79 protein-coding genes and 4 pseudogenes are annotated in these 94,423 nt (G+C 71.4%); 41 read left to right on the top strand and 42 right to left on the bottom strand.

Annotated features, from left to right (window positions below):
• Positions 1–210: 210 nt before the first annotated feature.
• Positions 211–825, bottom strand: a complete 615-nt coding sequence (locus ACWGKQ_RS33420) for a TetR/AcrR family transcriptional regulator (RefSeq protein ID WP_453295757.1) — start codon at positions 823–825, stop codon at positions 211–213.
• Positions 826–1,050: 225 nt separating this feature from the next.
• Between ACWGKQ_RS33420 and ACWGKQ_RS33415 the strand changes: the two genes are divergently transcribed.
• Positions 1,051–1,845 carry a phosphatase PAP2 family protein gene (locus ACWGKQ_RS33415; RefSeq protein ID WP_453295756.1) on the top strand — a complete coding sequence of 265 codons (795 nt, stop codon included), beginning with the start codon at positions 1,051–1,053 and terminating at the stop codon, positions 1,843–1,845.
• A complete protein-coding gene (locus tag ACWGKQ_RS33410; protein WP_453295755.1) occupies positions 1,842–2,777 on the top strand; it encodes a hypothetical protein in 936 nt (311 codons plus the stop codon). Before ACWGKQ_RS33415 ends, ACWGKQ_RS33410 begins: the two co-directional genes overlap by 4 nt.
• A 150-nt stretch (positions 2,778–2,927) precedes the next feature.
• On the opposite strand, the gene ACWGKQ_RS33405 is transcribed toward ACWGKQ_RS33410, so the two are convergent.
• The 3 genes from ACWGKQ_RS33405 to ACWGKQ_RS33395 all read right to left on the bottom strand — a co-directional run bounded on the left by ACWGKQ_RS33405 (position 2,928) and on the right by ACWGKQ_RS33395 (position 6,658).
• Positions 2,928–4,976, bottom strand: coding sequence for a phosphocholine-specific phospholipase C (locus ACWGKQ_RS33405; RefSeq protein WP_453295754.1), 2,049 nt, complete (start codon positions 4,974–4,976; stop codon positions 2,928–2,930).
• 203 nt (positions 4,977–5,179) lie between these two features.
• On the bottom strand, positions 5,180–5,635 hold the full coding sequence (locus tag ACWGKQ_RS33400) for a hypothetical protein (RefSeq protein WP_453295753.1): 456 nt from the start codon (positions 5,633–5,635) through the stop codon (positions 5,180–5,182).
• A gap of 87 nt (positions 5,636–5,722) precedes the next feature.
• Positions 5,723–6,658, bottom strand: coding sequence for a hypothetical protein (locus ACWGKQ_RS33395; protein WP_453295752.1), 936 nt, complete (start codon positions 6,656–6,658; stop codon positions 5,723–5,725).
• 432 nt (positions 6,659–7,090) lie between these two features.
• Between ACWGKQ_RS33395 and ACWGKQ_RS33390 the strand changes: the two genes are divergently transcribed.
• The 4 genes and pseudogenes from ACWGKQ_RS33390 to ACWGKQ_RS33375 all read left to right on the top strand — a co-directional run.
• Complete coding sequence (locus ACWGKQ_RS33390) at positions 7,091–10,138, top strand: BTAD domain-containing putative transcriptional regulator (protein ID WP_453295751.1); 3,048 nt, start codon at positions 7,091–7,093, stop codon at positions 10,136–10,138.
• Between the two features lie 116 nt (positions 10,139–10,254).
• On the top strand, positions 10,255–10,920 hold the full coding sequence (locus tag ACWGKQ_RS33385; RefSeq protein ID WP_453295750.1) for a M15 family metallopeptidase: 666 nt from the start codon (positions 10,255–10,257) through the stop codon (positions 10,918–10,920).
• A 52-nt stretch (positions 10,921–10,972) separates the two neighbouring features.
• Entirely contained in the window at positions 10,973–11,521 is a 549-nt protein-coding gene (locus ACWGKQ_RS33380; protein WP_453295749.1) for an RNA polymerase sigma factor, read from the top strand.
• Between the two features lie 87 nt (positions 11,522–11,608).
• Positions 11,609–12,733: pseudogene (locus ACWGKQ_RS33375) on the top strand (C40 family peptidase); the annotation flags it as partial.
• An 84-nt stretch (positions 12,734–12,817) separates the two neighbouring features.
• Here ACWGKQ_RS33375 and ACWGKQ_RS33370 read toward each other — a convergent pair.
• Positions 12,818–13,396 carry a PadR family transcriptional regulator gene (locus tag ACWGKQ_RS33370; protein WP_453295761.1) on the bottom strand — a complete coding sequence of 193 codons (579 nt, stop codon included), beginning with the start codon at positions 13,394–13,396 and terminating at the stop codon, positions 12,818–12,820.
• 72 nt (positions 13,397–13,468) lie between these two features.
• Between ACWGKQ_RS33370 and ACWGKQ_RS33365 the strand changes: the two genes are divergently transcribed.
• The 3 genes from ACWGKQ_RS33365 to ACWGKQ_RS33355 all read left to right on the top strand — a co-directional run bounded on the left by ACWGKQ_RS33365 (position 13,469) and on the right by ACWGKQ_RS33355 (position 15,138).
• Positions 13,469–13,861, top strand: coding sequence for a nuclear transport factor 2 family protein (locus ACWGKQ_RS33365; RefSeq protein WP_453295760.1), 393 nt, complete (start codon positions 13,469–13,471; stop codon positions 13,859–13,861).
• 94 nt (positions 13,862–13,955) lie between these two features.
• Positions 13,956–14,711 carry a class I SAM-dependent methyltransferase gene (locus tag ACWGKQ_RS33360; RefSeq protein ID WP_453295748.1) on the top strand — a complete coding sequence of 252 codons (756 nt, stop codon included), beginning with the start codon at positions 13,956–13,958 and terminating at the stop codon, positions 14,709–14,711.
• Positions 14,712–14,853: 142 nt separating this feature from the next.
• Entirely contained in the window at positions 14,854–15,138 is a 285-nt protein-coding gene (locus ACWGKQ_RS33355; RefSeq protein WP_453295747.1) for a hypothetical protein, read from the top strand.
• Positions 15,139–15,213: 75 nt separating this feature from the next.
• On the opposite strand, the gene ACWGKQ_RS33350 is transcribed toward ACWGKQ_RS33355, so the two are convergent.
• The 4 genes from ACWGKQ_RS33350 to ACWGKQ_RS33335 form a co-directional block, all read right to left on the bottom strand.
• The gene (locus ACWGKQ_RS33350; RefSeq protein ID WP_453295746.1) at positions 15,214–15,816 is read right to left on the bottom strand and encodes an Rv1733c family protein; all 603 of its coding nucleotides are present in this window, start codon (positions 15,814–15,816) and stop codon (positions 15,214–15,216) included.
• 52 nt (positions 15,817–15,868) lie between these two features.
• Positions 15,869–16,558 carry a CBS domain-containing protein gene (locus ACWGKQ_RS33345; protein ID WP_453295745.1) on the bottom strand — a complete coding sequence of 230 codons (690 nt, stop codon included), beginning with the start codon at positions 16,556–16,558 and terminating at the stop codon, positions 15,869–15,871.
• A gap of 121 nt (positions 16,559–16,679) precedes the next feature.
• On the bottom strand, positions 16,680–18,443 hold the full coding sequence (locus tag ACWGKQ_RS33340) for a sensor histidine kinase (RefSeq protein ID WP_453295744.1): 1,764 nt from the start codon (positions 18,441–18,443) through the stop codon (positions 16,680–16,682).
• Positions 18,444–18,644: 201 nt separating this feature from the next.
• Positions 18,645–19,085 (bottom strand): pyridoxamine 5'-phosphate oxidase family protein, encoded by a 441-nt coding sequence (locus tag ACWGKQ_RS33335; RefSeq protein WP_453295743.1) that lies wholly within the window; start codon positions 19,083–19,085, stop codon positions 18,645–18,647.
• 312 nt (positions 19,086–19,397) lie between these two features.
• Between ACWGKQ_RS33335 and ACWGKQ_RS33330 the strand changes: the two genes are divergently transcribed.
• Positions 19,398–19,778 carry an STAS domain-containing protein gene (locus tag ACWGKQ_RS33330; RefSeq protein ID WP_453295742.1) on the top strand — a complete coding sequence of 127 codons (381 nt, stop codon included), beginning with the start codon at positions 19,398–19,400 and terminating at the stop codon, positions 19,776–19,778.
• 32 nt (positions 19,779–19,810) lie between these two features.
• On the opposite strand, the gene ACWGKQ_RS33325 is transcribed toward ACWGKQ_RS33330, so the two are convergent.
• Positions 19,811–22,195 (bottom strand): phosphoketolase family protein, encoded by a 2,385-nt coding sequence (locus tag ACWGKQ_RS33325; RefSeq protein ID WP_453295741.1) that lies wholly within the window; start codon positions 22,193–22,195, stop codon positions 19,811–19,813.
• Between the two features lie 41 nt (positions 22,196–22,236).
• Between ACWGKQ_RS33325 and ppk2 the strand changes: the two genes are divergently transcribed.
• The 3 genes from ppk2 to ACWGKQ_RS33310 all read left to right on the top strand — a co-directional run bounded on the left by ppk2 (position 22,237) and on the right by ACWGKQ_RS33310 (position 25,797).
• Complete coding sequence (gene ppk2, locus ACWGKQ_RS33320) at positions 22,237–23,040, top strand: polyphosphate kinase 2 (RefSeq protein WP_453295759.1); 804 nt, start codon at positions 22,237–22,239, stop codon at positions 23,038–23,040.
• Positions 23,041–23,238: 198 nt separating this feature from the next.
• A complete protein-coding gene (locus tag ACWGKQ_RS33315; protein WP_453295740.1) occupies positions 23,239–24,960 on the top strand; it encodes a SulP family inorganic anion transporter in 1,722 nt (573 codons plus the stop codon).
• A gap of 135 nt (positions 24,961–25,095) precedes the next feature.
• The gene (locus ACWGKQ_RS33310; RefSeq protein WP_453295739.1) at positions 25,096–25,797 is read left to right on the top strand and encodes a response regulator; all 702 of its coding nucleotides are present in this window, start codon (positions 25,096–25,098) and stop codon (positions 25,795–25,797) included.
• A gap of 27 nt (positions 25,798–25,824) precedes the next feature.
• On the opposite strand, the gene ACWGKQ_RS33305 is transcribed toward ACWGKQ_RS33310, so the two are convergent.
• Together ACWGKQ_RS33305 and ACWGKQ_RS33300 are read right to left on the bottom strand one after the other, a co-directional pair.
• Positions 25,825–26,733, bottom strand: a complete 909-nt coding sequence (locus ACWGKQ_RS33305) for a serine hydrolase (protein ID WP_453295738.1) — start codon at positions 26,731–26,733, stop codon at positions 25,825–25,827.
• Between the two features lie 37 nt (positions 26,734–26,770).
• Positions 26,771–27,811 (bottom strand): NAD(P)-dependent oxidoreductase, encoded by a 1,041-nt coding sequence (locus ACWGKQ_RS33300; RefSeq protein WP_453295737.1) that lies wholly within the window; start codon positions 27,809–27,811, stop codon positions 26,771–26,773.
• Between the two features lie 138 nt (positions 27,812–27,949).
• Here ACWGKQ_RS33300 and ACWGKQ_RS33295 point away from each other — a divergent pair, with 138 nt between their 5' ends.
• The gene (locus tag ACWGKQ_RS33295; protein WP_453295736.1) at positions 27,950–28,381 is read left to right on the top strand and encodes a MarR family winged helix-turn-helix transcriptional regulator; all 432 of its coding nucleotides are present in this window, start codon (positions 27,950–27,952) and stop codon (positions 28,379–28,381) included.
• Positions 28,382–28,445: 64 nt separating this feature from the next.
• Here the strand turns inward: ACWGKQ_RS33295 and ACWGKQ_RS33290 are convergent, their stop codons facing one another.
• Both ACWGKQ_RS33290 and pdxA read right to left on the bottom strand, forming a co-directional pair.
• Positions 28,446–29,246, bottom strand: a complete 801-nt coding sequence (locus ACWGKQ_RS33290; protein WP_453295735.1) for a DeoR/GlpR family DNA-binding transcription regulator — start codon at positions 29,244–29,246, stop codon at positions 28,446–28,448.
• A gap of 67 nt (positions 29,247–29,313) precedes the next feature.
• Entirely contained in the window at positions 29,314–31,554 is a 2,241-nt protein-coding gene (gene pdxA, locus ACWGKQ_RS33285) for a 4-hydroxythreonine-4-phosphate dehydrogenase PdxA (RefSeq protein ID WP_453295734.1), read from the bottom strand.
• Between the two features lie 244 nt (positions 31,555–31,798).
• Here pdxA and ACWGKQ_RS33280 point away from each other — a divergent pair, with 244 nt between their 5' ends.
• The 4 genes from ACWGKQ_RS33280 to ACWGKQ_RS33265 all read left to right on the top strand — a co-directional run bounded on the left by ACWGKQ_RS33280 (position 31,799) and on the right by ACWGKQ_RS33265 (position 36,027).
• Positions 31,799–32,779, top strand: a complete 981-nt coding sequence (locus tag ACWGKQ_RS33280) for an aldo/keto reductase (RefSeq protein WP_453295733.1) — start codon at positions 31,799–31,801, stop codon at positions 32,777–32,779.
• 28 nt (positions 32,780–32,807) lie between these two features.
• Positions 32,808–33,593 carry an HpcH/HpaI aldolase family protein gene (locus ACWGKQ_RS33275; protein ID WP_453295732.1) on the top strand — a complete coding sequence of 262 codons (786 nt, stop codon included), beginning with the start codon at positions 32,808–32,810 and terminating at the stop codon, positions 33,591–33,593.
• Positions 33,593–34,531 (top strand): phosphoglycerate dehydrogenase, encoded by a 939-nt coding sequence (locus ACWGKQ_RS33270; RefSeq protein WP_453295731.1) that lies wholly within the window; start codon positions 33,593–33,595, stop codon positions 34,529–34,531. The genes ACWGKQ_RS33275 and ACWGKQ_RS33270 overlap by 1 nt, the downstream gene beginning before the upstream one ends.
• Before the next feature lie 68 nt (positions 34,532–34,599).
• Entirely contained in the window at positions 34,600–36,027 is a 1,428-nt protein-coding gene (locus tag ACWGKQ_RS33265; protein ID WP_453295730.1) for an Nramp family divalent metal transporter, read from the top strand.
• A 138-nt stretch (positions 36,028–36,165) separates the two neighbouring features.
• On the opposite strand, the gene ACWGKQ_RS33260 is transcribed toward ACWGKQ_RS33265, so the two are convergent.
• The 16 genes from ACWGKQ_RS33260 to ACWGKQ_RS33185 all read right to left on the bottom strand — a co-directional run bounded on the left by ACWGKQ_RS33260 (position 36,166) and on the right by ACWGKQ_RS33185 (position 56,164).
• Positions 36,166–38,346 (bottom strand): NACHT domain-containing protein, encoded by a 2,181-nt coding sequence (locus ACWGKQ_RS33260; RefSeq protein WP_453295729.1) that lies wholly within the window; start codon positions 38,344–38,346, stop codon positions 36,166–36,168.
• An 89-nt stretch (positions 38,347–38,435) separates the two neighbouring features.
• Positions 38,436–39,854 (bottom strand): IS4 family transposase, encoded by a 1,419-nt coding sequence (locus ACWGKQ_RS33255; protein WP_453295728.1) that lies wholly within the window; start codon positions 39,852–39,854, stop codon positions 38,436–38,438.
• Between the two features lie 284 nt (positions 39,855–40,138).
• Positions 40,139–41,041, bottom strand: a complete 903-nt coding sequence (locus tag ACWGKQ_RS33250) for a carbohydrate ABC transporter permease (RefSeq protein WP_453295727.1) — start codon at positions 41,039–41,041, stop codon at positions 40,139–40,141.
• Positions 41,038–41,961, bottom strand: a complete 924-nt coding sequence (locus tag ACWGKQ_RS33245; RefSeq protein ID WP_453295726.1) for a carbohydrate ABC transporter permease — start codon at positions 41,959–41,961, stop codon at positions 41,038–41,040. Before ACWGKQ_RS33245 ends, ACWGKQ_RS33250 begins: the two co-directional genes overlap by 4 nt.
• A gap of 116 nt (positions 41,962–42,077) precedes the next feature.
• On the bottom strand, positions 42,078–43,385 hold the full coding sequence (locus tag ACWGKQ_RS33240; RefSeq protein WP_453295725.1) for an ABC transporter substrate-binding protein: 1,308 nt from the start codon (positions 43,383–43,385) through the stop codon (positions 42,078–42,080).
• 318 nt (positions 43,386–43,703) lie between these two features.
• Positions 43,704–44,372, bottom strand: coding sequence for a ThuA domain-containing protein (locus tag ACWGKQ_RS33235; protein ID WP_453295724.1), 669 nt, complete (start codon positions 44,370–44,372; stop codon positions 43,704–43,706).
• A complete protein-coding gene (locus ACWGKQ_RS33230) occupies positions 44,372–45,808 on the bottom strand; it encodes an aldehyde dehydrogenase family protein (protein ID WP_453295723.1) in 1,437 nt (478 codons plus the stop codon). The genes ACWGKQ_RS33235 and ACWGKQ_RS33230 overlap by 1 nt, the downstream gene beginning before the upstream one ends.
• A gap of 216 nt (positions 45,809–46,024) precedes the next feature.
• On the bottom strand, positions 46,025–47,281 hold the full coding sequence (locus ACWGKQ_RS33225; protein ID WP_453295722.1) for an ROK family protein: 1,257 nt from the start codon (positions 47,279–47,281) through the stop codon (positions 46,025–46,027).
• A 101-nt stretch (positions 47,282–47,382) separates the two neighbouring features.
• On the bottom strand, positions 47,383–47,973 hold the full coding sequence (locus tag ACWGKQ_RS33220) for a hypothetical protein (RefSeq protein WP_453295721.1): 591 nt from the start codon (positions 47,971–47,973) through the stop codon (positions 47,383–47,385).
• The gene (locus ACWGKQ_RS33215; protein WP_453295720.1) at positions 47,970–48,848 is read right to left on the bottom strand and encodes a carbohydrate ABC transporter permease; all 879 of its coding nucleotides are present in this window, start codon (positions 48,846–48,848) and stop codon (positions 47,970–47,972) included. Before ACWGKQ_RS33215 ends, ACWGKQ_RS33220 begins: the two co-directional genes overlap by 4 nt.
• Entirely contained in the window at positions 48,845–49,780 is a 936-nt protein-coding gene (locus tag ACWGKQ_RS33210; RefSeq protein ID WP_453295719.1) for a carbohydrate ABC transporter permease, read from the bottom strand. Before ACWGKQ_RS33210 ends, ACWGKQ_RS33215 begins: the two co-directional genes overlap by 4 nt.
• Positions 49,777–51,060: an ABC transporter substrate-binding protein gene (locus ACWGKQ_RS33205; RefSeq protein ID WP_453295718.1), complete on the bottom strand. Its 1,284-nt coding sequence runs from the start codon at positions 51,058–51,060 to the stop codon at positions 49,777–49,779. Before ACWGKQ_RS33205 ends, ACWGKQ_RS33210 begins: the two co-directional genes overlap by 4 nt.
• A gap of 65 nt (positions 51,061–51,125) precedes the next feature.
• The gene (locus ACWGKQ_RS33200) at positions 51,126–51,887 is read right to left on the bottom strand and encodes a cupin (protein ID WP_453295758.1); all 762 of its coding nucleotides are present in this window, start codon (positions 51,885–51,887) and stop codon (positions 51,126–51,128) included.
• 23 nt (positions 51,888–51,910) lie between these two features.
• Entirely contained in the window at positions 51,911–52,837 is a 927-nt protein-coding gene (locus ACWGKQ_RS33195) for a DUF6807 domain-containing protein (RefSeq protein WP_453295717.1), read from the bottom strand.
• Positions 52,834–53,952 carry a Gfo/Idh/MocA family protein gene (locus tag ACWGKQ_RS33190; protein WP_453295716.1) on the bottom strand — a complete coding sequence of 373 codons (1,119 nt, stop codon included), beginning with the start codon at positions 53,950–53,952 and terminating at the stop codon, positions 52,834–52,836. The genes ACWGKQ_RS33195 and ACWGKQ_RS33190 overlap by 4 nt, the downstream gene beginning before the upstream one ends.
• Before the next feature lie 220 nt (positions 53,953–54,172).
• Positions 54,173–56,164, bottom strand: coding sequence for a hypothetical protein (locus ACWGKQ_RS33185; RefSeq protein WP_453295715.1), 1,992 nt, complete (start codon positions 56,162–56,164; stop codon positions 54,173–54,175).
• A gap of 285 nt (positions 56,165–56,449) precedes the next feature.
• On the opposite strand from ACWGKQ_RS33185, the gene ACWGKQ_RS33180 reads away from it, so the two are divergent.
• Entirely contained in the window at positions 56,450–57,448 is a 999-nt protein-coding gene (locus ACWGKQ_RS33180) for a LacI family DNA-binding transcriptional regulator (RefSeq protein ID WP_453295714.1), read from the top strand.
• A gap of 145 nt (positions 57,449–57,593) precedes the next feature.
• Positions 57,594–59,450, top strand: coding sequence for an alpha-1,3-galactosidase-related protein (locus tag ACWGKQ_RS33175; protein ID WP_453295713.1), 1,857 nt, complete (start codon positions 57,594–57,596; stop codon positions 59,448–59,450).
• A gap of 16 nt (positions 59,451–59,466) precedes the next feature.
• Here ACWGKQ_RS33175 and ACWGKQ_RS33170 read toward each other — a convergent pair whose 3' ends face one another.
• Positions 59,467–59,721 (bottom strand): response regulator transcription factor, encoded by a 255-nt coding sequence (locus ACWGKQ_RS33170; RefSeq protein ID WP_453295712.1) that lies wholly within the window; start codon positions 59,719–59,721, stop codon positions 59,467–59,469.
• A 153-nt stretch (positions 59,722–59,874) separates the two neighbouring features.
• On the opposite strand from ACWGKQ_RS33170, the gene ACWGKQ_RS33165 reads away from it, so the two are divergent.
• Positions 59,875–60,414: a 4-hydroxyphenylacetate 3-hydroxylase N-terminal domain-containing protein gene (locus tag ACWGKQ_RS33165; protein ID WP_453295711.1), complete on the top strand. Its 540-nt coding sequence runs from the start codon at positions 59,875–59,877 to the stop codon at positions 60,412–60,414.
• On the opposite strand, the gene ACWGKQ_RS33160 is transcribed toward ACWGKQ_RS33165, so the two are convergent.
• Entirely contained in the window at positions 60,411–62,921 is a 2,511-nt protein-coding gene (locus tag ACWGKQ_RS33160; RefSeq protein WP_453295710.1) for a SpoIIE family protein phosphatase, read from the bottom strand. The genes ACWGKQ_RS33165 and ACWGKQ_RS33160 overlap by 4 nt on opposite strands.
• 201 nt (positions 62,922–63,122) lie before the next feature.
• On the opposite strand from ACWGKQ_RS33160, the gene ACWGKQ_RS33155 reads away from it, so the two are divergent.
• The 4 genes from ACWGKQ_RS33155 (at position 63,123) to ACWGKQ_RS33140 (ending at position 67,836) form a co-directional block, all read left to right on the top strand.
• Positions 63,123–65,330, top strand: coding sequence for a SpoIIE family protein phosphatase (locus tag ACWGKQ_RS33155; protein ID WP_453295709.1), 2,208 nt, complete (start codon positions 63,123–63,125; stop codon positions 65,328–65,330).
• Positions 65,331–65,421: 91 nt separating this feature from the next.
• Positions 65,422–66,171: a TetR/AcrR family transcriptional regulator gene (locus ACWGKQ_RS33150; RefSeq protein WP_453295708.1), complete on the top strand. Its 750-nt coding sequence runs from the start codon at positions 65,422–65,424 to the stop codon at positions 66,169–66,171.
• The gene (locus ACWGKQ_RS33145) at positions 66,168–66,923 is read left to right on the top strand and encodes an SDR family NAD(P)-dependent oxidoreductase (RefSeq protein ID WP_453295707.1); all 756 of its coding nucleotides are present in this window, start codon (positions 66,168–66,170) and stop codon (positions 66,921–66,923) included. Before ACWGKQ_RS33150 ends, ACWGKQ_RS33145 begins: the two co-directional genes overlap by 4 nt.
• A 46-nt stretch (positions 66,924–66,969) precedes the next feature.
• Complete coding sequence (locus ACWGKQ_RS33140) at positions 66,970–67,836, top strand: ABC transporter substrate-binding protein (protein WP_453295706.1); 867 nt, start codon at positions 66,970–66,972, stop codon at positions 67,834–67,836.
• Positions 67,837–68,026: 190 nt separating this feature from the next.
• Here ACWGKQ_RS33140 and ACWGKQ_RS33135 read toward each other — a convergent pair whose 3' ends face one another.
• Entirely contained in the window at positions 68,027–68,800 is a 774-nt protein-coding gene (locus ACWGKQ_RS33135; RefSeq protein WP_453295705.1) for a sigma-70 family RNA polymerase sigma factor, read from the bottom strand.
• Between the two features lie 168 nt (positions 68,801–68,968).
• Positions 68,969–69,634, bottom strand: coding sequence for a nitroreductase (locus ACWGKQ_RS33130; protein WP_453295704.1), 666 nt, complete (start codon positions 69,632–69,634; stop codon positions 68,969–68,971).
• A gap of 112 nt (positions 69,635–69,746) precedes the next feature.
• On the opposite strand from ACWGKQ_RS33130, the pseudogene ACWGKQ_RS33125 reads away from it, so the two are divergent.
• Together ACWGKQ_RS33125 and ACWGKQ_RS33120 are read left to right on the top strand one after the other, a co-directional pair.
• A pseudogene (locus tag ACWGKQ_RS33125) lies at positions 69,747–69,905 on the top strand (FAD-binding protein); the annotation flags it as partial.
• A gap of 152 nt (positions 69,906–70,057) precedes the next feature.
• Positions 70,058–70,789, top strand: a complete 732-nt coding sequence (locus ACWGKQ_RS33120) for an SDR family oxidoreductase (RefSeq protein ID WP_453295703.1) — start codon at positions 70,058–70,060, stop codon at positions 70,787–70,789.
• 373 nt (positions 70,790–71,162) lie between these two features.
• Here ACWGKQ_RS33120 and ACWGKQ_RS33115 read toward each other — a convergent pair whose 3' ends face one another.
• A complete protein-coding gene (locus tag ACWGKQ_RS33115) occupies positions 71,163–71,723 on the bottom strand; it encodes an ROK family protein (protein WP_453295702.1) in 561 nt (186 codons plus the stop codon).
• A gap of 453 nt (positions 71,724–72,176) precedes the next feature.
• Between ACWGKQ_RS33115 and ACWGKQ_RS33110 the strand changes: the two genes are divergently transcribed.
• The 4 genes from ACWGKQ_RS33110 (at position 72,177) to ACWGKQ_RS33095 (ending at position 78,705) form a co-directional block, all read left to right on the top strand.
• Positions 72,177–72,578, top strand: coding sequence for an effector-associated constant component EACC1 (locus ACWGKQ_RS33110; RefSeq protein WP_453295701.1), 402 nt, complete (start codon positions 72,177–72,179; stop codon positions 72,576–72,578).
• Positions 72,550–77,121, top strand: coding sequence for a caspase, EACC1-associated type (locus tag ACWGKQ_RS33105; RefSeq protein ID WP_453295700.1), 4,572 nt, complete (start codon positions 72,550–72,552; stop codon positions 77,119–77,121). The genes ACWGKQ_RS33110 and ACWGKQ_RS33105 overlap by 29 nt, the downstream gene beginning before the upstream one ends.
• Positions 77,122–77,884: 763 nt before the next feature.
• Complete coding sequence (locus ACWGKQ_RS33100; protein ID WP_453295699.1) at positions 77,885–78,136, top strand: hypothetical protein; 252 nt, start codon at positions 77,885–77,887, stop codon at positions 78,134–78,136.
• Between the two features lie 176 nt (positions 78,137–78,312).
• Positions 78,313–78,705: a hypothetical protein gene (locus ACWGKQ_RS33095; protein ID WP_453295698.1), complete on the top strand. Its 393-nt coding sequence runs from the start codon at positions 78,313–78,315 to the stop codon at positions 78,703–78,705.
• Here the strand turns inward: ACWGKQ_RS33095 and ACWGKQ_RS33090 are convergent.
• Complete coding sequence (locus ACWGKQ_RS33090) at positions 78,677–79,036, bottom strand: nuclear transport factor 2 family protein (RefSeq protein WP_453295697.1); 360 nt, start codon at positions 79,034–79,036, stop codon at positions 78,677–78,679. The genes ACWGKQ_RS33095 and ACWGKQ_RS33090 overlap by 29 nt on opposite strands.
• 25 nt (positions 79,037–79,061) lie before the next feature.
• Positions 79,062–79,847 carry an SDR family oxidoreductase gene (locus ACWGKQ_RS33085; RefSeq protein WP_453295696.1) on the bottom strand — a complete coding sequence of 262 codons (786 nt, stop codon included), beginning with the start codon at positions 79,845–79,847 and terminating at the stop codon, positions 79,062–79,064.
• Positions 79,848–79,946: 99 nt separating this feature from the next.
• Here ACWGKQ_RS33085 and ACWGKQ_RS33080 point away from each other — a divergent pair, with 99 nt between their 5' ends.
• From ACWGKQ_RS33080 to ACWGKQ_RS33055, 6 genes and pseudogenes are all read left to right on the top strand, one after another.
• Positions 79,947–80,465: a winged helix-turn-helix transcriptional regulator gene (locus ACWGKQ_RS33080; protein WP_453295695.1), complete on the top strand. Its 519-nt coding sequence runs from the start codon at positions 79,947–79,949 to the stop codon at positions 80,463–80,465.
• Positions 80,466–80,708: 243 nt separating this feature from the next.
• Positions 80,709–80,948: pseudogene (locus ACWGKQ_RS33075) on the top strand (transposase family protein); the annotation flags it as partial.
• A pseudogene (locus tag ACWGKQ_RS33070) lies at positions 80,834–81,460 on the top strand (transposase); the annotation flags it as partial. The pseudogenes ACWGKQ_RS33075 and ACWGKQ_RS33070, both read left to right, overlap by 115 nt.
• Positions 81,461–82,428: 968 nt before the next feature.
• The gene (locus ACWGKQ_RS33065) at positions 82,429–83,493 is read left to right on the top strand and encodes a Rieske 2Fe-2S domain-containing protein (RefSeq protein WP_453295694.1); all 1,065 of its coding nucleotides are present in this window, start codon (positions 82,429–82,431) and stop codon (positions 83,491–83,493) included.
• Positions 83,490–83,690 carry a hypothetical protein gene (locus tag ACWGKQ_RS33060; protein WP_453295693.1) on the top strand — a complete coding sequence of 67 codons (201 nt, stop codon included), beginning with the start codon at positions 83,490–83,492 and terminating at the stop codon, positions 83,688–83,690. Before ACWGKQ_RS33065 ends, ACWGKQ_RS33060 begins: the two co-directional genes overlap by 4 nt.
• A complete protein-coding gene (locus ACWGKQ_RS33055) occupies positions 83,687–84,625 on the top strand; it encodes a PDR/VanB family oxidoreductase (protein ID WP_453295692.1) in 939 nt (312 codons plus the stop codon). Before ACWGKQ_RS33060 ends, ACWGKQ_RS33055 begins: the two co-directional genes overlap by 4 nt.
• Here the strand turns inward: ACWGKQ_RS33055 and ACWGKQ_RS33050 are convergent.
• Complete coding sequence (locus tag ACWGKQ_RS33050; RefSeq protein WP_453295691.1) at positions 84,576–85,286, bottom strand: IclR family transcriptional regulator domain-containing protein; 711 nt, start codon at positions 85,284–85,286, stop codon at positions 84,576–84,578. The genes ACWGKQ_RS33055 and ACWGKQ_RS33050 overlap by 50 nt on opposite strands.
• Positions 85,287–85,484: 198 nt before the next feature.
• On the opposite strand from ACWGKQ_RS33050, the gene ACWGKQ_RS33045 reads away from it, so the two are divergent.
• From ACWGKQ_RS33045 to ACWGKQ_RS33030, 4 genes are read left to right on the top strand one after another with little or no spacing between them, the layout of a single operon-like run.
• On the top strand, positions 85,485–86,450 hold the full coding sequence (locus tag ACWGKQ_RS33045) for an ABC transporter substrate-binding protein (protein WP_453295690.1): 966 nt from the start codon (positions 85,485–85,487) through the stop codon (positions 86,448–86,450).
• On the top strand, positions 86,447–87,220 hold the full coding sequence (locus tag ACWGKQ_RS33040) for an ABC transporter permease (protein ID WP_453295689.1): 774 nt from the start codon (positions 86,447–86,449) through the stop codon (positions 87,218–87,220). The genes ACWGKQ_RS33045 and ACWGKQ_RS33040 overlap by 4 nt, the downstream gene beginning before the upstream one ends.
• Positions 87,217–87,993 (top strand): ABC transporter permease, encoded by a 777-nt coding sequence (locus ACWGKQ_RS33035; RefSeq protein ID WP_453295688.1) that lies wholly within the window; start codon positions 87,217–87,219, stop codon positions 87,991–87,993. Before ACWGKQ_RS33040 ends, ACWGKQ_RS33035 begins: the two co-directional genes overlap by 4 nt.
• Before the next feature lie 24 nt (positions 87,994–88,017).
• Positions 88,018–88,836: an ABC transporter ATP-binding protein gene (locus tag ACWGKQ_RS33030; protein WP_453295687.1), complete on the top strand. Its 819-nt coding sequence runs from the start codon at positions 88,018–88,020 to the stop codon at positions 88,834–88,836.
• Here ACWGKQ_RS33030 and ACWGKQ_RS33025 read toward each other — a convergent pair.
• From ACWGKQ_RS33025 to ACWGKQ_RS33010, 4 genes are all read right to left on the bottom strand, one after another.
• Complete coding sequence (locus ACWGKQ_RS33025; protein WP_453295686.1) at positions 88,805–90,982, bottom strand: discoidin domain-containing protein; 2,178 nt, start codon at positions 90,980–90,982, stop codon at positions 88,805–88,807. The two genes, ACWGKQ_RS33030 and ACWGKQ_RS33025, sit on opposite strands and share 32 nt — an antisense overlap.
• Positions 90,983–91,036: 54 nt before the next feature.
• Positions 91,037–92,650, bottom strand: a complete 1,614-nt coding sequence (locus tag ACWGKQ_RS33020) for a glycoside hydrolase family 13 protein (protein WP_453295685.1) — start codon at positions 92,648–92,650, stop codon at positions 91,037–91,039.
• A gap of 31 nt (positions 92,651–92,681) precedes the next feature.
• Positions 92,682–93,563 carry a carbohydrate ABC transporter permease gene (locus tag ACWGKQ_RS33015; protein ID WP_453295684.1) on the bottom strand — a complete coding sequence of 294 codons (882 nt, stop codon included), beginning with the start codon at positions 93,561–93,563 and terminating at the stop codon, positions 92,682–92,684.
• Positions 93,560–94,423: carbohydrate ABC transporter permease (locus ACWGKQ_RS33010; RefSeq protein ID WP_453295683.1), on the bottom strand; the 864-nt coding region annotated here is incomplete at its 5' end. The genes ACWGKQ_RS33015 and ACWGKQ_RS33010, both read right to left, overlap by 4 nt.

Raw genomic sequence — 94,423 nt, 5'->3', positions numbered from 1 at the left:
GGGGGGGGGTGTGTTGTCTCCGGGCGCGCGGCGGCGGCCGCGCTCGGGGGGGGGGGGGGGGGCGGCCCCCCCCCCCCCGCGCGCCCCCCCCCCCCCGCCCGGGGGGTGCGCCGCCCCCGTCCCCACGGTGCGGCGCGAACAGGTCACCGTCCAGTCATCCCGTGGACGGCGGCCTGGGTCTCAGTGGGTGTCCTGAGCCATCGGACACCCCTAGGTCAGTCCGAGTGCGGGCAGCGCGACGGCCTCCACGAAGCGGACGAGATAGTCGGCGTCGGCGTACTCGCCGGTGAGCACGGGCCGTACCCGCAGGACGCCGAACATCATGGCGGGCACGTAGTCCAGCGCGGGATGCCCCTCGGACACCTCGCCGCGCGCGACACCGCGGTGCAGGATCTCCTGGAGCGCGGCGATCTCGGGTTCCACGAGCGCCTCGCGCAGCGCCTGCGCCAGTTCCTCGTCCGAGTGCACCGCGTGCCCCAGCGCCGCGAGCAGCTTGGTGTCCTTGCGTGACCAGTCGCCCGCGGTCCGTGCCACCTCGCGCAGGTCCTCGGCGAGGGACCCGGTGTCGATGCCGACGAAGCGCACCTCGCGGTTGGCCCGCAGCGCGGCCGCGACGAACTGCGGCTTGGTCTTCCACTGCCGGTAGAGCGTGGACTTGCTGCAGCGGGTGCTGGCGGCGATCCCCTCCATGGAGACGGAGTCGTAGCCGCACTCGCGGATCTGTTCGAGCACGGCGTCGAAGAACTCCCGCTCACGCTCCGGCGTGATCTTGGAGCGGCGCGAGGCGGCGACCATGTCCGGTCCGTCCGCGGCCTGCGACGTCATGTGCCCTGCTCCTCACTCGTTCATCACGTTCGGATCACTTCCGCCCCGCCCTCCGTTCGGCCGGCGCGGAAACCTACAACCAGTGTGGCCTACGTCTATCGATACGCCACTGTACCGGTACTCGACCGTATCGGTACAGTGGCGTATCGGTACGCTTTCGTATCGAAGAGTTCGGGCCACCGCCCGGGACTCGGCACAGCACCACCGTCAGTGAGGGGGCCTGGGATGAGATCCCAGTCCGAGCCTGCTTCAGCGGAGCCGGGCGCGATAGCCCGGCCGCCGCTCGTCCGTGAGCTCCTGCTCGTCGCAGGGCTCTTCCTCGTCTACAAATTCGGGCGCCAACTGGCCACCGGCCATACCGCCGAGGCGCTGCACAACGCCCACCGGATCTGGGACCTGGAACGGACGCTGCACCTGCCCTCGGAGGTCGACGTGCAGTCCGCACTGCTGCACGGCGACACCCTCGTCCACCTGGCCAACACCTACTACGCGACGGTTCATTTCCCGGCGACGCTCGCCTTCCTGGTCTGGCTCTACCTGCGGCGGCCCGCGCACTACGTCTGGGCCCGCCGGGTCCTCGCCGTGGTGACCTCGGCCGCCCTGGTGCTGCCGTTCACGTTCCCGCTGGCGCCGCCCCGGATGCTGGCCGCGTCCGGCCTCGTCGACACCGCCCGGGTCTACGGCCCCTCCGTCTACGGCCCGCCCTCCAGCGACCACCTCTCCAACCAGTTCGCGGCGATGCCCTCGCTGCACTTCGGCTGGGCCCTGATGGTGGCGATCGGCCTGATCGTCGCCACCCGGTCCCGATGGCGATGGCTGTGGCTGCTGCACCCGGCGATCACCCTCCTCGTGATCATCGGCACCGCGAACCACTACTGGCTGGACGCGATCGTCGCCACCGCGATGCTCGGCGCCGCCCTCGCCCTGATCCACCCGCCCTACCGCACGACCAGCACGGCCGGGCGCGGCACCCGGCACCTCGTCGCCGAGGAGCCCGCACTGGTGGGGGCGAGCCGATGAACGCCGCAGCCCTGATCGCCGTCGCCCTCTCCCTGGTCTCGGCCGTCGCCTACGCGGCCGCCGCCGTCGCCCAGGAGCGCCTCGCCTCGAAGACCCCCGGCGCGGGCCTGCTGCGCCTGCTCGGCTCCGGCTCCTGGTGGGCGGCGGTGGGCCTGAACGCCGGCGCCGCACTCCTGCACGTCGTCGCCCTGAAGTACGGCCCGCTCACCCTTGTCCAGCCGCTGGGCGCGCTCACCCTCGTCGCGGCCGTGCCGATGGGGGCACGGGCGGCCGGCCGCCGGGTCACCGCGACGGAGTGGCGGGGCACCGCCCTGACCCTGCTCGGCCTCGGCGCCCTCCTGGTCACGGCCTCCGGCCCCGCACCCCACCAGGTGCTGAGCCTCACCGAGGCAGTGACGGTGGCCGGTACGACGGCCGCCCTGATCGGCGTCCTGTCCCGCCCCGGCGCCCGCCCGGGCCTGCGCCACGCGACCGCGTCCGGGTTCGCCTCGGGCGTCGCCTCGGCCCTCACCCAGACGGTGACGGTGGCGGCGACGGACCGCTCCGGCCCGGTGCTCAGCGCCAAGGTGATCGTGGTGGCCCTGCTGGTCGCCGCGTTCGCGGTCGGGGGCCTGCTGCTCTCCCAGACGGCCTACCGCGGCGGCCTCGGCGCCCCGCTGGCCATGGTCACCCTCTCCAACCCACTGGCGGCGGCGATCATCGGCCTGACCCTGCTGGGGCAGGGACTCCAGGGCGGAGTCTGGGGCATCCTGCTCGCCCTGACAGGCGCGGGCCTGGCCTCATGGGGCGTGGTCCTGCTCACCCGGGTGACACCGCCGACCCCGGTCGTCGAACTGGACGACGACGAACACCCGGTGGCAGCAGTCCTGGCCCTGGACCCGACCCTGCTCCCCCGCCAGAAGACGGAACCCGGCCAGCTGACCTCCCTCTGAGCACCCCGCCTGCCAACCGCCCCGCCCCCTGAGCGCCCCAAAGGGGCGCGGGGCTGTATTGACTGTGCGGCTGCCGCCGCGTGGGCGCGACCAGCCACGAACAACCCGCAGCCGCCCCACAACAGTCCCCCACGCCCCTTAGGCGCACTCTCACACCGTGATGATCGCCGGGTCGCTGACCCCGGGCTCCCCGTTCTCCACATGCCCGGCGAACCGCCGCACATAGCTCGCGTCGGCCTCGGACGTCACCGTCAGGTCGTACCACCGCTCACTGTGGTTGAGGTGCGCGATATGCGTCACGGTGGCCCCGGCCCGCACCGTGAACGTCCGCGCCCGCCCCCCGTACCCGTCGGAGACCTTCAGCTTCACCGTCCCGCTGCCCTTGTTGGCGAAGGTCAGCTCGATGTCGTCGCCGTGCGGCCGCGCCGTGACCTCGGGTCCGGCCACCTTGCCGCGCCCCTGGAAGGTGCGCAGGAAGCCGTTGGGCCCGTGCACCGTCAGGTCGTACGAGCCGCCCGAGTACACCGAGTTCCAGGTGTCGGAGACGGACTTGCCGGCCTCGGTGGTGTAGCTCCAGGGGCCGTCGGCGCGGTTGTTGGAGGTGACCAGGAAGGCGGCCCCGGCGTGCGCGCCCGACGCGAAGCCGAGCGTGAACGTGCCGGCCGCCGCGTTCAGCGAACCGTCCACCACCGGGGCGTACCTGAGCGGCCGGGTGGGCCGCGAGCCGCGCTCCTGCCTGGGCAGCGCCGGGTTGGCGGGCGGGGTGGGCACGTAGTCGGGGTGGCGGTTCTTGTCCGGCGGCTGGTAGCCGTCCGTGGACGGCAGCGCGACCGGCTTGGTGTCCTTGCGGGAGAAGTCGAACGCCGAGGTCAGGTCGCCGCTGACGGCGCGCCGCCAGGGCGAGATGTTCGGCTCGTGGACACCGAAGCGGGCCTCCATGAACCGGATGATCGAGGTGTGGTCGAGCGTCTCGGAGCAGACGTACCCGCCCTTGCTCCACGGGGAGACGACCAGCATCGGGACGCGCTGGCCGAGGCCGTAGACGCCGGCGGCGTGGGTCGCGTCGCCCTTGAAGAGGTCCAGGGCCGGGTCGACCGTGGACTTGCCCTGGGCGGCGGAGGACGGCGGGAACGGCGGGATCAGATGGTCGAAGAAGCCGTCGTTCTCGTCGTAGGTGACGAACACGGCCGTCTTCGCCCACACCTTGGGGTCGGCGGTGAGCGCGTCCAGGACCTGGGAGACGTACCAGGCGCCGTAGTTCGCGGGCCAGTTGGGGTGCTCGGTGAAGGCCTCGGGGGCGACGACCCAGGAGATCTGCGGCAGCTTGCCGGCCTTGACGTCGGCCTTCAGCTGGTCGAAGAAGCCTTCGCCCTTGGTCGCGTCGGTGCCGGTGCGGGCCTTGTCGTACAGCGGGTCGCCGGGCTGGGCGTTCTGGTACTGCTTGAAGTAGAGCAGCGAGTTGTCGCCGTAGTTGCCGCGGTAGGCGTCCTGGATCCAGCCCCAGCCGCCGGCCGCGTCCAGGCCGTCGCCGACGTCCTGGTAGATCTTCCAGGAGACGCCCGCCTTCTCCAGGCGCTCCGGGTACGTCGTCCAGCTGTAGCCGACCTCGTCGTTGCCGAGGACCGGGCCGCCGCCCTGGCCGTCGTTGCCGACGTAACCGGTCCACATGTAGTAGCGGTTCGGGTCGGTCGAGCCCAGGAACGAGCAGTGGTAGGCGTCGCAGAGGGTGAAGGTGTCGGCGAGCGCGTAGTGGAACGGTATGTCGTCGCGGGTCAGGTACGCCATGGTCGTGGTGCCCTTGGCCGGCACCCACTTGTCGTACTTGCCGCCGTTGAAGGCGTTGTGGGTGTCGCTCCAGCTGTGCGGGAGGTCCTGGAGGAAGGCGAGACCGAGGTCGTCGGCGTCCGGGTGGAAGGGCAGGATGTCCTTCGTGCCGTCCGACTGCTTCCACACGGACTTGTTGTTCTGGGTGACCGGACGCGGGTCGCCGAAGCCGCGGACGCCTCTGAGGGTGCCGAAGTAGTGGTCGAACGAACGGTTCTCCTGCATCAGGACGACGATGTGCTCGACGTCCTCGATCGACCCGGTGCGGTGGTTCGCGGGCAGCGCGGCGGCGCGCTGGATGCTGCTGGACAGTGCGGTGAACGCCGTTGTGGCGCCAGCGAGTTGGAGGAATCGGCGCCGGTTTACTTCGGTCATGGGTGAACGACCTCTCATCCTGACGCACGGGATGGCCGGAACAGGGCGGACTGTGCGCGGGTGCGAGTGTTCCAAGGGCAGCGAACGTCAGGGAAGGGTCCGGTGGCGCGGATGTGAATCTCGGCGGTACGTGAGGTAGGTAGTCGGTAAGGAGACAGCGCCGGCCGCGGCGAGGGAACGGTGACCGCGGCCGGCGCCGGGCCTCAGCTGATGAAGGAGCCGGCGGCGCAGGCGCTCTCCGTCACCCACTGGTGGGACAGGATGTTGTCGTTCATGGTGTGACCGTCGGTGAAGTGGTCCCGGGTGAGGTCGTCCACGTAGAGCTCGCCCGGCTTCAGGCAGCCGTAGCCGCCCGAGTAGTTGGCGTAGTAGTAGAAGGCCACGACGTCCTTGCCGCCGACGTAGCCGCTGTTCATCACGGAGGAGGCGACGTTGCCGGCGCCCTGGAAACCGCCTGAGCTGTCGGCCCAGTTGGCGTCGTTGCCCGCGGCGACGCCGAGCAGGCCGCCCGCGCAGTCCCAGTCCTTCCAGGCCCGCACGTTGCCGTCGCGGCCCGGCCACGCCGCGTTGCAGCCGGCGGAGGCATGGGCGGTCACCGGCACGGCGAAGCCGACGGCCGCGAGGGCCAGCGTGGTGAGGGCGAGGGTCATTTTGCGCATGATGAATCCCGTTCTGCCTCGTCGGAGGCGGTCGGTGTGGGAGAAGGCCGCGGCGGGCGCCGCGGAGTCATGAGGTCTCGGCAGGTGTCAGGTGCGGGCGGGCACGATCCGCTCGGCGCGCTCCAGCGCCCTGAGGCGCACCTGCCGGTAGGCGTCCAGCCCGGCGCCGTACTCGCCGTCCAGCTGGGCCAGATAGTGGGCCTCACGTTCCTGGCCCACGGACTTGAGGGAGACCTCGCCGGCGCAGGTGGCGTCGGCGACCGCGATCCGGGTCTCGGCGGCGAAGCTCCTGGCCTCCTCGGCCCGGGTCTGGACCGCGGGGTGCTCCCGGGTGGCCTGCCGGGCCGCGTCCGGGTCCCGGAAGGGGTGGCCGGCCCGCTTCATGCAGCCGGACCACGCGTGCACGGCGGCGGTGAACCGCCGGTCGTGCAGCAGCTTGCCGACGTAGAGCGGGCGCAGGTTGCTCGCCGTGGTGTCGAGCCGGAACCAGGTCTGCGGATCGCCGTACAGCTGCCGCTCCGCCGCGCCGTCGCAGCCGCCGGTCTGCTTGCTGACCTTGCCCCCGCCCGGGACGTCGGTGCGCAGCAGTTCGGCCTGCCGGCCGCCGTCGAGAGCGGCGTCGTACGCGGCCCTGCGGGTGGTGCCAAGGCCCTTGCGGTAGGCGCTGTTGGGGTTGCGCAGCCGGGCGCGGTCCTCCTTCGCCGTGATCCGGCTGCCGTATCCGTAGGTACGGGCCCAGCGCACGTCGTCCTGGACGTAGCCGAGCGGCCTGCTCTCGGCCAGGCTCAGCGGGCGGTCCGTCCAGTAGCGGAACCCGTGGCGGGCCATGCACCGGGCGACCAGGCGCTGTTCGGCGTCCGAGACCCGCAGGTCCTCCGCGTAGGTGAGGTCGCGGACCCGGTGCGCGGCGGTGGGGACCTGGCCGTCGCCGGACGCCCGGGAGCAGCCGGTGAGGGCGAGCGCGGCCACGGCGGCGACGGCGCTCAGCCGCGCGGCACTTCGGCGGAAGGCGGTGCGCTTCATCGGACGGCTCCCTGGGCGTACGGCGAACGGCTCGGTGCTTTCGGGCCGTTGACGCCGCCGGCGGGGCGTTCGTATGACATGCGGTCGCGAGGAATTTCCGGCGCCATGGATTCGCCGCGGATCTCGCGGCGGATCTCGCGGCGGATCTCGCGGCGGATCCGGGTGCGCGGTCATACGAGGACCGGCCGGCACCCGTCCCCCGCACAGGGGCTGCTATGGCCACCCACAGAAACCAGCCAACTGCGCCAGGAGGGAGAAGGGCTCCCGCAGCGCCCACGGGCCCGGTCCGCGTTCGGAATACCGGGTGTCCCGGCGGTTGTGTCCGGCCGGTCGGACAGAACGGTTCCGGACACGACGGCCCGGGTTTCGGCCTGCCCTGACGGTGGCCGCCGATATCGTTGTCGGCATCCGCGGGGCGGCGATCGGGGACCGATGTTCGAAGTACGTCTGCTCGGCCCGGTGGAGGTCTGGGAGGGCGGCAGGCGGGCCCCGCTCGGCGGCTCGCGGCCGCTGGCCGTCCTCGCCGCGCTCGTCGTCCACCTGGGCGAGGTCATCTCCACCGAACGCCTGGTGGACTTCGTCTGGGACGAGGAGGCGCCGGCCACCGCGGGCGCCCTGGTCGCCACCCACGTCTCCGCCGTACGCCGGGCCCTGGCCCGGGTCGGCACCGCCGAGGTGATCCGCACCCGGCCCCCGGGCTATGTCGCCGACCTCGCCCCGGACCGGGTCGACGCCCGCCGCTTCGAGGAACTCCTCGCGGCCGGGCGGTCCCTGGGGCGCACGGAGGAGGCCGCCGACGTGCTGGCCGAGGCGCTGGGGCTGTGGCGGGGCCGGGAGGCGCTGGAGGGGCTCGGCCAGTCGTTCGCCCGGATCGAGGCGGCCCGGCTCGCGGAGCTGCGTCTGGTGGCCCTGGAGGAGTCCTTCGGGCTGGCCCTGGACCTGGACCGGGCGGACGGCACCATCGCGCCGCTGCTCGCCCATGTGGCCGCGCATCCGCTGCGGGAGCGGCCGCGCGGCCAGCTGATGACGGCCCTGTTCCGCACCGGCCGGGTCTCCGACGCCCTGCGCGTCTATCAGGAGGGCCGCTCGGCGCTCCGCGAGGAGCTGGGCATCGACCCGGGGCCGGAGCTGCGGGCCGTGCACCAGGCCGTCCTCGCCCAGGACACCGGCGTGCTGGGCACCGGTCGGCCCGCCCGGCCGGTCCCGGCTCCCCGGAGCGCTCGGCCGCGCCCCGCGCCCTCCCATCTCCCGCCCGACATCGCCGACTTCGTGGGCCGCGCGGATCAGGTCAAGTGGGCGACCGAGCTGGTGCGGGGCGTAGAGGACGCCGGCCGGACGGCGCCGCCGATCGGGGTGATCTCCGGGCGCTCCGGCATCGGCAAGACGGCCCTCGCCGTGCATGTCGGCCACCGCACCGCCGACCTCTTCCCGGACGGCCGGCTCTTCGTGGACCTGCGGGCCGCCGACACCACCCCGCTGGAACCCGCCGACGCGCTGGCCCGGCTGCTGCGGGCGATGGGCGTCGACCCGGACACGCTGCCCTCCGGCCTGGCGGAGCTGACCGGCCTGTACCGCACCCACATCGGGCACCGCCGGACCCTGATCGTCCTGGACAACGCGGCCGGTGAGGCACATCTGCGGCCCCTGCTCCCGCCGGGCCCCGGCTCGGCGGTGCTGATCACCAGCCGCCGCCGGCTGGTGGCCCTGGAGGGCGCCGCGCATCTGGACCTCGCCGTCCCGGACGAGGCCGAGGCCCTCGACCTGCTGCGCCGGGTGGCCGGTGCGGGGCGGACCGGGGCGGAGCCGGAGCGGGCCGCCGAGATCGTCGCCCTGTGCGGGCGGCTGCCGCTCGCGGTGCGCATCGCCGGCGCCCGGCTCGCCGCCCGCCCGCACTGGGCGCCCGGCCGGCTCGCCGGACGGCTGCGCGACGAGCGCCGCCGGCTCAACGAACTCAGCGCCGGGGACCTGGAGTTGCGCACCAGCCTGGAACTCGGCTACGCCGACCTCGATCCGCAGGAACGCGCGGCCCTGCGCCGCCTGGCCCTGCTGGACCTCCCCGACTTCGCCGCCTGGATCGCCGCCCCGCTGCTCGACATAGGGACGGAGGAGGCCGAGGAGGCCGTCGAGCGGCTGGTGGACTGCCACTTCATCGACGTGATCGGCGTGGACGGCACCGGCCTCGCCCGCTACCGCATCCACGACCTGGCCCGTGAACACGCCCGCGAGCGCTGCCTGTCCGAGGAGAGCGCCGAGGACCGCACGGCCGCCGTTCAGCGGCTGGCCGCGAGCTGGCTGGACCTCGCCCGGAAGGCCGCCGCCCGGGGCCCCGGCGGTGCCACCCGCCATTTCCCCGAACCGGCCGCCGTCCGGCCGCTCGATCCGGAGACCGAGGAGGCGCTGCTCGCCCGGCCCGCGGCCTGGTTCGCCGCCGAGCAGGCCGGACTGCTGGCCGCCGTGACGCACTGCGCCGACCACGGCATGGCACGCACCGCCCGCGATCTCGCCGGGGCGCTGATCGCGAGTTCGGCCGCCCTGTACAACCAGTTCGACGCCTGGTCCCGGGCACACACGGCGGCCATGGCCGCGGTACGGCGGAGCGGGGACGTGGAGGGCGAGGCCTGGCTGCTCGCCGGGCTCGGCCAACTCCGTTACGAACAGGATCGCTTCGAGGACTCGTACGCCTACTTCGCGGACGCGCTGCGGCTGTTCGGGGAGCAGGTGCCGGACGGGGCGGCCGTGGCGCTCGCCGGGATGGGCACCGCCCGCCGCGAACAGGCCCGCTACGCCGAGGCGCTGGAGCTGCTGGAGGCCGCCCTTGAGCGGTACGGCGAGACGGGCGACGCCGGCGCCCGGGCGGGGGTGCTGTACGGCATCGGCTACGTGCACCTGGAGCAGGGGCGCGGCCCGGCGGCCCGCGAGGCGCTGTCCGGGGCCCTCGCGCTGTACCGGGCCGCGGCCGACCTGCACGGCGAGGGGCTCACGCTGCGCTCGCTGGCCCTGTGCGACCGGGCCGAGGGACGGTACGCCGACGCCGAACGGCTGCTCCACGACGCGCTGCGGCTCTTCACCGGCCTGCAGGACACCTTCGGCGTGATGTACACCGAACAGGCCCTGGCCAAGGTGGAGTTGCGCACCGGCCGACCGGAGGAGGCGGGACGCCGGCTGGCCCGCTGCCTGGCGGTGGCCCGGGAGCGCCAGGACCGGTTCGGCGAGGCGCTGGTGCTGCGCACACTCGGGGAGCTGCGGCTGGCGGCCGGAGACACCGGCGCGGCACGGGAGCCGCTGGAGCGGGCGGCGGTGCTCTGGGCGGAGTTGGGGCTGCCGCTGTGGCGGGCCCGCACGGTGCGGGACCTGGCCGTGGTGTGGTCGGCGGCCGGCGAGGCGGAACGGGCGCGTGCCGCGCGGGCGGAGGCGCTGGAGGTGTTCCGGTCGCTGGGCGGACGGGAGGCACGGGAGCGGGCGGACGACGAGGTGCCGTAGCAGGGTCCCGGCCGCGCTGAGCCGCGCGGAGCCAAATCGCGCCTGCAGAACACCTGGTGACGGGCTTGCAGAGAAGCTGCAGGGCAATTGCAGGGGGTCCGGGCAGGCTGTTCTGCGTGACGGACATCATCACGCTCTCCGACTCCCGGGTCGCCGAGGTCACCGAGCAGGAGTGCGGTGAACCGCTGGTCGACCTGCGGGAGACACCCGGCCTGCGGATCGACCTCCGGCAGGCCGACGCCGACGGCAGCTACGCGCACCTGCGCCTCGGGGCGCTGCGCCGGCTGCTCCAGGCGCAGTCGCTGCTGCCCGCCGGGGTCCGGTTCCTGGTGGTCGAGGGGTACCGGCCGCCCGGCCTGCAGCGCCGCTACTTCGAGCAGTACGCGGCGACCCTGCGCGCGGCCCACCCCGACGCCGGTCCGGACCGGATCCGCGAGCTGGCCAGCGCCTACATCTCCCCGCCGGAGGTGGCCCCGCACGTGAGCGGCGGGGCGGTGGACCTGACCCTGTGCACCGCCGACGGCACCGAGCTGCCGCTGGGCACGGAGGTCAACGCCACCCCGGAGGAGAGCGCGGGCGCCTGCCGTACCGGGGCACCGGGCATCGGCGCCGAGGCGCGGGCCAACCGGGCGCTGATGGGGCGGGCGCTGGCCACGGCCGGCTTCGTCAACTACCCCACGGAGTGGTGGCACTGGTCCTACGGAGACCGGTACTGGGCCCTGCTGAGCGGGGCGCCGGCCGCCCGCTACGGGCCCGCCGCGGCTCCTGTCCGGCCGGTCTGACCAGCGGACCGGACACCTCTCCACACCATCGACGACCCTCGGGGGGACGACCATGGAAACCCATGGCGGCACATGTACGCAGGACCCGCGCGACGACGCGGACGACGTCTTCGAGCCCATGAGCCCGGGAGAGTTCGACGCCGGCTTCACCGCCGACATGCCCAGACTGCGCAGACGGCTGCTCGCCCTGACCGGCAACCCGCACGACGCCGACGACCTCCTCCAGGAGACGTACCTGCGGCTCTCCCGGCGGGCCCGGGCCAGGAACCTGACGCCCCAGCAGCATCCGTACGCCTACACCTGCGCGGTCGCACTGAACCTGCTGCGCGACTCCTGGCTGCACCCCTCCCGCCGGGAGCGCACCACCGACCGGCTGCCCGAGGCCGGCTGGGACGGCGGACTCGGCACGTACGAGGCCTCGGCCACCGCCCTCGCGCTGCTGAGCGTGCTCTCGCCGAAGGAGGCGGCCGCGGTGATCCTCGTCGACCTGGAGGGGCTCAGCCACGACACGGCCGGGGAACGGCTCGGCGCCCATCGCGGCACGGTCCAGCGCAACCGGATGCGGGCGCTGGCCAAGATGCGCGCGGCGCTGGCCGGTTGAGTTCCGGGTGCCGCGCCCCGACGGGGGTGGGGCGCGGCACCCGGTCAGTCACCCGGACCCCCGCACACGGCTCCACGTCGACGAAGGATGTACACCTTGAGACTCTCGGAACTCACCACGCCGGGCCGGGCGACCGCCGCGGCGGCGGCCGTCGCGCTGATCGCCTTCCTGCCCGCCACCGCACACGCTGCCGCACCGCGCGCCGCCCAGGACACGACCTGCGGGGTGCTGGCCTCCGGCGCCTCGGCCACCGCGCAGGCCGCCGTGAACGCCGCCTGCTCGCAGATCGGCGTCTGGTACAGCTGGGGCGGCGGCCACGGCGCCACGCCCGGTGCGACGTACGGCTACTACGACGGCTCCGACCCGGACAGCCTGCACGACAACGAGCGCATGGGCTTCGACTGTTCGGGCCTGATGCGGTACGCGTACTACCGGGCGACCGGCAGCGACCTGCTCAACGGCACCGCCGACGACCAGTACCACAGCCCGCACGCCTCGGCCCGCTTCTCGGCGAGCCAGGGCACGGCTCCGCTGGTCCCCGGTGACCTGATGTTCTGGGGCAGCGGCTACATCCACCACGTCGCCATGTACCTGGGCGCCGGGCAGATGGTCGAGGCGTACGAGTCGGGCACCCACATCCGGGTGACCCCGGTCCGTACGGGCGGCGACTACGCGGGCGCGATCCGCATCAACCCGTCCGGCACGCCGGTGCCGCCGCCGGCGAACGGCGGTTCGACCTTCGAGACGTGGGGCACGGGGGTGCACACGCACTCGACGCCGAGTGTGCACGCCTCGGTCGTCGACACCTTCGCCGGTCCCACGCAGGTCTCGGTCCAGTGCCAGGAGCACGCGGAGGAGGTGACCGCCGAGGGCTACACCAACGACATCTGGGCCAAGCTGGCGGACGGCTCCTGGATGACCAACATCTACATCAAGGGCCCGGCCGAACTGCCCGGCATCCCGGACTGCGGGGGCGACAACCCGCCGCCGCCGAGCGGGGGCAGCACGGCGTTCCAGACCTGGGGCACGGGGGTGCGCACGCACAGCGAGCCGAACGTGAACGCCGGTGTCGTGGACTACTTCCCGCAGCCGACGACGGTCAACGTGGTCTGCCAGGCACACGCCCAGACGGTCACCGCCGAGGGCTACACCAACGACGCCTGGTCCAAACTGACCAACGGCGCGTGGATGACGAACATCTACATCAAGGGGCGGGGGGGGGGGGGGGGGGGGCCCCCCTGCTTCTGCGGGCCGGGGGGGGGGCCCCCTGTGTGGGGGGGGGCCCCGCCCGCTCACCTATTCACTTTCTTGAGTACGACGGCCCGCACGTTGCTCGAGTCTGCGCAGCGCCAGGTCGCCCCACCGGAGGTTCTCGCGCTCGAAGGACATCCCGCGCAGCAGGGTGAGGTACGGGCCGATGCGCTCCGCCTCGGCGAAGTACGCCTCCTCCGAGCGGCCGGCGAGCAGGCGCTGCCGGATCCTTTCGTAGCGGGCCAGTTTGGCGGTCGCCCACTCCATGCGCTCGGCGACGAAGGCACGGACCGCGTCGAGGTCGCCGGCGTCCGCGCACTGCACCTTGACCAGCAGTTCGTCGCGGACCACGGAAGGCCGGGCCGGGGGCTCGGCGGTGTACGCGCGGACCGCGTCGCGGCCTGCCGGGGTGAGCGAGAACAGCCGTTTGTTGGGGCGGCGCTCCTGCTCCACGACCCGGGCGGTGACCAGCCCCTCGGCCGCCATGCGCTCCAGCTCGCGGTAGAGCTGCTGGGGCGTGGCCGTCCAGAAGTTGGCGACCGTCGCGTCGAACCCCTTGGCGAGGTCGTATCCGGAGGCCTCGCCCTCCAGGAGGGCGGCCATCACCGCGTTCCGCAGAGCCATGGGGGCACGCTAGCATGCACCTACTCAACTTTTTGAATAGGTGAGGTGGACCCCATGCACCCCGTGACCCCTGTGCACCCCTTCCGCGAGGCCGTCGAGAAGGGCGACATGGACGCCGTGGCCGCCCTGCTGGCCGACGACGTCGTCTTCACCAGCCCGGTCGCCTTCAAGCCGTACCCGGGCAAGGCGATCACGGCCGCGATCCTGCGGGCGGTGTCGCAGGTGTTCGAGGACTTCGCCTACGTACGGGAGATCGCGAACCCGGACGGCCGCGACCACGCCTTCGTGTTCACGGCGACGGTCGCCGGCAAGCGGCTCCAGGGCTGCGACTTCCTGCACTTCGACGAGGACGGGAAGATCGACGAGTTCACGGTGATGGTGCGCCCGCTGTCGGCCGCGCAGGCGCTGTCCGAGGCGATGGGCGCCCGGTTCGAGCAGATCGCCCAGGAGGCCGCCGCCCGGTGACCCCGGCAGGAGCCGCGCGAGCAGCGGCTCCGGCTCCCGTGTCGCCCGATCGAGGGACTGGTGGGACCGGTGCGGCGGCCACGAGACTTGGATCATGACCGCTTCCTCCGACCGGCCGCAGCCGGCGCTCGCCTGGGACACCCCCGCGGCGGCGGCCGCCTACCGCGACCGCGACATGCGGCTGGCCCGGCAGCTGATCTTCCCCGCGGTCCTGGACCGGGTCGGCACTCCCCCGTACCCCGGCGCGACCGCCCTCGACATCGGCTGCGGCACCGGCGCGCTGACCGTGGAACTCGCCGACGCCGGCGGCTGGCCGGTGCAGGGCGTCGACCCCTCGGTGCACATACTGGACATCGCCCGCACCGACCGCCCCCACCCGCGCGTCGACTACCGCCTCTTCGACGGCCGTTCGCTGGCCTGGATCCCGGACGGCAGCATCGACGCGGCCGTCTGCTGCCTGGTCTACTGCACCGACCCCGACGACCTGCGGCTGGCCGCGCTGACCGCCGAGATCCACCGGGTGCTCCGGCCCGGCGCCCCCTATGTCCTCGCCGACCTCAACCCAGGTGCGGTGGGGGAACAGTTCGCCACACTGCGGTACGGCGAACCGGGCGTGTCCTACGCGGAGGGGGCGCCCGTGCCCACCGAGCTGCGCCGGCTCGACGGCGGCATGGTCACGACGGTCTGCCACTACCGCTCCCTTGCCGCCTACACCGCCCTGCTCACCGGGGCCGGTTTCGCCGCGCCCGCCGTCGACACCCCCGCCGTGACCGGGCCCGACCGGACGGCCGGTTCCGGCCGGGCACCGTACATGGTGCTCAGCACCGAACGTCCCGGGTCCGGCCGGTGAGGGCGTCCCGCAGGCCGGCGCGGGAGGGGACGCCGAGTTCACCTGTCCGAGCGTCTTCCGGGCGTGCCACGAACGGGAGACACCCGCTGAGGGGTATGCCGTTGCGAGCAAGGTGACCTTGGGATACGCGAGGAGATCAGCTATGTACGCAGTGGTTCGGCGGTACGAAGGGGTGACGGATCCCGCCGAGGCGGGACGCCGGGTGGACGAGGGATTCGTGCCTCTTCTCCGCCAGGTCCCCGGCTTCGTGGCCTACTACTGGATCGACGCCGGGGGTGGAGTGATGGTCTCCACCAGCATCTACGACGACCAGGCCGGGGCCGACGAGTCGGTCAGGAGGGCGGCGGACTTCGTACGGGACAACCTCGCGTCGCTGCTTCCCAACCCTCCTCAGGTCACGGCCGGCCAGGTCGTGGCCGCCGGGTAGCGAACTCCGCGGCGGGGAGCGGGGTCGAGCGTGGTCCTGGGTCGCCGGCAGGAGCGCGCCCGTCCGGTCCCCGCGTCATCCCTTGCCCCCGCTGAAGTTCCGCCACTGGGGCCCGATCCGCCGCCATTCCGCGTCCCATTCGGCGAGGCGGCGGCGCATCAGCCGACGGAGGACCAGTCGGCCGCCGCCCCACACCGCGGTGGCGACGAGCGGGCTCACGAGGGCGGCGGTCGCCAGGGATTCGTAGGCGACCTCGGCCCGGCTCGCCGGCGGGCCGACCGGCCGCTCCCCGCGGTTCACCCAGATCTGCACCCGGCTGCCCGCCTTGGCCGTGGGCAGCGCCTCGGCCAGGCCGGTCCGGGTGGCGCCGTCCGCGGTGGTCCAGCGCACGCTCACCCACGACTTCCCCACGTCGTAGCCGGTGAGGACGGGTGAGCCGGCCGCCGCGTCCTCGGTCAGCCGGGCCGACACCGGGTGGACGGCGGCGCGTCGATCGTCGAGGCTTCGGTGCACGGCCGCGCCGGCCGCCCCTCCGGCGAACAGCCCGCCGAGGAGGGCCACGGTCCAGACGGCGAGCACGATCCAGGCCTCCACGACGTCGCTGTGGCGTCGCAGCGGATTGTGCCGCCAGCGCCAGAGGGGTCTCCTGGTCACGCGAACGCTGCGCGTCCTGCTCATGGTCCGGCGCCTCCTTCCGGGATCCGGCACGTACGGCCGCGGGCGGCCCGGCTCAGGCCGGCGGGGCGTGTTCCGGGCCGGGAAGATCGGGGTCGAGGTCCGGGCGGCGCGGCGGACCCGCGAGCGAGCAGTCCACGGCGACCACGCCGTCGACGCCCCGCACCCAGCCGGCCGCCACCGGGACCAGCGCGGTGTCCGGGACCCGGCCGGTGAGGGTGACGACGCCGTTGCGGACCCGCACCCGCACCGGTTCGGCCGAGCCGGGGAAGAGGTGCGGGACGATCTCGCGCCGGATCTCCTCGGCGATGTCCTCGTCGGCGCGCAGGAACACCTTCAGCAGGTCGGCGCGGCTCACGACCCCCCGCAACACGCCGTCCGCGTCGACCACCGGAAGCCGTTTGACGCCGTGCCGGACCATCGTGCGCGCGGCCTCGGGAAGCGTGGCCTCGGGGTGGACGGTGACGGCGGGGACGGTCATCAGCTCCCCGGCGGTGACCGCCGTCGCCCTGGTGCGGTCGGAGCCGGGCCGGCTGCCGGGGGCGTCGGCGCGGGCCTGCTCCTTGCGCAGCAGGTCGGCCTCCGAGACGACGCCGACGACCCGGCCGTCGTCGTCCAGGACGGGGGCCGCGCTCACCTGCCACCGCTGCATGGCCTTCACGATGTCCTTGAAGGGCGCGCCGTGGCGCAGGGCGAGGACGGTGTGGGTCATCACGTCGTTCACGACGTGTGGAGTGCCGGTCATGGCGACCTCCAGGGTTCGGCTGCCGTGGTCCGACACCACAAGAATCGGTCATCCGTGCCCTGCGGGCATAGGCCGAACAGTCCCGATCCCGGTCCGTCCCGGCAGCACCGTGGATTCGACGCTACGGCCTGGCCACCGGCACCCGCCACACCAGCCTCGTACCGCCGCCCCCGAAACCCGCGGACCCACCGGAATCCCCAGGGCCTCCGGGACCCGCGGGGCAGTCCCATTCCAGGCTGCCGCCGAGTTCCGCGGCCCGTTCCGCCATGTTGCGCAGCCCGCTGCGGCGGCCGTCGGGCGGGATGCCGACGCCGTCGTCCCGGACGGTGAGGACCAGTTCCCGGCCGTCGGTCGTCAGGGCGATGTCCGTGCGGTCGGCGTGGGCGTGCCGGGCGATGTTGGTCAGGGCCTCGGAGAGCACGGCGACCGCGTGATCGGCGATCTCCTTGGGCACGTCGGTGTCGATCAGCCCCTCCATGCGGACGCTCGGCGCGAACCCGAGCGTCGGGGCCGCCTCGCCGGCCACCCGCACGGCGCGGGCCCGCAGCCCGGTGCCTGCGCCGCCCTCCCGGGTCCGCAGCCCGAAGATGGTCGACCTGATGATCTTGATGGTCTCGTCCAGGTCGTCCACGGCACGCAGCACCCGCTCGGACGCCTCCGAGTGCTCGATGAAGCGCCCGGCGCTCTGCAGGGTCATCCCGGTGGCGAACAGCCGCTGGATCGCCAGGTCGTGCAGGTCCCGGGCGATCCGGTCGCGGTCCTTGAGCACCGCGATCTCCTCGGCGTCCCGGCGCCGCTCCGCCAGCTCCATGGCGATGGCGGCCTGGGCCGCGAAGACCTGGAGCGGCCCGGTCTCCTTCGCGGTGAACGGCGGCTGCCCCGCCTCCCGGGCCAGCAGCACCACACCGCGCACTCCCGCGCCGCCCGTGCCGATGGGAATCGCCACCGCCGGGCCGAGCCCGTGAAAGCGCGGCGGCTCGGGCGAGACCCGCTCGTCCTGGGTGACGTCCACGCTGGTCACCGCCGCGCCCTGGGAGAACGCCAGGCCCATCAGGGTCCGGTCCATGGCCAGCACCAGGCCCCGGTGGTCGTCGGCGTCCATGCCGACGGCGATCTCCACGGTGAGCGAGTCGGTGTCCGGCATCGGGGTCGCGACGGCGGCCAGGGCCGAGCCGGTGATCTCCCTGGCCTGCTCGGCGATCAGCCCGAGGGCCTCGGCGCTGGCGCTGCCGGACATCAGGCTGTGGCTGATCTCCGCGCTCGCCCGCAGCCAGCGCTCGCGCAGCCGTGACTCCTCGTACAGGCGGGCGTTGTCGATCGCCACGCCGGCCGCCACGGCCAGCGTCGACGTCACCGACACGTCCTCCTCGTCGAACTGGCCGCCGCCCCGTTTCTCGGTGAGGTAGAGGTTGCCGAAGACCTGGTCGCGGACGCGGATCGGGACGCCGAGGAAGGAGTTCATCGGCGGGTGGTTCGGCGGGAAGCCGTACGAGGCCGGGTGCTCGGAGAGCTTGGTCAGGCGCAGCGGCTCGGGGTGGCGGATCAGCTCGCCGAGGATTCCGTGGCCCTCCGGGTAGGGGCCGATCCGGGCGATGTCCTCCTCGGTGACGCCGACCGTGTGGAAGGCCGACAGCCGCCTGCCGTCGGGCCCGATCACGCCGAGGGCCCCGTACTCGGCGTCGACCAGCACGGCCGCCGCCTCCACGATGCTGCGCAGAGCCTGTTCAAGGTCCAGTTCCCGGCCGACCGAGAGCACCGCCTCCAGCAGGCTGTGCACACGGTCCCGGGTGCCGCGCGCGGCGTCCAGCCGGGCCTGCAGCTCGTCCAGCAGCTCGTCCAGCCTGAGCTGCGGCAGCCGCACCCGGGCCGCCTCGTGGCTCTCCACCGCACTCCTCCCGATCCTGACGACTCGTACACCGGCAGGTCCGGTCAAAGCCCACCGTAGTGGGCATCCACGGCGTCGAGCATCCGGATCGGGCAAGTCCCGGGCGCACCGGCGCGCCCTGCGGCGCCGGGTCGCCACCCCTGGCACAAGGGCCGGCCGGCCCCCGGCGGATGACCATCGGCACCCGAGCCGGCGGGAGGTTCAGGACACGGGGTCCAGGCCGTACCGGGTACGGCCGCCGGTCAGTGCGCGGCCGGTGACCAGTTCCGGCTCGATGCGGACGAAGACCTCCCGCGGGGACGGCACCCAGGACCTGGGGCCGTCCCTGACCAGCCGCTCGTGTTCGCCGGGGTCGCCGACCACGGTCGCCCGGCCGGTCACCACGACGCTCCAGCCGGCGTGCGCGACGGCGTCGACCTCGTCGGCCTCGAAGGCGACGACGGCACCGTCGACGGCCCGCACCAACTCCGAGGCCTCGGACGTGCGCAGCACCACCGCTCCGTCGCGGTCCAGGCCGAAGTTGACGGGCAGCACGGCCGGCAGCGCCCCGCGCGTGTGGACGATACGGCCGACGGGCACCCCGGCGAGCAGTCGCAGGCACTCCTGCCGGTCGAGCTCACGGAATCCGTCGTTGGCATACATCGGCCGTCCCGCCTCTCAGGTCGCTCACGTCGTGCCGCTCGGGGGCCCGGCCATCGGGGGCGTTCCCGCGGATCCAGCTTGTCCCGGCCCGGTGGGGGCCGCTTGGGCCGTCCGGCCCCAGCCGACCGCCGGACAGGCCCCGAGCAGCCGCCGGACAGGCCCCGAGCGGCCGCCGGACAGGCCTCGGGAATCCGCCGGACAGGCCTCGGGCGGCCCGAAAAAGGGCAATACGGGCCTTTCGGGCCTGTCGCCGGGGGCCGAGGGGCCGAACGGCCCTTCCGTGCGGGCCGCCGACTGGTCTTCGCTCTCTCCATGGCCGACAACCACACGGGGTCCGCGACCTACCGCACGACCCGTACCGACGGCGGCGCCACCGTCGTCACCCTGCACGGCGAACTCGACCTCCTGGCGGTTCCGGTCCTCTCCGCGGCCCTCGACAACCTGACGTCCGGTGCGGAACCCGACCTGGTGCTCGATCTGACTCCCGTGTCCTTCATCGACTGCTCCGGCCTCAGCCTCCTGTGCCGGGCCCGCAACCGGGTCCGGTACCGCATCGGCAGACTGCGGCTGGTCACACCGGACGACGGCTTCCCGCGGCTGCTGCACTGCACGGGGCTGGGCGACGCCTTCGAGCTGTATCCCGGCCTGCCCGAGGCCCTCGCCGGCAAGGACGTGCCCGGAGCGGTCGTCTGACCCTGCCGACGCGGTCACCGGCGGCCGGGCGGTCAGCCGGTCCAGGTCCAGTCGGCGACCTCGGGCAGGTCGGTGCCGTGGGCGCGGATCCAGGCCTGGTGGCGGGTGCGGACGTCGGCCATCTGCTGACGCACGCCGGCGGCGCGGACGGCGAGGCCGGGGACCCGGTCAATGACGTCCATGACCAGGCGGTAGCGGTCCAGGTCGTTGCGCACCACCATGTCGAACGGGGTGGTCGTGGTCCCCGACTCCTTGTAGCCGCGCACGTGCAGGTTCCGGTGGCCGGTGCGGCGGTAGGCGAGGCGGTGGATCAGCCAGGGGTAGCCGTGGTAGGCGAAGATCACCGGTTTGTCGGTGGTGAACAGGCCGTCGTACTCGAAGTCGGTCATGCCGTGCGGGTGTTCGTCCTTCGGGAGCAGCCGGGTCATGTCGACGACGTTGACCACCCGGACGGCCAGCTGCGGCAGGAGCCGGCGCAGCAGCTGGGCGGCGGCGAGGACCTCCTGGGTGGGCACGTCACCGGCGCAGGCGAGCACGACGTCTGGTTCGTGGGAGCCGTTCTCGCTGCCGGCCCACTCCCAGATCCCGGCGCCGCGCGCGCAGTGGACGCGGGCCTGGTCCATGGAGAGCCAGTCGAAGCAGGGCTGTTTGCCGGCCACGATCACGTTGACGTAGTCGCGGCTGCGCAGGGCGTGGTCGGCGACGGACAGGAGGGTGTTGGCGTCCGGCGGCAGGTAGACGCGGACGACCTCGGGGCTCTTGTTGAGGACGTGGTCCACGAAGCCGGGGTCCTGGTGCGAGAAGCCGTTGTGGTCCTGCCGCCACACGTGCGAGGTCAGCAGGTAGTTGAGGGAGGCGATGGGCGCCCGCCAGGGCAACTCCCGCGATGTCTTCAGCCACTTGATGTGCTGGTTGACCATCGAGTCGACGATGTGCACGAACGCCTCGTAGCAGGAGAACAGCCCGTGCCTGCCGGTCAGGAGATAGCCCTCCAGCCAGCCCTGGCAGAGGTGTTCGGAGAGGATCTCCATCACCCGGCCGTGGCGTTCGAGGTGTTCGTCCACCGGGAGCCGCTCGGCCTGCCAGGCCTTGCCGCTCACCTCGAACACCGCCTGGAGCCGGTTGGAGGCGGTCTCGTCGGGCCCGACCAGCCGGAAGTCCCGGCGCGGCCCGGTGTCCTTCATGACCCGGGCCAGGAAGTCGCCCAGGACCCGGGTGGGTTCGTGCAGTGAGGTGCCCGGCTTGTCGACGGGGACGGCGAACTCGTCGAGGTCGGCCAGGGGCAGGTCCCGGACGAGCAGGCCGCCGTTGGCGTGCGGCGACGAGCCCAGCCTCCGCGCACCGTCGGGGACGCAGGCGAGCACGTCGGCGACCGGCCGCCCGTCAGGGCCAAAGAGCTCCTCGGGCCGGTACGACCGCAGCCACGCCTCCAGCTGCCGCAGGTGCCCGGGGTTCTCGCGGACGCCGGCCAGCGGGACCTGGTGGGCCCGCCAGGTGCCCTCGACGGGTACGCCGTCCACCTCGGCCGGGCCGGTCCACCCCTTGGGCGTACGCAGCACGATCACCGGCCAGTGCCCGCGCTCGGTGACCCCTTCCTCGCGCGCCGAGCGCTGCAGCACGGCGATCCGGTCGAGTGCGGTGTCCATCGCCGCGGCCATGGCCCGGTGGACCTCGCGCGGGTCGTCGCCCGTGACGTGGACCGGCTCGTGGCCGTAGCCGCGCAACAGCGAGTCGAGTTCGGCCTCGGGCAGCCGGGACAGCACGGTCGGGTTGGCGATCTTGTAGCCGTTGAGGTGCAGGACCGGCAGGACGGCGCCGTCGTGGACCGGGTCGAGGAACTTGTCGGAGTGCCAGGAGGCGGCCAGCGGGCCGGTCTCCGCCTCGCCGTCGCCGATCACGCAGGCCACCAGCAGGTCCGGGTTGTCCAGGGCGGCGCCGTAGGCGTGTGCGAGTGAGTAGCCGAGCTCGCCGCCCTCGTGGATCGAGCCCGGCGTCTCGGGGGCCACATGGCTGGGCACCCCGCCGGGGAAGGAGAACTGCCGGAACAGCCGCCCCATCCCCGCCGCGTCCCGGGAGACGTCCGGATAAGTCTCGCTGTAGCTGCCCTCCAGCCAGGAGTTGGCCAGGACCGAGGGGCCGCCGTGTCCCGGCCCCCACACGCACAGGGCGTCCAGTCCGCGGGCCCTGATCACCCGGTTGAGGTGGGTGTACACCAGGTTGAGGCCGGGCGAGGTGCCCCAGTGGCCGAGCAGCCGGGGCTTGATGTGCTCGGGGCGCAGCGGCTCGGTGAGCAGCGGGTTGGACATCAGGTAGATCTGACCCGCGGCGAGGTAGTTGGCGGCACGCCAGTGCGCGTCCAGGGTGCGCAGTTCCGCATCGGACAGTACGGTGGCGTCCTGGTGTTCGACCTTGGACATCGGATGGCTCCATGGGTAGGTCATCGGGCGGCGGAGGCGGCATGGCCGGCAAGCAGGCGGCGGAGCTGCCGCGCAAGGTGTACGAGGCGGAACTGCTGCGGTTGCAGACCGAGTTGGTGAAACTGCAGGAGTGGGTGCGGGCCACGGGCGCCCGCCTAGTAGTGATCTTCGAGGGACGGGACGCGGCCGGCAAAGGCGGCACGATCAAACGGGTGACCGAGCACCTCAACCCGCGTACCGCCCGGATCGCGGCGCTGCCGAAACCCACCGAGCGTGAGCGCACCCAGTGGTACTTCCAGCGGTACGCGGAGCATCTCCCGGCGGCCGGGGAGATCGTGCTGTTCGACCGGTCCTGGTACAACCGGGCCGGTGTCGAGCGCGTGATGGGCTTCTGTACGAAGGAGGAGTACCAGCTCTTCCTGAGGCACTGCCCGATCTTCGAGCGGATGCTGGTCGAGTCCGGGATCCTGCTGCGCAAGTACTGGTTCTCGGTCAGCGACACCGAGCAGCAGGACCGGTTCCGCAAGCGTCTCGACGATCCGCTGCGGCGCTGGAAGCTCTCGCCGATGGACCTGGAGTCGATCACCCACTGGGAGGCCTACTCCCGGGCCAAGGACGAGATGCTGGTCCACACCGACGTCCCCGACACGCCCTGGTACGTCGTGGAGAGCGACGACAAGCGCCGGGCCCGGCTGAACATGATCGCCCACCTGCTGTCGACCGTCCCCTATCACGACGTACCGCCGCCGGTGCTGAAGCTCCCGAAGCGGCCGGCGTCGACCGGCTACGAGCGTCCGCCGCGGGACCTCCAGACCTACGTCCCCGACCACGCGGCGAGTCTCTGAGGCGCAGGCGGGAGCTCCGGTGCGGGGGCTCGTGCGTTGCCATGCCATGATCCCTTCGCGAGGCGTCGGGGACGGTGCGTGCGCGTCCTGACGCCGCCCACTCTGACGGGACGGGCACGGGTGCGCCGGATGCCGAAGGTCGGTGCCCGTTGGGCCGAACGGCCCCGGTTTCCGCGACCACCGGACGAAAGGCGACGCATGACCCACGGCAGAGACGGGCACCCGGGGTGGCACCGGCTCGTCCCCGGACTCGTCTCGCTGCTCGGCTACCGGCGCGCCTGGCTGAGGGGCGACCTGCTGGCCGGGGTGACGGTCGCCGCGTACCTGGTGCCGCAGGTGATGGCGTACGCCGGGGTGGCCGGACTGCCCCCGGTCGCCGGCCTGTGGGCGATCCTGCCCGCCCTTGCCCTGTACACGGTGTTCGGCTCCTCGCGGCTGCTGTCGGTGGGCCCGGAGTCGACGACCGCGCTGATGACGGCCACCGTGGTCGCCCCGCTCGCCACCGGTGACCCCGGCCGGTACGCCGCGCTGGCGGCCGCCCTCGCCGCCGCGGTCGGCCTGTTCTGCCTGATCGCGCGGGCGCTCCGGCTGGGCTTTCTGGCGGACCTGCTCTCCCGCCCCGTCCTGATCGGATACCTGGCGGGCGTGGCCCTGATCATGGTGGTGGACCAGCTGTCCAAACTCACCGGCGTACCGGCGACGGGAACCGAGTTCTTCCCCCAACTGTGGTCGTTCTTCACGCACTTGGGTGAGGCGCATCGGGCGACCGTGATCTTCGCGGCGGCGGCCCTGCTCTTCCTCTTCGTCGTCACGCGGTACTTCCCGGTGCTTCCCGGCCCGCTGCTGACCGTGGTCCTGGGCACGGCGGCCGTGGTGGCGTTCGACCTCGACGGCCGTTACGGCCTCAGGGTCATCGGCACGGTCCCGGCGGGTGTGCCAGGCCTCGCCCTGCCGGACCCGGCCGAGCTGCCGCGCCTGGTCCTGCCCGCGCTCGGCGTCCTCCTGGTGGCCTACACGGACTTCATCCTCACCGCCCGCGCGTTCGCCGGCCGGGGCCCCGACGACGGCCCCGGCCTCGACGCCGACCAGGAGTTCCTGGCCCTGGGTGCGGCGAACCTCGGGGCGAGCGTCCTGCACGGCTTCCCGGTGAGCAGCAGCGCCAGCCGCACCGCCCTGGCCACCTCGGCCGGGGCCCGCAGCCAGGCGTACTCCCTGGTCGCCGGCGCCCTGGTGCTCGCGGTCCTGCTCTTCCTCAGCCCCCTGCTCACCCGGACGCCCGCCGCGGTGCTCGGCGCCCTGGTCGTCTACGCGGCGACCCGCATGACCGACCTGGCCGGCTTCCGCCGTCTGGCCGCCTTCCGCCGCCGCGAGCTGCTCCTCGCACTCGGCTGCCTGGCCGGGGTCCTGGCCCTGGACATCCTGTACGGCGTGCTGGTCGCCGTCGGCCTGTCGGTGGCCGAACTGCTGACCCGGGTGGCGCGCCCGCACGACGCGGTCGAGGGCCTGGTGCCCGGCCTGGCCGGCATGCACGACATCGACGACTACCCCACCGCCCGGACGATCCCCGGTCTCCTGGTCTACCGCTACGACTCGCCGCTGTTCTTCGCGAACGCCGAGAACTTCCACCGCCGGGCCCTGGCCGCCGTCGACGAACAGAGCGAGCCCGTCCGCTGGTTCGTCCTCAACGCCGAGGCCAACGTGGAGGTCGACATCACCGCCCTCGACGCGGTCGACGCCCTTCGCCGCGAACTGACCGCGCGCGACGTCGTGTTCGCGCTCGCCCGGGTGAAGCAGGACCTCCTGGACAGCCTGGAGGCGTACGGCCTCGCGGACGCGGTCGGCCACGACCGCGTCTTCCCGACCCTGCCGACCGCGGTGACGGCGTACCGCGAGTGGCTGGCGGCGCAGCCGGACCGGTAGGCCCGGGCAGCGAAGGTCCCGGCAGGCAAGTGGGGCCGGTCGGCCCTAGTGCGGCCGGCGTCCGGAGGACAATGATCCTCACTGGGCGGCCCGCGGTCTGCGCACTGTCCGGGGAGCCGGTGACAAGGGGACGTCATGCCAGAGCCACGCACCTTCTCGGACCGGGACCCGATCCGCGTGTTCCTGCTGGACGACCACGAGGTCGTCCGGCGTGGTCTGACGGACCTGCTCGACGCGGAGCCCGACATCTCGGTCGTCGGTGAGGCGGGCACCGTCCGGCACGCCCTCGCCCGCGGCCCCGCGCTGCGCCCGCATGTCGCCGTCCTCGACGTCCGCCTGCCCGACGGCGACGGCATCACGGTCTGCCGGGAGCTGCGCGACCAGATGCCCGAGCTGGCCTGCCTCATGCTCACCTCGTTCGACGACGAGGACGCCCTGCTGGACGCGATCATGGCCGGGGCGTCCGGCTACGTGCTGAAGCAGATCAAGGGCTCGGACCTGGTCACGGCGGTCCGCACGGTCGCCTCGGGCCAGTCGATGCTGGACCCCGCGACCACGGCCCGCCTCATGCGCTCGCTGCGTGCCGACCCCGCCGAGACCCCTGCGGTGCCGCCCGAGCTGGCGAGCCTGTCGCCCCGGGAGCGGGACATCCTCGCCCTCATCGGCGACGGCCTGACCAACCGCGAGATCGGCACGAAGCTGTACCTCTCCGAGAAGACCGTCAAGAACCACATCTCCCGGCTGCTCGCCAAACTGGGCGTCCAGCGCCGCGTCCAGGCCGCGGTCCTCGCCTCCCACCTGGAACAGCACGAGACCGGGGGCCGGCCGGCGAAGTGAGCCTCCCGGGCCGGTCGCGTGGGACTCTCAGGTGGCTTCGTGGCGCAGTGCGGCGAGGGCGCGCGCGGTCGCGGTCCCGATGGCCGCGTTGATCGCGCGTTCGTCCGACCCGGGCCGGGACCGGGTGAAGACGGCAGCGGCGTAGGCACGGCCGTCGGGGTAGGAGACGACGCCTATCTCGTTGCGTACGACGCCCAGGAGGCTGCCGGACTTGGCGGCCACCCGCACCGGCGGCCGGAACGCACTGGCGATCCGGTGCCTGGTCAGCTGCCGGGCCATGATGTCCCGTACGCGTTCGCAGGCGGCGGCCGGTCCCGCCTCGTCGGCCCAGACGAGCCGGAGCAGAGTGGCCATGTCCCGCGGTGTGCTGGTGGTTCCCTTCCCGGGATCCAGCGCGCGCGTCGCCGGCAGGAGCTCGTCGGCCCGTGCCGAGTCGTCGGGCGACGCACCGGCCGACCAGGAGACGAGGTCCTGCCAGCCGCTGTGGCCGAGGTCCTGGCCGATGGAGTCCAGCATGGTCATCAGGTCGGACGTGACCACCGTGCCGTTGAGCCCGAGCCGGGCCGCGGTCGCGTTCAGGGAGTCGGTACCGAGGCGGCGGATCAGGGCGTCGGTGCTGGGGTTGTCGCTGATGGTCAGCATCAGGACGACCATGTCCCGCCAGGACAGGACGGTGTCGTCCGCGAACAGGGACGTCCCGACCGGGCCGGGCGTCCGGTCGGCGGCGCGCAGCACCACACGCTCCCCCGGGTCCAGGCGGCCGTCGGCGAACCAGGTCTCCGCCTCCAGTGCGACCAGCACCTTGATGACCGAGGCCGGAACCACGAGTTGATCGGCGTGCAGCCCGAACTCGCCCGCACCGTCCAGCGATCGGACGAGCAGGGCGCCCGTGCAACCGGCGCGCGCGAAGACCGCCTGGACCTCGTCGTCCACCATGCGGCCGATCATGTCAGCACACGGCGTTTCTCCGGCGTCAGTTCGAGAGCTCGCCGCGCGGTGCCAGATCCTCGCACTCCGGGTGCATGCCGCTCTCCCGGTACGGAGCGGCCAGTTCCTGGTCGCAGACAGAACAGCGGGGAAGGTCCTGGAGCAGGCCGGACCGCTCCAGGTACTCGTCCCGCTGCCGCAGCTTGTAGGTCATCATGGCGCCGATGCCGGCGGCGATCGGGAGCGTGACCCCGCGCTCGCCCGCGGCTATGGCGGCGTTGCGGACGTCCTTGGCGGGCACGTCGTACACCGCCGGCGTACCGGCGAGCGTGTGGGTGCGCCTGGCGCGGTCGAGCCGCCCCCAGGTCCGTATCCCCTTGGAGTCGCCCGCGCTCACGGTGAGGAATCGCGTCGCGTCGTCCTCGCTGATGCCGTAGGCCCCCGCGAGTTGCATCGCTTCGAGCTGGAGCATGTTGCCACCCTGGCTCAGCAGGTTGTTCACCAGCTTGCCGGCGTTGCCGGCCCCGACCGGGCCGACATGGAACAGGTTCCGGCCGAACGCGCCGAGCAGCGGCCAGCACGCGCGCACAGGGGCGTCGTCGCCGCCCACGATGACGCTGAGCAGACCGCGCGCCGCCTTCTCCGCACCGCCGCTGACCGGCGCGTCGATCAGGTCGAGTCCGGCCTCGGCCGCCCGCGCGTGCAGCCTGATGACCGTCGACGGCAGGACGGTACTGCTGACGATGACGGTGCGGACCCGTCCGGGAGCGGCCATGATCTCGGTGAGGACATCGTCGACCTGCGCGTCGTTCATCACGACGACGACCGCAACGTCACTCGCCGCGCACAGGTCCGTGACGGTCCCGGCCGCCCGTGCGCCGAGGGCCGCAAGTTCCTCCACGGCCTGCGGCCGCAGGTCGAAGGCGGTCACCTCGTAGCCGGCGCGAAGGAGGGAACGGGCGATCGGGCCGCCCATGTCACCGACGCCGATCATGCCGACCGCGGTGACACCCGGCCGCAGCTGCTCACCGGCCGATGAGGGTGTCTCGGGTGCGTCTGGTGCATGGCTCGTCTGCTGAACGCTCATGACGGATCTCCTGTCAGGGCCGGGCCGCCCACGGCCGGGCTGCCGACCGGGGAACTCACGCCTTGCGAAGGAATACTGCGAAGCTTGCCTTCGCAGATTACATTAACAGTCTGCCTTCATACCTGGTAGCCTGAGGGCATGCCCGATGCACCGGTTCCCGACCTGCCGGCCGCAGCAGCGGATCTCCGCCTCGCGGTGAAACTGCTTGCCCATCGATTGCGCACGGAGGCGCGTCCAGGCCTGTCCTGGTCTCAGGAGAGCGCCATCTCACTGCTCGACCGGAAGGGATCCGTCACGGTCAGCGAGTTGGCGAAGGCGGAGGGGGTCCGGTCCCAGTCCATGGGCTCGACGGTGGCCGGCCTCGCGGCCGAGGGCCTGGTCCGTCGCGAGCCGGACCCGTCGGACGGCAGGCAGACGCTGGTCTCACTGACGGAGCAGGGCCAGGAGTCCCTGGCCCGGACCCGCGAGGCGAAGCAGACCTGGGTCGAGTCGGTCATCGCCGAACGGCTGACAACGGACGAGCAACGGACGCTCGTCTCCGCTGTGGAGCTCCTGCTCCGTCTTGTCTGACGGAGCTTGTCCGACGGAGGTTTTCCCACGGAGCGGCAATCGGTCCCGGCCGAGGGCCGGGGGTTCACTCCCCGGGGGGCGGGGCGATCTCGACGCGTACGCCGCGGGCCTCGAAGGCGTGGATCTGGGCGGTGGGGGCCGACGCGTCCGTGACCAGGGTCCACTCGCCGGTGAGCGTCGCCCAGGCGTGGAAGGGGGCACGGCCCAGCTTCGCGCCGTGGGCCAGCACGTAGACGTGGTCGGCGCGGCGGGACATCAGTTCCTTGAGGCGGGTCTGGCGCAGGTCCGCCTCGCAGATGCCGCGGTCGACCGTGACGCCGTCGGCGCCGAGGAAGACCCGGTCGAACGACATGCGTTCCAGGGCGGCCTCGGTGAGCGGGCCGACGAAGCCCTGGCTGAGCGGGCGCAGGGTCCCGCCCAGGCACTCGACGTGCACGCCCTCCGCGTCCGCGAGGGCGTGCAGCGCGGTCAGCCCGGTCGTCGCGATCGTCAACTCCTTGACCGCGCGCAGCTCGTGGGCCAGTGCGCCCACCGTCGTGCCGGCGTCGAGCAGCAGTGTCTCGCCCGGCTCGACCTGGCGTGCCGCCCACTGGGCGATGGCCCGCTTCTCCTCGTACGCCTCGCCGGTGCGCTGGCGCAGCGACGCCTCGGGATGGGCGGTGAGGGCCATCGCGCCGCCGTAGGTGCGGGCCAGACGCCCCTCGGCGGTCAGGCGGGCCAGGTCGCGGCGGATGGTGGACGGGGTCACGTCGAAGAGCCGCGACAGCTCCTCGACGCTGGCGAGGCCGGTGGTGGTGGCCAGGTGCACGATGCGGTCGCGGCGGGCGTCGGTGGTCCGTGGCGGGGTCGGCGAGGTGGGCGGCATCTGTCTCGGTCCTCTGCGGTGCGGCTGTACAGACCTGTGCGGTACGGCTGTACGGGAGACGAACGGTTCAGGCCGCGGGCGCCGTCGCCATCTCGGCCGCCTGGCGCAGCGCCTCGACCATGCTACCGGCCTCGGCCTTTCCGGTTCCGGCGATGTCGAAGGCGGTGCCGTGGTCGACGGAGGTGCGGATCACGGGCAGTCCGACGGTGAGATTGACGCCCGCCTCGATGCCGAGGACCTTGACCGGGCCGTGGCCCTGGTCGTGGTACATCGCCACGATCAGGTCGTAGTCGCCGCGCGAGGCGAGGAAGAACGCGGTGTCGGCGGGGAGCGGGCCGCGTGCGTCGACGCCCTCGGCGCGCAGCTTCTCCAGGGCGGGGACGATCTTCTCCTCCTCCTCGCCGTAGCCGAAGAGGCCGTTCTCGCCGGCGTGCGGGTTGATGCCGCAGACGCCGATGACGGGGGCGGCCGTGCCGGAGCGGACCATCGCCTCGTGGCCGCGGCGCACGGTGCGCTCGACCAGGCCCGGCTCGATGCGGTTCACGGCGTCGATCAGGCCGATGTGGGTGGTGACGTGGATGACCTTGACCTTCTCGGTGGAGAGCATCATCGACACCTCGTCGGTGCCGGTCAGGTGGGCGAGGAGTTCGGTGTGGCCGGGGTAGAGGTGGCCGGCCGCGTGCAGGGCCTCCTTGTTGAGGGGGGCGGTGCAGATGGCGTGCACCTCGCCGGCGACGGCGAGTTCGGCGGCGCGCCTGATGTACTCGTACGCCGCGTTGCCCGCGACCGGTGAGAGCCTGCCCCAGGGCAGGTCGGCGGGGAGCAGGCGGAGGTCGACCACGTTGACGCGGCCGGGGGTGAACTCGGCGTCGCGCGGGTGGTCGACGGCGACGACGGTCGCGTCCAGGCCGAGGATGCGGGCGGCCTCGCGCAGCCGGTGCGCGTCGCCGATGACGACGGGGCGGCAGCGGGCGAGCACAGCATCGTCGAGCAGGGCCGCGACGGTGACCTCGGGGCCGATACCGGCGCCGTCGCCCATGGTGACGGCGATCAGCGGAAGCGGGGCGGCGGGCATGTCGGGTTCCTCCAAGCGGTGGAGCAGGTCGGGGCGGAGTGCGGTGGCGATGCGGCGCAGGGAGTCCGGGGCGCCGTAGCTGCCGGGGCGGGTGACGACCGTGCGGCCGTCGGGGGTGAGGGAGCGGACGGCGCCGTGGTGGATCTCGCCGAGCGGCGCCAACTCCGCGGTGCCCAGGGCGTCCAGGGTGACGCGGGCCGTCTCGCCGCCGGTCAGGACGAGGTCGGGGCGGCCCGGGTGGGTCAGGGCGAGCGCGGCGAGGGCGGCGCTCAGGGCGCGTCCGGCGCCGGGGCGCAGGCCCGCCGCGCCGTCGATGGAGAGCACGGTCGGCGCGCTGCCCACCGGATCCGGCAGGCGGGCGGTGCCTGAGGTCAACTCGTCCGGGTCCAGCGCCACATGATGCGCGCCGAGTGCGGTGAGTTGCGCGATCTGCGCAAGGGCGCCGAGTTCAGCGGTTCCCACGACGAAGAGCAGCGGAGCCGTGCCCCGGTCCGCGGGGGCGGCGGCGACGGCAGGCGTCCGGGCCAGGGCCCGGCCCAGCGCCGCCGCCAGACCCCCGCTGCCCAGGAGCCGGTAGCCGGGGCCGAGCCGCAGCGCCGCCGCGGCGACGGCGTCCAGGTCGGCGTCCGTCTCGGCGTCGGGTGCCGGGTGCTCCCCCGCGGCGGCGATCCGGCGGAACTCGGCCTCCAGGGCGGCGGGTTCGGACCGTACGACACCGAGCGGGACGGTCCGGACCGGGAGGCCGGTGAATGCCTCGGCGATCGAGCACGGCGCCGCGGACCGCTCCGCTCGCCAGCCGTCCGTGCGGTGCAGCGCCACGCCGTCCAGGTGCACCACACCGCCGGTCACCGTGCGCCGGGCGGCGGGCAGCGCGGGCGCGACGACCAGGGCTTCGGCGCCCTCGGCATAGGCGGCGGCCTCCGCGGCGAGGTTGCCGCGCAGCTGGGAGTCGACCTTCTTGTACAGCAGCCGTTCCCCGGCCCCGCGCAGCGCGTTCCGTACCGCGGCGGCCGCGGCGGCGGCCGGCAGGCGGCGGCTGTCGAGGTCCACGACGAGGTCGCCGTCGGCGTCGGCCACCGCGTCGGCGGTGAGCGCCAGCCGGACGGACCCGCCGAGCGCGCAGGCGGTCTCGGCCGCGCCGGACAGGTCGTCGGCGAGCGCGAGTACGGCCGGGCAGGTGCACGGTGCGGGTACGGCCGGACAGGTGCAGGGGTGGTACGGCGGCGAAGCCACTGGATCGAACCTCCTCGGGAACGCCCCGCGTCGGGCGGCCCCGCTCGGATCATGGCACACATTGCGCGATTCACGCGAGACACCTTGCGCAATTCACGCAGCCATGTAAGCGTGCCTCTGGCGCCGACGCCTGTCACCCCGGACACCGACGCCCCGTGCGTACCCCGTGCACCTGCCGTGTTCCCCCTCCCCCGTTCCCCCCTTTCCACCCGTTCCACCCCGTCCCGCCCCGGAAGGAACCATCGTGACCGTCGGCCTCGAACTCCCGCACATCCCCGTCCCGCTGTCCCGGCTGGTACTCGGCACGATGACCTTCGGCGACACCGTGGACCGTGCGACGGCCGCCGCGATGCTGGACGCCGCCCTGGACGCGGGCATCACCGGCGTCGACACCGCGAACGGCTACGCGGGCGGCGAGAGCGAGCGCATCCTCGCCGACCTGCTCCCCGGGCGCCGCGACCGGATCGTGCTGGCCACCAAGGCCGGCATCCCGCACCCCGACCAGGACGGGCACGCCCCGCTCTCCGCCGAGGGCCTGCGCGCCGCCCTCGACGGCAGCCTGAAGCGGCTGGGCACCGACCACGTCGACCTCTTCTACCTGCACCAGCCGGACCGGGCCACGCCGCTCGCCGAGACCCTCGCGACCGTCGCCGGGTTCGTACGGGACGGGAAGGTCCTCGCCCTCGGCGTCTCCAACTTCGCCGCCTGGCAGATCGCCGAGGTGAACCGGGTGGCCGACGAGGCCGGCGCGCCCCGGCCGGTCGTCGCCCAGCAGCTGCACAACCTGCTCGCGCGCCGCGTCGAGGAGGAGTACGTCGAGTTCGCCGCCGTCACCGGGCTGCGCACGATGGTCTACAACCCGCTGGGCGGTGGCCTGCTCACCGGCCGCCACGCCTTCGGACAGGCCCCGGACGGCGGCAGGTTCGGCGATTCCCGGCTCGCCGCGATGTACCGCGAGCGGTACTGGAACGAGGACCTGTTCCGTGCCGTCGCCGACCTCACCCGGATCGCCGCCGACGCGGGCCTGCCGCTGACCGAACTGGCGCTGCGCTGGCTGCTGTCCCGGCCCTCCACCGACGCCCTGCTGCTCGGCGGCTCCCAGGTCGGCCACCTCAAGGCCAACATCGCCGCGGCGGCCGCCGGTGAGCTGCCCGCCGACGTGCTGGCCGCCTGCGACGAGGCGGGGGCCCGGCTGCGCGGCCCGATGCCCGCCTACAACCGCTGAACCGCCCCCGTTCTCAGGAGACTTCCGTATGGCAACCGGCCGCACCCCCGCCGAGTTCACCGCCGCCCTGCGCGCCCGCGAGCGGCTCGTCGGCTACTGGTCGCTGCTCGACTCGCCGATCGCCGCCGAGCGCCTGGCCCGGCTCGGCTACGACTACCTCGCCTTCGACGCCCAGCACGGCCTCTTCGGCTACCAGGGCCTGCTGAACAACCTCCTGGCCACCGACACCAAGGGCTCCACGGCCGTCGGCATGGTGCGGGTGGAGGCCAACGACCTCACCTGCATCGGCAAGGCGCTCGACGCGGGCGCGACCGCCGTCATCGTCCCGCTCGTCGACTCGGCACGGGACGCGGCCGACGCCGTGGCCGCCGTACGCTACCCGCCGCTCGGCCGCCGCTCGTACGGGCCGATGCGCGCCCAGCTGCGGATCGGCCCGAACCCCGCCGACACCCACGACCAGACCGCCGTCCTCGCGATGATCGAGACGGCCGACGGGCTCGCCAACGTCGAGGAGATCTGCGCGACGCCCGGTCTCGACGGGGTCTACGTCGGCCCGTCCGACCTGCGGCTCGCGATCGGCGGCGCGACCTCCACGGACCCGTCCGTGCAGGGGGAGTTCGAGGACGCGCTGGCCCGGATCCGCAAGGCCGCCGAGGCGAGGGGCATCGCGGCCGGCATCCACAACGCCGACGGGGCGAGCGCGGCACGCAGGCTCGCCGAGGGCTTCACGTTCGCGTCGGTGGCGGCCGACGTCGTACACCTGCAGCAGATCGCCGCGTCCCATCTCGAGGCGGCGCGCGGCGGAGACGTCTGATGCCGGCCACGACCCTCATCACCACGCCCACCTTCGCGCGCCACGCGGACCGGCCCTGGCGGATCCTGGAGGAGGCGGAGGCGGGCCCACGGCGGCTGCCCGCCGACGAGTTGATCGAGTCCGCCGCCGAAGCGGACGCCCTGATCGTCGGCATGGACGCCATCACGGCCGAGGTGATGGACGCCGCGCCGCGCCTCAAGGTGATCGCCAAACACGGTGTCGGTGTGGACACCATCGACGTGGCCGCCGCCCGCAGCCGTGGCATCCCCGTGGTGTGTGCGCCGGGCAGCAACTCCCGCGCCGTGGCCGAGTACACCTTCGGTCTGCTGCTGTCGGCGACGCGCTCGGTCACCGCCTCGCACACCGAGGTCGCCGCGGGCGGCTGGCCGAAGCTGTTCGGGCCGGAACTGCACGGCAGGACGCTGGGCATCGTCGGCTTCGGGCGGATCGGGCGGCTGCTCGCCGGGTACGCCCGCGCCTTCGGGATGGCGCTGCTCGCCCACGACCCCTATGTCCCGGGCGACGACATCCGCGCGCTGGGCGCCGAACCGGCCGCCCTGGACGACCTGTTGGCGCGCGCCGACGCCGTCAGTCTGCACACCCCGCCCGACCCGTCCGGCGCACCGCTGCTCGACCGGGCCCGGCTCGCCGCGATGAAGCCGGGAGCCGTGCTGGTCAACGCCGCGCGCGGCGGCCTCGTCGACGAGCGGGCGCTCGCCGAACTGCTGGGCTCAGGGCACCTGGGGGCCGCCGCCCTGGACGCGTTCGCCACCGAACCGCTGCCCGCCGGCCACCCGCTGCGCACGGCGCCGCGCGCCCTGCTCACCTCCCACATGGCCGCCTGCACCCCCGAGGCCAACCAGGCCATGGGCGCGATGGTCGCCGCGGACGTCGTCCGCGTCCTCGCGGGCGGGACGCCCCGCCATCAGGCTCCCTGACCGCCCCCCTCCCCCTCCCCCGTTTCCGGACACCGGCGACGACGCCGGAAGATCCCCAAGGACCCGCCATGGCCACCACCACCGACGGCGCCACCGCCGCGTCGGCAACCGCGCAGCCCGACCCGTACGCGCTGCGCCCCGAAGACGCCCGCCCCGCCCCCGAGACCTTCCGCGGCCGGCTGCGCCACCTGGGCCCCGGGCTCATCCTCTCCGCGGCCGTCGTCGGCTCCGGCGAGCTGATCACCACCACCTCGCTCGGCGCGAAGGCGGGCTTCGCCCTGCTGTGGCTGGTGATCGCCTCCATCGCCGTCAAGGTGTGGGTGCAGATGGAGCTGGCCCGCTGGACCGTCCTCAACGGCAGGCCCGCGCTGGAGGGCTACAGCCAGGTCCCGCCGAGGATCGGCCGGGTGAGCTGGATCAACTGGCTCTGGATCGGCATGGACTTCGCCAAGATGTTCCAGCGCGGCGGCATCATCGGCGGCACCGCGGCCGCCTGCTCCATCCTGCTCCCGATCAGCGGCGGGGAGCTGAGCACCCGGTCCCTGACGATCTGGGCGGTCCTCGTCACGGCCGCCGCGATCCTCATCCTCCAGACGGGCAGGTACCCCGTCGTGGAGCGGGTCGAGGTCGTCGGCATCACCCTGAAGACCCTCATCACCGTCGGCCTGGCGCTCGCGCTCCCCTTCACCGCCTTCGGCTACGACAGCGGGCAACTCGCGGGCGGGCTGAGCTTCGAGATCCCCGCGGGCACCGTCGGCATCGCGCTCGCCATGTTCGGGATCACCGGGGTCGGCGCCGACGAGATGACCACGTACACCTACTGGTGCCTGGAGAAGGGCTACGCCCGCTGGGCCGGCCCCGACGACGGGACCGAGGAGCGGGCCCGGCGCGCCGAGGGCTGGCTGAAGGTCATGCGGCTCGACGTGGGCGTCTCCTGGCTGGTCTGCACCCTGTGCACGCTCTCCTTCTACGTGATCGGCGCCTCCGTCCTGCACCCGCAGGGCCTGGTGCCCGAGGGCAACGACATGATCACCACGCTCTCGCACATCTACACCGACACCCTCGGTCCCTGGGCGAAGTACCTGTTCCTGGCCGGCGCGATCTCCGTCCTGTTCTCGGTCACCGTCGCCTCCTCGGCGAGCGTGCCGCGACTGTGGACCAACACCCTCGGTCTGCTCGGCGTGATCGACTGGCGGGACCTGCGCGTGCGCACCCGCACGATCCGGATCCTGACGTGGTGCCTGCCCCCGGTGTGGATGTCCTTCTACCTGTGGATCCAGTCCCCCGTCCTGATGGTGCAGGTGGGCGGAATCGGCGGTGGCGTCTTCCTGCTGGCGGTGGTGGTCGCGGTGTGGCGGCTGCGCTACACCGGCGTCGCCCCGCGCTTCCGCACCAACCGCCTGCTGACCGCCGCCCTCGTGCTGAGCAGCGCGGCGATCCTCTTCCTCGGGGTGTACGGCGTCCTGGACACGCTGGGACTCATGCCGGGCAGCTGAGAGCCGTACCGGGGGCCTACTTCAGGCCAATGCAGTTGCCTTAGCTGGCCACCGCGATTCGACCATCCGCTGCCCTCGGCGCGGCTTCCCTGGACGCGCACGACGGAGTCGGACCACATCCCAAGACAACGCAGCCGATCATGGTTGGCGTTGTGCAAGGTGGCGTTGGAGGTCGAGGTGACGGAACTGGTAGACCGCTCCTGCTTGCCGTAGTACGCCTCGCCGCTCGTGGGCGTCGGCAAGGAAACTCATGAAGCGCCAGGGCACGCGTCCGCGGGCCGCCAGCCGGATCCGTGTCACCAGGTACTCCATCCACACCGACCGAGCGAGTCCCAGCATGAAACCGATAGGAAGACCCACAGCCAGGCCGAATGACAGCGACTGCACGAGTGAGACCACCACCCCTTCCAACGCGAACCCCCACCAGAGCTCAAGAGCCTGTACAAGAGTGAGCGCGAGCACGCCCGCGAGTCCGCCTGTGACAGTAATGACCAAGTAGGTACGTCTGTCCTGAGCCAGGATCGCGCCTGGCCGCACTGCCTTGGCCAGATCGGGGTGCACGGACCTGAGCCCGCCCAACAGCATGAAAGGGAGCCCGGTGCTAAGCCCGACTACTACTCCGTAATTCAGCCCATAATCGGAATTTGGGATCCCGAGCGTGGCTCCGAAGACGAGTCCCGGGACGAGTCCGAAAGTTAGCCAGGACCTCCCTCTCCAGCTCCAACGGATCTGCGAGCTCGGCTGTTCCGTTCTCGAAAGCCAACCGACCAATGCCACTGCTACTGCGCAGGTGAATCCGTAAGCAGGCCCATAAAAGACAACGCCTGTGAATACAGAAGCCAACGGGACTTCTCCGGGTTGCAAGGACAAGGACGCGAGTGCGATACAGGCTGACAAGCCGCTCATGAGTCCGGCAACGAGCCCGATCATAAGCACCCTTCTGCGCTTGGGGAGAGCGCGGGTGAGTTGCCACCAGGCGAGGTTGGGGGTGCCGTGGAGGGTGTGTTGGAGGTGGTGGGCGAGGAGGGTGAGGGTGCGCTGGGCTTGTTGTGCGTTCCAAGGAGTGGGCTGGTCTGGGTGGGGGCGGTAGGCGGCGGGGATGAAGGCGGTGAACAGGTAGGTGTCGATGTCCTGGCGGGTGGGGAAGCGGGCCTGGTCGAGGAGTTCGTCGGGGTCGGACAGGTCGGGCAGGTCGGAGAGGTGTTCGTCGGGGCGGGGGTTGTAGATGGTGCGGGCCAGGAACAGGCCGAGAGGGGTACTCAGTGCCTGGGCGACGGGGGCGGTGGTGCCCAGTGAAGCGGTGACCCGCCTCCAGCGGGTCGCAGCCTTTGTGCCGGGGCCTCCGGCGTCGCGCTCCAGGTAGGCGGCCGCTTTCATGGGATCCAGCGGGAGGAGATGGATGCCCGCGGCTCCGTTGAGGAGCACGGTCACTGCTGCCGGTGTGGTCAGGGTGCTTCGGTACTCGGCGGTTCGGCTGGAAAGCACCAGGGGCTGCCGGGCCGGCAGTGCCTGGTTGATGGCGTGCAGGGCTCGGGCCCGCAGGTTTTCGGGGAGTTCGTCCAGGCCGTCGAGGATGGGCAGGATCAGCCGCTGTTGAAGGAGGGCGCGGGCCTGGGTGCCGGCGCTGGTCTGTGAGGGATCGGCGAGGGCGGGTGCCCTCAGAGCGGGGTGGTCTTGGGTGAGTTGTTCGGCCATCCATGTGTACAGGTCCTGCCAGGCGGGGTCCCAGGAGGCCAGGGGAAAGATGACCGGGACGGGGCCGCCGGGCGGGCGGTGTTCGAGCAGGGCCAGCAGGAGGCGGATCAGCAGCATGGTCTTGCCCGCGCCGGGTTCGCCCAGGACCACCAGGCGGCGGGTGGGAATGTGTTCGAAGGTCTCGATGATGTCGCCCCCCTTGCCGGCCAGCCCTGCCGGGCTGCGAACCCACCCGCACTCGGCTCCCGGGTACCGGCCGGGCCAGTCCCCGGCCAGCTCCATCAGGTGTGTCCATGATTCGACGAGGTCCGCGTCGGCCGCCCCCCATGCGACCGGCAGCGGGAAAGGGTCGTTCAGGCGACGTAGCCGGGCCTCGGCCTCCCACTGCTGGCGTACCCCCTGGGCGAGCTGGTCGGCCATGTCCCCCGGACGAGCGGGCGCCGGCCCGGTCTTGCCGGAGCGGAGCACGGCGACTACTGCAGCGGGCAGCGCGAGCAGGGCAGTGAACGCGGAGACTACGGCAATCAGAACGTCGACCTTGTGGAAGCGTGCGATGTACCACGCCAGAAAGGCACCAACCAGGACGACATAGAGCAGCCTGACCTGCTTCGGTGCACGTCTCACATAGGAATCATGCAGGACCCTGGACGGCGTTCCCGGGATTTGAGCTCGCTGACGCCACCAGACCAGTGAGCGGCATGTGTCCGCCCGGCTCAGGGAGGTGGCGAGGTTTGCTCTGGTTCGGCGAAGGGTCTTCCCGCGCCCCTGTACTTACGCGGTTTGGTCGTTTGATTGTGGTTCCAGCGGCCGGGGCTGACCTTGTCGCGTCCGGCCCGGGACCGCAGGATCGGCCATCGGAGCGGCTTCTTGATCGCGCGAGGGCAGTCCCTCTTGGCTCGTGGTGGCAACAGCCGGCTGCGGGCTTCCTGGGCCGCCTCGGACCATGCCCGGGTGAGCTTGGTCCTGGTGGCACCGGCCTGTGACACAACGCTCCGGCGGATGATCCGAAGGCAGCGCAGGTAGGAGAGCCGGTCGGTGTCCACGGTCGGGCTGGCGGCCGCTGCGGCGTGGGCGAACTGACGGACGGCATGATGGACCGCGAGGTAGGCCCACAGTTCCTGCCGGACGCCCTGCGGCGTGCGTGACCTGATCGGCCCGCCGGGACCGAGGTGGTTCTTGATCTCGTCGAAGGCCAGCTCGATCTCCCACCGCTGCTGGTAGAGCGCCACCAACTCGGTCGCCGGGCACTTCTCGTCGTCCAGCAGCGTGGTCCCCAGGTGTACCTCCTTGTCGTCCTTCGCAAAGGTGATGACGCGGTAGACCGACTCCTTGGGCAGGGTCCGGCCTTCGCGCCGGGCTCGGAGCTGGACCTCCTTGCCGGGGCGCATCATCGACAGCCGGGATCCGTCGGGAAGTTCCTCCTGCGTGGTGCCGAGGTGGTTGGACTGGAGCCTGACCAGGAGGTCCGCTCCGGTCGTAGCGAAGGTGTGCACGAACTCGACCGACCAGAAGCCGCGGTCGGCGATGACCAGGTCGCCGGGGCCGGTGGCTGCGGCGAGAGGGTAGGCGAGGGCCCGTTCGCCGTCGCGGTAGCCGCCGAGTCTGGCTTCCAGCACTCCGTGGGTGCCGATCTCCGAGAGGACCACGGCTCTCACCTGGGGAAATCCGAACGGCGTGCCGCCGGTGGAAGGGCCGTCGAAGGTGTCGCCGTTGGTCACGGAGTCCGGGACGTCGAACTGGGTGCCGTCCAACGCCAGTAGGCGCAGCCCGCTCCACCAAGCTCCGGGTGTTCCCGGCATGGCGAGCGGGCCGGCGACCTGGCGGAAGAGGCTCTCCAGCACTTCTTCGCCGAGCCGGGCTCTTGCCCGCGACAGCGAGGACCGGTTGGTCCGTGCGAGTGCGCGGCTGCCCGGGATGCCGCTGGTCAGCATCCGTATGACCTCTTCGTACGACTCCTGGGCGAACAGGCATAGAGCGAGGACGAAGTAGGTGACCAAGCGGGCTGGCAGTAGACGGCGTCGTTTCTCGGCCCGGCTGTGCTTGGCTATCGCCGCGTCGACCAGTTCGGGTGTGAACACCTTCGTCAAGATCCCGATTCGCGTGCGTTGCCCAACGCTGATCTTCCCCTCCACTCAGAGATCAACGCGAGGTGGCGCTCTCGGACACTGGCGCCGAGGTCGGCAGCTCCTCAGCCTGGCGGGCTTGCGGTGCCCCGACGGGGTGGCCAGTCGCCATGGGCGGCCAGCGGGTCCGTCGGGACCTTCAATGCCGAAGCGTGGCTGAGACCGGGAACGGGTTGCGGTGACACACGCACGCCTGCTCGTTCGGGCAAGGGTATCGCCGGGGCGACGTTCGGTGGTGCCGGTAGAGAACGGGCCGTAGGAGCTGACGAACGCGTTAAAGCAACTGCATTGGCCTACTTCAGGCCCCCGGTCACCAGGTCGATGCGCCAGTACCGCTGCAGGGACAGGAAGAGGGCGATGACGGGGACGACGGACAGCAGGGTGCCGGTGATCACCAGGGAGTACAGGGACGCCTGGTTGGCGCCGTGCCGCAGCAGGCTGTACAGGCCGACCGTCAGCGGGAACTTGTCGTCGCTCGTCACCATGACGAAGGGCAGCAGGAAGTTGTTCCAGATGACGATGAACTGCAGCAGGAAGACGGTGATCAGGCCGGGGGCCATCAGCCTGAGCCCGATCGCGGAGAACATCCGCCACTCGCTCGCCCCGTCCATCCGCCCGGCGTCCAGCAGCGAGTCGGGTACCGAGGCGGCCGCGTAGATCCGGCACAGGTAGATGCCGTAGGGGTTGAACAGCTGGGGCAGGATCACCGCCGGGTAGCTGTCGGTGATGCCGACCCGGGCCAGCAGCAGGTACTGCGGCACGGCCAGCACCACCTGCGGCAGCAGGACGCCCGCCAGGATGGTGTTGAACAGCAGGGAGCGGCCGCGGAAGCGGTACTTGGCGATGGCGTAGCCGGTCGCGGCCGAGACGGCGGTGGCCACGAGCCCGCCGACCCCCGCGTACAGGAAGCTGTTGAGCATCCAGTGCCAGAACACGCCCGAGTCGTACGAGGAGAGGTCGCCGACGTTGTCCACCAGCCCCGAACCGAACGACGGCAGATAGGTCGCGGTGGAGAACAGCTCGCTGCGCGACTTGGTGGACGCGATCAGGATCCACAGCGTCGGCACCAGGCAGTAGACGGCTCCGAGCAGCAGCACCGCGGTGGGCAGCACGGCGATCCGGCTGCGCCGGGGGCTTGCGGTGCGGGCGAGGGTGACCGGGGCCGGCACGGCACGGGCGGGCGACTCGATCGTCATCGTTCCTCCTTGCCGAGGGCTCCGGCGGCGCCCCACCGGGTCTGCGCGAGACGTCCGACGACCAGCGACACGGCGAGGATTCCGGCCGCGAAGACGATCGAGGTGGCCGCCGCGAGATGGATGTCGGAGTCGACGAAGGCGTCGGTGTAGATCTTCATCAGGGGAACCCAGGTCAGGGAGATGGCGTTCGACAGCGGCTGCAGTGTGTTGGGCTCGTTGAACAGCTGCAGGGCGGCGAGCACGGTGAACAGGGTGCACATGGCGATGGCCGGGCGGACCAGCGGGACCTTCACCCGCAGCGCGATCTGGAGTTCGGAGGCTCCGTCGATCCTGGCCGCCTCGTAGACCTCCGGCGGCAGTCCGCGCAGGGACGTGTAGATCACCACCATGTTGAAGCCCACCGCGCCCCACACCGCGATGTTGGCGACCGAGACATAGATCATCGAGGTGCCGAAGAAGTCGACGTGCCGGCCGCCGATCGGGCTGGTCGCGGGCAGGTAGAGGAAGCCCCACAGAAGGGTGGCGATGACGCCGGGCACCGCGTACGGCAGGAAGATGGCCAGCCGTGCGAACCGGGTGAGCCGGGCCCGCGCCGTGTCCAGGAGGAGCGCGAACAGCAGGGCGAGGAGCACGGTCGCCGGTACGGTGATCGCGCCGACCAGCAGCATCCGCAGCACGCTGTGCCACAGCTCCGAGTCGTGGACCACCGCGGAGTAGTTGTCCAGACCCGCGAAGACCGTTCTGCTGCCGGTGCCCAGCAGGCCCCCGCTGACCTTGCGCTGCTGGAAGCTGAGGAGCAGTGCGTAGCCCCCGGGGGCGGCCACGAACAGCAGGAGGAGCAGGGTCGCGGGCAGGACCAGCAGATACGGCAGCCGGCTGTGGCCGGCCCGGCGGCCCCGCCGTGGAATGCTTGTCGCCATCGACGTGTCGTCCCCATCGGATGAGTGGCTGGATGCATGGGTGCCGGCGGAGCCGGTACGGCGGCCGCCCGGAGCGGGGGTCGGGAGCCCGCCGCCGGGCGGCCGGGTCGCCGGGGTCAGTCGAGGGTGAAGCCGAGCTTCTTCATGTCGGCCGTGGTCTTGTTCTGCATGGTGTCGAGGGCTCCCGTGAGCGAGCTCCCCGACTGCAGTGCCGCGCCGAAACCGTCCCGGTACGCGGAGAAGGTCACTGTGACATCCGGGCCCCACATCGAGAAGCTGCGGGCGCCCGGTGCGACCTTCTTCACCTCGGCGTAGTAGTCCGGCTGGTTCGGGAAGAAGGCCGGCGGCTGGTCGAGGACCGGCAGGGCGCGTCCCGAGGTGGCGGCCGGGTAGATGTTGATGTTCTTGACCTGGGCCGTGACCGCCTGGTCGTCGGTGTTGAGCCAGCTCGCGAACTCCGCGGCCTCGGCGGGGTGCTTGGAGTCGGTGGTGACCGTGATGGCCGAGCCGCCCCAGATGCCGGTGGTGCTGTCGCCCGCCGTCCAGGCCGGGAGCGGCGCGGCGGTCCACTTCCCCTTGGTCGACGGGGCGATGCCGCCGATCTGGGCGGGAGCCCAGGCTCCGGAGATCCAGGTGAGGAGGGTGCCGTTGTTCATCTCCTTGTTCCACTGCGGGGAGAAGGAGGGGTTCTTCTTCACCAGGCCCTTGTCGACCAGGCCCTGCCAGTAGTCGGCGACCTTGCCGCTTGCCGTGCCGTTGATGTCCACGTGCCAGGAGTCGCCCTTGGTGGTCCACCAGTCGGCGCCCGCCTGCTGGGTGAGGCCGGTGAACCAGCCGGGGTCGGCGGCGTCGAAGTTGGTCATCGAGGCGCCCGGGGCCTTGCTGTGCAGCTTGGCGGCCACCTGCGCGTACTCCTGCCAGGTGGTGGGCACCTTCAGGCCGTACTTCTTGAACAGGTCGGCCCGGTAGAACATCATCAGCGGGGCGAAGTCCTGCGGGATGCCGTAGACCTTGCCCTGGAAGCGGGTCTGGGCCAGCGTCGCCGCGTCGAAGTCCGTGACCGCCTTCTTCGTCTCGGCGGTGATGTCGCGGACCACCCCGTTCGCCACCAGGCCGGGGAGCGACTGGTACTCGACCTTCGCGATGTCGGGGGCGGTCTTCGCCTGGTGCGCGGTGATCATCTTGCTGACGAGCTGGTCACCGCCCGCCGGGTTGCTGAGGGCGACCTGGATGTCGGGGTGCGTCGAGTTCCACAGGGCGACGACCTTGTCCATGCCCGGGTCCCAGGCCCACATGGTGAGGCGGACCTTGCCGCCCTTCGTTGCCGATCCGCTGCCGGAGCTCCCGTTCCCGCCGCCGCAGGCGGCGAGAACCAGTGATGCGGCCAGCGTGGCGCCTGCGACTGCTGCGAATCTGGTCTTCATTGGCCAGTGCTCACTTTCGTGTCAGAAGAGGTCCTGCGACCCGAACCCATGGCCGACCACGAGTCGACCCGTTCCGACTTTGACTGCGACTTAAGCTAAGTCGCAGTGGAGGTGGGGTCAATATGACTGACGTACCGATTCACGATGTGTCGATTTCTTTATGAATCCCACGGGACGAACCCCGCGCCGGGCGGCGGACGCAGGGGCCGGCCCGGGGTGCAGGGGCGCCTGGCCCCTGCACCGTACGCGTCGGGGCGCGCCGACGGGAGCCCCTGCCCGCAGAAGCCACGGAGGTCACAGAGGCCGCAGATCAGGCGGTCAGGGACAGCGCGCCGCCCAGATCAGTCCGCGCGTGGTGAGCTCCCGTACCGCGGGCTCGCGCAGGTCGTCCGGGCGGTGCCCGAGAGCCGAGAAGAAGACCCGCCCCCTCCCCCACTGCCTGGTCCACGCGACGGGCATGTCGACCGGCCGCCCGCCCTGCCCCGCGGCGCCCGGAGCGACCGTGGTGGACGCGAGCACCGTGCTGAACGCGTCGGTCAGCATCCAGTACTGCTCGGTGACCACGGCCATGTCGGGCAGCCCGGCGACGATCGGATGCTCCCGCTGCTCCGGTTCGATGCGCACCCGGTACTCCAGGAACTCCTCCGGGTGGTGCAGGAACAGGCCGCCGACCATGCGCAGGTACGCGGGGCTGTCGTGGAACGTCGCCACGACACCGCCGTGCCAGCCCGCGAAGCCGGTACCCGCCTCGACGGCCGACACGAGCCCCGCGCACTGCTCCCCGGTCAGCCGGCCCTCGGTCCAGCACTGCACGACGAGATCGGTCCGCGCCATCAGGCCGGTGTCGGCGTAGGCGTCCAGGTCCTCCCGTACCGTGACCGCGAACCCGGCGTCGGCCAGCGCGGGCAGGAACAGGTCGGTGCACTCCCGTGGGGCATGACCCTCCCAGCCGCCGCGGACCACCAGCGCCGTACGCGTCGCGGCCATCAACGGGTCGCGGGGTCGGCGGTCCAGGCCGGCAGGGTGAGCGGGGTGCGCTGGACACCGATCCACTGGCGCTTGGTGAAGCCCGCCATCTGGTCGTCCGCACCGTGCCGGGCATGGGCGTCGTTGACGTGCACCTCGCCGGCGTCCAGCCGCTCGGCCACCGACAGACCCCGTATGAGGTCGGCCGAGAACACCGAGTTCATCAGCATGGGGAGCCCGTTGGCCACGGCCACCGCCTCCTCCTGGTCGTCCACGACGGTGACCGGGAGGACCGGGCCGAAGATCTCCTCGGTGAACGCGGGCATCTCGGGCGTCACCTTGGCGAGCACGGTGGGCCGGTAGAACAGCCCGCCGAACCCGTCGAAGGTGCCGCCGGTGAGCACCTCCGCACCCATCTCCACCGACGCCGCCACCAGGGCGTGCACCCGGTCGCGCTGGCGGGCGCTGATCAGGGGGCCCAGATCCGCCGCCCCGCTCATCGGATCGCCCACCCGCAGGGCCGCGGCACGGCGGGTGAGGGCGTCGAGATAGCGGTCCGCCACCGCGCGGGTGACGATGTGGCGGCTGGCGCTGATGCAGGTCTGGCCCTGGAACTCCAGGGAGGCGACCATCGCGCAGGAGGCCGCGAGGTCGATGTCGGCGTCGTCCAGGACCACGAAGGCGTTGCTGCCGCCGAGTTCGAGCCGGATCGGCCGCAGGGTGGCCGCGGCGGAGGCCGCGATGGCGAGGCCGACCTCGCGGGAGCCGGTGAAGTCCAGCAGGTTCAGGCCCGTGTGCTCGGCGAGCGCGTGCCCCGCGTCGGGGCCGTCGCCGGTCACCACGTTGAACACGCCCGGCGGCAGTCCGGCCGCCTCGGCCGCCTCGGCGAGCACCTGGCCGCCGATGACCGGGGTGAGCTCGGCGGGCTTGAGCACGATGGTGTTGCCGAAGGCCAGCGCAGGTGCGACCGCCCGCATGGCCAGGTTGACCGGGTAGTTCCAGGGGGTGATCACGCCGATCACCCCGAGCGGCACGGCCCGGGACATGGAGAGCTTGCCCGCCTTGTACGGCGGCAGCAGGTCACCGGCGTTCTCGCTCGCCTGGATCATGGAGATCCGCAGCTGGCGGATGCCGGTGGACACCTCGTCCTCGGCCTTGGCCCGCACCCCGCCGGTCTCGCGCATGCTCTGCTCGACCAGCTCCGCGTGGCGTGCCTGGAGGAAGTCGGCCATCCGCCCTAGGCAGGCCGCGCGCTCGGGAGCGCTCAGCGCCGCCCAGGCGGGCTGGGCGGCCCGCGCCGCGGTGACCGCCCGCCCGACGTCCACGGCTCCACCGAGGGCGTACGTACCGATCACGGCACCCGTGGCCTTCTCCACGACGTCGGCGGTACGCCCTGAGGAGGCCGGGCGGAACGTTCCGTCGATGTAGAGCTGGGCCACGGGGAAGTGAGACGTCATGAAGACTCCACGGAGGTCAGGAGACTTTGGCTTCGACTTAAACTAAGAGGCGACAGTCTTGGACGTCAACACCGGGTGGTGCACGACGGAAGGCGGGCGGCGGTCTTGCGCCCAGGCTCTTACAGCCGATCCCCTACAGCCCAGCTCTACGGCCGAGCACTTCCGGCCGAGCTCTTCCGGCCGGGCTCTTCCGGCCGGGCTCTTCCGGCCGGGCTCTTACGCCCAGGCCTCCGCACCGGCCGTCGTACCGTCCGGCACGGCCTCCGGTCGTCGGCCGCCCGTCGCCAGCAGGTGGGCCACCGGCAGGGTGGCGGCCCCCATCGCCACCGCCTCCTGGCCCAGCCGTCCGACCTCGATCCGGGTACGGCCGCGCAGATACGACAGGGCGTGCCGCTCGGCCGTCGCGCGCACGGTGGGCAGGACCACCCCGCCCATCACCGAACCCGCCCATCCGGAGAGCACCACGAGATCGGGGTGGAGCAGATTGATCAGGTTGCCGATCCCGATGCCGATGTACTCCCCGATCTTCTCCAGGGTCTCCGTCGCCACCGGGTCGGTGGCAGCCCGTGCCGTGAGCTCCGCCAGCCGGCTCTCGGTTCCGACGGACCGGAACGGCTGGCTGCCGGGCGTCGCCTGGTAACGCTGGAGGATGGCCTCGGCCCCGACGTACGCCTCCAGACAGCCCCGCGAGCCGCAGCGGCAGGGCAGTCCTCCGGCGTAGATCACCGTGTGACCCCACTCGATCGTGGCCGGAGCCAGGCCCGCGACGCCGCCCTCCGTACCCGGGGCGAGGGCCGCGCCCACCCCGACCCCGATGAGTGCGGTGACCACGCGGTCGGCTCCCCGCCCCACGCCGCGCCACATCTCCGCCTGCCCCAGGGTGCGGGCGCAGTTGTCCAGCATCAGCGGTGCGGCGACCCCGGGGGCGAGCATCTCGCCGAGCGGGACACCGGACCAGCCGAGCGTCGGGGCGTGCACCAGCACGCGTCCGGGAATCCGCGGGTCGGGCTGGACCGCACCGGGCACGCCGACGCCGATGCCGAGCAGCTCCGCGGGGTCGACGCCCGCGGCGCCGGTCACCTCGGAGATGCCCTGGAGCACCAGTGCGGCCACCGATTCGGCGTCGAGCCGGGTGCCGACGATCGGGTAGACCTCGGAGTTGATCACTGACAGGGTCCAGTCGAACAACCCGATCCTGACGTGCGTCTCACCGATGTCCACCCCGATCACGGTGCCGTGGTCCGGGCGGATCTCCAGCACCGAGCGCGGCCTGCCCCCGTCGGAGTCCTCCGAACCGCCCTCCGCGATCAGCCCCTCGGCGATGAGCTGGGAGATGACGTTGCTCACCGTCGCGGAGCTGAGGCCGGAGGCACGGGTCAGCCGGTTCCGGCTGGTGGGTCCCTGGAGGTACAGGGCGGAAAGGAGGAGGGACCGGTTGAGCCGCCGCAAGTCGCTCGTCGTTCGCTTCACCACGGGTTTCACGCGACAAAGTCTGCCAGGCCGCAGGCCCTCCCAGCCCGCCGCGTCCGCCCGGTCCCGCCACCCCCGTTCCCGGCTCCAACCCTGTGCCGCCGTCAGCGCCCGGCCTGCCGCAGACCGACGGCCGTGAGCGCCAGCGCCAGCGGGCCCGGGGCGAGGAACGCCAGCGGTACCAGCATCCAGGCGCACAGGGCCGCCGCCGCCACCGCGAGGAGGACCAGGGCGCTGCCGCCCGGATCCCGTACGGCGTCCTGCGCGGCCTCGCGCACGGCGGCCGGCCAGTCGGTGCGGGACTCGGGGCGGGCGCAGGCCCTGAGGCCCACGACCAGGGCGCCCGCCCCGATCACCGCGGCCACCACCGCGAACGGCACCGCTCCCGGCAGCCCCACCCGGGCCAGCGCCAGATCCGCGGCGCACAGCAGCGCGCCGACGACGGCGACGAAGCCCGCCAGCAGGTCGGCGGCCCGCAGCCGCCGTCGCAGGACTGTGAAATACCGTCCGGCGGTGGCGGGTTGACCCGTCACCCCGCCGCGCAGCACCTCGCAGGCGCTCGACAGGGCGGCCGGGGCCGTCACCAGCGGCAGGCAGACCAGGGCGGTGGCGAGGCCGACGCTCAGCATGTCGGCGAACAGGGTCAGGCGCGGCCCGAAGACCTCGCCGGGTTCGCGTGTCTGCAGCCCGCTCATCCCTTCACCCCCGAACTGGCCATGCCCTCCACCAGGAACCGCTGGAAGGCGAGGAAGAACAGCACGATCGGCAGCAGGGCGATGACCGACATCGCGAACATCGGGCCGAACGCCGACTGACTGGAGGAGTCCACGAAGGAGCTCAGGGCGAGGGTGAGCGTGAACTTGTCCGGGTCGAAGAGGTAGATGAGCTGGGTGAAGAAGTCGTTCCAGGTCCAGATGAAGGTGAAGATCGCCGTGGTGATCAGCGCGGGCCGGGTGAGCGGCAGGATCACGCTGAAGAAGCTGCGGAACGGGCCGCAGCCGTCGATGCGGGCGGCCTCCTCCAGCTCCCGGGGCAGGCCGCGCATGAACTGCACGATCAGGAAGACGAAGAACGCCTCGGTGGCGAGGAACTTCGGCAGGATCAGCGGCCAGTAGGTGTTCACCAGGCCGAGCCGGTTGAACAGGATGTACTGCGGGATCAGCACCACGTGGTGCGGCAGCATGATCGTGGCGATCATGAAGGCGAACAGCGGGCCGCGGAAGCGGAAGCGCAGCCGGGCGAAGGCGTAGGCGGTGAGCGAGCAGCTGATGACGTTGCCGACGACCGCGCCGCCCGCGATCAGCAGCGAGTTGCCGAGCAGCCGCCAGATGGAGACGTCGTTGACGCCGTCGAAGGCGGTCTTGTAGTTGGACCATTCGAGGTGGCTGGGCAGGAGGTCGAGGCTGGCGATCACCTCGTTCGCGGGCTTGAGGGAGGTGGCGAGCAGCCAGGCCAGCGGGTACAGCATCACCAGCAGGGCGGCCAGGCAGCCGACGTGCAGGGCGATACGGCCCCAGGCAACCGGCTTGCGGGGTGCGGTGGTCGGCGCGGTGGTCGATGCTGCGGTCATCGGTCCCCCTCGGAGGCGTAGAAGACCCAGGAGCGCGAGGTGCGGAACAGCACCGCCGTGACGGCGGCGACGACCACCAGCAGCACCCAGGCCATGGCGGAGGCGTAGCCCATGTGGGAGGCGACGAAGCCCCGGTCGTAGAGGTAGAGGGTGTAGACGAGGGTCGAGTCGGCGGGGCCGCCCTTGCCGGCGCTGACCGCGAAGGCGGGGGTGAAGACCTGGAAGGCCTGGATGGTCTGGAGGACCAGGTTGAAGAACAGCACCGGGGACAGCATCGGCACCGTGACGGACCGGAACTGCCGCCATTTCCCTGCTCCGTCGCAGGCCGCCGCCTCGTACAGCTCGGCGGGGATCTGCTGGAGGCCGGCGAGGAAGATGACCATCGGGGCGCCGAACTGCCAGACCGTCAGCAGGGCGACGGCCAGCAGCGCCCAGCCCGGTCTGTTCACCCAGCCGCCGGTGCCGAGCAGGTGGGACACCGTGCCGCCGTCGTTGAAGATGGCCCGCCAGACGAGGGCGACGGACATGGACGCGCCGAGCAGCGAGGGCGCGTAGAACGCCGACCGGTAGAAGCCCTTGCCGCGCCTGATGGGTTTCAGGGCGAGGGCGACACCGAGCGCGAGCGCCAGTTGCAGGGGGACGGCTGTCGCGACGTACGTGAGGGTGGTGAGGACCGAACGCCAGTAGCGGGGGTCCTCGGTGAACATCTGCGTGTAGTTGCGCAGGCCCACCCAGTGCGGCGGGTCGAAGAGGTTGTAGTCGGTGAACGACAGGTACAGGGAGATGGCCATCGGCAGCAGCGTCAGGACGCTCGCGCCGAGCAGCCACGGGGAGAGGAACACCCAGGCGCCCTGGCGTTCGCGCTTGGGACGGCGCTTGGCGGCCGTGCCGGCGGCGGGCTTCGCCTTCGTCGGGATCGCGGTGGTGGTCATGACCTCAGCTCCGCCTTCGCCTCGGTGATGTAGTCCTTGGCCGCCTTCTCGGGCGACATCAGGTCGAAGGAGACCTGGTCGTAGTCGCGCTGGAAGGTGGTCTGGAGGGAGTTGTCGCCGGGCGGCGGGGCCTGCGGCGGGTCGTCGAGGGTGCCCTCGACGGATGCCTGGTAGTCGGCGATGGTCTTGTCGAAGTCCTTGAGCAGCGGGGTGGTCTCCTTGCGGATGGTCTCGTTGACCGGGATGCCGCGGGTGGCGCCGAGGATCTTGGCCGCGTCCTCGTCGTTGATCATGAAGTCGACGAGTTCGGCCGCCGCCTCGGCGTGCGCCGTATGGGCGCCGATGCCGAGGAACATCGACGGCTTGTAGTACTGGCCGGGTGTGCCGTCCGCGCCGGACGGCATCGGTGCGAGGGCGATGCCCGTCGGGACGAGCGCGAGGTAACCGCTCGTCGGCGCGTCCCAGTTGGTGTCGGAGACCGCCTTGCCGCGGCCGAGCGGGGTGTTCTCGACCGAGCCGTCGAGCTGGGTGTTCTGCTCGGCCGGGGAGACGGCCCCCTCCCGTTGCAGCCCCTTGGTGAAGGTCCACCACCGGGCCAGGTCGTCGGCGGTGAAGCCGAGCCCGCGGTCGCTGGTGTACAGGGACTTGCCCTGTCCCCGCAGCCAGACCTCGAAGGCGTCCTCGCTCCAGCCGGGGTCGGTGCCGCCGGGCTTGCCGGTCGCCTTGGCCAGGGCACGCATGTCGTTCGCCCAGTCGTCCCAGGTCCAGCCCCGCTTCGGGAGCGGCACCCCGGAGTCCTTCCAGGCCTTGACGTCGTACACGACCGTCTCGGTGCCGCGGCCCTGCGGGATGGCGTACTGGGTGTTGTCCACGCGGCCGGTGGCGAGCAGGCCGGGATCGATCTCGGAGGTGTGCAGGACGGCCTTCTGGCGGGCGAGAGACAGCAGGACGCCGCCGGAGGCGTACTGGTCGATCTGCCGGTAGTCGAGCTGCATCACGTCGGGTGCGTCGCCGCCCGTGGCCTGGACGGCGAGCTTCTGCTTGTAGGCGTTGTAGTCGGAGAACGACGTCTGCACCCGGATCTCCGGGTGCCGTCTCTCGAAGAGTGCGAGGGCCTGGTCGGTGCGCTCGGCACGGTCGGGGTTGCCCCACCACGTGTAGCGCAGCACGATCCTGCCGCCGCCGGTCGACTCCCCGGATCCTCCGCAGCCGCCCAGCACCGCGCAGAGCGCCAGTGCCAGGGCCGAAGCGCAGAACCCCGTTGTCCTGTGTTCGGGCATGCCGAGGTCACCTCATCCTTTCCTCGGACTTCCTGACGGCCCCCCTCGATCCCCCCGGACCTGAGTTATTCGCCGCCGTAGGGGAGCGTCGTCCCCGGCAGGTTGTACTCGTCGCGGCGGCCGCACATCCCGAACCCCCCGAGCCGCGTGGGCGCGGTCTCGTACGCGGTCGCCTCGCCGAGGTACGACGGCTCGCCGGCCAGCAGCGCGTCCAGCTGGGCGCCGGTGCGCTCGGCGGCGGCCAGCGCACCGGCCCGCCACAGCTCGCGCCAGCGCGGCACCTTCTCGCGCACCAGCCGGGCGGCGGCCCGCTGGAACTCGGCGTACGGGCCGCCGTCCCCGGCGACCAGTGCCTCGCGCAGGCCGAGGTAGCCCTCGACGGCGAGGTCCCGGCGCCGGCGGGCGGCCTGCTCCACTTCGACTCCCGTACCGGGTGGCAACGTTGCCAGGCTCGCGTACCGTTCGGGGTCGGCGAGCACCTCCGGCGGGAACGTGAAGACGGCGTCCCCGGCCTCGGGCAGTCCGCTGTTCTGCATCAGCACGGTGATCCGCAGGTCGCCGCCCTGGACCATGCGGTGCACGGTGCCGGGGGTGAACCAGGCGACGGATCCGGGCTCCAGCGGGATGTCCCGGTAGCCGTCCGGGCTCAGGGTCTGCACGGCGCCCCGGCCGCCGGTGACGACGTACGCCTCCGTGCACACCAGGTGCAGGTGCGGGCTGCCGCCGCAGACGCCGTCGGCGGCCTCCCAGTCGTAGGCGCTCAGGTGGGACAGGCCGATCGCGCCGGGGAGGGGGTGCGGGAGCACCGGCTTGGGGGCGCTCACCACGGCCGGCTCTTCGTCATGCGTGTTCACCACGGCAGGGCCCCCAGGTGCGCGGCGACGCGGTCGGCGTCCCAGGCGCCGTCGGCGAAGACGATCCGGTAGCGGTAGGCGAAGGACTCGCCGGGCGGCAGTTCGAACTCCTCGAAGAACGCCCAGGAGAACGCGGCCGTGGGGATCGGTTCCGCGCGCACGAACCAGTGCGACTCGTGGATCGGCGTCCGCCCGTCCAGGTTCTCGGGGGCGTGGGCGAAGACGATCGTGGAGTGCCCGTCCACCTCGTCGTGCTCGGTGGTGTACGCGAGCCAGGGACCCTGGGTGCCCATCAGCTTCTCGGCGCCGGTGACGGCGTCCGGGCCGAACGCGGTGCCGCCGGTGAAGTCCCGGGGGCCGCGCCACTGGAGTCCGGTGTATCCGGCCATCTCGCGGCCTTCGGTGGTGGGGGAACCGAAGGTCAGCGGCGCGTCGCGGACGTTGGTGAGGTGGATCGACCAGTCGAGCGCCCAGGCACCGGCCGCCTCGTCGACGGAGTGGACGGTGAGCCCGCGCACCTCCCGCGCCCACTCCGCGCCGCCGTTCTCCACCCAGGTCAGCCGCTCGGTGAGGGCCAGCCGGTCGTCCTCGACGGCGATCTCGGTGAAGCCGTCGTGCCGCATCGAGCCGACCCGTTCCGGCAGTACTTGATAACCCTGCCCGTGGACATAGGTGTTGCCGCCCCAGAAGTTCTGCCCGGACAGGTGGCTGGCCGTCATCTGGAGGCCCTTGTGCCAGCGGTGGTCGCTCGGCCGGTAGCCGGTGACGGTGCGGCCCGCGAGGGTGCGCACCGGGTGGGCGTACGGCTTGCGCGCCTCGTAGGCCTCGGGGTCGGGGCGGTAGACGTAGCGGAGGATCTCGGTGCCGTCCGGTGCCGCGACGGCGATGTGCTCGCCGTGGACGTGGCTGACGCGGATGCTCATGCGCGCTCCTCGGTGGGGGCCCAGTGGGGGTGGTCGCCGTGCATGGCTGCGTAGTAGGGGTCGCCGGGGCCGATCTCGCCCGCGTGCACGGGGCGGCCCGTGAACGCCGACTTGTAGAGCGCGGCGGCGAATTCGAGGGTGGCGCGGGCGTCCGGGCCGCTGCCCGGCGGCCGGACACCTGCGTCGTGGGCGTCGAGGAGGGCGCCGAGCTGCGCGGTGTGCGAGCTGGGCACGTCCGCGCCGGGGGTGCGCCAGGCGGCGGCGCGGTCGGCGGGGACGTGCGGGGCCGGGGTGTACACCCAGTCCTCGTTGCGGTGCCCGTAGAGGTGGGTGAGTTCGACGGTGGCGTCCGCGCAGTCGACGCGGATGCGGCTGATCTCCTGCGGGGACAGCACGCTGTTGACGACGGTGGCGAGCGCGCCGTTCGCGAAGCGCACGAGGGCGGTGGAGACGTCCTCGCTCTCGGTGTCGTGGACCAGGCGGGCGGCCATCGCGCGGATCTCCGTCCAGGGGCCGAGCAGGTGCAGCAGCAGGTCGTACTGATGGATGCCGTGGCCCATGGTGGGGCCGCCGCCCTCGCCGGCCCAGGTGCCGCGCCACGGTACGGCGTAGTAGGCGGCGTCCCGGTGCCAGGTGGTCTGGCAGTGCGCGACCAGCGGGGCGCCCAGCGCGCCGCCGGCGATCAGTTCGCGGGCGTGTACGGCGCCGGAGCCGTAGCGGTGCTGGAAGACCACGGAGGCGTAGCCGCCGGAGGCCTCCTCGGCGGCGGCGATCTCGTCGTACTCGGCGAGGGACAGGCACAGCGGTTTCTCGCACAGCACCCACGCGCCGGCCTTGAGCGCGGCGACCGTCTGCTCGCGGTGCAGGGAGGGGGGTGTGCCGACGAGGACGAGGTCGGGGCGTACGGCGTCCAGCATGGCGTCGACGGAGGTGTACCCGGTGACCTCGCCGCCGGCGAGCTCCCGGAAGGCGTCGAGGTGGGCCTGGTCGACGTCGACGGCGGCGACGAGTTCGGCACGGTCGGCGTGGGCGGTGAGGGCGGGCAGATGACTGCCGCTGACGATCGATCCGGTGCCGATCACGGCGACGCGGCGGCGGACAGGGTGGGGGGACATGCGGTGCTCCTAGGAGTGCCGGGGACCAAGACGCGGGGAAAGCGCTTGCTCTCGGAGGGACCCTAGATCCGGAGGAATGTCAGGACAACCCCCCGCGCAGCGATGGCGCAGAGAAGCTCCTGAAAAGGTCCTGTGCCTGTTTGTCCGTGTCCGGGCATGGGTGCGCGCCGGCCGTCCGAGGGGACGACCGGCGCGCTGTGCCGACCTGGCGGGGGGTGGGTCAGCCGGTCACCTGCACCACCACCGTCGCCCCGGCCTTCACGGTCGGCGTCGCGTAGGTGTACGTCACGCCGTTCACCTTCTTGGTGCGCACGTGCTGAAGGACGCCGTTGACCTTGATCTTCTTGTGGACGCCGGGGAAGCGGGCCTCCCAGCGGTAGGAGCCGTGGCGGGCGTTGTTCGTCAGCGTGGTCTTCGTCGTGCCGTCGTGCCGGACGGTGACGGTGTCCTTGCCGATGGGCACGTCCGCTGCCTGGAGCCACTTCATGCCGGAGGGCAGCCGGGACTGGGTGGTCACCGTGCGGGCGGCCGCGTCCGGTGCGATGCCCATCAGGCCCTGGACGGTCTGGCTGACCAGGGTGAACGACACCTCCGGGTAGTCGCCGTCCGGGCCCTGGCTGGCGTTGACGTGCTGGGTGTCCCGTTCGCCGTAGATCTTCTTCATCCACCACCAGGCCGTGTCGGCGCGGTTGTTGTTGAAGAACATGTCGGGCAGGTAGGTCGTCGACTCGATGTTGGGCGAGCCCTGCGGCCCCAGTTCCTGGGCCTGGATGTAGTCGAGGTAGGCGTCGTTGCGCGGGCCGGGGTCGATGATCTGCTTCATCGGCATGAAGACGCTGTTCTCCTTGCCCCAGCCGGTGACCGGGGTGCCGGAGACGGTGTACGCGCGGACCATGTCGGCGCCGCTTCCGGTGCCGCTCCAGTCGTCGTTGAAGTACGTCTTCAGGTCGGCGGCCCGCTTGTCGTAGGTCTTCGCCAGCTTGGTGTCGCCCTTGCCGCGGGCGAGCACGGCCATCGCCAGGTACGCCTGGTACTCGGAGGCGATGGTGTCCCCGGCCTCGGCGAGGTCGTCGCCGTCCTGCTCGTTGTAGCTGGCGGCGCCGGCGAAGATGCCCTGGCCGGTGCCCTCGGCGACCTTGACCTTGCCGTTGTCCTTGGCGGAGTTGTGCAGGTCGATGAACTGCTCGGTGGCGTGCCGGTAGAAGTTCCAGAGCACCGGGTCGTCGACGTATCTGCGGTCGCCGGTCCACAGGTAGGCCTGGGCGGCCTTCTCGACGAGTTCGAAGACGGCCGGCACCTCGCGCACGAAGTTGTCCGGGCTCTTGTAGTCGATGCTCAGGTACGTCTTGGCGTCGAAGTTGAGGGACCACACCGGGAAGTACTTGCTCTCGGCGGTGGCCGACGCCGCGTACGAGCGGAGCATCGTCTCGTTCTCGGTGTCGAGGCCGATGAGGTGGGCGCCGGCGAGCTGGTGGGTCATGTCCCGCGAGTAGTAGGCGCTGCGGTTGGCGTATCCGGCCCAGTAGGTGGGCCCGTACGTCGCGGTGCCGGTGCCGCTGGTCTGGTACTCGTCGACGTTGACCGGGCCGGTGGTGCCGGGCAGCTGCACCCAGCTGTTGGCCTTCTTCTTGGCCCAGGCGAACATCTGGGCGACCTCGGGATCCGACGAGGTGACCTCGGGGTCGGCGGGCGCGGCCGGCGAGATCATCAGGTCGTCGGCGTTGACCCAGGAGCTGCCGGAGCCGAAGACGATCTCCAGCAGGTCGCCCCGCTTCAGCCGGACGTCGCTGATGGTGTACCTGGCGTAGCCGGCGTGCCGCGGCAGCTCGACGGTGCCGACGGTCCTGCCGTTGCGCCGGATCGTGTAGGTACCGCCGGTCCCGGCGCTGCCTATCCACGCGGAGAAGTCGTAACTGCCGTCGCGGGGCGCGGTGATGGCCTGCTCGGCGCTCTTGCCCGCGCCGGCGTCCAGGTAGAGGAAGTGGGTTCCGCCGTGGCGGTTGCCGGTGCCGACGCCGGTGCCCGGGCCGAAGGTCCAGCCCAGCCCGCCGTCCTCGAAGCCGGGGTCGCTGATGGCGAGTTGGGGGGCGGTTGATCCGCTGCCGGACGCGAGGGCCGCGCCCTGTCCCGGCGCCGCCGCGGCCGACAGCGCGGGGGCGGTCGACATGAGGAGGGCGACAGCGGTGAGCAGCACGAGTCTTGAGGGCTTCATCGGGACTCCCGGTCTTCGGTGCCGTCGGGTGGGGCGGCCGAGTGGCGGCAAGTTAACAGGGGCCGATGAGGCGGATCAATGGTCATGCGGCAGAAACATGCAAGAAACGCGTTCGACCTGCTATCTCACTTGGTTGATCGAACTGAAAGTTTTCAATGATGTCTTGCAAGTGTGTCGACGAGCTTGCTAGCTTCCAGCCGCGTCACGCGTTCGTCGTGCATGACCGTCCGTGACGAGCGGGCACGTATGATCGACGGCTGGCCCACGGGTGACGGAGGGAACCGCATGAAGGTCGGCATCACCGAGGTCGCGGTCCGGGCGCAGGTGAGCGAGGCCACGGTCAGCCGTGTCATCAACCGGCGCCAGGGCGTGTCGCGCAAGACCCGCGAGGCGGTCGAGCAGGCGATGGCCGACCTGGGGTACGAGCGGCAGACGCGCGGGCAACTCGTGGCGGTCATCACCGAGTTGGTGTCCAACCCGTTCTTCGCCGACGTCTGCGAGCGGATCGAGTCCACCCTGGCCCCGCACGGCCTGAAGACGATCCTGTGCCCGTGCTTCCCCGGCGGGGTGCAGGAGCTGGACTTCCTCACGTCTCTCGCCGACCGGGGTGTCGCCGCCGTCGTCTTCCTCTCCGCCAGCAACACCATCGAGGGCGCGGACCCGCAGGCCTATGAACTGCTGCGCTCCCGCCGGATCCCGTTCGTCGGGGTCAACGGCCAGTTCGAGGGCGGGGGCGAGGCGCCGGTCTTCTCCACCGACGACCTGCTGGCCGCCGAACTCGCCGTCGACCACCTGTACCGGCTCGGTCACCGCCGGATCGGCATGGCGTCGGGCCCGGTCGGCAACCGGCCGGCCGACCGCCGGGTGAGCGGCTTCGTCTCCTCGCTCGCCCGGCGCGGGGTCGAGGACCCGGAGCAGTGGGTGGTCCGGCAGTCGTACACCGTCGAGGGCGGCCAGTCCGCCGCGATCTCCCTGCTCGGCCGCGGCGCCACGGCCGTCGTCGCCGCCAGCGACTACATGGCACTGGGCGCGATCCGGGGCGCGCGCCGCCAGGGGTACGACGTCCCGGGCGACGTGTCGGTGGTGGGCTACGACGGCGCCATGATCATGGACTTCGTCGACCCTCCGCTCACCACGGTCCGTCAGCCGGCCGACCGCCTGTCCGCCGAAGTGGCCCGCAGCGTCATCGCCCTGGTCGGCAACCGGGACGTGCCCGTCGGCGAACTCCTCTTCGACCCCGAGCTGGTGATCCGGGCGAGCACGGCACCGCCGAAAAAGGAGTAAGTCGGCCCGCGGGATCCAGATAGGGATCCAGGGATCGGATCTATAAGCCTCACGCACAAGAAAAGACCGCCAGCTCGCTGCAGTCTTGCCAGCAACTCGCACAGTCATCGGATGTTTCGTCACTCACGGATGCTCCGGAGGGGCTATGTCACGGTTCGTGTTTCTAGGAGTGGCACTGGCGTTGCTGGGAGGTGGTGCCGCGGGCCCCGTCGCCGCGGCGCCCAGACCCACGGCGCCGGTCGTGGTCGACGTGGACGCCTACGGGGCGGATCCCACCGGCCGGACGGACTCGGCGCCGGCGGTCACCGCGGCGCTGCGGCACGCCAGGAGCCTGCACCGGCCGACCAGGATCGTGTTCTCGAAGGGCACCTACCAGCTCTATCCGGAGCGGGCCGAGACACGTGAGCTCTACGTGTCCAACACCGTGGGCGCCGACCAGCGTTACCGGGACAAGAAGATCGGGCTGCTCATCGAGGACATGCACGACGTCACCGTCGACGGCGGCGGTGCCGAGCTCGTGTACCACGGCCTGCAGACGGCGTTCGCGTCGATCCGCTCCACGAACGTGACCTTCACGAACTTCTCCTTCGACTACGCGGCCCCCGAGGTCATCGACGCGACCGTGGCCGACACCGGGGTCGCCGACGGACACGCCTACCGCGTGCTGTCGATCCCCGCCGGCAGCCCCTACCAGGTGAACGGCACGCACATCAGCTGGCTCGGCGAGACCAGCCCGGCCACCGGGCAGCCGTACTGGTCCGGTGTCGACGGACTCCAGTACACCCAGATCCACGACCCGAAGGCGCAGCGGACCTGGCGCGGGGACAACCCGCTGTTCAACGACGTCGCCTCGGTCACCGACCTCGGCCACCGCCGGATCCGGATCGACTACACCACGGCGGGCCGGCCGGCGGACGCCGGGCTCGTCTACCAGATGCGCAACATCGAGCGGACGGAACCGGGCGCGTTCATCTGGCAGTCCAAGAACGTCACCCTGCGCTCGATGAACGCGTACTACCTCCAGTCCTTCGGTGTGGTGGGGCAGTTCAGCGAGAACATCACGATCGACAAGGTGAACTTCGCCCCCGACCCGGCCTCCGGCCGCTCCACGGCCTCCTTCGCGGACTTCGTGCAGATGTCCGGCGTCAAGGGCAAGGTCTCCATCACCAGGAGCGTCTTCGACGGCCCGCAGGACGACCCGATCAACATCCACGGCACCTATCTGGAGGTCGTCGGGAAACCCGGTCCGTCCACCGTCACCCTCGCCTACGAGCATCCGCAGACCGCGGGATTCCCGCAGTTCGCCCCGGGTGACGAGGTCGAGTTCACGGACAAGCGCACGATGACCCCGCTGACGGACGCGCACGCGGTGGTCACCGCGGTCGACGGGCCGAGCGGCATGGACCACGACAAGTCGCTGACCGAGATGACCGTCACCTTCGACCGGCCGATCCCGGACGGGACCGAGATCAACGGCACGGTCGTCGAGAACATCACGGCCACCCCGTCGGTCGTCATCTCGCACAACGTGTTCCGCAACGTCCCGACCCGCGGAATCCTGGTCACCACCCGCAAGCCGGTCCTCATCGCCGACAACCGGTTCGACGCGATGTCGATGGCCAGCATCTACGTCTCCGCCGACGCCTACCAGTGGTACGAGTCCGGTCCGGTCTCCGACCTCACGATCCGGGGGAACACCTTCACCCGGCCCAGCGGCCCGGTCATCTTCGTGGAGCCGACCAACCAGGTGGTCGACCCGGCGCACCCGGTGCACCACGACATCAAGGTCGAGGACAACAGGTTCGACGTCGGTGACGTCACGGTCGTCAACGCCAAGAGCGTCGGCGGGTTCGCCTTCACCGGCAACACCGTGCGCCGGCTGGACAAGGCCGACGCACCGCCGTACACCTCGCCGCTGTTCGTCTTCCACGGCAGTACGGGCATCCGCATCGCCCACAACCACTACGCCAAGGGGCTGAACACGTCCGTGGTGGCGGACTGAACCGGGCGGCCCCCGCTCACCCGGTCCCGTCGGTGCCGTCGCCCCGTTCGACGGCCAGCCGGGTCAGTTCGACCCGGGTGTTGATGCCCAGCTTGGCGAAGATGTGCTTCATGTGGGTGTTGACGGTGTGCACCGAGATGAAGAGCCGGTCGGCGATGGCCCGGTTGGTCAGGCCGTCCACCACGAGCGGGATCAGTTTCCGCTCGGACTCGGTCAGGCTCCCCCACCCCGGGGGGCCTGCCGGGTCGTGCCGTACGGCGCCGGTGCGCACGCCCAGTCGCCGCAGCCGCCGCGGGGGACCGCGTCGCGCATGGGGCAAGCATGTCGCAGGCCCCCTGTCGCCTCAACGCCGGTACCTCCGTGACCGGCGCTTTCACCCGGGTGACCGGCGGCCGCGGGCCGTCCGCTCACCCCACCGCGACGCATGCTGCGAGCCGTCCAGATCTCTTGCCCCGGAGAGGAGCACGACGTGCGTACAGGCAAGGAATACCTGGCGGCGCTGAACGACGGCCGCACGGTGTGGGTGGGTGACGAACTGGTGGACAACGTGGCCACGCACCCGAGGACCAGGGCGTACGCCCGGAGCATCGCGGACTTCTACGACCTGCACCACCGCCCGGACCTCCAGGACGTCATGACGTTCGTGGACGAGGCGAACGCCGAACGCGGGCGGCCGCCGAGCGCTGACCGCGGGCGGCCGCGGCCGTGCACAGCGCGGTCGGCATGCGGTGCACGGCATCGGCGGCGTTCATGCCCCGTCCGGTCGGGCGGCGGGCCGCGGGGCGCGCAGGTGGGCCCGTTCCTTTCACCTCTCGCCGGCCTCGATGACACGCTCCGGTTCGCCCTCCGGCTCCCACCGGACACGGCCCGCAGCTGTTGCAGGCCGTGTGCCCGCCGTCTCCCGCGCAGCGCCCCAGGACCACCTGCCTCCCTTCGACGGCCGCCACGAACGGGCGCGGCCTAGGCGAGGACCGGTCGCTCCCGGAGCGCGGGCGTTGCCGCGGGGGTCCGTGCCGGGGCCGGGGCGGGGGGCAGGTCCTCTTCGGCCCAGACCACCTTGCCGCTCGGTACGGAGCGGCAGCCCCATCTGCGGGACAGCTGGGCGATCAGGAAGAGGCCGCGGCCGTTCTCGTCGCTGGTGCGTGCGCTGCGCAGGCGCGGGAAGCAGGTGCTGGTGTCGAACACCTCGCAGGTCAGGACCTGGTGCCGGATCAGGCGCAGGCCGATCGGGCCGCTGCCGTGCCGGACGGCGTTGGTGACCAGTTCGCTGACGATCAGTCTGGTGGGGTCCGCGAGATCCTCCAGGCCCCATTCGGCCAGCTGACGGGCCGCCAGGTGCCGGGCGCGGCGGGCAGCGGTCTGGTCGCCGGGCAGCGTCCAGCAGACCGCCCGGGTGGGGCTGAGCGTGCGGGTCCGGACCAGGAGCAGCGTGGCGTCGTCGGGGGGTGCCTGCCCCTGGAAGGTCGCCATCGCGCGGTCGCAGAGGTCTTCCAGGGAGCGGCCCGGCCGTGCCAGGGCGGTGCCCAGGCGGTGCATGCCGTCCTCGATGTCGTGGTCGCGGCTCTCGACCAGGCCGTCCGAGTACAGGGCGAGGAGGCTTCCCTCGGGCAGTTCCAGCTCCACGGCCTCGAAGGGCACGCCCAGCCCGACGCCCAGCGGGGTTCCGGTGGGCACGTCGGCGAAGGCGACCCGGCCCTGCGGGTCGACGACCGCGGGCGGGGGGTGTCCGGCCCGCGCCATGGCGCACCTGCGGGTCACCGGGTCGTAGACCGCGTACAGACAGGTGGCGCCCACGGGCGCGGGGCACCGGTCCGGGGTGTCGTCGTCGTCCGCCTCGGCCAGCCGCTGGACCGTGTCGTCGAGGCGGGTCAGCAGCTCGTCGGGGGGCAGTTCCATGTCGGCGAGGGTGCGTACGGCGGTGCGCAGCCGGCCCATGGTCGCGGCGGCGTTGATGCCGTGTCCGACGACGTCGCCGACCACGAGTGCCACCCGTGCGCCGGACAGCGGGATCACGTCGAACCAGTCGCCCCCGACGCCGTGGTCCATGTCGGCCGGGAGATAGCGGGAGGCCGTCTCGACCGCCGTGCCCCCTTTCAGGCGGTGCGGGAGCAGGTTGCGTTGGAGGGCGAGGGCCGTGGTGTGCTGGCGGGCGTACTGGCGGGCGTTGTCCAACGCCAGCGCGGCGCGGCTGACGAGTTCTTCGGCGAGGAGCACGTCGACGTCCTGGAACGGCCCCGGGTCCGTGGTGCGAATGAACAGCACCATGCCCAGCAGGGCACGCCGCGCCCGGATGGGTATGACCATCAGGGAGTGCATGCCGTTCTCGCGGATCGTCCGTGCCCGTGCCGGGTCGTCGTCGATCCAGGTGCCCGGAGCGGTGTCCAGCACCGGCTCCAGATGGGGCCTCCCGGTACGCAGGACATCGGTGAACGGCGAGGCGGGCGGCCAGGGGACCGTCTCGCCTCGCGTCCAGGGGGACTCCGGGATCCCGTGCCGGACCGAGGCCAGACCTGCACGCCGGAACACGGGAAGGCGCTCGCCCGTGGGGCCGGCCTGGACCGGGGGCCCCTCCCCGCACGGGACGGACTGTTCCAGGTCGACGGCGACGTAGTCGGCGAGCAGCGGCACGGCCAGGTCGGCCAGTTCCTGGCTGGTCCGCATCACGTCCAGGCTGCTGCCGAGGCGGGTACTGCCCTCGCTGAGAATGGCCAGTCGGTCGCGTGCCCGCCGGCTCTCGGTGAGGTCCACGCTGATGACGCACACCCCCAGCGCCCTGCCGTCGGCGTCCTGGAGGCGGAAGATCGAGGCTGCCAACGTGTGCTCCCGGGGCGGGCTCGACGGCAGCCACGTCCGGTGGTCGTGGACCTGGCCGGGCCCGCCGCGGAGAACCTGTCGCATCGCTGATTCGAGTGCTTCGGCATCGCGCCCCGGCAGCACCTCGGTGAACCGGCGTCCGAGCCGTCGGTCGCGGGAAATGCCGTCGTGGCTCTCCATCGTGTCGTTCACCCAGGTGCACCGCAGTTGCGGATCCCGCACGACGATGCCCATCGGGACGCGGGCGAGCAGCGACTCCCGCACCAGTCCGTTCGTCGCCACCCCGGAGACCTTGTCGATGTCGGTCACGGACACGAGCCAGCGGACCGTGTCGCCCCGTCCCCACAGCATCGAGACCCGCAGGCTCACATGGAGCCCGTGACCATCCCGGTGCCGCACCGTCGTCGTGCCCGACCAGCCGTTCTCGGCCCGGCACCGCTCCACGAACTCCGATATCGTCAGCGCCTGTTCTGAGGACGGCAGTACCAGTGAGGCCGGCCGGCCCACGACGTCCACGGCGGAGTACCCGAACAGTCGCTCGGCGGCCTGCGTCCATCCGACCACGGTCCCCTGCTCGTCGAGCATCGCGATCGCCGACTCCGACGGCTCGCGAATGTTCGGCTGTTCACCGGGGAGCACTTCGTCAATTCTGATCATCGAACCGTTGTCCTCGGAATAGATTGCGGCGGGGCTGGGCACCGATGGCGAGAGCGAATTCCATCGCCATTTGCCCCTTTTCACCCCATTGACCGAATGCCGCTCGGATCCGTGACAAACGCGACAGAGGGGCGTGCCGCGCGGACCGGCGCAGCGGGTCCGCGCGCGCGGGGCCGGCGGGTGCGGACGTACGGTGCTGGTATGTGCGCCACGCGGGAAGACGGCGGGGCACAGCTCTTCGGGCCTCGCCCGTCCGCACCCGCCACCGGGTCGGTCCACCGGGCGGAGCTGGACCGGCTGCTGGGGCTCGCCGTGCGTGACACGGGGGTGCTCGCGGGTGCGCTCTTCCTGCTGGCGGCCGACGCGCAGTCGCTGCGGCTGGAGGTGACCTCAGGGCTGCCGGCGGAGTATCTGACGCCCTGGTTCCGGGTGGCGCTGCCCAGTCCCGTCCCGGTGGCCGAGGCGCTGCGCGAACGGCGGCTGGTCTGGCTGAGCGACCCCCAGGAGTTCGCCCGGCGCTATCCGCGCACGGCGATCGCCCAGCCGTACCACTACGCGGCGGCCGCCGCGCCGATCGTCACCGGCACCAGCGCCTGGGGCTCGCTGCTGCTCTTCTGGCCCGGCAACAACACCGCAGGGGCCGCCGGCCCGAGGCCCGACCAGGTCGCCGCCGTCTGCCGGCGCCTGGGCCGGTTCCTGCACGCCGCCGCCGACACCGGCCACGCCGTCCTGCCGGGCCCGGCACCCCGCACCCTGGCACAGCCTCCGGCCCGGAGCCGGGACCCTGCCGAGGCACTGGCCGCGACGGACCTCGTCGAACGGCTGCCGGAGGGCACCTGCTCGCTCGACCTGGAGGGCAGGTTCACCTACGTCAGCACCACCGCCGCCGGCCTGCTCGGCCGCGCCGTCCCCGAACTGACCGGCACCCGCCCCTGGCAGTCCCTGCCCTGGTGCACCGGCTCCGCCTTCGAGGACTGCTACCGCGGCGCCGTGGTCAGCCGCAGGCCCGCCTACTTCACCGCCATGCGCCCGCCGGACCGGTGGCTCGCGTTCGAGCTCTACCCCGACGGATCCGGGGTGAGCGTCCGCGTCGCGCCGACCCGCCCCGGCCGGGCCGCGCAGGCCGGGCCCGCCAGGACGGAGATGTTCCCGGGCGAACCGATCCCCCTGGGCGAGGTCTACCAGGTGCTGCACCTGGCCGCCGCCCTCTCCGAAGCCGTGGGCGTGCGTGACGTGGTCGATCTGATCACCGAGGAGATCCTGCCGGCCTTCGGGGCCCGGACCGTCGCCCTGCTCGCGGCCGAGGACGGCAGAATGCGGGTCATCGGCTGCCACGGATACCACCCCTCGTTCCTGGAGCACTTCGACGGAGTGCCGCTGACCTGCCCGGCGCCCGCGGTCCGGGTCCTCGCCACCGGCCGGCCCAGTTTCTTCGCCACCTTCGAGGAACTGTCCCGCGCCTACCCGCCCGCGCCCCGCCAGGAGAGCCAGCACGCCTGGGCCTTCCTGCCGCTGATCGCCTCCGGGCGCCCGGTCGGCACGTGCGTGTTCGCCTTCGACCGTCCCCACCCCTTCCCCGAACAGGAGCGGGTCGTCTTCACCGCACTCGCGGGACTCGTCGCGCAGGCGCTCGAACGGGCCCGCCTGTACGACGCCAGCAAGGAACTGGCGCAGACCCTGCAGGCCGCGCTGCTCCCCGACTCGCTGCCCGACCTTCCCGGACTGGACGCGGCGGCCCGCTACCTGCCCGCCGCCCGCGGCATGGACATCGGCGGCGACTTCTACGACCTGGTCCGCGTCGACGACACCACCGCGGCCGGGTTCATCGGCGACGTCCAGGGCCACAACGTCACCGCCGCCGCGCTGATGGGCCGGGTCCGTCCCGCACTCCGCTTCTACGCGGTCTCCGGGACCATGCCGGCGCAGGCGCTCGCGCAGGCGAACCGCCAGCTGGTCGCCCTCGACCCGGGCCGCTTCGTCAGCTGCCTGTACGTCCGCCTCGACCTGGCACGCCACCGGGCCGTCCTGGCCACGGCGGGGCATCCCCCGCCCGTCCTGCGTCACCCGGACGGGCACGCCGAGGTTCTCGCCCTGCCGCCCGGACTGCTGCTCGGCATCGATCCCGACGCGGACTACCCCTCCACCGAGATCCCACTGGCCCCCGGCGCCGTCCTCGCCCTCTACACCGACGGACTCGTCGAGACCCCCGGAGTCGACCTGGACGACGCCATGTCGGCGCTCACCGTCCCACTCGCCCGGGCCCGGTCCCAGTCCATGGACGGGCTCGCCGCGACCCTGATCGACCATGCCCGGCGGTCCGCTCCCCGGACGGACGACATCGCCCTGCTGCTCATCGGGATCACCGCGGCCGGGCACCCCGCGGCCGCCTCGGGCGGATCACCCGGGTGATCCGCCGCACCGCCCCCTGCCGGTCACCCCGCCCCGGTGCAGCATCACGGCCACGGGGCACGCATTGACAGCGCTGGGACGGAGAGCCAGCATGAAAACCATGGAAACTGATTCAGTTTCTTGCGTTTCCGCAGGTGACACGCCGAGCGAGACACCGAGTGACACACCAGGTGACAGAGCGGGCGCCGGACCAGGGGACGCGCAGCGCGCCGACCTGATCGTGGAGGCGGCCGGCCGGCTGTTCCTCGCGCCGGGCTTCGACCGGGTGAGCATGGACGACCTCGCTCGCGAGCTCGGGATGAGCAAGAAGACGATCTACCGCCACTTCCCGGACAAGCGCAGCCTGCTGACCGCGGTGCTGGACCGGCGGTTCGCGGCGGTGGAGCGCACGCTGACGGCGGCCGCGGAGGACGCGCAGGGCGGGCCCTTCGACGTCCGGATACACCGCTTCCTGATGGCGGCGGGCACGGAGCTCGACCGGATCGGCGCGGCGCAGCTCGCGACGGGCCGGGGCGATCCCCTGCTGCGCCGCCACGTGGCACAGCGGGTGGACGCGGTGGTCTACCGGCGCCTCGACGAGCTGTTCCGCGACGGGCACCGGCAGGGGCTGCTGCCGGCGCCGCCCGAGTTGCTGGGCGAGATCACCCGCGGCGCGCTGGAGCGGCTGCTCACCTCGCGGTTGCCGCACGAACTGGACCGCACCGCGGCCGATCTGCTCCGGGCGACCGTCGACACCGTGCTCTACGGAGCGGTCCGTCCGGCACACCCCGACACCGGCCACGAGCAACCCCGCGCGGTCATTCCCACGGCCCGCGAGGACGAGAAGGAGGTGGGCCCATGACCGGGACGACCGGCAGGGTGGCGCTGGTGACAGGCGCCAGCAGCGGTATCGGTGCGACCACCGCGCGGCTCCTGGCCGCACGGGGCATGCGCGTGGTGGTCAACTACCTCCGCAGCGCCAAGGCGGCCGAGGAGGTCGTGGCCGACATCGAGGCCGCGGGCGGCCGGGCCATGGCCGTACAGGCCGACGTGCGCGAGGCGGCGGCGGTCGACGGCATGGTCGAGCAGGTCCGGGCCGCGTGGGGCGGCGTCGACGTGCTCGTGCACAACGCCCTCATCCCGTATGCGGTGAAGTCGTTCCAGGACATGACCTGGGAGGAGCTGGGCGGCAAGCTCGACGCCGAGATGCACGCGGCGTACGCGGTCACCAAGGCCGTACTGCCCCACATGACCGAACAGGGCGCGGGCCGGATCATCTACCTCGGTACCGGCCTCAGCCGCCGCCCCCGGGCGGGCATGGTCGCACTGGGGACGGCCAAGGCCGCGCTGGAAGGGCTGGCCCGGTATCTCGCCCAGGAACTGGGCCCGCGCGGCATCACGGTCAACGTGGTCTCACCCGGTCCGGTGGAGGACACCCGCATGGCCGGCGTGATCGACGACGCGGCCAGGCAACGGCAGGTGGCCGCCACCCCGCTGGGCCGCCTGGCGCACCCGGCCGACGTCGCCCGGGCGATCGCCTTCTTCGCCGACGAGGACAACGTGTTCATGACCGGCACCACCGCCGCGGTCAACGGCGGAATGGCCATGTACTGACCCTCTGACGCCCTGACGCCCGCAGTTCCGACCAAGAAAGACGTTCATGCACACCATCGATCTCGCCTACGTCGGGCGTGGCCTGCACGAAGAGCTGGCCGCCTACATCGCCGACCAGCAGGACTACTACGCCGACGAGGGCGTCCACGTCGCGCTGCGCGACGGCTGCGCCTGGGGTGACGAGCGGCTCCGCCGCTGCGCCACCATCGGGCTCGGCCGGGCCCTGCTGTCCCGGCTGACCGACGGCACCCCCTGGGTCGCCCTCACCGTCAACACGCACCGTCCGCTGTTCTGGTTCCTCGCGCGCCCCGGCCTGACCTCCCTGGCCGACCTGGCCGGCAAGCGGCTGGCCGTGCACGCCCCGCACACCGCACCCGGCTGCTTCGCCCGGATCGTGCTGCGCCGGGCCGGTCTCGATCCCGACCGGGACCTGCACTGCGTCGTCCGCGCGCCCGGCGACTACGGCCTGGACCTGCGCGGGCTGCGCGACGGCAGCATCGACGCCGCGTACGTCGGCAGCACCATGGCGCCTGAGGCGGTGGCCGCCGAGCACGGCTGGCAGCTCCTGGCCTGGGTCGGCGACCACTTCCGGATCCCCACCGTGGGCGTGGCCGTGGACCCCACCCACATCCGGCCCGACGACCCCGCGGTCCAGGCCGTCGTACGGGCTCACCGGCGCGCCCTGCAGGTGATCCACAACGACCCCGACACCACGGTGCGGCACATCCGGACGTTCCTGGGCGGACAGACCGAGGCGGAGGCCCGGGCCCACTACGAGACGTTCATCGCGCCGTACTTCACCACCGACGGCCAGGTCGACCCCAAGGTCGGCGAGAGCGCGATCACGGCGGTCGCCGCGGAACTCGGCGTCCCCGCCGGTCTCACCGCGGCCGAGATCTACCGCACCTCCTAGGATCCGCGGACCCCGGCGGCGCCTGCCGCCTCACCTGTCGGCCGCCGTAGTAGTCGAGACGAGAATCCATGGGATCTCCCAGTCGAGTCGCGGTCGCACACTACTGACCGGGCGGCCCGGCGAAGTGTGACACCGCAGCGGCAGCGGGAGGAAAGAAGAGCCGCGATCTTGCGCGGGGCGTACACCCGCATCACCTGGTGGATGCCCTCCTTCGAGGCCGCGACCGCCAGGATAGTGGTGGGCTCACCGTCGCCGGGTCGGCCGCCCGCGCACGGCCCGGTACGGGGACACGGGCGACGCCCCGAAGACCGTTGCCGTTGCCGTTGCACAGGCCGACGGCATCGGGGCTGAGGACGGCTTCCAGCGAGGCGACGTCCCCGGTCCGGGCCGCCGAGACGAAGGCGTCCAGCAGGCGCCGGTGCTCCACCTCGTCGACGCTCACCCGCTCCCCGTCCGACAGGCGCCTGCGGGAACGGCTCACGATCTTCCGCACGTTGACGAGGCTGAGCTGAAGGATCTCGGCGATCTCGGGATAGGAGTAGTCGAACGCCTCTCGGAGCACGTACGCGGCACGCTCGGTGGAGCTCAGCCTCTCCAGCACCAGCAACAGGGCCAGCTCCAGCGACTCCGCCTGCTGCGCGAACGCCTCCGGGTCCGAACCGGTGTCGACGGGCTCGGGCAGCCACGGTCCGACGTAGGCCTCCCGGCGCACCCGCGCCGACTGCGCCACGTTGATGGCCAGACGGGCCGTGGTGGTCGAGAGGAACGCCACCGGGCTCACCACCGCGCAGCGGTCGGTCCGCTGCCAGCGCAGCCACACCTCCTGGACCACGTCCTCCGCCTCGACCACGCTGCCGAGGATCCGGTAGGCGATCCCGAAGAGACGCGCCCGGTGCCGCACGAAGGCGGAGACAGCCTCGTCAAGGTCGCTCGTCCCGGTCATGGGGGACGACTCGGCATACATGATCCTGCGGTCCTCGTTCTTCCGGATTCGGCTGTCGCGTTGCGTTCTTCGCCAACCGGGCCAGCCTGAATCAGGGTGATACCGAGATGCATCGCATGATCTGGTGATTCGACCCGACCCGACCGGACCGGCCGAGCGACAGGCCCTCAGGGGGTCGGGGGCCGCGGGCTAGCCGCCAAGGAAGGTGACCGTCACGTCGAGCGGCGCCCGGCCGGTACGGGGGTGGCTCACCGTGACGTCCTCGAACCCCATCGACATGCCGCAGAAGAGCAGGAGCTCCTCCGGGGGCGACAGGACCTCCGCGACGGTCCTGTGGAACTTCGCCCAGGCCATCTGGGGGCAGCTGTGCAGACCCTCGGCGCGGAGCAGCAGCATCACGGTCTGCAGGTACATGCCGAGGTCGGACCACTGGGGCCGGCCCAGGTCCCGGTCGATGTAGCAGAACAGCGCGGCGGGGGCACCGAAGCAGTCCCAGTTCGCGGCCGCGGCCCGCTGGCGCGCCTCGATGTCCTCGCGCGGAATGCCGAGCGAGCCGTAGCGCTGCTCACCGAAGGCGGACCGCCGCTCGCGGTACGGGGACTTCAGTGCCGTGGGGTACTGCTCGTACTCCGGTTCGTCCCAGGGATCGCCCGCGGCCAGGCGCTCGCCGGCGCGCTTCTTGATCTCGGCGAGCGGCCGGCCGGTCACCGCGTAGACGTGCCACGGCTGGAGGTTCGAACCGGACGGCGCCCAGGCCGCCGCGGACAGCACCCGCTCCAGCGCCTCCTTCGGGACCTGCCGGTCGGTGAATCCGCGCACCGCTCGCCGACTCGTGACCGCGTCGTAGACGTCCAAGACCGTCCGCCTCCTCGCCCGCTTGTCGTGTCGACCCATTGACCGGAGGAGGCCGGAAATTGTGACAGCGAGCCCAAGATGTCACGGGCGGCACCCGGGCGCATCGCATGATCTGGTGATCGGAACCGGAGGTGCCGGGCCGCGCGCGGCGATCGAACCGGCCGAGGCCGGTATCGATGTCCTCGCGGCAGGCAAGCACCCAAAGGACGACGCCCATACGGCACTTGCCGCCGACGGCATCGACGCGCGGCAGCACGCGGTCGGCACCCTCGTCAGGCCGCCCCGGACGTCGAGGGACATGCGCAGGGTCGAGTCGTACGCCTCCGAGACCGTCACGCCCCGCGGCGGCGTGCAACCGCCCCCGCATCCCGGATCGACATAAGGTAGATATCAGAGATAAATCACCGAGGGAAGGTACATGCCATGAAGTTCGCAGTCATCGGCGGAACCGGACTCATCGGGTCACAAGTCGTGGCGGACCTCGACGCGGCCGGGCACGAAGCCGTGCCGTACTCCCTGTCCACCGGCGTGGACATCCTCACCGGTCAGGGGCTGGAGGAGGCCGTCGGGGGCGCCGACGTCGTCATCAACCTGACGAATTCGCCGACCTTTGACAACGCTTCGCTCGCCTTCTTCCAGACCTCCATGGACAACCTTCTCTCCATGAGCGAGAAGGCCGGGGTCGGGCACTTCGTCATTCTTTCGATCGTCGGCGCGGACCGCGTTCCCGATCTGGACTACTACCGGGCGAAAGTGCTTCAGGAGGACCTTCTCAAGGCCGGACCGATCCCCTACTCCATCGTCCGTGCCACACAGTTCATGGAGTTCATGGACGCGACCCTGGACATGACCACCGACGGCGGCACCGTCCGCCTGCCGCCCACGCCGATCCAGCCGATCGCCGCCGCGGATGTCGCCGCCGCCGTCGCCGATGTCGCCGCGGGCACGCCCCTGAACGGCGTCCTCAACGTCGCGGGCCCCGACGTCTACCCGCTCGACGAACTCGGCCGCATCACCCTGTCGGCCAAGGGCGACAGCCGTTCCGTCGTCACCGACGAAACCGCCGGCCTGTTCGCCGCCGCCCCCGGCGACGTCCTCACCGCCCCGAAGGGTGCCCGGATCGCCGCCACCCACTACACCGACTGGCTCTCCTGAACCTCCGCTCCGACCAGGCACTTCACGCAGGGTCTTCCGTGCGGCGGAAGGGGCATTGCGGCGCCGCGACGGGCGCCTCGACGATTTCTGACCTGCGCTTGTGCGGGGGCGACGAGGCCGTGACCTGCCAGGACGGGTTGCAGAGGCGAGCGGAGGCCGTCAGAGGGAAGCACTCTGATTCGACCCCGGAGCACCCAGAGGCAGCGCCCTCTGCAACTGGCCCCTGAGCGGCTTGAGTTGGCACCTCGGTCGAGCTGCGACGGCCGAGCGAACGACGTCGTGACTGCTGAGGGAGTCCTGGGCTGTTGCCAAGGCCGCGCGGATGCCCGAGCGTTCCGGGCAGCCGGATCGCGGCCAGGGGAGCAAGAAGCCATCATCGACCCGCCGGACCTTCGAGTCGCGGCTCGTCGGCCAGGAGTCCGGCGATTCCCGCGGGGCTGAATATGTCCTGGGTGGCGAGGGCGATGCCGCCGTGGAGGCCGGAGGCTCCCTTGAGCTGGGTCGCGGTGATGGTCAGTTTGCGCGTGGCCAGGGGCAGGGCGCGCTGGTACACCGCGGCCCGTACGGCGGAGACCAGGTCGTCGCGGAGTTCGCTGAGCGGGCCGGACAGGACCAGGGTGCGCGGGTTGAACATGTGGACGAGCATCGCCACCACCTCGCCGATCTCGGTGGCGGCCTGACGCACGGCGTGCAGCGCGATCGCGACCTGCGACTCCGCGGTGTCGACGTCCACGACGGCGACGGTTCCGGCCTGTGAACTGATCTCCAGTACGCGAGGGGGCCGGCCGCGCACGGACCGTCTGGACTCGACCTCCTCCAGGATCCCGGTGCCGACCAGATGATCCACCTGCTGTCCCACGGTCGACCGGGCCAGACCGCTGCGCCGGGCGATCTCGGCCCGGTTGGCCGAGGCGGGAGCTCGGATGTTGTGCACGGGCCGGTGTCTGTCAAAGGCTGCCTCAGCAGCGGAAACAGCCCGCGCATTGCTTCGAGGCTGCTCGTGCACGAAAAGGCCAAATACAGCAGGGGCGCACATAGCGGCGCACTTTGCCGAAGCCGACTTCGGCCGCCGGATGCCTCCTTCGCTGCCGCGGCGGCGGCCGGCTCGTCGGACGGTCAGACCGTGCGCTCGGTCACCGGGTACGGGACGAACGTGCTGCTGTTCTGGTCGATCCGCAGGGGCCTGCCGAGTGGCGGCGCACCCCGCTGGGGGCAGTCATCTGGTGCCCCTTCTCAGCCCTTGTCGCGTCCTGGGGCCCAGCCGGGCTGAGTACACGATGATCGTCCAGGAGACCTGCAGGGGCACCTCTACGAAACCGTACCGATGACACCCCCGCCCCTACTACACTGCGCACACGGCTGATTACACGCCGCACTTCGGGGCGGAATGGAGATCCGCGTCAGCGGGCATGGGGCGGCGAGCGACGACCTGCGAGAGCTGCGCCGCAGACTGACCGACGTAGAGGAACTACGAGGCCGGATCCGCAGCGTGGACGCTGAAGCGGGACCCGGCTCGCTGGGTACGTTCCTGGAAGCCCTGGCTGTCGACGCAGTCCGCGCCAGCGCCATCACTGCGATCGCGGGGGTGGTGGTGTCCTGGATCCGGCACAGAACAACCAACACAGTCATCAAACTGCGCCGGCCAGATGGTATCGAGGTCGAGGTGACCGCCGAGCGGGTGCGGAGGCTTGACTCGGCCGCCGTGCGCACCATCGTCGCCGAACTTTCCAACCTCGCCGAGGAACTGGGGAGGCAACCAGATGGTGGGCAAGCACCCGGCAGTGACTGACGGCATACCCCGCTGGAGCAGCATCCCCGGCTCCCGGGTGCTGCTGATGGGCACAGGACGGCATGCCCCGGGCTCTTCCTTGCCCGATGTGCCAGCCGTCGCTAACACCGTTGCCGATCTGGCCCAGGCGTACGTGGAACGCTGCGGCATCCCCCGCAGCGCAGTCCACACCGCGCTGGACCCAGCGACCCCGATGGAGTTGGGCGACGCCATCGCGGCCGCCGCCGAACGCGCCAGCGGTCTGCTCGTCGTCCACTACGTCGGCCACGGGCTGTTGAGCGATCAGGGCGTCCTGCATCTGGCGACCTGCTCGACCGATCCCCGACCCACCCGCCTGCCGCACACCTCGCTGCCGTACTCGACCATGCGGAGCTACCTTCGGCAGTATCTCGACGGTGGTCCTCACCGGCGCCTGGTGGTCGTCCTCGACTGCTGTTACTCGGGCCGGGCAACGGAGGGCCTGGACGGCATGGACGAGGTGATGCCACTGGCAGACATCTCCGGTGCTTATGTCATCGCCTCGGCCGGGCGCGACGAACACGCCCTCGCCCCCGAAGGCTCGAGGCACACCGCTTTCAGCGGCGCTCTCCTGCGGCTGCTCACCAGCGGCGACCCGGGCGGCCCCGCCGACTTCACTCTCGACCACACCTTCCGCCACCTTCAGCGCGAGCTGCCCGCCGCAGGCTTCCCGCGCCCCCGGCGTCTCACCGAGGGCCGCACCGGCGAACTCATCGTCGCTGCCAACCCCAGCTACCGGGCCGCCCCGTCAGCACCACCCTCCACGGAGGGCGGCGACCACAACGGCGCCGTGGAGACGAGCGTCTGCCCCTACAAGGGGCTGGCCGCCTTCGAAACGGCGGACTCGCCATGGTTCTTCGGCCGAGAGTCACTCACCCGCACCCTCACCGATGCCCTCGCTCGCAGCCACGACGACGGCCGGGTGCTCGCCGTACTGGGAGCCTCCGGTTCGGGGAAGTCCTCGCTGCTGCGTGCTGGGCTGCTGCCTGCGCTGAGCCGGGGCGAACTGGGGATCGCCGGTTCGGCCACCTGGCCGCGGGTGTTGCTCACCCCGACCGCCGACCTGCCGGCCGCGCTGGCCGAGGCGCTGTCCGGGCCCACGGGAATCCCCGCCCGACGTCTGGCGGAGATCCTGGCCGAGGATCCGCTCCGGCTGCTCGCCGCGCTGCGCGCGGGGGGTGGTCGTACGCCGGTCGTGATCGTCGTCGACCAGTTCGAGGAGGTGTTCACCCTCGCTGAGAGCGCCGGTCCCCGGGAAGCCTTCGTCCGCGCATTGCACGCCGCAGCCCACGGGGACGAGCACGGACCGGCCGCACTCGTCGTCCTCGGTGTCCGCGCCGACTTCTACGCGGAGTGCATGGCCGTTCCCGAACTCGTACCCTCATTGCGTGAACAGCCCGTCGTCGTGGGGCCGATGTCCACCGCCGAACTCCGCGACACTGTGGAAAAGCCGGCGGCACGGGCCGGATTCGCGCTCGAACCTGGCCTGGTCGACGTACTTCTCGGCGATCTGGGGGCATCACCCCTCACCAAGAGCCAGCACCAAGGGTCCTACGACGCAGGCCGGTTGCCGCTGCTTTCGCACGCGCTGAAGACCGCCTGGCAGCAGCGCACCGGCCCCATACTCACGGTCGCCGGGTACAAGGAGACAGGACGTATCCACGGGGCACTGGCCGCTACCGCCGAGCTCGCGATGTCCCGCCTGGACGAGGGGGGCCGCGACGCCGCCCGGGGTCTTCTGCTGCGCCTGGTGCGCATCGGCGAGGGCACCGAGGCGACCAAACGTCGGGCCGCCCGCTCCGAACTGCTCGCGGAAGTCCCCGACCCGGAGCGGGCCGCCGCCGTCCTCGCCGCGTTCACGACGGAGGACACCCGGCTCATCACCATGGAGCGCGACAGCGTGGAGATCATCCACGAGACGCTGCTGCACGCATGGCCCCAACTGCGCACCTGGATCGCGGAGAACACGACGAGACTTCGCACCGAACAGCAACTGACGGAGGCAGCCCACACCTGGGAGAGGGCGGGCCGCGACCCGTCCCTGCTACAGACCGGAAGCCGCCTCGCCCGCGCCGAAGCCTGGGCCGCCGAAGAGCCGATGGACAGCGGCAACCCGCTGGCCTTGGAATTCGTCCGGGCCGGCGGTCGTCGGCGGCGCAGATCCGCCCGACAGCGCCGGACCGCCGTGGCGGTGGTGCTGTGCGTTCTGGTGGCCGTCGCCACATCGTTGGGCGTGCTCTTCCGAAGCGCCGACGCACAGCGCCGCGAGGCCCAGTCCCAGCACCGCACGGCCACTGCCCGCGGACTGGTGTTCCAGGCCGAGTCCCTGCGCGCCACCGCCCCGGACACCGCCGTACGCCTGGGCATCGCCGCCCAGCGGCTCGGACCCGGTGACGACGCCCGGGCGAGCCTCATGACGACCCTCCTGACCCGTCACCAGCCCGATCTCCTCACCGCCCACACCGGTCCCGTCAAGGCCGTCGCATGCAGCGACGACGGCCACACCACAGCGACCGCAGGCACCGACCACGCAGTCCTGCTCTGGGACACCTCCGACCGTGCCCGCCCACGCCGCGTAGCCCGTCTGACAGGCCATCACGCACCGGTGCGGGCCCTCGCCTTCGCACCGGGCGGCGCATTGCTCGCGACCGGCGGCGAGGACCGCACGATCATCCTCTGGGATGTGTCAGATCCCTCCGAGCCGCGGCGCCTGAGCAGCATCACTGGCGCGACCAGCACCATCGAGGCGATCGCCGTCAGCCGCGACCGGCACACTCTGCTGAGCGGCGGAGCCGGCCGCTTCGGCATCCTGTGGGACATCACCGACCTCGGCCACCCCCGAAGAACCGCGACGCTGGAGGGCGGCACATACCGTCAGGTCCACGGCGTGGCCTTGACCCCCGATGGTCGCACCGCCGTGGTCGACGGCGCCGGAGAGAGCCCGTACATCTGGAAGATCAGCGACCCGAAGCGCCCGCGCAGAATCGGCTTCGCTCCCGGACGGGGCGCCGAAGAGGTCTACGCGGTCGCCATCGCGCCGGACGGACACACCCTCGCCGTCGCGTACAGCGACAACGAGGTCGTCCTGTGGGACATCCGGCAGCTCACAACAACCGACAACCAGCGCCAGCTGTCGGTCATTCGCGCCCACACCCGTCCTGTGCACGGGCTTGCCTTCAGCCCGGACGCCCGTACCCTCGCGACCGCCTCCGCCGACCACACCGCTCTGCTCTGGAATGTCACCGACCAGGCCCACCCCCGCCGGTTGGCCGTCCTCGCCGGTCACACCGGCCCGGTCAACTCGGTCACCTTCACTCCTGACGGCCGCACCGTGGTAACCGGCAGCGACGACGGTACGGCCGCCCTCTGGGACGCCACCGAAGAGGTACTCCCCCACCCCACTGCCGCCCTCAGCGCCCCCGACGGTCGTGTGCTCGGCGCCGTCCTCCCGCCCGGCGCACCCGCCCTGGCTGCCACGCTGGACGGCGCCGGACAGCACGTCGTTCTGTGGGAGGTCACCGAGCCCGACCGACGTCGGCGCCTCGCCTCCGTTCCGGCCGCCCAGCCCCTCTCGGTCGCCTTCAGCCCAGACGGTAAACGGATGGCCGTCGTGGACGACGAATCCACGAAGGTGGCGCTCTACGACCTCACCGATCCGACCAAACCGCAGCACGCGTCGACCCTCACCAACGACCACGGGTGGGTAGCTTCGGCGGTCTACGGACCCGACGGCCGTACCCTGGCGACCGTGACCCAGGGCCTCCTCGTAGATGACCCCACCTTTGGCACACCTGTCATCGACGCCGGTAAATCCGTCACCATCCTCTGGGACATCACCCGCCCCACCCGCCCAGAGCACGTCGCCGACATCCCCGCCGGACTGAACGGGTACGTCGTCTTCAGTCCGGACCGACGCACCCTGCTCTCGGTCGCTGACGGCGAAGCGGTCGTCCTGTGGGACGTGCGCATCCTGGCAAAGCCCCGGCGTCTGGGTAGCGTCGGTACAACCGGGAACGCCTTCGAGGGCGATCCCGCCGCGGCCTTCACCCCGGATGGAAAGATCCTCGCCCTCGCCCGTGACGACCGCCAGGCCGCCGTGCTCTACGACATTACCGAGCCGAACCAGCCCAAGGAACTGGCGAGCCTCGTCGGCCACGCCGACACCCCCCAGTCCTTGGCCTTCGGCGCCCACGGCCACCTGATCGCTACCTCGGCGAACGACGGAACCATGATCCTCTGGGACGTCACAGTTCCCTCCACCCCACGGCAACTCACCACCGTCACAGGGCCGACGACCAGCTCTTTCGGGCACCTGGCCTTCTCCCCCGACACCCGCACCCTCGTCAACATCGAAACCGACTACGACGAACCTCGAACGGGCTTCCTCTGGGACGTCACCCCCATCACCCAGTCCCTCACGGCCCCCACCACCCGCGCCTGCGCTCTCGTCCACCGCGGCCTCAACCCCGCCGAGTGGCAAAAAGCCACCGCCGGCCTGCCTTACCAGCAGACATGCCCCGCGTGATCTGCGCCCGGCCCACCATCCAGGACTGACCCTCCACCCTGACTCGGGTACGGACGAGCCTGACCGCACTGAACTTATGAGGACTACCAAGCAGCGGCCCTCCGCGACCCTGTTCTGCACCCGTGCATCCTGTCTCGAATTCGCGTCCAGCCCCTCGCACAGGTCACTGACCAGAGGGAGCCGGAGCTGTGTGAGTCGGTCAAGCGCGAGAAGACGCCCCCCGGCGTGCGAGCGAGGCTTCAGAACGGGCGCTCGGCGGTGCTCAGGACGCCGAATTCGGTGCCATCCATCACCTCCGAGAGCGCCTGCGGCACGCGGTGCATATGGCAGTGATGGGGATCTTTGAATCTGGCTCTGGCCGCAGTTTCGTGACGGCCTTGAAGCTGGGCCGGATACTCCTACGGCGCCCAAGCCGCCGTGCCCCGCACAGCAGGACCCGCCACCCCCTGTGCGAGGGGGGCCTGTGGGGAACCGAATAAGGTGGGTGGGCGTCCTCAAGCCCGTGATCAACGGTCCGAGGATGGCGGCACACGGGTGGAGACGCGGGGTGGCGGCCTCAGTAGTCGTGGTTCTGGCCGGGTGCGGGAGCAGCACGCCACAACCGGTCGGGGATCCTGATCCGGGCGGACGGTTGCTTGCGGCGATCAAGCCGGTGCTTGCCGTCGCTCCGGCGGGGGCTCATATCTCTTCGAGGTACGCGACCAAGCCGAGGTGGGACTCTTGTGATGGGATTGAGTCCGCTTACGGCTGGGACGAGCCAACGGTGGACCTGGAGTTCACGGGCGGGGGCACGGACGCGCAGGTCGTCGCGCATCTGAAGTCAGCCCTGCGAAAGTCGGGCTGGATCTTCGACACCGCGAACTCCGCGCCTACCGGGCCGTGGTACTGGCACAAGACCGTGGCCAGGCACGTCCAGGGCACCGTGCAACTGCTGGGCGGTTCGGCCTTCAACCCCTCCGACTGGGACCTCCAGGCCACCACTCCCCCGGCCACCCACCCGGTCACCGGCTGTTGAACTGTTCCCCACCTCCTACAACCGCTTGTCGGCGAGTGCAGGAGAACTGAGCACTGCGCACCCAATCAAGATCATTCGCGCAATCGCGGCCACATCCTTGAAAGCGGCTCTGTCCGCAGTTCCGTGAACGGACATATGGCAGGGAGCGCACGTGACGCATGTGGCACTCTGGCCGGATGGCAGAGAGCGACCGGGAACGCGCGGAGGGCTGGATCTGGAACGAGAACGTCCAGCTCTTCTTGGCTCTCCTGGCGCGTTACGCCGGCTATGACTTCGATGGAACCGACTGGCAGGCAGTCGAACTCGGCCTTGAGGCCACTGATGATGAGCACCTGGAGTGCTGGTACAGCTATCCACTCGTCGGATCGGACCATCACCTTGAAGTGCGCCTTGCCAAGGCCGTGGGTGGCGATGAGGTTTCTGTCCGCGTGGAGGGAACTTCCAACCCTGAGCTGCTGCTGAGGGCCGGGGCTGGGACGGGGTGGTCTGGGGTGGGTGAGGTCTCTCTTGCGGGCGGGAACAGGTGGTGCGGGAGCGGGCTCAGGGTTCGATGGCGAGGTGTTCGATGAGGTCGTCGCGGAGCGTGAACCGATAGTGGAGATCGATGGTGCCGCCGGGGAAGTTGCCTTCGAGGTGGTGTGTGGCGATGTAGTGGGCGGTGTCGGTCTGCTGGGCGTTCGTGAGGTGGATGGTGTAGGTGAATTCGGTGGCGGATCGGTCCAGCCACCGCTCGATCGCGGTGCTGCCCTGGTAGGTGTTGCCGTCGTCGATCACTGTGGCGTCGTCGGTGAACGTCGTGACCGCGATGGCGGTGTCGTGGGTGCGGTGCGCTGTGAGGTAGCGGGTGATCACCGCGGGCAGGTCGTCCGGGGTGATGGTCCGGGGCTGGCTGTCGTGCATGACGCTCCTGATGATGGTGGCGGGTTCAGACGGTGGGGGTGGTGCCGCCGTCGATGACGTGTTCGGCGCCGACGATGGCCGAGGCACGGTCGGAAACGAGGAAGGCGACGAGTTCGGCGACCTCCTCGGGACGGTTGGGGCGGCCGAGCGGGATGCCTCCCAGCGAGTCCATGAGCCGGCCCAGCGCCGCTTCCTGGCTGATGCCGGCGTCGTGGGCGATCCGGGCGACGAGGTTGTCGGCAGCCGAGGTCTGGACGAAGCCGGGCGAGACGGTGTTGACGCGGACGCCGTGCGGGGCGACCTCGTTGGCCAGGCCCTTGCTGTACGTGGTCAGGGCAGCCTTGGCGGCGGCGTAGGCCAGGGTGCCGTTCCACAGCGGCATGCGGCGCTGGATCGAGGTGACGTGCACGACCGAGCCCCTGCCCGTGGCGATCATGTGCGGGAGGAGTGCGCGGTCCAGGCGGACGGCGGCCAGCAGGTTCGTGTTCAGCTCCCTGGCCCAGTCGTCCTCGCCGAGCGCGGCGAATCCTCCTGCCGGTGCCTCGGAGCCGCCGAGGGTGTTGACCAGGATGTCGACGCCTCCCACGCGGGCGTCCACCTCGGAGGCGACGTGGGCGGCGCCCTGGGCGGTGGACAGGTCGGCGGCGATGAACGTCTTCTCCTCGACGTCGTCGGGGCGGCTGCGGGCGGTGACCAGCACGGTCGCGCCGGCCTCGGCGAGCCGTCGGGCGATCGCGGCTCCGGTGCCCTTGGTGCCGCCGGTGACCAGAGCGCGTCGGCCTTCGAGGGATTCGCTGATGGATGTGGTCACGGTGTGCTCCGTTCCCGGGCGCGGGTATAGGATGCGCCGCTCCCGTCCTGACTGCTAAAATAGAAGCTACTAACTTCGACTTTAGCAGTAACTGAGGGGATGGTCGCCGTGGCAAGCCGGATCAGGCTGGAGGACCGGGAGTGCCCGCTGTCCACGACGGTGGAACACGTCGGCGAGTGGTGGACCCTGCTGATCCTCCACGACGCCTTCGACGGCTACACCCGCTTCGACCAGTTCCAGGAGAGCCTGGGCATCTCCTCCAGCATGCTCACCACCCGGCTGAAGACCCTGGTCGCGGACGGACTGCTGGAGCGCCGGCCCTACCAGATCAGCCCCGTCCGGCACGAGTACGTACTCACCGAACTCGGGCGCTCGCTGCGCCCGGTGATCGTCACCCTGGCCGCGTGGGGCAATGCCCGCCTCACGCCGACGGAGCGCAGCATGATCCTCGTCGACGCGCACAGCGGCGAGGAAGTCGAGCCCGTCGTCGTCGACGCCAAAACCGGCCGCCGACTCGACGACAGCGCCGCCTACGTCTTCACCGCGGGCCCCGCAGCCAGCGACGCCATGCGCAGCCGCTACGCGGCACGGCCGACCATTCCCGCGGAAGAGGCGTAAGTCCGCCCTGAAGAGCCTCGTACAGCCTTGAGCAGGGCCGCGAGCACGGGCTGCACCTGACCAGCCTCGCGGCACCGGCTTGTCACCGGCGTGATACCTGCCAACCCTCCCCGGTCGTCGAGAACTGGATCAAGTGAGGCGGGGAGCAATACCGGTCGTTTCCAAGGGTCTGGGCGGAATTTCGTGACGGTCACGATCGTGTAGTCCTTGGCCAGCGCGTTTGGCAGTGGGAACGCCCAGGTCATGGGGGATCTGTTCGCGTTAAAGGACGTGCTGTTCCCGGATGCTGTGGGGATGGTGCTGGAACGGTTGTCCGAGGTCAGCGAGGTCGTTGTGGCCGAAGCCCACAGCGCCATAACGGAGTTGACATGCCCAGACTGCGCGACTGCCTCGCGTCGGGTGCACAGCCGCTACAGGCGGCGGCTCGCCGAGTATCCAGTCGGCGGGCGGCGCGTGGTGGTGAAGCTGGAGGTCCGGCGGTTCTTCTGCGATGCCGCCGGATGCGGGCGGCGCACATTCGTCGAGCAGGTCCAGGGTCTGACCACGCGCTATGCCCGAGCCAGCCCCGGTGTGAAGACGCTGTGGCGGTCCGTTGCGCTCACAGCGGGCGGCCGGCCGGGGATGCGCTTGCTGGCCGTTCCCACCGGCCGGCCCGCCTGCTCGGCCAACTGCACGCGCCCGACGTCCCCACCCGGAGCCCGCGAGTGCTGGGCGTCGACGACTTCGCCTTCCGCCGCTCGCGCACCTACGGAACCATCCTGCTCGACGTCGAGACGTCCACGCCCATCGACCTGTTGCCCGACCGCACCAGCGAGACGCTCGCTGCCTGGCTCACCGCACATCCCCGCGCCGAGGTCATCTGCCGGGACCGCGACAGCGGCTACAGCCGCGCGATCAAGGAGGCAGCACCGGACGCCACCGAGGTGGCCGACCGCTGGCACATGCTTCAGAACCTGTCAGCCGCGGTCGAGAAGACATGCCACCAGCACCGCTCCTGCCTGCACAAATACGCTCTGGACGATGTGGACGCACCTGCGCCGCCGACCGCACCGCCCAGGGAACTGCTGCCGCTGAGGCCGCCGCTCGACACCATCCCCAACACCCCGCTCATGCAGCGGGTGACCGAACGGCATGCGGAGATCCACCGATTACGCGAGGCGGCGTGGACGATCAGCGCCATCGCCCGCCGGTTCGGACTGGACCGCAAGACCGTCCGCCGCTACCTGACCACTGATCTCGAGGTGCTGATCGCCTCGGCCCGCGACCGCCGCCCCCGCCAACTCGACTCCTACCGGCCCTACCTGCAACAACGATTCGCTGACGGCTGCAGCAACGCCGCCCAGCTCTACCGAGAGATCCACGAGCACGGCTACCGCGGCAACCATCAGGCCGTCCGCCTCTACATCCGCTCCGCCGGCTCGCCCGGCAACGGATCAACGGGCTGTTCGCGATGCTCCGCGACGGCACCTTCTACGAACTCCGAACCCCACGCCTCGCTTGACGAAAGACATAGAGGCCCCCCGGGTTCTGCAGCCACTCACGCGACCCCGGGGTGATGACGTTTGATCATGCTATTGACCTGCAACAACGCACCTACCGGGCGCATGGAAAGCGATTCGACCCGAATTCGACCCCGCCCCCTCCCACCACGGCAACGACCAGCTTCGATCTGCAACTATGTGAATTCTGCCGCTGTACCAGCCGTATGCAGTCGGGGAGTTGCCACAAAGGAGCTAGACCGGTCATTCGCCGCAAATCATCGAAGCTGCGGCGACATGAGCCGCAGGTGAAGAACGGAAGACATGGCGGCACCCTTCACTGAGGTCGAGCACCGAGGCGCATTCAGATCTGGCCTCTGAACAGGCCTTTTATATCAAACCTTCCGTGAGGCGGAAGGGGTGTTGCGGCGCCGCGACGCCCTTCCGGACGATGTCGCCACCACCCAACGACGGGAGCCGCAACGATGCCGCACATGACCGCCTTCGCCAGGAACCAGTGGTACGTCGCCGCCTACAGTCACGAGGTCGGGCGGGAGTTGCTCGGGCGGGCGATCCTCGGGGAACCTCTTGTGTTCTACCGGGCGGAGGAGGACGGCGCGCCCGTCGCGTTGAGCGACCGCTGTGTGCACCGACGCTACCCGCTGTCGGAGAGCGGGCTCGACGGCGACCGGATCGTGTGCGGGTACCACGGGTTCACCTACGACCGCACGGGCGCGTGCGTGTACGTGCCGGGACAGAAACGCATCCCGCGCACCGCCCGGGTGGCCTCCTACCCGGTGGTCGAGCAGGACTCGCTGGTGTGGGTGTGGGTCGGCGACCCGGCCCTCGCCGACCCGCGGTCCATACCGCGGGCCCGCCACCTCGACGCCCCCGGCTGGACGACCGTCCGCGGCATGGAGCCCATCGACGCCGACTACGGCCTCCTCGTCGACAACCTCCTCGACCTCTCCCACGAGACCTATCTGCACGGCGGCTACATCGGCACCCCCGAGGTCGCCGAGACCCCCATCACCACGGAGGTCGACGAGGGCGCCGGGATCGTGCGGGTCAGCCGGCACATGGACGACGCCGAGTGCCCGCCGTTCTACGCCCGTTCGACCGGGATCGCGGGGCGCATCACACGCTGGCAGGACATCGAGTACCACGCGCCGTGCCTGTATCTGCTGCACAGCCGGATCGCCCCGGTCGGCGTCCTGCCGGAGGCCGACGGCAGCGACCCGAACGGCTTCCACACCGAGATCACCTACGCGATCACCCCGTCCGGGGACGGCAAGGTGTACGACTTCTGGATGGTCTCCCGGGACTGGGCGACCGACGACGCCGAGGTCACCGAGTTCCTGCGGAGCAACAACCACACGGTGGTGATGCAGGACGTGGACGCCCTCAACCTCCTCCAGCGGACGCTGGGTTCGGAGCGGGCCGGCTACCAGGAGCTGAGCATCAACATCGACACCGGTGGCCTCGCCGCCCGCCGTATCCTCGCCCGGCTGGTCGAGGAGGGCGACAAGCCCGTGGAGAAGGTCCTGTGAGCGCACCGACCGGTGAGGTCTACCGCATCGACTGGCTGCCGGGCACCGACGTCCTGCACGGCACCTGCCACTGCGGCGCCGAGCACACCGCCCAGGACCCGGTCGAGATGTGGGAGTGGATGCTCGGCCACCCCGAAGGCCACCAGCCCCAGCCCCAGCCACGGCCCCAGCCCCAGTCCCCGGAGCGCGCCTCATGAGCCTGTACGAGGCCGAACTCGTCGTGGCCGAGCGCGAGTCGGCGGCGGACGGGGTCGTCGCCCTGACCCTGCGGCATCCACTGGGCGAGGAACTGCCCGGCTGGGACCCCGGATCCCATGTCGATGTCGTGCTCGGACCTGAGCTGGAGCGGCAGTTCTCGCTCTGCGGGGATCCCGGGGACCGGTCCGGCTGGCGGGTCGCGGTGCTCAGGGAGCCGGACGGGCGCGGCGGATCCGCCTACGTCCACGAGCAGTTGCGCGTCGGCGACAAGGTGCGGGTGCGCGGGCCGCGCAACCACTTCCGGCTCGAACCCGCACCCCGCTACCGGTTCCTCGCGGGCGGCATCGGCATCACCCCGATCCTGCCGATGCTCGCCGCCGCGGAGGCCGCGGGCGCCGAGTGGACGCTGCTGTACGGCGGGCGGACCCGCCGGTCCATGGCGTTCACCGGCGAGTTGGCGCGGTACGGGGCGGAGCGGGTCACCGTCGCCCCGCAGGACGAGACCGGGCTGCTGGACCTGGCCGCCGTACTCGACGACGTCCCGGACGGCACCCTCGTGTACTGCTGCGGTCCGGGGCCGCTCCTCGACGCGGTGGAGGCGCGCTGCCCGGCCGGGCTGCTGCGGGTCGAGCGGTTCCAGCCGAAGGCCCGACAGGCGGGCGAGGAGCGGGAGTTCGAGGTCGTCCTCGCGCAGAGCGGTCGTGCCCTCACGGTCGCGCCCGGTGTCTCCGTGCTCGACACCGTCCGGGCCGCCGGGGTCGAGGTGCTCTACTCCTGCACCGAGGGCACCTGCGGGACGTGCGAGACGGATGTCCTGGAGGGCGACCCGGATCACCGGGACTCGGTGCTCACCGAGGAGGAACGGGCGGCCGGGGAGACCATGCTCATCTGCGTGTCGCGGTGCCGGGGGGCGCGTCTGGTACTGGATCTGTGATCCGCAGGTCCGCCTCGATCCGTGCCACCGCCGCCAGCAGGTGCGGCAGCAGATCGCGGCGGGCCGCCGCGGCGGACATCCGGCCGGAGTGCATCGCGAGGGTCGCTCCGGCCACCACCCGGCCGCTCCGGTCCCGTACCGGGGCGGCCATCGTGCTGACGCCGGGCTCGGGATCGCCTTCCAGCAGCACGCAGTCGGGTTGCGGCTCCCCGGCCAGCAACAGCCGCCCCGCCGCCGTCCCGTGCGCCGGGAAGCGTGTCCCGACCGCGATCGTGGCCGCCATCACCCGCCGGGGCCGGGCGGCGGCGACCGGCACCACGGCGTCGCCGTCCGGCAGGCACAGCGCCGCCGACTCCCCCGTCAGTTCGGCGAGTTGTGCCAGATGCGGCTGTGCGAGGTTGGGCAGGTCCAGGCCGGCGAGGTAGGCGTAGCCGAGTTCCAGGACGCGCGGGGTGAGGCGGAAGCGGCGGCCGTCCGAGTGGACGTAGCCGAGGTCGGCGAGGGTGAGCAGCAGGCGGCGGGCGGCGGCGCGGGTGAGGTCGCAGGCGCGGGCCACCTCGCTGAGCGTGCGCGCCGGATGCTCGGCGTCGAAGGCCCGGATGACGGCCAGGCCGCGCTCGAAGGACCTGACGAAATGCGGTGCGCGAGCATCCCTCGACATCATCGCCTCCCGGTCCGACGCGGTCCGACACGGACAACACGGTGAGAGCGCGGTTCGATAACTGTCAACAATTTTGTCAGCTAAACCCATTGACCGGGTTGTACGGCCGGTTCTACCGTCCCGCTGAGCACCAATCGAGCACCAGTGTGCGCACAGCGCACAGCCTGTCGGAACACCGTTGTCTGCACAGGAGGAGCCATGCGTCGTCTGCTCGCCGGTCTCGCGACCGGCACCTTCCTGCTCGCCACGGCGGCCTGCGGCTCCTCCGGGGGTTCGTCGTCCACCTCGACCTCGTCGGGCGGCACCACCACCGTCAAGGTGGGGATCATCCCCATCGTCGACGTCGCCCCCCTCTATCTCGGCCAGAAGGAGGGCTTCTTCAGCAAGCGCGGCCTGAAACTGTCGATGACACTCGCCCAGGGCGGCGCGGCCATCGTGCCCGGCGTGACGAGCGGTCAGTTCCAGTTCGGCTTCAGCAACATCACCTCGCTGATGATCGCGCAGTCCAGCAACGTGCCGGTGCAGGCGATCGCCAACGGCGTGGCCTCGACGGGCGTGGCGGGCAAGGACTTCGGCGGTCTCGTCGTGAAGAAGGGCAGCAGCATCACCTCGCCGAAGCAGCTGGAGGGCAAGAAGGTCGCCGTCAACACGCTGAAGAACATCAACGAGACCGCGGTCCGCGAGTCCGTGCGCAAGGCGGGCGGCGATCCGGACAAGGTGCAGTTCGTCGAGCTCGCCTTCGACCAGATGCCGGCCGCGCTCGACAAGGGCCAGATCGACGCCGCGATGGCTGTCGAACCAGCCCTTGCGACCATGAAGCTCCAGGGCGCCACCGAGATCGCCTCGCCGCTGGTCGACGTGGCGAAGAACCTCACCGTCGCCATGTACTTCACCTCGACGTCGTACGCGCAGAAGAACCCCGCTGTCGTGAAGAAGTTCCAGGCGGCCGTCGCGGAGTCGCTGTCCTACGCCGACGCGCACTCGGACGAGGTCCGGCAGATCGTCACCACCTACACCAAGACACCCGCGAACGTCCTGGCCGCGGTGACGCTGCCCAAATGGCCCGCCGAAGCGAACCGTTCCTCGATCGAGACGCTGGAGAAACTCAGCGAGCAGGACGGCCTCTTCAAGACGGCACCCGACCTGGACAAGCTGCTGCCGTGAAGGGTCTCAACACCGCGTTGGGTGCGGCCGGGCTCGCGGTCTTCCTCGCCCTGGGCGAGGCGGTGCCGCGGCTCGGCCTGGTCAAGGCCGACTACTTCCCGCCGACCAGCCGGATCGCCCGCGCCCTCGGCACCGAACTCGCCGACGGCGCCTTCTGGTCGGCGCTCGGCGACACCCTCACCGGCTGGGCGGTGGGCCTGGCCGTCGCGGTCGGCGCCGGCATCGCGGCCGGGGCCGCCCTCTCGATCGTCCCGCACCTGCGCGAGGCCACCGCCTCCACCATCGAGTTCCTCCGCCCGATCCCCTCGGTCGCCCTGATCCCCCTCGCGATCCTCCTCTACGGCACCGAACTCCGCTCGGTCCTCCTGCTCGTCGTCTACGCCTCCTTCTGGCAGGTGCTGATCCAGGTGATGTACGGCGTCCAGGACGTCGACCCGGTCGCCGAGGAGACGGCACGGTCGTACGGTCTCGGCACCTGGGCCCGGGTCCGCCACGTGCTGTGGCCGACCGCGCTGCCGTACGTGATGACCGGCGTCCGGCTGGCCGCGGCGGTCGCGCTGATCCTCACCATCACCGCCGAACTGGTCATCGGCGCACCGGGGTTGGGGCAGCAGATCGCGGTCGCCCAGGCCTCCCAGGCGGTGCCGGACATGTACGCCCTGATCGTGGTGACCGGGCTTCTCGGACTGGTCATCAACGTGGGCGCCCGGTCGGTGGAACGGCGGGCGCTGGCCTGGCACCAGTCGGTGCGCGGGGAGGTGGCGGTGTGAGGCGGCTGCTGCTCAGAGTGGTGTACGTACTGGCCCTGCCCGCGCTGCTGGTCGCGCTGTGGTGGGCGGCCTCGGCCGGCAGCACGAACGTCTACTGGCCGCCGCTGCGCACGATCCTGAAGACCTTCCCGGACGTCTGGACCGGCCGGCGGCTCCACGACGACCTGCTGCGCAGTGTGCTGCGACTGCTCGCCGGGTACGCGACGGCGGCCGTCGCCGGCGTGGCCCTGGGCACGGTCATCGGCTCGTACCGGCGGGTGCGGGCGGTGTGCGAACCGGTCCTGGAGTTCCTGCGGGCGGTGCCGCCGCCGGTGCTCGTCCCGGTCATCATGCTGTTCGCGGGCATCGGCGACACCATGAAGATCGTGGTGATCGCCAGCGGCTGCGTCTGGCCGATCCTGCTCAACACGGTCGAGGGCGTGCGGGCGGTCGACCCGGTGATGGCCGAGACGGCCCGCTCCTACGGCATCACGGGCGCGGCCCGGCTGCGTACGCTGGTACTGCGTTCGGCGAGCCCGCAGATCTTCGCGGGCCTGCGGCAGGCGCTGTCGATCGGGATCATCCTGATGGTCATCAGCGAGATGTTCGCGGCCAGCAACGGGCTCGGCTACACCATCGTGCAGTTCCAGCGCGGCTTCGCGATCCCCGACATGTGGACCGGGATCCTGCTGCTGGGCCTGCTCGGCTTCGCGCTGTCGGTGGTCTTCCAGCTGGTCGAGCGGCGGGTGCTCGGCTGGTACCACGGGCTGCGCGCGACAACCCGGCGGTCCTGAATGAACCTCGCGAAGGGGCGGGTCATGCTCGACGTACGCGGCCTGAAGAAGGTCTACGACGGATCCGGCCGCCGTATCGAGGCGGTGCGGGACCTCACCTTCACCGTGACGGCGGGCGAACTCGTCTGCCTGGTCGGCCCGTCGGGCTGCGGCAAGACCACCCTGCTGAAGTGCATGGGCGGCCTGCTCACCCCGACCGGCGGCGAAGTCCTCCTGGAGGGCCGGAAGGTGACCGGTCCGCCTCCCGGCATGGCGTTCGTCTTCCAGGAGTACGGGCGCAGCCTGTTCCCCTGGATGCGGGTCGCCGAGAACGTCGAACTCCCCCTGAAGCAGAAGCACTTGCCCCGCGAGCGGCGGAAGGCACTCGTCACCGACGCGCTCGGCTCGGTCGGTCTCGCGGACGCCGCCGGCGCCTACCCGTGGCAGCTCTCCGGCGGTATGCAGCAGCGGGTGGCGATCGCCCGCGCCCTCGCCTACGAACCCCAGGTGCTCCTGATGGACGAGCCGTTCGCCGCCGTCGACGCCCAGACCCGGGCCGATCTGGAGGACCTGGTCCGGGGGTTGTGGCGGGAGCGCGGGATCACCATCCTGTTCGTCACGCACGACATCGACGAGGCCGTCTACCTGGGCCAGCGGGTGATCGTGCTCTCCGCCTCCCCGACCGTCGTCCAGGAGCAGCTGAAGGTCGATCTGCCGGACGAGCGCGACCAGTTGCACACACGGGTCGCCCCGCGCTTCGCCGAACTGCGGACCCACGTCTACGAGCAGATCCAGGCGGCGAAGCGCGGGGTTCCCCGGGGGGAGGACCCGGTCACGAAGTCAGATACGCCTCCACCTCACTGAACTGGCCGGCCGGCCAGCCGTTGTTGGCGGTGACGGTCAGCCGCAGATAGCGCAGGTTGGTGGAACTGGGCAGCGGCACGGTGACGGTGTTGCCGGTGGCCGGGTCGAAGCGGTAGCCCGTGGAGCCCACCACGGTCGAGTAGTTCGAGCCGTCGGTGCTGCCGAGGACGGTGATGGTCTGGGTGCGCGCGCTCCAGGCCGAGGACGGGGGCAGTTTCAGCACCAGCCGGCGGGCCGCGTAGGCGGAGCCGAGGTCGACGGTCAGGGACTGCGGGAAGGCGTTGTTGGTGGACTCCCAGTAGCTGTTCGCGTCGCCGTCGACCGCCTTGCCGGGCGTGTAGACGTCCTGCGAGCCGGTGGCGGTCGCCGGGCGGCCCTTGGCGAGGTTGCGGTTCGGGTCCGGGTCGGGGTCGCCCTGTCCGGGCGTCGGCCAGGTGGAGCAGTCCGACCAGGTGCTGGACCAGCCGGAGTTGCCGCCGCCGTCGGTGAGCGCGAAGGAGCCGGAGTTCGCCGGGTAGGGGCAGTTGTAGATGCCGGCCGCGCCGACGCCGGTGGCGGTGACGTTGCGGAAGGCGGCGGCGCCCTGCGCCTCGGCCTGCACCACGACCGTCCCGGTGTTCTGCACGGTCGCGCCGGTCACGTTGACGTTCCGGACCGGGTACCCCTGCCCGCCGCCGGAGACGAACTCGAAGGCGCTGTACGGGCTGTTGGTGATCGTGGTGTTGGTGATGTCGACGGTGGCGTTGATGGCGCTGTCGTAGGAGTCGACGCGCAGCGCGCCCATCGGGTGGTTCCAGTTGGGGTTCATCGCGCCGGTGCGCACGAGCGTGTTGCCGTCGACCGTGATGGTGCCGGACAGCGGGGAGAACGGGTCGAGGAACTTCTGGTTGGAGATGGCGATACCGCTGCCGAGGGCGTTGGTGTCGGAGACCAGGTTGTTCCTCACCGAGAGGTCGGTGCCGCCGTAGATCGCGATGCCGTTGGCCAGGTTCGGCTGGGAGATGGTGTTGTTGGTGAAGCTGGAGTTGGAGTCGGGCGAGTTCAGGGACCACATGGCGAGGGAGTCGTCGCCCTGGTTGCGCAGGAAGTTGTTGCGGACCTGGACGCCGTGGGCGTTGCCGTTGAGGTTGAGGCCGTCGGCGGTGGTGTCGAGGATGCGGTTGTTCTCGACGACGAGGTTGTCGTTGTTGCCGGTCAGCCAGAACCCGCACTTGAGGTGCTGGATCCACATGCCGGACACGGAACTGTTCGGCCCGAGCGAGCCGTTGACGAAGTTGTCCGGGTTGGAGTCGACGCGTTCGGTGACCTCGCCGATGACCGCGAAGTTGTTGATGTGGACGTTCCCCGAGGAGCTGGTCTGGTCGATGAACCGCGAGGTGTGCACGACCGAGTACCAGCTGCCGGCGCCGAGCAGGGTCACGTTCTGTACGCCGCTGAGCGAGGACGTCAGCTTGTAGTCGCCCGGCGGGATCCACACCGTGCCGCCCTGGGCGGCGGAGATGGCGTCCCGGAAGGCCTGGGTGGAGTCGCCGTTGCCGCTGGGGTCGGCGCCCTTGGAGACGACGGAGACCGATCCGGCGGGCTGTGCGGCGGCCCCGGCGACCTGCTCGAAGTCGGCCACGTCGACGGTGACCTGGGTGCCGGTGGACTCGAAGGCGACCTTGTCGCCGGCCTGGATGTTCTGGCCGAGCAGCAGCCGGGCGTTGTCGAAGAAGTGGTGCTGCTTGGCGCCGGCGATCCAGCCGGTGTCCACGTAGGAGTACTTGGAGGTGACGGCGAGGGTCTTCGCGAGCTTCACCCCGTTGACGTACACGTTCAGCGTGCCGGTCTGCCCGTCAGGGACGCTGTAGGAGAGGTTCACGGCGTTGGACGCCTGGGGTGCGGTGAACTCGACCCGCTGCCCGGAGGTCAGGCGCACGGCCTGGCGTCCGGAGGCCTCGGAGGCGAGGGTCCCCTGCGTGTAGTCCGGGCCGATCTTGGTGCCGGTGGTGGTCGCCGACTCCGCCTCGGCCGAGGTGAAGGGGAGGCTCGCGCCCGCGGCCGCGTGGGCGGCGGGCGCGAGGGCCACGAGCATGCCCGCGGCGAGCGCAACGGCGGCCGCAATAGCTGGCATGCTCCTGACAGATCTGGCGGTGCTGCTCTGCATGTGCTGATCCCTTCGGTGTGGGGGGACGGGGATAGCGCGAGCGGTACCGGCGGCTCAGTTCGTCAGCCAGACCGCCGTGTCCTGCGGCAGCCGGCCTTCGTCGTCCAGCGGGCCGCTGCCGAGCAGGAGTCGGGAGTGGGCGGGGAGTTCGGCGGGGGTGGCGGCGAGGTTGACCACGCACGTCACGTCCGCACGGGTGAAGGCGAGGACGCCGTCGGGGGCGGGCAGCCAGGTCAGCGGGCCGTCGCCGAAGCGCGGGCGCAGGGCGACGGCGCGGCGGTAGAGGGCCAGCATGGAGTCGGCGTCACCCTGCTGGCGGTCGACGGCGTACGACTCCCACCCGGCCGGCTGCGGCAGCCACGGCTCCTCGCGGGAACCGAAGCCCGCGTACGGCGCCCCGGCCGCCCAGGGCAGCGGCACCCGGCAGCCGTCCCGGCCGGGGTCGGTGCCGCCGGACCGGAAGTACATCGGGTCCTGGATGCGGTCGGCCGGGATCTCCGCCTCGGGCAGCCCCAGTTCCTCGCCCTGGTAGATGTAGACCGCGCCGGGCAGGGCCAGGGACAGCAGGGCCGCCGCGCGGGCCCGGCGGGTCCCGAGAGCGAGGTCCGTCGGCACGCCGAAGGCCTTCGCCGCGAAGTCGAAGCCGGTGTCCTGACGGCCGTACCGGGTGGCCGTACGGGTCACGTCGTGGTTGCACAGCACCCAGGTGGCGGGGGCGCCGACCGGGGCGTGCTCGGCGAGGGTGGTGTCGATCGAGTTCCGCAGCCGGGCCGCGTCCCAGGGGCAGGACAGGAAGGAGAAGTTGAAGGCGGTGTGGAGTTCGTCGGGCCGCAGGTAGCGGGCGAAGCGTTCGGCGTCGGGGAGCCAGACCTCGCCGACGAACACGCCGTCGTAGTGGTCGGCGACCGTGCGCCAGGAGCGGTAGATGTCGTGGAGTTCGTCGCGGTCGACGAAGGGGTGGGGGTGCGGGTGCGTGGCCAGGTCGGGCAGGTCCGGGTCCTTGGCCAGCAGGGCCGCCGAGTCGATGCGGACACCCGCGACGCCCCGCTCGAACCAGAAGCGCAGGATGTCCTCGTGCTCCTGGCGGACGGCCGGGTGGGCCCAGTTGAGGTCGGGCTGTTCGGGGGTGAAGAGGTGCAGGTACCACTCGCCGTCGGGCAGCCGGGTCCACACCGGTTCGGTGGAGCCGGCGAACTGCGACGGCCAGTCGTTGGGCGGCAGGTCGCCGTTCGGGCCGCGGCCGGGCCGGAAGTGGAACAGCTCGCGCTCCGGGCTGCCCGGTCCGGCGGCCAGCGCGGCCTGGAACCAGGAGTGCTGGTCGGAGACGTGGTTGGGGACGATGTCGACGATCGTCCGGATGCCCAGTTCCCGGGCCTCCGCGATGAGTTTCTCGGCCTCGGCGAGGGTGCCGAAGGCCGGGTCGATGGCCCGGTAGTCGGCGACGTCGTAACCGCCGTCCTTCATCGGTGACGGGTACCAGGGGCTGAACCACAGTGCGTCCACCCCGAGTTCGGCGAGGTACGGCAGCTTGGCGCGGACGCCCGCGAGGTCGCCGGTGCCGTCGCCGTCGCTGTCGGCGAAGCTGCGGACGTACACCTGGTAGATGACGGCCGAGCGCCACCAGTCGTGGTCCTCGTGGCCCTTCGGGGCATGGCTGGGCTGTCCCACGGTGCGAACCTTTCTGTCGGAGGAAGGGCCGTCAGCCCTTGGTGCTGCCCGCGCTGATTCCGGCGATGATGTGCCGCTGGAAGACGAGGAACAGCGCGACCATCGGAATGCTGGCGATCACCATGGCGGCGATGAGCACGGTGAGCTGGATGTTCTGCGAAAGCTGGACCAGGGCCACGCTGATGGGCTGCTTGTCGGTGTCGGAGAAGACCATCAGCGGCCACAGGAAGTCCTGCCAGACCGCGACCAGGGCGAAGATCGACACCACTCCGAGGACCGGGCGGGACATGGGCAGCACCACGGACCAGAGGATGCGCAGCTTTCCGGCGCCGTCGATCTCGGCGGCCTCCAGCACGTCGCGGGGCAGCTGGTCGAAGAACCGCTTCAGCAGATACAGGTTGAAGGCGTTGGCGACGGCCGGCAGCCAGATGCCGAGCGGGTCGTTGAGCAGGCTGGTGTGGATGAACGGCAGGTCGGCGGCGGTCAGGTACTTGGGTACGACCAGGGCCTGGGCCGGGACCATCAGGGTGGCCAGGATGCCGCCGAGGATCACCTTGCCGAAGGCCGGTCTGAGTTTGGACAGGGCGTAGGCGGCGGCCGTGCAGAAGACCAGCTGGAAGGCCCAGGCGCCGGCGGCCTGCACCACCGTGTTCCACAGGTGCTCCGGGAGCTGCATCAGGTCCCAGGCGTCGGTGTAGCCGGACAGGTGCCAGTGCTTGGGGACGATGGTGGGCGGGGTCTGGGCGACCTCGTCCGGTGACTTCATCGCCCCGGTCACCATCCAGTACACGGGGAACAGGAAGGCGAGCGCGAAGAGCAGGACGACACCGGTGAAGACGGTCCAGTAGATCGCCCTCCCGCGTGGACGGGCCAGCGTCGCCGGGGAGATCAGGGTGCGGGTGGCGCTGCTCATCCGTCCTCCCCGGAGCGGGTCAGCCGCAGGTATCCGGCCGAGAAGATGCCGAGCAGCACCAGGAGCATCACGCTGAGCGCGCAGGCGCCGCCGAAGTCGTTGTAGAGGAAGGCGTACTTGTAGATCAGGTAGAGCACGGTGACCGTGGCGTTCTCCGGGCCGCCCCCGGTGATGACGAACGGCTCGGTGAACACCTGCATGGTGGCGATGATCTGAAGGAGCATCAGCATGAGGATGACGAACCTGGTCTGAGGGATCGTCACGTGCCGGATGCGCTGGAGCAGGCTGGCGCCGTCGAGTTCGGCGGCCTCGTAGAGCTCGCCCGGGATGGACTGCAGCGCGGCCAGGTAGATCAGGACCGTGCCGCCCATGTTGGCCCAGGTCGCCACGATCACCAGGGAGATGAGCGCGGTGCCGGTGCCGTTGGTCCAGTTCGAGGTGGGCAGGTGCAGGAAGCGCAGGGTCTCGTTGGCGAGGCCGGCTCCCGGGTCGTAGAACCACTTCCACAGCAGGGCGCTGACCACCGGCGGGATCATCACCGGGAGGTAGACCACGACCCGGAAGAACGCCCTGGCGTGCCGCAGTTCGTTGAGGACCAGGGCGAGGACGAACGGGATCGCGAAGCCGATCAGCAGGGCCAGCAGGGTGAAGGTGAGGGTGTTGCGCCAGGCCGCCGAGAACTCGGGGTCGTGCAAAACCCGGGTGAAGTTGGCGGTGCCGACCCACTCGGCGGACGAGCCGGGCGTGTACTTCTGGAAGGAGATCACGACCGCGCGGATCGCCGGGTACCAGGAGAACAGGGCGAAGCAGATCAGTCCGCCGAGCAGGAAGCCGTAGGCGCGGACCTGGTCGGTGATCCC

The organism is Streptomyces sp. NPDC054770 (assembly GCF_053611985.1).
The sequence above is the reverse complement of the archived record's forward strand: the minus strand, read 5'-3'. Positions and strand labels throughout refer to the sequence as shown.

Excerpts from the sequence above, each read along its gene's own strand:
- ACWGKQ_RS33420 (WP_453295757.1), bottom strand. The coding sequence starts at position 825 with ATGACGTCGCAGGCCGCGGACGGACCGGACATGGTCGCCGCCTCGCGC.
- ACWGKQ_RS33415 (WP_453295756.1), top strand. The coding sequence starts at position 1,051 with ATGAGATCCCAGTCCGAGCCTGCTTCAGCGGAGCCGGGCGCGATAGCC.
- ACWGKQ_RS33410 (WP_453295755.1), top strand. The coding sequence starts at position 1,842 with ATGAACGCCGCAGCCCTGATCGCCGTCGCCCTCTCCCTGGTCTCGGCC.
- ACWGKQ_RS33405 (WP_453295754.1), bottom strand. The coding sequence starts at position 4,976 with ATGACCGAAGTAAACCGGCGCCGATTCCTCCAACTCGCTGGCGCCACA.
- ACWGKQ_RS33400 (WP_453295753.1), bottom strand. The coding sequence starts at position 5,635 with ATGCGCAAAATGACCCTCGCCCTCACCACGCTGGCCCTCGCGGCCGTC.
- ACWGKQ_RS33395 (WP_453295752.1), bottom strand. The coding sequence starts at position 6,658 with ATGAAGCGCACCGCCTTCCGCCGAAGTGCCGCGCGGCTGAGCGCCGTC.
- ACWGKQ_RS33390 (WP_453295751.1), top strand. The coding sequence starts at position 7,091 with ATGTTCGAAGTACGTCTGCTCGGCCCGGTGGAGGTCTGGGAGGGCGGC.
- ACWGKQ_RS33380 (WP_453295749.1), top strand. The coding sequence starts at position 10,973 with ATGGAAACCCATGGCGGCACATGTACGCAGGACCCGCGCGACGACGCG.
- ACWGKQ_RS33370 (WP_453295761.1), bottom strand. The coding sequence starts at position 13,396 with ATGGCTCTGCGGAACGCGGTGATGGCCGCCCTCCTGGAGGGCGAGGCC.
- ACWGKQ_RS33360 (WP_453295748.1), top strand. The coding sequence starts at position 13,956 with ATGACCGCTTCCTCCGACCGGCCGCAGCCGGCGCTCGCCTGGGACACC.
- ACWGKQ_RS33355 (WP_453295747.1), top strand. The coding sequence starts at position 14,854 with ATGTACGCAGTGGTTCGGCGGTACGAAGGGGTGACGGATCCCGCCGAG.
- ACWGKQ_RS33350 (WP_453295746.1), bottom strand. The coding sequence starts at position 15,816 with ATGAGCAGGACGCGCAGCGTTCGCGTGACCAGGAGACCCCTCTGGCGC.
- ACWGKQ_RS33345 (WP_453295745.1), bottom strand. The coding sequence starts at position 16,558 with ATGACCGGCACTCCACACGTCGTGAACGACGTGATGACCCACACCGTC.
- ACWGKQ_RS33335 (WP_453295743.1), bottom strand. The coding sequence starts at position 19,085 with ATGTATGCCAACGACGGATTCCGTGAGCTCGACCGGCAGGAGTGCCTG.
- ACWGKQ_RS33330 (WP_453295742.1), top strand. The coding sequence starts at position 19,398 with ATGGCCGACAACCACACGGGGTCCGCGACCTACCGCACGACCCGTACC.
- ACWGKQ_RS33325 (WP_453295741.1), bottom strand. The coding sequence starts at position 22,195 with ATGTCCAAGGTCGAACACCAGGACGCCACCGTACTGTCCGATGCGGAA.
- ppk2 (WP_453295759.1), top strand. The coding sequence starts at position 22,237 with ATGGCCGGCAAGCAGGCGGCGGAGCTGCCGCGCAAGGTGTACGAGGCG.
- ACWGKQ_RS33315 (WP_453295740.1), top strand. The coding sequence starts at position 23,239 with ATGACCCACGGCAGAGACGGGCACCCGGGGTGGCACCGGCTCGTCCCC.
- ACWGKQ_RS33310 (WP_453295739.1), top strand. The coding sequence starts at position 25,096 with ATGCCAGAGCCACGCACCTTCTCGGACCGGGACCCGATCCGCGTGTTC.
- ACWGKQ_RS33305 (WP_453295738.1), bottom strand. The coding sequence starts at position 26,733 with ATGGTGGACGACGAGGTCCAGGCGGTCTTCGCGCGCGCCGGTTGCACG.
- ACWGKQ_RS33300 (WP_453295737.1), bottom strand. The coding sequence starts at position 27,811 with ATGAGCGTTCAGCAGACGAGCCATGCACCAGACGCACCCGAGACACCC.
- ACWGKQ_RS33295 (WP_453295736.1), top strand. The coding sequence starts at position 27,950 with ATGCCCGATGCACCGGTTCCCGACCTGCCGGCCGCAGCAGCGGATCTC.
- ACWGKQ_RS33290 (WP_453295735.1), bottom strand. The coding sequence starts at position 29,246 with ATGCCGCCCACCTCGCCGACCCCGCCACGGACCACCGACGCCCGCCGC.
- ACWGKQ_RS33275 (WP_453295732.1), top strand. The coding sequence starts at position 32,808 with ATGGCAACCGGCCGCACCCCCGCCGAGTTCACCGCCGCCCTGCGCGCC.
- ACWGKQ_RS33270 (WP_453295731.1), top strand. The coding sequence starts at position 33,593 with ATGCCGGCCACGACCCTCATCACCACGCCCACCTTCGCGCGCCACGCG.
- ACWGKQ_RS33265 (WP_453295730.1), top strand. The coding sequence starts at position 34,600 with ATGGCCACCACCACCGACGGCGCCACCGCCGCGTCGGCAACCGCGCAG.
- ACWGKQ_RS33250 (WP_453295727.1), bottom strand. The coding sequence starts at position 41,041 with ATGACGATCGAGTCGCCCGCCCGTGCCGTGCCGGCCCCGGTCACCCTC.
- ACWGKQ_RS33245 (WP_453295726.1), bottom strand. The coding sequence starts at position 41,961 with ATGGCGACAAGCATTCCACGGCGGGGCCGCCGGGCCGGCCACAGCCGG.
- ACWGKQ_RS33240 (WP_453295725.1), bottom strand. The coding sequence starts at position 43,385 with ATGAAGACCAGATTCGCAGCAGTCGCAGGCGCCACGCTGGCCGCATCA.
- ACWGKQ_RS33235 (WP_453295724.1), bottom strand. The coding sequence starts at position 44,372 with ATGGCCGCGACGCGTACGGCGCTGGTGGTCCGCGGCGGCTGGGAGGGT.
- ACWGKQ_RS33230 (WP_453295723.1), bottom strand. The coding sequence starts at position 45,808 with ATGACGTCTCACTTCCCCGTGGCCCAGCTCTACATCGACGGAACGTTC.
- ACWGKQ_RS33220 (WP_453295721.1), bottom strand. The coding sequence starts at position 47,973 with ATGAGCGGGCTGCAGACACGCGAACCCGGCGAGGTCTTCGGGCCGCGC.
- ACWGKQ_RS33215 (WP_453295720.1), bottom strand. The coding sequence starts at position 48,848 with ATGACCGCAGCATCGACCACCGCGCCGACCACCGCACCCCGCAAGCCG.
- ACWGKQ_RS33210 (WP_453295719.1), bottom strand. The coding sequence starts at position 49,780 with ATGACCACCACCGCGATCCCGACGAAGGCGAAGCCCGCCGCCGGCACG.
- ACWGKQ_RS33205 (WP_453295718.1), bottom strand. The coding sequence starts at position 51,060 with ATGCCCGAACACAGGACAACGGGGTTCTGCGCTTCGGCCCTGGCACTG.
- ACWGKQ_RS33195 (WP_453295717.1), bottom strand. The coding sequence starts at position 52,837 with ATGAGCATCCGCGTCAGCCACGTCCACGGCGAGCACATCGCCGTCGCG.
- ACWGKQ_RS33190 (WP_453295716.1), bottom strand. The coding sequence starts at position 53,952 with ATGTCCCCCCACCCTGTCCGCCGCCGCGTCGCCGTGATCGGCACCGGA.
- ACWGKQ_RS33185 (WP_453295715.1), bottom strand. The coding sequence starts at position 56,164 with ATGAAGCCCTCAAGACTCGTGCTGCTCACCGCTGTCGCCCTCCTCATG.
- ACWGKQ_RS33180 (WP_453295714.1), top strand. The coding sequence starts at position 56,450 with ATGAAGGTCGGCATCACCGAGGTCGCGGTCCGGGCGCAGGTGAGCGAG.
- ACWGKQ_RS33175 (WP_453295713.1), top strand. The coding sequence starts at position 57,594 with ATGTCACGGTTCGTGTTTCTAGGAGTGGCACTGGCGTTGCTGGGAGGT.
- ACWGKQ_RS33165 (WP_453295711.1), top strand. The coding sequence starts at position 59,875 with ATGCTGCGAGCCGTCCAGATCTCTTGCCCCGGAGAGGAGCACGACGTG.
- ACWGKQ_RS33160 (WP_453295710.1), bottom strand. The coding sequence starts at position 62,921 with ATGATCAGAATTGACGAAGTGCTCCCCGGTGAACAGCCGAACATTCGC.
- ACWGKQ_RS33155 (WP_453295709.1), top strand. The coding sequence starts at position 63,123 with ATGTGCGCCACGCGGGAAGACGGCGGGGCACAGCTCTTCGGGCCTCGC.
- ACWGKQ_RS33150 (WP_453295708.1), top strand. The coding sequence starts at position 65,422 with ATGAAAACCATGGAAACTGATTCAGTTTCTTGCGTTTCCGCAGGTGAC.
- ACWGKQ_RS33145 (WP_453295707.1), top strand. The coding sequence starts at position 66,168 with ATGACCGGGACGACCGGCAGGGTGGCGCTGGTGACAGGCGCCAGCAGC.
- ACWGKQ_RS33140 (WP_453295706.1), top strand. The coding sequence starts at position 66,970 with ATGCACACCATCGATCTCGCCTACGTCGGGCGTGGCCTGCACGAAGAG.
- ACWGKQ_RS33135 (WP_453295705.1), bottom strand. The coding sequence starts at position 68,800 with ATGTATGCCGAGTCGTCCCCCATGACCGGGACGAGCGACCTTGACGAG.
- ACWGKQ_RS33120 (WP_453295703.1), top strand. The coding sequence starts at position 70,058 with ATGAAGTTCGCAGTCATCGGCGGAACCGGACTCATCGGGTCACAAGTC.
- ACWGKQ_RS33110 (WP_453295701.1), top strand. The coding sequence starts at position 72,177 with ATGGAGATCCGCGTCAGCGGGCATGGGGCGGCGAGCGACGACCTGCGA.
- ACWGKQ_RS33105 (WP_453295700.1), top strand. The coding sequence starts at position 72,550 with ATGGTGGGCAAGCACCCGGCAGTGACTGACGGCATACCCCGCTGGAGC.
- ACWGKQ_RS33095 (WP_453295698.1), top strand. The coding sequence starts at position 78,313 with ATGGCAGAGAGCGACCGGGAACGCGCGGAGGGCTGGATCTGGAACGAG.
- ACWGKQ_RS33090 (WP_453295697.1), bottom strand. The coding sequence starts at position 79,036 with ATGCACGACAGCCAGCCCCGGACCATCACCCCGGACGACCTGCCCGCG.
- ACWGKQ_RS33080 (WP_453295695.1), top strand. The coding sequence starts at position 79,947 with ATGGTCGCCGTGGCAAGCCGGATCAGGCTGGAGGACCGGGAGTGCCCG.
- ACWGKQ_RS33065 (WP_453295694.1), top strand. The coding sequence starts at position 82,429 with ATGCCGCACATGACCGCCTTCGCCAGGAACCAGTGGTACGTCGCCGCC.
- ACWGKQ_RS33055 (WP_453295692.1), top strand. The coding sequence starts at position 83,687 with ATGAGCCTGTACGAGGCCGAACTCGTCGTGGCCGAGCGCGAGTCGGCG.
- ACWGKQ_RS33050 (WP_453295691.1), bottom strand. The coding sequence starts at position 85,286 with ATGTCGAGGGATGCTCGCGCACCGCATTTCGTCAGGTCCTTCGAGCGC.
- ACWGKQ_RS33045 (WP_453295690.1), top strand. The coding sequence starts at position 85,485 with ATGCGTCGTCTGCTCGCCGGTCTCGCGACCGGCACCTTCCTGCTCGCC.
- ACWGKQ_RS33030 (WP_453295687.1), top strand. The coding sequence starts at position 88,018 with ATGCTCGACGTACGCGGCCTGAAGAAGGTCTACGACGGATCCGGCCGC.
- ACWGKQ_RS33025 (WP_453295686.1), bottom strand. The coding sequence starts at position 90,982 with ATGCAGAGCAGCACCGCCAGATCTGTCAGGAGCATGCCAGCTATTGCG.
- ACWGKQ_RS33015 (WP_453295684.1), bottom strand. The coding sequence starts at position 93,563 with ATGAGCAGCGCCACCCGCACCCTGATCTCCCCGGCGACGCTGGCCCGT.